General features: G+C 72.6%; 94 protein-coding genes, 3 pseudogenes and 1 riboswitch. Of the genes and pseudogenes, 54 read left to right on the top strand and 43 right to left on the bottom strand.

Annotated features, from left to right (window positions below; translation table 11 throughout):
* Positions 1–74 precede the first annotated feature (74 nt).
* The 5 genes from rpe to OTB20_RS27510 all read left to right on the top strand — a co-directional run bounded on the left by rpe (position 75) and on the right by OTB20_RS27510 (position 3,279).
* Entirely contained in the window at positions 75–761 is a 687-nt protein-coding gene (gene rpe, locus OTB20_RS27530; RefSeq protein WP_267821476.1) for a ribulose-phosphate 3-epimerase, read from the top strand.
* A gap of 138 nt (positions 762–899) precedes the next feature.
* A complete protein-coding gene (locus tag OTB20_RS27525) occupies positions 900–1,913 on the top strand; it encodes a sugar-binding transcriptional regulator (RefSeq protein ID WP_267756989.1) in 1,014 nt (337 codons plus the stop codon).
* A gap of 136 nt (positions 1,914–2,049) precedes the next feature.
* Positions 2,050–2,274, top strand: a complete 225-nt coding sequence (locus OTB20_RS27520) for a CarD family transcriptional regulator (RefSeq protein ID WP_267756982.1) — start codon at positions 2,050–2,052, stop codon at positions 2,272–2,274.
* A 49-nt stretch (positions 2,275–2,323) separates the two neighbouring features.
* Positions 2,324–2,809, top strand: a complete 486-nt coding sequence (locus OTB20_RS27515; RefSeq protein ID WP_267821474.1) for a ribonuclease domain-containing protein — start codon at positions 2,324–2,326, stop codon at positions 2,807–2,809.
* Complete coding sequence (locus OTB20_RS27510) at positions 2,806–3,279, top strand: barstar family protein (RefSeq protein WP_267821472.1); 474 nt, start codon at positions 2,806–2,808, stop codon at positions 3,277–3,279. Before OTB20_RS27515 ends, OTB20_RS27510 begins: the two co-directional genes overlap by 4 nt.
* Positions 3,280–3,336: 57 nt before the next feature.
* On the opposite strand, the gene OTB20_RS27505 is transcribed toward OTB20_RS27510, so the two are convergent.
* The 3 genes from OTB20_RS27505 to OTB20_RS27495 form a co-directional block, all read right to left on the bottom strand.
* Complete coding sequence (locus tag OTB20_RS27505; protein ID WP_267821470.1) at positions 3,337–3,816, bottom strand: group II truncated hemoglobin; 480 nt, start codon at positions 3,814–3,816, stop codon at positions 3,337–3,339.
* On the bottom strand, positions 3,813–4,001 hold the full coding sequence (locus OTB20_RS27500; RefSeq protein ID WP_267821469.1) for a hypothetical protein: 189 nt from the start codon (positions 3,999–4,001) through the stop codon (positions 3,813–3,815). The genes OTB20_RS27505 and OTB20_RS27500 overlap by 4 nt, the downstream gene beginning before the upstream one ends.
* 90 nt (positions 4,002–4,091) lie before the next feature.
* Entirely contained in the window at positions 4,092–4,589 is a 498-nt protein-coding gene (locus OTB20_RS27495; protein ID WP_267821467.1) for a hypothetical protein, read from the bottom strand.
* 246 nt (positions 4,590–4,835) lie between these two features.
* On the opposite strand from OTB20_RS27495, the gene OTB20_RS42895 reads away from it, so the two are divergent.
* The 6 genes and pseudogenes from OTB20_RS42895 (at position 4,836) to OTB20_RS27470 (ending at position 10,239) form a co-directional block, all read left to right on the top strand.
* A complete protein-coding gene (locus tag OTB20_RS42895; RefSeq protein ID WP_420716497.1) occupies positions 4,836–5,453 on the top strand; it encodes a TMEM175 family protein in 618 nt (205 codons plus the stop codon).
* Positions 5,374–6,672, top strand: a complete 1,299-nt coding sequence (locus OTB20_RS27485) for a transposase (RefSeq protein WP_267821463.1) — start codon at positions 5,374–5,376, stop codon at positions 6,670–6,672. The genes OTB20_RS42895 and OTB20_RS27485 overlap by 80 nt, the downstream gene beginning before the upstream one ends.
* A gap of 225 nt (positions 6,673–6,897) precedes the next feature.
* Entirely contained in the window at positions 6,898–8,340 is a 1,443-nt protein-coding gene (locus tag OTB20_RS27480; RefSeq protein ID WP_267756977.1) for a GuaB1 family IMP dehydrogenase-related protein, read from the top strand.
* 312 nt (positions 8,341–8,652) lie between these two features.
* Positions 8,653–8,826, top strand: a pseudogene (locus OTB20_RS42890) (hypothetical protein); the annotation flags it as partial.
* A gap of 11 nt (positions 8,827–8,837) precedes the next feature.
* A complete protein-coding gene (locus OTB20_RS27475) occupies positions 8,838–9,326 on the top strand; it encodes a hypothetical protein (RefSeq protein ID WP_267821461.1) in 489 nt (162 codons plus the stop codon).
* Between the two features lie 115 nt (positions 9,327–9,441).
* Positions 9,442–10,239, top strand: a complete 798-nt coding sequence (locus OTB20_RS27470; RefSeq protein WP_267821459.1) for a VOC family protein — start codon at positions 9,442–9,444, stop codon at positions 10,237–10,239.
* Between the two features lie 125 nt (positions 10,240–10,364).
* Here the strand turns inward: OTB20_RS27470 and OTB20_RS27465 are convergent, their stop codons facing one another.
* The 9 genes from OTB20_RS27465 to OTB20_RS27425 all read right to left on the bottom strand — a co-directional run bounded on the left by OTB20_RS27465 (position 10,365) and on the right by OTB20_RS27425 (position 19,998).
* On the bottom strand, positions 10,365–11,600 hold the full coding sequence (locus OTB20_RS27465; RefSeq protein WP_267821456.1) for a sensor histidine kinase: 1,236 nt from the start codon (positions 11,598–11,600) through the stop codon (positions 10,365–10,367).
* A 91-nt stretch (positions 11,601–11,691) separates the two neighbouring features.
* A complete protein-coding gene (locus OTB20_RS27460; RefSeq protein ID WP_267821489.1) occupies positions 11,692–13,467 on the bottom strand; it encodes a cation acetate symporter in 1,776 nt (591 codons plus the stop codon).
* A gap of 117 nt (positions 13,468–13,584) precedes the next feature.
* Positions 13,585–13,860: a hypothetical protein gene (locus tag OTB20_RS27455; RefSeq protein ID WP_267821454.1), complete on the bottom strand. Its 276-nt coding sequence runs from the start codon at positions 13,858–13,860 to the stop codon at positions 13,585–13,587.
* 438 nt (positions 13,861–14,298) lie between these two features.
* The gene (locus OTB20_RS27450; RefSeq protein WP_267821487.1) at positions 14,299–14,700 is read right to left on the bottom strand and encodes a glutaredoxin domain-containing protein; all 402 of its coding nucleotides are present in this window, start codon (positions 14,698–14,700) and stop codon (positions 14,299–14,301) included.
* Positions 14,701–14,784: 84 nt separating this feature from the next.
* Positions 14,785–15,642 (bottom strand): LytR/AlgR family response regulator transcription factor, encoded by an 858-nt coding sequence (locus OTB20_RS27445; RefSeq protein WP_267821453.1) that lies wholly within the window; start codon positions 15,640–15,642, stop codon positions 14,785–14,787.
* A 119-nt stretch (positions 15,643–15,761) separates the two neighbouring features.
* Positions 15,762–16,742, bottom strand: a complete 981-nt coding sequence (locus OTB20_RS27440) for an SCO0930 family lipoprotein (RefSeq protein ID WP_267821485.1) — start codon at positions 16,740–16,742, stop codon at positions 15,762–15,764.
* Between the two features lie 129 nt (positions 16,743–16,871).
* Positions 16,872–17,990 carry a GDSL-type esterase/lipase family protein gene (locus tag OTB20_RS27435; protein ID WP_267821451.1) on the bottom strand — a complete coding sequence of 373 codons (1,119 nt, stop codon included), beginning with the start codon at positions 17,988–17,990 and terminating at the stop codon, positions 16,872–16,874.
* Positions 17,987–18,877: an SDR family NAD(P)-dependent oxidoreductase gene (locus OTB20_RS27430; protein WP_267821449.1), complete on the bottom strand. Its 891-nt coding sequence runs from the start codon at positions 18,875–18,877 to the stop codon at positions 17,987–17,989. The genes OTB20_RS27435 and OTB20_RS27430 overlap by 4 nt, the downstream gene beginning before the upstream one ends.
* Entirely contained in the window at positions 18,874–19,998 is a 1,125-nt protein-coding gene (locus tag OTB20_RS27425) for an LLM class flavin-dependent oxidoreductase (protein WP_267821447.1), read from the bottom strand. Before OTB20_RS27425 ends, OTB20_RS27430 begins: the two co-directional genes overlap by 4 nt.
* Positions 19,999–20,305: 307 nt before the next feature.
* Between OTB20_RS27425 and OTB20_RS27420 the strand changes: the two genes are divergently transcribed.
* Both OTB20_RS27420 and OTB20_RS27415 read left to right on the top strand, forming a co-directional pair.
* A complete protein-coding gene (locus tag OTB20_RS27420) occupies positions 20,306–21,775 on the top strand; it encodes an amino acid permease (RefSeq protein ID WP_267821445.1) in 1,470 nt (489 codons plus the stop codon).
* A 10-nt stretch (positions 21,776–21,785) separates the two neighbouring features.
* On the top strand, positions 21,786–22,241 hold the full coding sequence (locus OTB20_RS27415) for an Lrp/AsnC family transcriptional regulator (protein WP_267756964.1): 456 nt from the start codon (positions 21,786–21,788) through the stop codon (positions 22,239–22,241).
* Here OTB20_RS27415 and OTB20_RS27410 read toward each other — a convergent pair.
* From OTB20_RS27410 to OTB20_RS27400, 3 genes and pseudogenes are all read right to left on the bottom strand, one after another.
* Entirely contained in the window at positions 22,219–22,635 is a 417-nt protein-coding gene (locus tag OTB20_RS27410; protein WP_267821443.1) for a WhiB family transcriptional regulator, read from the bottom strand. The two genes, OTB20_RS27415 and OTB20_RS27410, sit on opposite strands and share 23 nt — an antisense overlap.
* A gap of 174 nt (positions 22,636–22,809) precedes the next feature.
* Positions 22,810–22,941: pseudogene (locus tag OTB20_RS27405) on the bottom strand (LLM class flavin-dependent oxidoreductase); the annotation flags it as partial.
* Between the two features lie 185 nt (positions 22,942–23,126).
* Complete coding sequence (locus tag OTB20_RS27400) at positions 23,127–23,834, bottom strand: GNAT family N-acetyltransferase (RefSeq protein WP_267821441.1); 708 nt, start codon at positions 23,832–23,834, stop codon at positions 23,127–23,129.
* A 279-nt stretch (positions 23,835–24,113) separates the two neighbouring features.
* Here OTB20_RS27400 and OTB20_RS27395 point away from each other — a divergent pair, with 279 nt between their 5' ends.
* The 3 genes from OTB20_RS27395 to OTB20_RS27385 all read left to right on the top strand — a co-directional run bounded on the left by OTB20_RS27395 (position 24,114) and on the right by OTB20_RS27385 (position 27,336).
* A complete protein-coding gene (locus tag OTB20_RS27395; protein WP_267821440.1) occupies positions 24,114–24,569 on the top strand; it encodes a hypothetical protein in 456 nt (151 codons plus the stop codon).
* Between the two features lie 199 nt (positions 24,570–24,768).
* Positions 24,769–25,569, top strand: coding sequence for a carbon-nitrogen hydrolase family protein (locus OTB20_RS27390; protein ID WP_267821439.1), 801 nt, complete (start codon positions 24,769–24,771; stop codon positions 25,567–25,569).
* 69 nt (positions 25,570–25,638) lie between these two features.
* Positions 25,639–27,336, top strand: a complete 1,698-nt coding sequence (locus OTB20_RS27385; RefSeq protein ID WP_267821438.1) for a flavin monoamine oxidase family protein — start codon at positions 25,639–25,641, stop codon at positions 27,334–27,336.
* Between the two features lie 61 nt (positions 27,337–27,397).
* Here OTB20_RS27385 and OTB20_RS27380 read toward each other — a convergent pair whose 3' ends face one another.
* The 4 genes from OTB20_RS27380 to OTB20_RS27365 form a co-directional block, all read right to left on the bottom strand.
* The gene (locus OTB20_RS27380; protein WP_267821437.1) at positions 27,398–28,222 is read right to left on the bottom strand and encodes a class I SAM-dependent methyltransferase; all 825 of its coding nucleotides are present in this window, start codon (positions 28,220–28,222) and stop codon (positions 27,398–27,400) included.
* Between the two features lie 66 nt (positions 28,223–28,288).
* The gene (locus OTB20_RS27375; protein WP_267821436.1) at positions 28,289–28,939 is read right to left on the bottom strand and encodes a DUF5995 family protein; all 651 of its coding nucleotides are present in this window, start codon (positions 28,937–28,939) and stop codon (positions 28,289–28,291) included.
* 76 nt (positions 28,940–29,015) lie between these two features.
* Positions 29,016–30,428 (bottom strand): uracil-xanthine permease family protein, encoded by a 1,413-nt coding sequence (locus OTB20_RS27370; RefSeq protein WP_267821482.1) that lies wholly within the window; start codon positions 30,426–30,428, stop codon positions 29,016–29,018.
* Between the two features lie 88 nt (positions 30,429–30,516).
* On the bottom strand, positions 30,517–31,785 hold the full coding sequence (locus tag OTB20_RS27365) for an MFS transporter (RefSeq protein WP_267821435.1): 1,269 nt from the start codon (positions 31,783–31,785) through the stop codon (positions 30,517–30,519).
* 213 nt (positions 31,786–31,998) lie between these two features.
* Between OTB20_RS27365 and OTB20_RS27360 the strand changes: the two genes are divergently transcribed.
* A complete protein-coding gene (locus tag OTB20_RS27360) occupies positions 31,999–33,081 on the top strand; it encodes an ROK family transcriptional regulator (RefSeq protein WP_267821480.1) in 1,083 nt (360 codons plus the stop codon).
* Positions 33,082–33,204: 123 nt separating this feature from the next.
* On the top strand, positions 33,205–34,641 hold the full coding sequence (locus OTB20_RS27355; RefSeq protein ID WP_267821434.1) for a S41 family peptidase: 1,437 nt from the start codon (positions 33,205–33,207) through the stop codon (positions 34,639–34,641).
* On the opposite strand, the gene OTB20_RS27350 is transcribed toward OTB20_RS27355, so the two are convergent.
* Complete coding sequence (locus OTB20_RS27350; protein WP_267821433.1) at positions 34,607–35,383, bottom strand: SDR family oxidoreductase; 777 nt, start codon at positions 35,381–35,383, stop codon at positions 34,607–34,609. The genes OTB20_RS27355 and OTB20_RS27350 overlap by 35 nt on opposite strands.
* 227 nt (positions 35,384–35,610) lie before the next feature.
* Positions 35,611–37,992 (bottom strand): chitinase C-terminal domain-containing protein, encoded by a 2,382-nt coding sequence (locus tag OTB20_RS27345; protein WP_267821431.1) that lies wholly within the window; start codon positions 37,990–37,992, stop codon positions 35,611–35,613.
* A gap of 490 nt (positions 37,993–38,482) precedes the next feature.
* Positions 38,483–38,613, top strand: a riboswitch (FMN riboswitch).
* A gap of 217 nt (positions 38,614–38,830) precedes the next feature.
* Between OTB20_RS27345 and ribD the strand changes: the two genes are divergently transcribed.
* The 11 genes from ribD (at position 38,831) to OTB20_RS27290 (ending at position 48,920) form a co-directional block, all read left to right on the top strand.
* Complete coding sequence (gene ribD, locus OTB20_RS27340; RefSeq protein ID WP_267821478.1) at positions 38,831–39,922, top strand: bifunctional diaminohydroxyphosphoribosylaminopyrimidine deaminase/5-amino-6-(5-phosphoribosylamino)uracil reductase RibD; 1,092 nt, start codon at positions 38,831–38,833, stop codon at positions 39,920–39,922.
* A complete protein-coding gene (locus tag OTB20_RS27335; RefSeq protein ID WP_267821429.1) occupies positions 39,923–40,528 on the top strand; it encodes a riboflavin synthase in 606 nt (201 codons plus the stop codon).
* A complete protein-coding gene (locus tag OTB20_RS27330; protein ID WP_267756951.1) occupies positions 40,525–41,178 on the top strand; it encodes a nicotinamide mononucleotide transporter family protein in 654 nt (217 codons plus the stop codon). Before OTB20_RS27335 ends, OTB20_RS27330 begins: the two co-directional genes overlap by 4 nt.
* On the top strand, positions 41,175–42,479 hold the full coding sequence (locus OTB20_RS27325) for a bifunctional 3,4-dihydroxy-2-butanone-4-phosphate synthase/GTP cyclohydrolase II (RefSeq protein ID WP_267821427.1): 1,305 nt from the start codon (positions 41,175–41,177) through the stop codon (positions 42,477–42,479). Before OTB20_RS27330 ends, OTB20_RS27325 begins: the two co-directional genes overlap by 4 nt.
* Positions 42,480–42,555: 76 nt before the next feature.
* On the top strand, positions 42,556–43,044 hold the full coding sequence (ribH, locus tag OTB20_RS27320; RefSeq protein WP_267756949.1) for a 6,7-dimethyl-8-ribityllumazine synthase: 489 nt from the start codon (positions 42,556–42,558) through the stop codon (positions 43,042–43,044).
* 32 nt (positions 43,045–43,076) lie between these two features.
* A complete protein-coding gene (locus tag OTB20_RS27315) occupies positions 43,077–43,358 on the top strand; it encodes a phosphoribosyl-ATP diphosphatase (protein WP_267756948.1) in 282 nt (93 codons plus the stop codon).
* Between the two features lie 104 nt (positions 43,359–43,462).
* Complete coding sequence (hisG, locus tag OTB20_RS27310) at positions 43,463–44,311, top strand: ATP phosphoribosyltransferase (protein WP_267756947.1); 849 nt, start codon at positions 43,463–43,465, stop codon at positions 44,309–44,311.
* A 92-nt stretch (positions 44,312–44,403) separates the two neighbouring features.
* Complete coding sequence (locus OTB20_RS27305; protein WP_267756946.1) at positions 44,404–44,868, top strand: PH domain-containing protein; 465 nt, start codon at positions 44,404–44,406, stop codon at positions 44,866–44,868.
* A gap of 200 nt (positions 44,869–45,068) precedes the next feature.
* A complete protein-coding gene (locus OTB20_RS27300; protein ID WP_267821425.1) occupies positions 45,069–46,538 on the top strand; it encodes a hemolysin family protein in 1,470 nt (489 codons plus the stop codon).
* Positions 46,535–47,578, top strand: coding sequence for a hemolysin family protein (locus tag OTB20_RS27295; RefSeq protein WP_267821424.1), 1,044 nt, complete (start codon positions 46,535–46,537; stop codon positions 47,576–47,578). Before OTB20_RS27300 ends, OTB20_RS27295 begins: the two co-directional genes overlap by 4 nt.
* 145 nt (positions 47,579–47,723) lie before the next feature.
* The gene (locus tag OTB20_RS27290) at positions 47,724–48,920 is read left to right on the top strand and encodes an ALF repeat-containing protein (RefSeq protein ID WP_267821422.1); all 1,197 of its coding nucleotides are present in this window, start codon (positions 47,724–47,726) and stop codon (positions 48,918–48,920) included.
* A gap of 201 nt (positions 48,921–49,121) precedes the next feature.
* On the opposite strand, the gene OTB20_RS27285 is transcribed toward OTB20_RS27290, so the two are convergent.
* Both OTB20_RS27285 and OTB20_RS27280 read right to left on the bottom strand, forming a co-directional pair.
* Positions 49,122–51,074 (bottom strand): AAA family ATPase, encoded by a 1,953-nt coding sequence (locus tag OTB20_RS27285; protein WP_267821420.1) that lies wholly within the window; start codon positions 51,072–51,074, stop codon positions 49,122–49,124.
* A gap of 400 nt (positions 51,075–51,474) precedes the next feature.
* Entirely contained in the window at positions 51,475–52,119 is a 645-nt protein-coding gene (locus tag OTB20_RS27280; RefSeq protein WP_267821418.1) for a uridine kinase family protein, read from the bottom strand.
* 406 nt (positions 52,120–52,525) lie between these two features.
* On the opposite strand from OTB20_RS27280, the gene OTB20_RS27275 reads away from it, so the two are divergent.
* The 3 genes from OTB20_RS27275 to OTB20_RS27265 all read left to right on the top strand — a co-directional run bounded on the left by OTB20_RS27275 (position 52,526) and on the right by OTB20_RS27265 (position 54,711).
* Positions 52,526–53,926, top strand: a complete 1,401-nt coding sequence (locus OTB20_RS27275; protein WP_267821417.1) for a peptidase C39 family protein — start codon at positions 52,526–52,528, stop codon at positions 53,924–53,926.
* 84 nt (positions 53,927–54,010) lie between these two features.
* Positions 54,011–54,436, top strand: coding sequence for an SPW repeat protein (locus tag OTB20_RS27270; protein WP_267756939.1), 426 nt, complete (start codon positions 54,011–54,013; stop codon positions 54,434–54,436).
* A 116-nt stretch (positions 54,437–54,552) separates the two neighbouring features.
* The gene (locus OTB20_RS27265; protein ID WP_267821416.1) at positions 54,553–54,711 is read left to right on the top strand and encodes an SCO1431 family membrane protein; all 159 of its coding nucleotides are present in this window, start codon (positions 54,553–54,555) and stop codon (positions 54,709–54,711) included.
* Here OTB20_RS27265 and OTB20_RS27260 read toward each other — a convergent pair.
* Genes OTB20_RS27260 through OTB20_RS27250 form a run of 3 tightly spaced genes read right to left on the bottom strand, consistent with a single transcriptional unit; the run spans position 54,686 to position 57,191 of the window.
* On the bottom strand, positions 54,686–55,666 hold the full coding sequence (locus OTB20_RS27260; RefSeq protein WP_267821414.1) for a hypothetical protein: 981 nt from the start codon (positions 55,664–55,666) through the stop codon (positions 54,686–54,688). The two genes, OTB20_RS27265 and OTB20_RS27260, sit on opposite strands and share 26 nt — an antisense overlap.
* Positions 55,663–56,652: a DUF6114 domain-containing protein gene (locus OTB20_RS27255; protein WP_267821411.1), complete on the bottom strand. Its 990-nt coding sequence runs from the start codon at positions 56,650–56,652 to the stop codon at positions 55,663–55,665. The genes OTB20_RS27260 and OTB20_RS27255 overlap by 4 nt, the downstream gene beginning before the upstream one ends.
* Positions 56,643–57,191: a DUF6230 family protein gene (locus OTB20_RS27250; protein ID WP_420716496.1), complete on the bottom strand. Its 549-nt coding sequence runs from the start codon at positions 57,189–57,191 to the stop codon at positions 56,643–56,645. Before OTB20_RS27250 ends, OTB20_RS27255 begins: the two co-directional genes overlap by 10 nt.
* 188 nt (positions 57,192–57,379) lie before the next feature.
* On the opposite strand from OTB20_RS27250, the pseudogene OTB20_RS27245 reads away from it, so the two are divergent.
* From OTB20_RS27245 to OTB20_RS27230, 4 genes and pseudogenes are all read left to right on the top strand, one after another.
* Positions 57,380–57,925 (top strand): annotated as a pseudogene (locus OTB20_RS27245) (TetR/AcrR family transcriptional regulator); the annotation flags it as partial.
* Positions 57,926–58,329: 404 nt separating this feature from the next.
* On the top strand, positions 58,330–59,499 hold the full coding sequence (locus tag OTB20_RS27240) for an acyl-CoA dehydrogenase family protein (RefSeq protein WP_267821410.1): 1,170 nt from the start codon (positions 58,330–58,332) through the stop codon (positions 59,497–59,499).
* An 825-nt stretch (positions 59,500–60,324) separates the two neighbouring features.
* Complete coding sequence (locus OTB20_RS27235) at positions 60,325–61,461, top strand: hypothetical protein (protein ID WP_267821408.1); 1,137 nt, start codon at positions 60,325–60,327, stop codon at positions 61,459–61,461.
* Positions 61,462–61,521: 60 nt separating this feature from the next.
* The gene (locus tag OTB20_RS27230) at positions 61,522–62,625 is read left to right on the top strand and encodes a phosphotransferase family protein (RefSeq protein WP_267821407.1); all 1,104 of its coding nucleotides are present in this window, start codon (positions 61,522–61,524) and stop codon (positions 62,623–62,625) included.
* Between the two features lie 16 nt (positions 62,626–62,641).
* Here the strand turns inward: OTB20_RS27230 and OTB20_RS27225 are convergent, their stop codons facing one another.
* On the bottom strand, positions 62,642–63,094 hold the full coding sequence (locus OTB20_RS27225; RefSeq protein ID WP_267821406.1) for a hypothetical protein: 453 nt from the start codon (positions 63,092–63,094) through the stop codon (positions 62,642–62,644).
* A 218-nt stretch (positions 63,095–63,312) separates the two neighbouring features.
* On the opposite strand from OTB20_RS27225, the gene OTB20_RS27220 reads away from it, so the two are divergent.
* The 4 genes from OTB20_RS27220 to fxsA all read left to right on the top strand — a co-directional run bounded on the left by OTB20_RS27220 (position 63,313) and on the right by fxsA (position 67,343).
* Entirely contained in the window at positions 63,313–63,753 is a 441-nt protein-coding gene (locus tag OTB20_RS27220) for an Lrp/AsnC family transcriptional regulator (RefSeq protein ID WP_267756984.1), read from the top strand.
* A 123-nt stretch (positions 63,754–63,876) separates the two neighbouring features.
* On the top strand, positions 63,877–65,538 hold the full coding sequence (locus OTB20_RS27215; RefSeq protein ID WP_267821404.1) for an amidohydrolase: 1,662 nt from the start codon (positions 63,877–63,879) through the stop codon (positions 65,536–65,538).
* A gap of 307 nt (positions 65,539–65,845) precedes the next feature.
* A complete protein-coding gene (locus OTB20_RS27210; protein WP_267821402.1) occupies positions 65,846–66,667 on the top strand; it encodes a polyprenol monophosphomannose synthase in 822 nt (273 codons plus the stop codon).
* Between the two features lie 91 nt (positions 66,668–66,758).
* On the top strand, positions 66,759–67,343 hold the full coding sequence (gene fxsA, locus OTB20_RS27205; RefSeq protein WP_267821400.1) for an FxsA family membrane protein: 585 nt from the start codon (positions 66,759–66,761) through the stop codon (positions 67,341–67,343).
* Positions 67,344–67,463: 120 nt separating this feature from the next.
* On the opposite strand, the gene OTB20_RS27200 is transcribed toward fxsA, so the two are convergent.
* The 3 genes from OTB20_RS27200 to OTB20_RS27190 all read right to left on the bottom strand — a co-directional run bounded on the left by OTB20_RS27200 (position 67,464) and on the right by OTB20_RS27190 (position 70,364).
* Positions 67,464–67,838, bottom strand: a complete 375-nt coding sequence (locus tag OTB20_RS27200; RefSeq protein ID WP_031146696.1) for an RNA polymerase-binding protein RbpA — start codon at positions 67,836–67,838, stop codon at positions 67,464–67,466.
* A gap of 310 nt (positions 67,839–68,148) precedes the next feature.
* A complete protein-coding gene (locus OTB20_RS27195; RefSeq protein WP_267821398.1) occupies positions 68,149–69,525 on the bottom strand; it encodes an MFS transporter in 1,377 nt (458 codons plus the stop codon).
* Positions 69,526–69,593: 68 nt separating this feature from the next.
* Positions 69,594–70,364 (bottom strand): glycerophosphodiester phosphodiesterase family protein, encoded by a 771-nt coding sequence (locus OTB20_RS27190; RefSeq protein ID WP_267821396.1) that lies wholly within the window; start codon positions 70,362–70,364, stop codon positions 69,594–69,596.
* 218 nt (positions 70,365–70,582) lie between these two features.
* On the opposite strand from OTB20_RS27190, the gene OTB20_RS27185 reads away from it, so the two are divergent.
* On the top strand, positions 70,583–72,085 hold the full coding sequence (locus OTB20_RS27185; protein ID WP_267821394.1) for a PLP-dependent aminotransferase family protein: 1,503 nt from the start codon (positions 70,583–70,585) through the stop codon (positions 72,083–72,085).
* A 39-nt stretch (positions 72,086–72,124) separates the two neighbouring features.
* On the opposite strand, the gene OTB20_RS27180 is transcribed toward OTB20_RS27185, so the two are convergent.
* Both OTB20_RS27180 and OTB20_RS27175 read right to left on the bottom strand, forming a co-directional pair.
* On the bottom strand, positions 72,125–73,771 hold the full coding sequence (locus tag OTB20_RS27180) for a hypothetical protein (protein ID WP_267821392.1): 1,647 nt from the start codon (positions 73,769–73,771) through the stop codon (positions 72,125–72,127).
* Positions 73,772–73,821: 50 nt separating this feature from the next.
* Positions 73,822–74,016, bottom strand: coding sequence for a hypothetical protein (locus OTB20_RS27175; protein ID WP_007262923.1), 195 nt, complete (start codon positions 74,014–74,016; stop codon positions 73,822–73,824).
* Positions 74,017–74,308: 292 nt separating this feature from the next.
* On the opposite strand from OTB20_RS27175, the gene OTB20_RS27170 reads away from it, so the two are divergent.
* A complete protein-coding gene (locus OTB20_RS27170; protein WP_267821390.1) occupies positions 74,309–74,779 on the top strand; it encodes an ankyrin repeat domain-containing protein in 471 nt (156 codons plus the stop codon).
* Positions 74,780–75,123: 344 nt separating this feature from the next.
* Positions 75,124–76,530 (top strand): HEAT repeat domain-containing protein, encoded by a 1,407-nt coding sequence (locus tag OTB20_RS27165; protein WP_267821388.1) that lies wholly within the window; start codon positions 75,124–75,126, stop codon positions 76,528–76,530.
* Positions 76,531–76,808: 278 nt separating this feature from the next.
* On the opposite strand, the gene OTB20_RS27160 is transcribed toward OTB20_RS27165, so the two are convergent.
* The 3 genes from OTB20_RS27160 to OTB20_RS27150 are packed head-to-tail and all read right to left on the bottom strand — an operon-like array spanning position 76,809 to position 79,098.
* Positions 76,809–77,684: a biotin-dependent carboxyltransferase family protein gene (locus OTB20_RS27160; protein WP_267821386.1), complete on the bottom strand. Its 876-nt coding sequence runs from the start codon at positions 77,682–77,684 to the stop codon at positions 76,809–76,811.
* A complete protein-coding gene (locus OTB20_RS27155; RefSeq protein WP_267821384.1) occupies positions 77,681–78,301 on the bottom strand; it encodes a 5-oxoprolinase subunit B family protein in 621 nt (206 codons plus the stop codon). Before OTB20_RS27155 ends, OTB20_RS27160 begins: the two co-directional genes overlap by 4 nt.
* On the bottom strand, positions 78,298–79,098 hold the full coding sequence (locus OTB20_RS27150) for a LamB/YcsF family protein (RefSeq protein WP_267821382.1): 801 nt from the start codon (positions 79,096–79,098) through the stop codon (positions 78,298–78,300). Before OTB20_RS27150 ends, OTB20_RS27155 begins: the two co-directional genes overlap by 4 nt.
* 175 nt (positions 79,099–79,273) lie before the next feature.
* Between OTB20_RS27150 and OTB20_RS27145 the strand changes: the two genes are divergently transcribed.
* Genes OTB20_RS27145 through OTB20_RS27130 form a run of 4 tightly spaced genes read left to right on the top strand, consistent with a single transcriptional unit; the run spans position 79,274 to position 87,153 of the window.
* Positions 79,274–80,779, top strand: coding sequence for a hypothetical protein (locus OTB20_RS27145; RefSeq protein WP_267821380.1), 1,506 nt, complete (start codon positions 79,274–79,276; stop codon positions 80,777–80,779).
* Positions 80,776–81,471 carry a hypothetical protein gene (locus tag OTB20_RS27140; RefSeq protein ID WP_267821379.1) on the top strand — a complete coding sequence of 232 codons (696 nt, stop codon included), beginning with the start codon at positions 80,776–80,778 and terminating at the stop codon, positions 81,469–81,471. Before OTB20_RS27145 ends, OTB20_RS27140 begins: the two co-directional genes overlap by 4 nt.
* A complete protein-coding gene (locus OTB20_RS27135; protein ID WP_267821377.1) occupies positions 81,468–82,373 on the top strand; it encodes a hypothetical protein in 906 nt (301 codons plus the stop codon). The genes OTB20_RS27140 and OTB20_RS27135 overlap by 4 nt, the downstream gene beginning before the upstream one ends.
* A 52-nt stretch (positions 82,374–82,425) precedes the next feature.
* Complete coding sequence (locus OTB20_RS27130) at positions 82,426–87,153, top strand: collagen-like protein (protein WP_267821376.1); 4,728 nt, start codon at positions 82,426–82,428, stop codon at positions 87,151–87,153.
* Between the two features lie 161 nt (positions 87,154–87,314).
* Here the strand turns inward: OTB20_RS27130 and OTB20_RS27125 are convergent, their stop codons facing one another.
* Positions 87,315–87,785 (bottom strand): hypothetical protein, encoded by a 471-nt coding sequence (locus OTB20_RS27125; protein ID WP_267821373.1) that lies wholly within the window; start codon positions 87,783–87,785, stop codon positions 87,315–87,317.
* Positions 87,786–88,146: 361 nt separating this feature from the next.
* Here OTB20_RS27125 and OTB20_RS27120 point away from each other — a divergent pair, with 361 nt between their 5' ends.
* The 4 genes from OTB20_RS27120 to OTB20_RS27105 are packed head-to-tail and all read left to right on the top strand — an operon-like array spanning position 88,147 to position 92,771.
* A complete protein-coding gene (locus OTB20_RS27120; RefSeq protein ID WP_267821371.1) occupies positions 88,147–91,284 on the top strand; it encodes a nitrate- and nitrite sensing domain-containing protein in 3,138 nt (1,045 codons plus the stop codon).
* A complete protein-coding gene (locus OTB20_RS27115) occupies positions 91,281–91,718 on the top strand; it encodes a roadblock/LC7 domain-containing protein (protein ID WP_267759327.1) in 438 nt (145 codons plus the stop codon). Before OTB20_RS27120 ends, OTB20_RS27115 begins: the two co-directional genes overlap by 4 nt.
* Before the next feature lie 11 nt (positions 91,719–91,729).
* Positions 91,730–92,164, top strand: coding sequence for a DUF742 domain-containing protein (locus OTB20_RS27110; protein ID WP_267821369.1), 435 nt, complete (start codon positions 91,730–91,732; stop codon positions 92,162–92,164).
* Complete coding sequence (locus OTB20_RS27105) at positions 92,145–92,771, top strand: GTP-binding protein (protein ID WP_267821367.1); 627 nt, start codon at positions 92,145–92,147, stop codon at positions 92,769–92,771. The genes OTB20_RS27110 and OTB20_RS27105 overlap by 20 nt, the downstream gene beginning before the upstream one ends.
* 178 nt (positions 92,772–92,949) lie before the next feature.
* Here the strand turns inward: OTB20_RS27105 and OTB20_RS27100 are convergent, their stop codons facing one another.
* Genes OTB20_RS27100 through OTB20_RS27085 form a run of 4 tightly spaced genes read right to left on the bottom strand, consistent with a single transcriptional unit; the run spans position 92,950 to position 95,786 of the window.
* Positions 92,950–94,149 (bottom strand): lipid-transfer protein, encoded by a 1,200-nt coding sequence (locus OTB20_RS27100; protein WP_267821365.1) that lies wholly within the window; start codon positions 94,147–94,149, stop codon positions 92,950–92,952.
* Positions 94,146–94,601, bottom strand: coding sequence for a Zn-ribbon domain-containing OB-fold protein (locus OTB20_RS27095; RefSeq protein ID WP_267821363.1), 456 nt, complete (start codon positions 94,599–94,601; stop codon positions 94,146–94,148). The genes OTB20_RS27100 and OTB20_RS27095 overlap by 4 nt, the downstream gene beginning before the upstream one ends.
* 32 nt (positions 94,602–94,633) lie before the next feature.
* On the bottom strand, positions 94,634–95,026 hold the full coding sequence (locus OTB20_RS27090; RefSeq protein WP_267821362.1) for a DUF962 domain-containing protein: 393 nt from the start codon (positions 95,024–95,026) through the stop codon (positions 94,634–94,636).
* A gap of 13 nt (positions 95,027–95,039) precedes the next feature.
* Positions 95,040–95,786, bottom strand: a complete 747-nt coding sequence (locus OTB20_RS27085) for a M15 family metallopeptidase (RefSeq protein ID WP_267821360.1) — start codon at positions 95,784–95,786, stop codon at positions 95,040–95,042.
* Positions 95,787–95,815: 29 nt separating this feature from the next.
* On the opposite strand from OTB20_RS27085, the gene OTB20_RS27080 reads away from it, so the two are divergent.
* Positions 95,816–96,325 (top strand): NUDIX domain-containing protein, encoded by a 510-nt coding sequence (locus tag OTB20_RS27080; protein WP_267821358.1) that lies wholly within the window; start codon positions 95,816–95,818, stop codon positions 96,323–96,325.
* A 181-nt stretch (positions 96,326–96,506) separates the two neighbouring features.
* Here OTB20_RS27080 and OTB20_RS27075 read toward each other — a convergent pair whose 3' ends face one another.
* Positions 96,507–98,885: a glycoside hydrolase family 31 protein gene (locus OTB20_RS27075; protein ID WP_267821356.1), complete on the bottom strand. Its 2,379-nt coding sequence runs from the start codon at positions 98,883–98,885 to the stop codon at positions 96,507–96,509.
* A gap of 244 nt (positions 98,886–99,129) precedes the next feature.
* Here OTB20_RS27075 and OTB20_RS27070 point away from each other — a divergent pair, with 244 nt between their 5' ends.
* Positions 99,130–101,109 carry an acetoacetate--CoA ligase gene (locus OTB20_RS27070; protein ID WP_267821354.1) on the top strand — a complete coding sequence of 660 codons (1,980 nt, stop codon included), beginning with the start codon at positions 99,130–99,132 and terminating at the stop codon, positions 101,107–101,109.
* 70 nt (positions 101,110–101,179) lie between these two features.
* Entirely contained in the window at positions 101,180–102,097 is a 918-nt protein-coding gene (locus OTB20_RS27065) for a hypothetical protein (RefSeq protein ID WP_267821352.1), read from the top strand.
* Between the two features lie 87 nt (positions 102,098–102,184).
* Here OTB20_RS27065 and ptsP read toward each other — a convergent pair whose 3' ends face one another.
* Together ptsP and OTB20_RS27055 are read right to left on the bottom strand one after the other, a co-directional pair.
* Positions 102,185–103,855, bottom strand: coding sequence for a phosphoenolpyruvate--protein phosphotransferase (ptsP, locus tag OTB20_RS27060; RefSeq protein WP_267821350.1), 1,671 nt, complete (start codon positions 103,853–103,855; stop codon positions 102,185–102,187).
* A 74-nt stretch (positions 103,856–103,929) separates the two neighbouring features.
* A complete protein-coding gene (locus tag OTB20_RS27055) occupies positions 103,930–104,379 on the bottom strand; it encodes a PTS sugar transporter subunit IIA (protein WP_267821348.1) in 450 nt (149 codons plus the stop codon).
* Between the last annotated feature and the right edge of the window lie 566 nt (positions 104,380–104,945).

Genomic DNA, 104,945 nt, shown 5'->3' with positions numbered 1-104,945 from the left:
ACCCCAAACCCCCATCCACCCCCCACTTCCGGGGTAGTGGCCGGAAGGCGTCAGCGGCATGGCACGCTTGGGGCATGGCCGTTCAGATCAATCCCAGCATCTTGTCCGCCGACTTCGCCCGGCTCGCCGAGGAGGCGAAGGCTGTTCAGGGGGCCGACTGGCTGCATGTCGACGTCATGGACAATCACTTCGTCCCGAACCTCACCCTCGGCATGCCGATCGTGGAGTCGTTGAGCCGGGCGACGGACATCCCGCTTGATCTGCACCTCATGATCGAGGACCCCGACCGCTGGGCCCCCCAGTACATCGAGGCCGGCGCGGGCTCCGTGACCTTCCACGCCGAGGCCGCCGCCGCGCCGGTGCGGCTCGCTCGGGAGATCCGGGCGAAGGGGGCGCGGGCGTCCATGGCGCTGAAGCCCGCGACGCCCATCGAGCAGTACGAGGACATCCTCCCCGAGCTCGACATGCTGCTGATCATGACCGTCGAGCCCGGGTTCGGCGGTCAGCCCTTCCTCGACATCATGCTGCCCAAGATCCGTCGCACCCGGGAGCTGATCTCCAAGCACGGTCTGGAGCTGTGGCTCCAGGTCGACGGCGGCGTCTCCGCCACGACCATCGAGCGGTGTGCCGAGGCCGGCGCGGACGTGTTCGTGGCGGGCAGCGCGGTCTACGGGGCGGTCGATCCGGCAGCGGCCGTACGCACGCTGCGTGAGCAGGCGGGTGCGGCGATCGCCGCCGCGCCCTGGGCTTGCGACCACTGAGACAAGGCTTGGTGAACAGCTCGGTGAACGGGAGCTGTCCAGGCTGATCAACGGCCGTCGGATCTGACAGGATGAACGGCGAGTCGAGAGTGTGAACACGAGAGTGTGAACAGCAGTGAGGAGAACGCGGTGTCTGCAATGTCGGCGGGACGGTCAGCCCTGCGGATGGGACCCGCGGAGCTGGTACAGGCGGCGGCCATGGCGCGCCGTTTCTATTTGGAGGGGAAGTCCAAGATCCAGATCGCCGAGGAGTTCGGCGTGAGCCGCTTCAAGGTGGCCCGGGTCCTGGAGACGGCACTGGAGCGCGACCTCGTACGCATCGAGATCCGGGTGCCGTCGGAGTTGGACGCGGAGCGCTCCGACGCGCTGCGCGCCCGCTACGGGCTGCGGCACGCCGTGGTCGTGGAGTCTCCCGCCGATGCCACCGAGGACGCGCCGGACCCGGAGAACCTGGGCGCCGTAGCCGCCGATCTGCTGGGTGAGCTCGTCAACGAGGGTGACGTACTGGGTCTTGCGTGGGGACGGTCGACCATCCACATGGCCGCCTCCCTGCACCGGCTCCCGCCCTGCACCGTCGTCCAGCTGACGGGCGTGTACGACGCGGGGACGGCCGAGCGCGGGTCCGTGGAGGCCGTGCGCAGGGCCGCTCAGGTGTCGGGCGGCGACGCCCACCCGATCTACGCGCCGATGCTGCTGCCCGATCCGGCCACCGCGGCCGCCCTGCGGAACCAGACGGGGATCGCGCGGGCCTTCGAGTACTTCGACAAGGTGACGGTCGCCGCCGTCTCCATCGGTTCCTGGGAGCCGGGCATCTCGACCGTGCACGACATGCTGAGCGACGAGGAGCGGGCGCACTACGCCTCGCTGGGTGTCGCCGCCGAGATGTCCGCCCACCTCTTCGACGCCGAGGGGCGCCGGGTCGGGCGGGACCTCGGCGAGCGGTGCATCACCGTGGAGGCCGACCGGCTGCGCCGGATCCCCGAGGTCGTCGCCATCGCCGGCGGGCTGCGCAAGGCCTCCGCGATCGGGGCGGTGCTGCGCTCGGGGCTGGTGACCAGTCTGGTCACCGACACCGCCGTCGCGGACTACCTGCTGACCGAATCGCAGCCCGGTCTGCGGCCGGCGCTGGAGCGGGCCGACCCGGACGAGTGATTGTTCGGATTGGTCCGATTGTCCGGACGAATGCCGGTCAAACACGGGCACCTGATGTTCGCTGATGTGGATGGTGCCGCAATTGAGATCCGAACGGCGGACCGTTCAACGGCCTGCTGGGCGCATACTGGGTGCAATGACAAAGTCAGCAGTACCTCGCCGCCATTTGCCGTCCAGCCCGTTCAAACCCCCCGTAGAAGCGCCGCTCCGGCACTTCAGCGTCGGCGACCGGGTTACTCATGACGAGCACGGCCTCGGTCGTGTCGTCGCCATTGAGGAGGGGATCGCTGTGCTCGTTGAGTTCGGACCCGAGGTCCGGAAACGCATCCTGAGCCCGTACACCAAGATGGCCGCGCTCTGAAGCCACCCCGCGAGTCGCGGGCGAATCGGATATTTGGCACGATCGGTGCATGATCTTTCGGAACGTGCCCCGATCGTTGCTGCGTGTGCTGGGGGCCGTGTTCCTCTGCGCGACGCTGGTCGGTGCGGTGGGTTGCAGCGGGAAGAAACCCGTGCCCGCCATGGCCACGATGACGAGCGCGAGTGCCGGCTCCGGGGTTGACGCCGCCCCGAGCGGGGCGGCCAGTCCCAACGCGGCGACGCCCGGGTGGGCGAAGGGGATGGCGACGGTACGGGCCGCGGCATTGCCGCAACAGGCCCGGGACGTGCTCGTGCTGATCGACAAGGGCGGGCCGTACCAGTACCGGCAGGACGGGACCGTCTTCGGAAACTTCGAGAAGGCCCTGCCGCAGAAGAAACGTGGCTACTACCACGAGTTCACCGTGAAGACGCCCGGTGAGCGGGACCGTGGGGCCCGGCGGATCGTGACCGGTGGGGACGGGGAGTTCTTCTACACGGCCGACCACTACAAGACCTTCAAGGCGGTTCTCCGATGACCTTGGACCCGCAGCCCCTGGCCCCCGCGCTCGAAGCGGCCGAGGCCGCCGGCTGGACGACCGTACGGCTGGATCTGGACGGCGTACGGACCAAGGCGGAACTGATGCGGCGCTGCGAGGGCGCGCTGGAGCTTCCGGACTGGTTCGGGGGTAACTGGGACGCGCTCGCGGATGCGCTCAAGGACCTGTCGTGGCTGCCGGATGCGGCGGGGCGGCTGGTGGCCGTGACCTCGTGGCGGGGGTACGCCGCGGCGAGGCCGGGTGACTGGGAGACCCTGCGGGAGATTCTGGAAGAGGCTGCGGATTTCTGGCGGGGTGGGCTGAACGTGCTGCTGGCTGAGCCTGAGCCTGATGCGGTGCCCGAGCCCGAGCCCGAGCCGGTGCCCGAGCCTGGGGTTGAGCAGCCCAAGCCCGGGCCGGCTGCCGGGGGCCGGCCCCAGGCCCCGAGCCTCAAACGCCGACGGGGCTGAAGGATTCGGGGTTCCGCGCCTCACCTCTTGGCGGGGCCGGATTTTTCCCGGTGGGGGCTAGCCCTTCGGGATCCAGGGCGGGGTCTGTCCCCAGGACCAGACGGGGATCTCGGCCGCGTCCACCGGGGGCGGGTTGGGGCCCGAGTAGATCAGAGCCATGCGGGTGCCCCATTCGACGTAGTACGCGAATACGGCTCGGAACTCCGGGTCGGTGGGCAGGCCCACCTCGTCGGCCGCGTCCGTCAGGAGGTCCACCCAGCGGCGGCGCTGCCGTTCGGTGATGCCGCGGCCCAGGTGCTTGGTGGCCATGTGCTGGTGGCCGCCACGGGCGGCGGTGTACTGCTTCGGGCCGCCGAAGACCTCCGCCAGCCAGACCGCGACGTGCCGGGCGTGCTCCGGGTCCATGCCGGCGAAGACCGGGGAGAGGATCTCGTCCTTCAGGACGTGGGCGTAGAAGACGTCCGTGAGGCGGTTCAGTGCCTCCGCACCGCCCATCCACTCGTAGATGGTGGGCGTGGTGCCGGGTGGGGTGCTCATGACGGGGTGGAGGCCTTTCCTGCGCCGGCCACCCTGGTGACGAGGTGGTGCTGCATCTCCTCGATGGCCGTGACGTACGGGCGGATCGCGCCGAAGAACGCCGGGAAGTGCTCGCCCTTGCGGAATCCGGCCGGCTGGTCGTCCAATGCGATCCGGTAGCGGACGTATTCGACGGTGGTGGTCATGGTGCGGGCCTCTCCCCGGGTCGGGCGTTGATCGCCGCTTGTCCACGTCGGGCTCGCGCGATCATGCGGGCGCCGGGGAATCCTTCGCCGTTATGACTCGGACTTCTGGGAGTCGGTGAGGTCCGGACCCTCGGCCCGGACCTGCTGGACCCGGTCCAGGGACTCGCGCAGGTCCGTCAGCCAGGTGTCGGTGTTGCGCCCGACGAGGCGTACGCACCAGGCCAGGGCGTCGGCGCGGCTGCGGGCGACGCCGCCCGCGACCAGGGTGTCGAGGACCTGGCGCTCGGGCTGGCGCAGGCGGGTCATGACCGGGACCGCGAGGTGGGTGAAGAGGGTCAGCTCCTCGCCGTCCTGGACGGCCCAGGACACCTTGCGCCGGTAGAGCTCCTCCGCCTCCCGGGCGACCTCGATGCGCTGTTCCCGGGTGCGCTCGCGGAACGCCGCCACCGATTCGGTCGCCGGGACGGTGCCGACGACCGTGATCTCCTCCCGGTCCACGGTGACCGTGAGGAGCGACTCGTAGGCGTCCACCGGCAGCCGCTCGGCGAACCAGGAGTGAAGCTGTTCGTTCTGCTCAGCTGTAATCATGTAATCAACGGTGCGTCCGGTCCGCCCCCGAGCGCAAGTGGGAAGGCCCGGTGTTCACTCTCGGCCCATCTGGCGGTAGCGGCGGATCAGGGAGACGACCATGGGCCTCGCCCGCGCCAGGACCTGCTCGTCCGCGATGGCTGGATCTGGCGGCAGAATGCGGGATTCGAAGGCTGAGACCGGATATCTGGGTAGCGTGTGCGGGGAGGTTGGGGCGGAGTCCTCCCCGTGCGCGTGGAATACCGGATGGGACGAGTCCGAAAGGGAGGCCATGGGGCAGGGTGCCGACAGGACCGAGGCCTCGGCGACGGTCTATTCGCGATCGTGTTCACGATCCTGGTGCTGGAATTGAAGGTTCCGGAGGGCCGGGGCGGCGAACTCTCGTACGGACCCTTACGGCAGTGGCCACGGAATGCCGCTTACGTCGGCGGTTTCCTGCTCGTCGGCGTCATGTGGGCCAACCGCCACACCCTCCTCAGCCGCTCGAGTCCCGTCGATCAGTCGCTGCTGTTCCTGAATCCACTGGCGCCGGCGATGTTCGGACTCGGTGTGATCGCGCGCCCCTTGACCGTCGTCCGGGCCGTCCTCTCCTCGCGGCTCGCCCTCGTCGCACACTTCCTGATCGCGCCATCGATCGTGCGGCGACCAGATCTCCATCTCCTTCGCCGTAGAGGAAGAGCGGCTGGAAACCGAGAGCGACCTCAGGAAGTAGCCGCCGGGCCCTACGGCCGTTCTCCGCGGCCAAGTAGGCTAATGGATCTAGCTGGTCGCGGGGGAGGCCCGGATGGCTCGCGTAGTCCTGCCGGAGGAATCCAGCAAGGAAATCTCCGAATTGATCGACGCACTGATCTCGCTCCTATTTGAATCCTTACCCCGGCGGGACCAGCGGAACTGGGCCCGCACATACCTGAACGGCCTCGTGCGGACCAGCGGCAAGAAAACAATTCGCAACATTGCCGGAACAGGGGCCAGTTCCGTCGAACAGAGCCTCCAGCAGTTCATCAGCAAATCCCCCTGGGACTGGACCCCCGTCCGCCGCTCCCTCGCCCAGCACCTCGAACGCACCGTCCAGCGCCCGCTGGCCTGGGTGGTGCAGCCCATGGTCATAGAGAAGGCCGGTGACCAGTCGGTCGGCGTGGGCCGGCAGTTCGTCCCCCAGCTGGGCCGAACCGCCAACTGCCAGCAGGCAGGCGGGATCTGGCTCACCTCCAGCGACGCGGGTTTCCCCGTCGACTGGAGCCTCACCCTCCCCGGGCCCTGGACGGCGGAAATCCCGCGCCGCCGCCGCGCCGGCCTCCCCGACACGGCACGATCGCTCACCCCCGCCCAGGACGCGGTACACGCGGTCCAGCGGATGGCCGCCACCTGGCAACTCCAGCGCAGGCCCGTGGTGATGGAAGTCTCCAATGCCGAACTTCCGCAGTGCGTCGAGTCGTTCGCGACCCATGACATCCCCTTCGTGTTCAAAGTGGACGGCACCCTTTCCGTTTCGTTCGGCGGTGGGGGCCGCCACAAGTCCGGCCCGCACAGCGCGCCCGCCCGTGAGCTCATCGACTCCCTGCGCTCCCAGCGGCGCGTCGTCGAATGGACCCGGCACGGCCGCGCCGAGGGAGCGGTCACCCTGCTCACCTCGGCCGCCGTCTTCGCCACCCCCGGGGAGGACCGGCTCGTACCGGCCCCGCCCACCCCGCTGCTGCTCGTCGGGGCGTGGACCGAGGAGGCGCTGCTGCCCTCGGAGTTCTGGCTCACCAACATCGGCGACCGGCCGCTCGCGCAACTGTTCCTGCTCGGCAAACTCACCGACCGGGTCGCCCTCGACTTCGCCGAAGTGTGCGAACCCGCCGGAATCCGCGATTTCGAGGGCCGTTCCTTCCGTGGATGGCACCACCACGCCACCCTCGCCAGCGTCGCCCACGCCGCGATGCTGCTGGGCACGCGCGGCCGGGAACCCGGTCCGCACCTCGGGCCGGCCCGGACCGCCCCCACCCGCCCGGTCGTCGCCGCCGAGGCCGCCGCGGTCCCGGTCCCGCCACCGGCACCGGTCGTCCCCGGGCAGAGCCCGCGCCGCGAGTACATCCGCTGATGCCGGACCTCGCCGAGGGCAAGGAATGGTTTCCGCCGGGCCGAGGGGGCAGGACGTATGGCGTCGGCCGGCAGGCGGAGGGCTCGTAGGAAGGGACCATCCGGCCCCAAATGTCCTGGACGATCGGCCGGGGTGGTGTGAAGTCCAGGTCGTGTGAGAATGAAGTACGTGCGTTCCTCGGCTGCCCTGTCGGGGTCACCTCCGATCGACTGGGATGTTCAGCACGTGCGTTTTCTCAATGACCTGAAGCCGCCGTACGACCTTACGTACGACGACGTATTCATGGTGCCGAGCCGCTCCGCGGTCGGTTCCCGTCAGGGCGTCGACCTTTCCGCGCCTGACGGCACCGGCACCACTATTCCGCTGGTCGTGGCCAACATGACCGCCATCGCCGGCCGCCGGATGGCCGAGACGGTCGCCCGCCGCGGCGGCATCGTCGTCATCCCGCAGGACATTCCGATCGACGTCGTCACCGATGTCATCTCCTGGGTGAAGACCCGCCACCTCGTGCTCGACACCCCGATCACGCTGGCCCCCACCCAGACCGTCGCCGACGCGCTGTCCCTGCTGCCCAAGCGCGCGCACGGCGCCGGCGTGGTCGTCGACGCGGACGGCCGCCCGGTCGGCGTCGTCACCGACCACGACCTGACCGGTGTGGACCGCTTCACCCAGCTCTCCGAAGTCATGTCGACGGAGCTGCTGCTCATCGACGCCGACATCGACCCCCGCGAGGCCTTCACCAAGCTCGACGCCGGCCACCGCAAGCTGGCCCCCGCCGTCGACAAGGACGGCAGGCTCGTCGGCATCCTCACCCGCAAGGCCGCGCTCCGCGCGACCCTGTACACCCCCGCCACCGATGCCAACGGCAAGCTGCGCATCGCCGCGGCCGTCGGCATCAACGGCGACTTCGTGGCCAAGGCCAAGCAGCTGCTCGACGCGGGCGTGGACACGATCGTCATCGACACCGCGCACGGTCACCAGGAATCGATGATCAGCGCGATCAAGGCCGTCCGCGCCCTCGACCCGCAGGTCCCGATCGTGGCCGGCAACATCGTCGCCGCCGACGGCGTCAAGGACCTCATCGACGCCGGCGCCGACATCATCAAGGTCGGTGTGGGCCCCGGCGCCATGTGCACCACCCGCATGATGACCGGTGTGGGCCGCCCGCAGTTCTCCGCGGTACTGGAGTGCGCGGCCGAGGCGAAGAAGCACGGCAAGCACGTCTGGGCCGACGGCGGTGTCCGTCACCCGCGCGACGTGGCGATGGCGCTGGCCGCAGGTGCGTCCAACGTCATGATCGGCTCCTGGTTCGCCGGTACGTACGAGTCCCCGGGCGACCTGCAGCAGGCTGCCGACGGCCGCCTGTACAAGGAGTCCTTCGGCATGGCCTCCGCCCGCGCGGTCCAGAACCGCACCTCGGAGGAGTCCTCCTACGACCGCGCCCGCAAGGGTCTCTTCGAGGAGGGCATCTCCACCTCGCGGATGTTCCTCGACCCGGCCCGTCCGGGCGTCGAGGACCTGATCGACTCGATCATCGCGGGCGTCCGCTCCTCCTGCACCTACGCCGGTGCGGCCTCCCTCGCGGAGTTCGAGGAGAAGGCCGTCGTCGGCATCCAGTCCGCGGCGGGCTACGCCGAGGGCAAGCCGCTGCACGCCAGCTGGAGCTAGTCGACCCCGAGGTCGGCACCCAGTACTCAGCACCCAGTACTCCGCACTGCGCCGGGCCCCGTACGGGCCCCGGCGCAGTGCTGTCCGGACCTGCCCGCCCCGCGGCCGTCGGCATGCGGCCGGCGCCGCCCTCCCGAGTCGTCCTCCAGGGCGACGGCCCAGACTGTCGATCAATGACGATGGGTCGCGCTGCCCCAGGCCGTGGAAAGGTGAAGCCAGGTGGACACATTCAGCCGAGACTTCGGGCAAACTTCCGTCGTTCCCCCCGAGGCGGTGGTGCGGGAGGACGAGGCCGGGACGCTGGCGCAGGCCATGCGCGAGGCGGCCGAGGCGGGCCGGGACATGACCGTCCGGGGAGCCGGCCGCTCGTGCAACACCCAGACGCTCTCGCCCGGGGTCGGCATCGACAATTACCGCCCCGATGCCACTGCGCGGTTCGTCGGGGAAGAACACCTGGTGGAAGTCCCGAGCGGGATCACCTGGCTCGAACTGGAGAAATGGCTGAACCGCCACGGCCGCTCCAACCCGGTCCTCCCCAGCTCATCGACGGCACGGGCCGCTCGCTGCGGTGCTCCGACCGGGAGAACTCCGAGCTGTTCCGGTATGCCCTCGGCGGCCTGGGACAGGTGGGATTCATCAAGAAGGTGGTCCTGCGGACGGTTCCGTACCAGCCCGTCACCCGTGCGGCCCGGGTCGAGCACACCGGACTGGCCGACCTCACGGAATTCATGATGAACGGCGTGCAGGAGCCGTGGGTGTCGAGCGGGATCTCCGAGGCCAAGCGGGTGTTGCGGGAACTGCTGGAAGCCTGCGCGGAGGCCAAGGGCCGTCAGGGCCGTCCCTACCTCTACGGCACCCACGATTTCGACACCGACCTGCTGGAAAGCTTCTACGGAGCCCCGGCCCTCGAGCGACTCCGGGAACTGCGCGAGCAGCACGCGCTGACCCACTTCGCCCGGCGGGCATTCGGCGAGGTCGCGCCGTAGCATCGCGCCGCGGCACCCGCCCGCGCCCGCCGCCCGCACCGTCCTGCGGGCCGACGGGCGGGGGCAGGTGTCCGGTGCCACGCTGGTCGTACACGACCCGCGAAAGGCAGCCGTCATGATCACCACTGACTTCGTCCCGGGCTCCCCCTGCTGGCTCGATCTCGGCGCACCCGACGTTCCCGCCGCCGCGGCCTTCTACGGCGCCGTACTCGGCTGGGACTACGAGTCCATGGGCGCGGGGGAGGACATGGAAGGCGGCATGTTCCGGAAGGACGGCAAGATCGTCGCCGGGCTCGGCAAGCTCACCGAGGAGGGCGCGCACCCGGCCTGGATGATCTACTACAGCGTCGCCGACGCCGAGGCGGCGACCCGGGCCGTCCAGGACGCCGGCGGCACGGTGCGGGTGCCGCCGAGGAAGCTCGACGAGTGGGGCACGATGGCCCAGTACAGCGACCCGCTGGGGGGCCAGTTCGCCGTCTGGCAGCCCGGCGAGAACAAGGGCGTCGACCTCGTGGACCAGCCGGGCTCACTGTCCTGGACCGAGCTCTACACGACCGACGCCGGGGCCGCCAGGGAGTTCTACGGGGGCGTCTTCGGCTGGCAGTTCAGCGATATGCCGATGCCGGGCGGCGAAGACACGTACACGCTGATCACCCCCGCCGGGCAGCCTCAGGAGCGGATGCACGGCGGCCTGATGGAGCTCTCCGCGGAAGACCTCGCCCTGGCAGGAGGCAGGCCGTACTGGCACCCGGTCTTCCACGTCACCGACTGCGACGCGGCGGCCGCCGAAGTCACCGCGCGCGGCGGCAGCGTACAGATGGGGCCGACGGACGCCGAGGGCGTCGGCCGGCTGGCCGTCTGCCTCGACCCGTCGAACGCCGACTTCGTGGTGCTGACCCCGTCCGAGGGCTGAACCTCGGGTCCTGTTTCCAGGCCCCGGCCCGGCCCGGCCCGGCCCCGTCCGTCTTGGCGGTGGAGGGGCCGGGGTCTGGGCCTGGCCGCGCGCCGTGTGCGTGCCGCCCGCCGCCGCGTCCCGGGTCAGCGTCGGGGGATTCGGCCGGGTGGGGCCGAACTGTGGACCCCCGCACGATATTTGGGGATCCGTACGGTGATCTTCATGCCCGCGCCCACGCCCGTTTCGATGACGAGCCCGTGGCCGTCCCCGTAGACCTGGCGCAGCCGCTCGTCCACATTGGGCAGCCCGATGCCGGAGGAGGAGCCCGGGTGCTCCCCGGCCAGGATCCGGCGCAGCAGCGCCGGGTCCATCCCGACGCCGTTGTCCTCGATGGTGATCAGCGCCTCCGCGCCCGCGTCCCGGGCCGCGATGGTGATCCGGCACACCTCGGTGGAGTCCTCCAGCCCGTGCTTGACCGCGTTCTCCACCAGCGGCTGCAGGCACAGGAACGGCAGCGCCACCGGCAGCACCTCGGGTGCCACCTGCAAGGTCAGCTTGAGCCGCTCCCCGAACCGGGCCCCGGCCAGCGCCAGGTACTGCTCGATGGACCGCAACTCCTCGGCCAGCGTGGTGAACTCCCCGTGCCGCCGGAAGGAGTACCGGGTGAAGTCCGCGAACTCCAGCAGCAGGTCCCGCGCCCGCTCCGGATCGGTGCGCACGAACGAGGCGATTGCCGCGAGGGAGTTGAAGATGAAGTGCGGGGAGATCTGTGCGCGCAGCGCCTTGATCTCCGCCTCCATCAGCCGGGTCCGCGAACGGTCCAGCTCGGACAGCTCCAGCTGCACGGAGACCCAGCGCGCGACCTCGGTGGCGGCCCGCACCAGTACCGCCGACTCCCGTGACCCGTAGGCCACCAGTGCCCCGAGCATCCCGTCCTCGCCGGTCAGCGGGGCCACCACGGCCCACTTGAGGGGGCAGTCGGGCCGATCGCACTCGGTGCGCGCGCTCTGGCTGCGCCCCGAGTCCAGCATCACCGCGACCCGGGCCATCGCGCGGTGCTCGTGGTGGTCGGCGCCCGGGCCGTCCCAGGCGAGGACGCTTTCGCGGTCCGTCAGGCACAGCGCCTCGGTGCCGAGGAGGGAGCGCAGGCGTTTGGCGGCCTTGCGGGCGGCGTCCTCGGTGAGGCCGGCGCGCAGTGGGGGAGCCGCGAGCGAGGCGGTGTGCAGGGTGTGGAAGGTGGCCCGTTCGACGGGGGTGCCGAGGTGGAGGCCGAGGGCGCGCTCGCTGCGCCGGGCCTGTCGGCGGCCGCCCGCCCAGCCGAGCCCCAGCAGCAGCGCCCCGCCGGCCGCGGCAAGCACCGAGAGCAGTGCTCCGGTCATGGTGTGCCGTCCTTGGTCGAGAGCAGTGCTCCGGTCGTGGTCTGCCGCCCCCGGGCGAGAGCACCGCTCTCGACCCGGTGTGCTGCTCCGGTCACAGAGCACCGCCCTTCCCGGAGGTCGTGGCGGAGCCGCCCCCGCCTGCGCCACCTGCGGGGGCCGACTCCGCCAGGTCCTCCGGGAGGTGGAGCCGGGCCAGCGTCGCCGCCGTGCCCGGCGGGATCCGCCCGCGCGTACCCATCGACACCCCCACCATCGTCAGGAAGCCCAGCGGGACCGACCACACCGCCGGCCACGCCAGCAGCGTGTTCGCCCAGCCCGCCGGAGCCAGCCCGGCCCGCGTCGCGAGCACCGCACCCAGCGCCGCCCCGCCCCCCGTCACCAGCCCGGCCACCGCTCCCGGCGGCGTCAGCCCCCGCCACCAGATCCCCAGGACCAGCAGCGGACAGAACGAGGACGCCGACACGGCGAACGCCAGCCCCACCGCGTCCGCCACCGGCACCTCGGTCACCGCCACGCTCCCGGCCAGCGGCACCAGGATCGCCACCAGCACCGAGATCCGGAAACTGCGCACCCCGTGCGAAGGCAGCACGTCCTGGTGCAGCACGCCCGCCACCGCCATCGTCAGCCCCGACGCCGTCGACAGGAACGCCGCGAACGCGCCCCCCGCCAGCAGCGCCCCCAGCAGCTCCCCGGCGAGCCCGCCCACCATCCGGGCCGGCAGTACCAGCACCGCCGCGTCCGCCTCCCCGGTCAGGGCCAGCTCCGGGACGTAGATCCGGCCCAGCACCCCGTACACCGGCGGCAGCAGGTAGAAGGCGCCGACCAGCCCGAGCACCACCAGCGTGGTGCGCCGCGCCACCCGCCCGTTCGGGCTCGTGTAGAAGCGCACCGCCACGTGGGGCAGTCCCATCGTCCCGAGGAACGTGGCCAGGATCAGCCCGTACGTCGCGTACAGCCGCAGCTCCGGGCGGTCCCCCGACATCGGCTCCGACCAGCTCGACACGCCGGGTCCGGCCTCCACCCGGCTCTCCGGCACCGCGGAGTGCGGGGCGAACTCCAGTCGCGCGTGCGCCCGTACGGAATGCTGCCCGGCGCCGAGGGTCACGGACTGCCCCGTGTACGTCCGCCCGTCCACCTGCCCGGTCACCGTCACCGTCAGCGGCGCGTCCAGCGACAGCCGTACGTCCTCGGCCAGCGTGACGGCGGTGTACTCGCGGAACACCGCCGGGGCGTCGAAGGAGGCGCGCGGGGCGCCGTCCCCCGCCCAGGCCGCCAGCAGGAAGAACGCGGGCACCAGCAGGGCGGTGAACTTCAGCCAGTACTGGAAGGCCTGCACGAAGGTGATGGACCGCATCCCGCCGGCCGCGACCGCCGCCGTCACCACACAGGCGACGACCACCCCGCCCGCCCAGTGCGGGGCCCCGGTCAGGATCTCCAGGGTCAGCCCCGCGCCCTGGAGTTGCGGCAGCAGGTACAGCCAGCCGACGCCCAGTACGAACAGCACCGCGATCCGGCGCACCGCCCGCGATTCGAGCCGGGCCTCGGCGAAGTCGGGCAGGGTGTACGCGCCCGAGCGGCGCAGCGGGGCCGCGACCAGCACCAGCAGCACGAGGTACCCGGCGGTGTAGCCCACCGGGTACCAGAGCATCTGCGGCCCCTGGAGCAGCACCAGCCCTGCCACGCCGAGGAACGAGGCCGCCGAGAGGTACTCGCCGCCGATGGCCGCCGCGTTGAGGCGCGGCCCGACCGTGCGCGAGGCCACGTAGAAGTCCGAGGTGGTCCGGGAGATCCGCAGACCCAGCGCGCCGACCAGCACGGTGACCAGGACGACGACGGCGACCGCGGTCAGCGCGTACGTCTGGTTCACCGGCGGGTCCTTCGACTGGGTACGGGCGCGGCCCTGCGCGTGCGTCGGGGTCACGGGAGTCTACGCACGCCCCCGGACCGGGCAAAAGGCCCGCTCACAGGTCAGGCCGGATACGGCTCAGCGCGCGGGATCGCGGTGCTCCGCGCAGTCCCGCAGGGCGATCTCCAGTTCCACATACGATTCCTCGGCGCGCCGGAAGGCCAGCGTCAGCGCCGCCTCGGCCCGGGGCGGCAGGTGCCCGTACACGCCCTCGTGGGCCTCGTACAGTACGTCGGCCCAGCGCGCGGCCGCGCTCCGCAGGCGGGCCAGCAGCACCTCGGCCTCGGCGGGACCGGCCGGACGGTTGCGGGGCAGTCCGGTCAACGCGTCCAGCAGCGCCTGGATTTCGGACATCTGCTTCCTCCCGGGGCGGAAGATCCACGATACGCGCGCCCGCCCGCCCGGACACACCGCCCGGCCACCGCTGCGGCCGACGGCCCGGGCGGATCGCCGTACGCCCCTCCCCGCACGGTGAACGGCTCGCCCGCGCGCCGGACGGTCGCCGGTCAACCCCCGACGACACGGCCCTGGCCGGATCACCCCCGCATCGGCCTGGAGCACGCGGTCACCGAAGGCCGCGACCGCCAGGACGGCGGATCACCGCCGGGACCGGGATGCCGGTCCATCCCTGGAATCCGCGCAGCCCGTGGCCTCATGGTGGTGGTACGGGGGTCCCGTTCGTCCCCGTCTACGTCGACAGGCGGCGTGCTCTCCCGGTAGGCCGTGCTTTCCCGGGCGGAGTGGATCATCGTCCGATGTTGCGGAGCCCTGGGATCGGTGCGCTGCTCTCCATCACGTGGATCGGGGGAGCTGTCCGCGCAGCCATTTGGGGTCGGGGTTCACATGCGGCAGGCCCGCCACCACGACGGTCGGCACGGTCTCGTCGCCATCGTTGGCTGCCCTCACCGCCGCCGCCCCAGCCGGGTCGCGCCAGATGTCGACCCAATGAAGCCGATGGGCGCTGCGCCCCAGCCGGATGCGCAGGCGCAGGCAGTACTTACAACCCGACCGCCAGTAGACGATCGGTCTGCCGTCGACCGCACTTCGACGTTGTGCCTCCACCGAACCGATCGACCGTGGGAACGTGAGCGGCGAGTTCATCCCTGCGAGCAGGACAAACACCAGCAGGGATGCAACGGCGGCCCGGACGTGCGGCGCCGGCGGAACGGGGTACTGCTGGAGTACGCGACCCAGTCGGTGTGCTCGGCGCCGGCTTCGGCCGTGGATCGCGGCGCCCCGGCGGGCGGTGGAACCAGTCGGACCGGTCGGAGTGGCTGGTCAGCCCATTGCCCGGCGGGTCAGCAGGTCTCGTAGTTCGCGTGCGTGGCGGCGGCTCACCTGGAGTTCGGCCGGGCCGACGCGGACCGTGGTGGTTCCGGAGTCCAGGCGGAGTTCGTCGATGCGGGCCAGGGCCACCAGGTGGCGTCGGTGGATGCGGACGAACCCGCGTGCCGCCCACCGTTCCTCCAGTGTGGCCAGGGGTATCCGGACCAGATGGCTGGCGCCCTCGTCGGTGTGCAGCCGGGCGTAGTCGCCCTGGGCCTCCACGTACGTGATGTCCGCGATCGCCACGAAGCGGGTGACGCCGCCCAGTTCGACGGCGATCTGATCGGGCGTGCGGTCCGCGCCGCGGGCGGCGGCCGCCGCGACGGGGGCCCCGGGGGTCTCGGCGGCGGCCGGGCGGCCCGCCGTTGCGGCGGGCACGGACCCGGCGGGCACGGCTCCGGCGGGCTGCGCCCCGGCCCGGCCGGACTGGGTCCAGGCCCGCCGCACGGCCTCGGCCAGCCGCTCCGGCCGCACCGGCTTGAGTACGTAGTCCACGGCCTTGAGATCGAAGGCCTGGACGGCGAACCCCTCGTGCGCGGTGACGAACACGATCAGGGGCGGCCGCGCGAATCCGGCCAGCAGCCGGGCGATGTCCAGCCCGGTCAGCCCCGCCATGTGGATGTCGAGGAAGACCACGTCGATGCCGTCGGCCCCGTCCGGGCCGCCCTCCACCGCCCGGGTGATCCGGCGCAGCGCCTCGGTGGCGTCCGAGGCACCCTCGGCGCTGAGCACCCGGGGGTCGGAGCGCAGCAGGTAGAGGAGCTCTTCGAGTAGGGGCTTCTCGTCGTCGACGGCCAGTACGCGCAGCATGAGGCGGATTCTAGGTTCCCCTCGTCCGGGGCGAAAAGGTGCGCGGCCCCCGCCCCGGGGGGAGCGGAGGCGGGGGCCGCGCGGTCGGTTGGTCTACGGGGCCGGTCTTCCCGACCGGACTACTGGACGGTGATGAGCTTTCCGTCGGGGGCGACCGCGTACCAGGTGCCGCCGACGCCCTGGCCGTTGATGTCGCCGGCCTTCTTGTCGCCGGTGAAGGTGTAGACGGGCCAGCAGTTCACCGTCTGCTGCTTCTTGCCGTCGGGCCGGTCGAGCACCAGGTAGTTCTTCTCGATGATCCCCTTGGTGTCGGCCCGGTCCACCGGCGGTACGACCGGCCACTTGGCCACGCAGTCGCCCTCGCACTTGGAGACCATGGGCCATGCGGTGTCGGGCTTGAACCGGTAGACGGTCATCCCGTTGCCGTCGACGATGTGGTTGCCGAGCTTCGGGTCCTCGGCCACGGTCAGCGCGCTTGCCGCCCGGTCCGCGCCGCCGGGCGCGGCGGCCGCCTTCGCCGCCTTCTTGCCGTCGGGGGCCGCCGCGAACCAGGTGCCGCCGACCCCCTGCCCGTTGGTGTCGCCCGCCTCGGCGTCCTTGCTGTACCGGTACACGGGCCAGCCCGCCACCGTCAGCTGCTTGCTGCCGTCGGTGCGGACGACCTCGCCCAGCAGCGCCGGGTCCGTGCCCGCCGCGGCGGTGGCGTCGCCGGCCGCGACCACCGGCCAGGTCTTCGCGCAGTCCCCGTCGCAGGCGGACTTCGACGGCTTCGCGGTGTCCTTGTCGAAGCGGTAGAGGGTGAGGCCCGCACTGTCGGTGAGGACGGATCCCAGCTTGTCGTCCTGTGTGATGGCAAGTTGCCCGGCGGGCTCGGCGGCGGCGTCGGGGTCCGCGTCGGCGTCGGTGTCGGTGTCGGACGCAGCGGCGTCGGAGCCGTAGCCGGCGCCGTAGCCGTCGCCCGGGACGGGCGCCTGGGAGGCGGCGACCGCTCCAACCGGCTTGGTGGTGTCGCCCGCCGTGTCGTTCCCGCCGCACGCGGTCGCGGTGAGTGCGGCGACGACCGCCACGGCTGCCAGGGTGGTTCCGCGCTTGATGCCCATCTTGGTCTCTCCCACGTGTGTGTCCTTGCCCGCGTCGCCGCACCCTTCGAGTGGAGCGGCGGCAACTGTGCGCAGGACACGCCTCGTTGGAGCCGGTCTGTTCAATTCCTCCGATGTGGGCTGTTTCACTCACCTGTCGCTGAACCCGGCCCGCTTCATGGCCGTGGCCACAGCGAGGCCGAGCGTGCGGTGTCCGGTGTCGTTGGGGTGCAGGCCGTCCGCCAAGTGTTCGGGGCCCAGCAGCTCCCGCCCCGGCAGCAGGACCAGCCGTTCGTCCCCGGCGGCGATCCGCTCCCGGGTGGCGCGCTCCATCGCGTCGCGCAGGGCGCCCAGGGTGGCGCCCAGCTTGTTCGGGGTGCGCTCCGCGTCGGGGCGCAGCACGGGGGAGAGGAGGAGCAGCGGTGTCCGGGGGTGGCCCTGGCGGACCAGTTCGAGGAACGCGCGGGTGGTCTCGTACAGGAGCGGGGCCGAAAAGGGCACGCGGGACCAGCAGTTGGTGCCGAAGGCGAGGGTGAGGGCGTCGGCGGGCAGTCCGGCGATCTGTTCGGCGCAGGCCAGCTCCCCGCGCGCGGCGCCCGCGTAGCCGAGGTTGACGGTGTCCCAGCCGAGCGCGCGTCCGGCCACCGAGGGCCAGCCGTGTGCGGGCCGGGTGGACCACCAGCCCTCGGTGATGGAGTCGCCGTGCACCACCCAGCGGGTGGTGGGCGGCGCGGGGGAGACGGGGCCGCCGATCCCGCGCACGCCGAGGATCAGCGGGGACTGCGTCTCGGGCGGGTGGACGGTGAACGGGCCGGAATCGCCCGGCAGTTCGATGCGTACGACGGCCTCGGCGGCCGGCTCGGTGTACAGCTCGCTGACCACCCCGTGCCGGTCCCACAGGGCGAACCCGTGCGCGAGGTCGCGCAGCGCGTCGGTGGGGCCGGGCACGGTCGCCCGGTAGCGGATCTCCACCGCCCGGGCGCCGGGCGCGGTGAATTCCAGGCGCACCCCGATGGGCAGGGTGGCCCGCTCGCCGGTGTCCCAGGGCAGTCGCATGGTGTCGGCCGGGTCGGCACGCACCGGGCGGCCCCCGTCCAGCCAGGCCACACCGCGCAGGAAGGGCCCGGGGTCCAGCCACTGCCCGCCGTCCGCGAGCACGGCTGTGTCCGCGAGCGCGAGCGCGACCGTGTCCGTGTTCGCGTGTGCGTGCGCGTCCGCGTCCGAAACCGTGTCCGCGATCGCGTCCGGTCCGGCTCCCCGTGTGCTCATCGTGCGCCTCCGACCGTCGGGTACGGGAACTTCACGCCGACGCCGCCGTCCACCACCAGCGTCTGGCCCGTCATGTACGAGGACTGCGGCGAGGCCAGGAAGTACAGCGCGGCCGCGATGTCCCGGGTCTGCGCGACCCGGCCCAGCGGCGCGTTCTCCGCGTTGAGCCGCCGCCCCTCGGGGCCCAGCAGGGCGGCGACCCGTGGGGTCCACACCACTCCCGGTGCCACCGCGTTGACGCGTACCCCGCGGGGGCCCAGTTCTATCGCCGCCGAGCGCACCAAAGAGATCAGGCCGGCCTTCGCGGCCCCGTACGCGGCGTGCAGCGGGGCAGCGGTGAGCCCGGAGACGGAGGCGACGAAGACCAGGGGGCCGCCACCGGCCGCGGCGACGGCCTCACCGCCGTACTGCACGGCCAGCCAGGCGTGCCGCAGCACCAGGTCGAAGTGCCAGTCCCAGCCGGCGTCGTCCAGCTCGGGCAGTGCGGCGTACCGGGCCATGCCGACGATGTCGACGACCCCGCCGACCGGGCGGCCGCCGAGCAGCTCCGGGGCCGCGGCGAAGAGCTCCCGCACGGCTTCGCGCCGCGTGACGTCGGCGGAGTACGGGACGCCCCCGGTCTCGGCGGCGACAGCCCGGGCGCGCTCCTCGTCCACGTCGACGCACAGCACGCGGGCGCCGCCCGCGGCGAGGGCGTGCGCGGTCTGGCGGCCGATGCCGTTGCCCGCGCCGAGCAGGACGAGGGCGCGGCCGTCGAGGCGGTGCAGGGCGGCGTAGTCGGGGACGGGCGAGGTGTCGGGGCCGCTGTCGGGGCCGCCGTCCGGTCCGGTCTCCGCGCCGGAGGCGCCGGCGACGGGTCCGGGGCCGGGCCCGGGTCCGCCGCTCACGCGGAGTCCTTGCGGGGTTCGTACCGGGCCAGCTCCGGGATGACTTCCTTGCCCAGGATCTCCAGGGTCCGCAGGATCTTCCGGTGCTCCAGGTACCCCCACTGGACGTAGCAGATGAGCTGGTCGACGCCGAGGTCCGCGTACCGTTTGGCCTTCGCGACGATCGTCTCGGCGTCCCCGATGAGGATCATGTCCCCATCGCTGAACTCCCTCACGGGTACGTTCCCTTGGAGGATCGGTGCGAGCAGCGGAAAGGTCTGCTCCCGCTCCTCGGGGCTCAGGTGCGGCAGCTCCCAGTCCAGGGTGAACTGCGCCAGGTTGGAGTACCACCAGGCGACCGAGTCCCAGACCCGGGCGCCGGGGTCGGTGCGCGGCGGGGTGGCGTGGACCAGGGTGTAGGCGGCGACCCGGTCCGTGGTGACGTCGGTGAGCGGGCGCGGGGCGGCGGCCGCGGCCCGGTAGGCGGCCACCTGCCGGGCCATCGCCTCCAGCGGCTGCATGATCGAGAAGGACAGCAGTCCGAGGCCGTGCGCGCCCGCGACCTCCGCGGAGCCGGGGGAGGTGGCCGCCATCCAGGCGGGCGGGTGCGGATCCTGCACCGGCTTGGGGGTGACCATGCGGCGCGGGAAGCTGAAGCGCTCCGATTTGTACGCGAAGTACTCCTCACGCCACATTCCGGTCACGATTTCGATGGCCTCGCGCCAGTCGTCGCGGGACTTCTCCCGGTCCACCCCGAAGGCCGCCTGCTCCATGGGCGTGGACCGGCCCGTGCCCCACTCCACCCGGCCGCCGGAGAGGACGTCGACGGTGGCGACCTTCTCCGCGATGCGCTGCGGCGGGGTGAAGGCGAAGGGGGTCAGGGTCACGCCGAAGCCCAGCCGGATCTGTTCGGTGAGCCCCGCGAGGTGTCCGAGGAGCACCTCGGGGGCCGGGCAGTGCGAGCGGCCCTCGCGGAAGTGGTGCTCGACCGCCCAGACGGTACGGAAGCCCATCCGGTCGGCGAGCCGGATCTGCTCCACCGCCTCCCGGTAAGCGCGCTGCTCAGCGGCCCGCTGGCCGTGCGGGTGGGCTCCCCGCCAGGGCCGCGGCACGTCGATCTCGTAGAGCACGTCCAGGTCCATGGCGGCACGCTGCGGCAGATCTGACGAAGTGTCAAGAACGCGGGTCGAGATCGGCCGCGCACGGATCGATCATCCCCGCGCAACAAAGGACCATCCAGGACAGATCCACGCAACGAAAGTGCGGCAATGTGCAAGGATGGTGCATTACGGGCGGTATCGCTCAGCTCGTAGGCTCACTCGCTGTACGTGGAGTGGCGTGGACCGCCTGCTCGGCGGTCCCCCATGCCCAGGCCCAAGGCCTGCTCCTGCTCCGGACCGCTGCGGTCGACGCCTGACAACCCACCCGCAGTGACAAAGGAGTCCCTTCGTGCTCGATCACGGCCAGGCGCCACCGCTCACCTCCGAGCCCTCCAAGGCTGCCCACCCCCTGTTGCGCCGCAAGCCGGTGGAGCAGATGGTCGCCGAGGGCGGCCAGGGTGAGGGCGGTGCGCTGAAGCGGTCGCTCACCATGTGGCAGCTGACCATGATCAGCATCGGCGCGACCCTGGGCACCGGCATCTTCGTCGTCCTCGGCGAGGCCACCCCGATCGCCGGTCCCGCCGTCTTCATCGCGTTCATCGTGGCGGGTCTGACCGCGCTGTTCTCCGCGCTCTCCTACGCCGAGCTGGCGGGCTCCATACCGGTCTCCGGCTCCTCGTACTCCTACGCGTACGCCACCATGGGCGAGCTCGTCGCCTGGGTGTGCGGCTGGTGCCTGGTCCTGGAGTACGGAGTCTCGGTCGCGGCCGTCGCCGTCGGCTGGGGCCAGTACCTCAACGAGCTGCTCGACGGCACCCTCGGACTCACCATCCCCGAAGGCTTCTCCGCCCCGCTCGGCGAGGGCGGCTACATCAACATGCCCGCGCTGGTCGTGGTGCTGCTCTGCATGGTCTTCCTGCTTCGCGGGGCCAAGGAGAGCGCCCGGATCAACTCGATCATGGTCGCCGTCAAGATCGTGACCCTGGTCATGTTCTGCGTCATCGGCTTCATGGGCATAAAGGCCGGCAACTACACCCCGCTGGCCCCGCTCGGCGTCACCGCCATCAGCACCGCTGCCTCCATGCTCTTCTTCTCCTACATCGGCTTCGACGCCGCCTCCACCGCCGGTGAGGAGGCCAAGAACCCGAAGAAGGACCTGCCCCGCGCGATCATGCTCTCGCTGGCCATCGTCACCGCCCTGTACTGCCTCGTCGCCCTGGTCGCCGTCGGCGCCATGCCGTGGCAGGAGTTCGAGGGCAGCGAGGCCGCCCTGGCCAAGATCATGGAGAACGTCACAGGGCACGCCTTCTGGAGTGTCATCCTCGCGGCCGGCGCGATCGTCGCCATCGCCAGCGTCGTCTTCGCCGTCCTCTACGGCCAGACCCGCATCCTCTTCGCCATGTCCCGGGACGGCCTGATGCCCAAGGCCTTCGCCAAGGTCGACCCGAAGACCGGCACGCCCCGCGTCAACACGATCATCGTCTGCCTCTTCTGCGGGCTCCTGGCCGCCTTCATCCCGCTGGGCGAGCTCGCGAACGCCACCAGCATCGGCACGCTCTTCGCCTTCGGCCTGGTCAACATCGCCGTCGTCATCCTGCGCTACACCCGCCCGGATATGAACCGCACCTTCCGGGTCATGCTCTTCCCGGTCACCCCGATCCTGGGCTTCCTGCTCTGCGGCTACCTGATGACGACGCTGCCGGGGGTCACCTGGTTGGTCTTCGGTGGCTGGATGGCCGCTGGCCTCGTGTTCTACTTCCTCTACGGCATCCGCCGCTCCCGACTGGCCACAGCAGAACCGGCCGCAGCAGAGAAGTGATCCACGCGCAGTGCGACTGAACGATCTCGACGAACGCATCGTGCACGCCCTCGCCGCGGACGCCCGCCGCTCCTACGCGGACATCGGCTCCGAGGTCGGACTCTCGGCCCCCGCCGTGAAACGCCGAGTCGACCGGCTGCGCGCCGAAGGCGCCATCACCGGCTTCACCGTCCGGGTGGACCCCGCCGCGATGGGCTGGGAGACCGAGGGCTTCATCGAGATCTACTGCCGGCACAACACCTCGCCGGACGACATCAGGCGAGGACTGGAGCGCTACCCCGAGGTGGTGTCCGCGTCGACCGTCACCGGTGACGCGGACGCCCTCGTCCAGGTCTTCGCCTCGGACATGCGGCACTTCGAACGGGTCCTGGAGCGGATCGCGGGCGAACGCTTCGTGGAGCGCACCAAGTCCGTCCTGGTCCTCTCCCCGCTGCTGCGCCGCTTCACCTCGGGCGCCCCGGCGTAGCCGACCTGTCCGGCCCGCCGGATCCGCCCTGCCCCTTCGGCGCGGTCGTGGCGGGCCTGCGGGCCCGGGAGGGACGCCGCATCGCCTGGCGCTCCTCCTCGGTCTTGCCGCCCCACACCCCGAACGGCTCCCGCGTACGCAGGGCGTGCTCCAGGCACGCCTCCACCACCGGGCAGCCGGCGCAGACCCGCTTCGCAGCCGCGTCGCGCTCCTCCCGGTCCTCGCCCCTCTCGCCCGCGGGATGGAAGAACCGGGTCGAGCCCAGTTCGCGGCAGGCGGCCCGCAGCTGCCAGTCCCAGTGGTGGACGGCGGGGCCGGGCAGCCGGGACACGTCGGTCGTGGGGACGCGGGAAGACGCGGACGACGTGGCGGTACTGGAGGCGCTGCGGGACATGGCTGTTCCTTTCGCGAGGCGGTCGCAGGAAGTGTTCCTCCGCGTGTGACCGCACTGCGCCAGGCCAAACCCCCGCGGGCCGAACTCCCGTAGAGGAATCCCCCACGTCCGACGAAGTGGGGGAACCTCCGGTGAACCTCCTTACCCCGCAAGCCGGTTGCAGGCCGCGACCTCCTACCCCCGCCGGGCCCACTCCGCGGCCAGCAGCCGGTACGAGCGCACCCGGTCGGCGTGCGCGTGCGTGATCGTGGTGATCAGCAGCTCGTCCGCGCCGGTCGCGTCCCGCAGTCGTTCCAGGTGGTCGGCGGGAGTGCAGACGGACGGTCCGGCGAGGTGAGATGGCGCAGGCGCCGGTCCGGACACCGCTGGGGGCGCCGCTTCGGGCGCCGGTTCCTGCGATCACTCCGGTCCACCCCCCCAAGCTCTCCGGCCGTTCTTCCGACGCTAGGTCAGAGGCGGCCGGGCCACAACGGAGGGAATGTCAATCCGTGTTAAGCCTTCGTGTCGGGCGTGCGAACCCCGATGAAGACCGGCTCGCGGCGCAGGGTGAACCCCATCGACAGATAGAGCCCCACGGCCGAGGTGTTCTGCGCCGCCGCGTGCAGGAACGGGCTGTCGCCGCGCTCCTCCACGGCCGCCACGACCGCGTGGACCAGCCGCCCCGCGAGACCCGCGCCGCGGTGCTCTGGGTGCGTGCAGACCGCGCTGATCTCCGACCAGCCCGGCGGCCGCATGCGCTCGCCCGCCATCGCGACGAGCCGCCCGCCGCGGCGGATGCCGAGGTACGTGCCCAGCTCGACGGTGCGCTGCCCGAACGGTCCGGGCCGGGCCAGCTCCACCAGCTCCAGCATCTCCGGCACGTCGGCGGGCCCGAGCCTGACCGTCTCCGGATCCTCCTTGCCCCGTACGGGCCGACCGTCCAGCTGCACGCCAGGCAGCGACACCAGCGTCCGCCATTCCGCGGGCGGGGTCGGCAGTCCGGTCAGCCAGACCTCCTGACCGGGGCCGACGAGCTCGGCCAGATCGGCCCAGGCCTGCGGATCCTCCGGGTCGCGGAGCGCGGCGAAGGGCGCCACGGCGACGGGGTAGCGGGCGGCGAGTCCGGCGGGCCCGGTCTCGGCGAAGCCGAGGTGCGGGCCTTCGAGTGCGGCCCAGACGGGATTGTCGAGGACCGCGCCGGGCCGGGACTCACGGGACATGGGCGGGGGCTTCCTTCGGTAGGGGCGCGGGCACTCTTGCATGCGGTCTTGACGGCCCCTGGCGGTGCCATGAGACTGCGAACGCCAGCCTAATGGGGGCCGCGGACAGGAAGGGGGCCCGGTGGACCAGCTCACCACGCCGTCCGCCACCACCCCGCTGCGCCGCTCCTGGCTCACCCGCCGGCTGCACATAGACCTCCTCCGCGTCTGCAGTGCCACGGCCCAGGCCTCCTGAGGCCCCGCCGAGCACGCGCGTACGCACACAGACCGAGGAGAGCCATGCCCCAGCCCCCTGTCCAGACCCCTGCCCAGCCCCGCGCCCAGGCCGCGGGGCTGCCCCGCGCCCAGGCTGCGGCCCAGCCGCCCGCCCGGCCCCGGCCGCCCAAGGCCCTCCGGGGCCGGATCGGGACCGGATTCTCGCCCGAGCCGCACCGCTACCAGCTCTACGTCGCCGCCGACGACTGTCCGAGCTGCCTCGGCCTCACCGCCGCCTTCGCCGACCTGGGCCTGCGGGACACCGTGGCCCTGACCGTCCTGCCGCCCGGCTCCGACCCCGCCGGGCACGAGGGACTGCGCCGCGCCTACGAGGCCGCCGGACACGACCACGACGGGGCGCTGACCGTCCCCGCCCTCTGCGACGGCTGGAGCGGGCGGGTGGTCTCCAACCACGCTCCCGACATCCTGGAAGACCTGCGCCGACTCAGCGCGCACCCGGCTTTCCACACGGCCCCGTAGCGCACCCGTCGGACACCCGAAAAACACCGGCAGAGAGCATTTCGAGCCTCCCGTAGGGGTCCCACGCAACGAATCGCCGCCTCCGCCCGGCAATGCGCAACGAATCGATGCGCGGAGCGCAACGGTCACGGCTTGTCCGGGTCGAACGCGCGAACGTACCGTCTAAGGACCCCACCCCTCCTGCCACAGAGGTACGCCCATGCCCCCGCTGCGCACCGCCCTCCTCCAGAGTTCCGGACGGCTCGGCGACACCGCCGACAACCTGAAGGCCCTCGAGGAAGCCGCGACGCGCGCCGCACAGGCGGGGGCCGGGCTCCTCGTGACCTCGGAGATGTTCCTGACGGGCTACGCGCTGGAGATCGAGGACATCGGCCGGCTCGCCGAACCGGCCGACGGCATGTCCGCCCGCGCCATCGGTGAGATCGCCCGCCGCCACGGGGTGGCCGTGCTCTACGGCTATCCCGAGCGGGACGGCGAAGCCGTCTACAACGCGGCGCAGCTCATCGGCCCCGACGGGGAGCGGCTCGCGAGCTACCGCAAGACCCACCTCTTCGGCTGCTTCGAGCAGGCGGCCTTCACCCCCGGCGACACCCTCGTGGTCCAGGCCGACCTGTACGGCCTCCGCATCGGGATCATGATCTGTTACGACGTGGAGTTCCCCGAGAACGTCCGGGCGCACGCGCTCGCCGGCACCGACCTCCTCCTGGTGCCGACGGCGCAGATGCACCCCTTCCAGTTCGTCGCCGAACAGCTCGTCCCCGTACGGGCCTTCGAGAACCAGATGTACATCGCGTACGTCAACCGGACCGGCCCGGAAGGCGAGTTCGAGTTCGTCGGCCTGAGCTGCCTGGCCAGCCCCGACGGAGTGAACCGGACCCGGGCCGGCCGCGGCGAGGAGCTCGTCTTCGGCGAGGCCGACCCCGAACTGCTGCGCGCCTCGCGGGAGACCAACCCGTACCTGCGCGACCGCCGCCCCGGTCTGTACGCCTCGCTCGTCTGACCGCGGCCCGCGAACCGCCGCTCCCCGCCCGACCTCCCCCCTGCCCCACCCCGCTAGGAGTCGTACCCCATGACGTCCACGGTGCCCACCACCGCCGTCCCGCACAGCGACGCCTCGCTGCCGATCACGATGTTCGGGCCGGACTTCCCCTACGCGTACGACGACTTCCTCGCCCACCCGGCGGGCCTCGGCCAGATACCGGCGACCGAGCACGGCACGGAGGTCGCCGTCATCGGCGGCGGGCTGTCCGGCATCATCTCCGCGTACGAGCTGATGAAGATGGGCCTCAAGCCCGTCGTCTACGAGGCCGACCAGATCGGCGGCCGGCTGCGCACGGTGGGCTTCGAGGGCGCGGGCACCGAGGAACTGACGGCGGAGATGGGTGCCATGCGCTTCCCTCCCTCCTCCACCGCCCTCCAGCACTACATCGACCTCGTCGGCCTGGTCACCGAGCCCTTCCCGAACCCGCTCGCCGAGGCCACCCCCTCGACGGTCGTCGACCTCAAGGGCGAGACCCACTACGCCGAGACCATCGCCGACCTCCCGCAGGTCTACCGCGACGTGTCCGCCGCGTGGAACGCGTGCCTCGACGAGGGCGCCGACTTCTCCGACATGAACACCGCGATGCGCGAGCGGGACGTCCCGCGCATCCGCGAGATCTGGGCGAAGCTCGTCGAGAAGCTCGACGACGAGACCTTCTACGGATTCCTCTGCAAGTCCGAGGCGTTCAAGTCCTTCCGCAAGCGCGAGATCTTCGGCCAGGTCGGCTTCGGCACGGGCGGCTGGGACACCGACTTCCCGAACTCGATCCTCGAGATCCTGCGCGTCGTCTACACCGAGGCCGACGACCACCACCGCGGCATCGTGGGCGGCTCGCAGCAGCTCCCGCTGCGCATGTGGGACCGCGAGCCCGAGAAGATCGTCCACTGGGCGCAGGGCACCTCCCTCTCCTCGCTCCACGGGGGCGCGCCCCGTCCGGCGGTGACCCGGCTGCACCGCACGGCGGGCAACCGCATCACGGTGACGGACGCCGCGGGCGACATCCGCACGTACCGCGCGGCGATCTTCACGGCCCAGTCCTGGATGCTGCTCTCGAAGATCGCGTGCGACGACACGCTCTTCCCGATCGACCACTGGACGGCGATCGAGCGCACGCACTACATGGAGTCCTCGAAGCTCTTCATCCCGGTCGACCGGCCCTTCTGGCTCGACAAGGACGAAGAGACCGGCCGCGACGTCATGTCGATGACGCTGACCGACCGCATGACCCGCGGCACCTACCTCCTGGACAACGGCCCCGACAAGCCGGCCGTCATCTGCCTGTCCTACACCTGGTGCGACGACAGCCTGAAGTGGCTGCCGCTGTCCGCGAACGAGCGGATGGAGGTCATGCTGAAGTCCCTCGGCGAGATCTACCCGAAGGTCGACATCCGCCGCCACATCATCGGCAACCCGGTGACCGTGTCGTGGGAGAACGAGCCGTACTTCATGGGCGCGTTCAAGGCCAACCTGCCCGGGCACTACCGCTACCAGCGGCGCCTGTTCACCCACTTCATGCAGGACCGCCTCCCTGCGGACAAGCGCGGCATCTTCCTCGCGGGAGACGACATCTCCTGGACGGCGGGCTGGGCGGAGGGCGCGGTCCAGACGGCGCTGAACGCCGTCTGGGGCGTCATGCACCACCTCGGCGGCGCCACGGACTCCACCAACCCCGGCCCGGGCGACCTCTACGACGAGATAGCCCCGGTCGAACTCCCGGAGGACTGACCCTCCCGGCCCCCCGTGACCACGGGCCGCCCCCGCGCACGAACGCGGCGGCGGCCCGTTCTCATGCCCGGGGCGGCCGCTCCCACTCCGCGTCGCCGCGCCAGACGGCCCGCCAGCGCGACGCGCACGCGCTCCGGCGGGGGACCTCGACCACGAAGAAGAGGAAGCAGGTCTTGGTAGAGAGGGCCTGGAAGCCGTCGGGGAACAGGGCGCGGGCGGCAGGGTCGGGCTGCGGCTCGCTGATGGAGGTCAGGAGGAAGCCCGCGGTGGCGAAGGCGTCGGTCATCGCGTGCAGGGGTTTGCGCCAGAACCTCATCGGGACGGACCGCCCGTCGAGCGGCCAGTCGAAGGTGTAGCTGGTCGTCGCGAAGTAGTCCGGCCGGGGATCCCGGAACGCGTAGGCGACGAAGGGGTGCTCCACCGACGCGATCAGCCGGCCGCCGGGCCTGAGTACTCGCCGCAACTCGGCCAGCGTCGGCCCCCAGTCCTCCAGGTAGTGCAGTACCAGCGACGCGATCACGTCGTCGAAGGCGTCGTCGGCGAACGGCAGCGGGTCGCTCAGGTCGGCCACGTGCAGGGCCGCGGCGTCACCGAGCCGCCGCCTGGCCAGCGCCACCATCCCCGCGCTGGCGTCGAGGCCGGTGACGACCGCGCCGAGATCGCGCAGTGCGGCGGTCAGGGGGCCCGAGCCGCAGCCGGCGTCCAGGACCTGACGGCCGGCCACGTCTCCGGCGAGGGCCAGCATCGCGGGCCGCTCGTAGTACGCGTTCACGAGGTTGTTCTCGTTCTCCGCCGAGTACGCCTCGGCGAAACTGTCGTAGTCGTTCTCCTCGGCCGGATCCGCGGGCTGGGCGGGCATCTCGGGCACGTCGGTGGCTCGGTCCATCGGCGCAGCCTAGTAAGGGCCCGATCCGCCGGACACGCCGGGCGGACAGCGGCTCCGTACCGGGTCTCAGCCCGTGGGGGTCAGCAGGCAGCGGCCCACCAGGCCGACTCCCGCGTCGAGGGACTCGGTGAACTCCTCCGCCAGATCGGGGGAGCGGCGCAGGGACCACAGCAGGCGGGCCGAGGCCCAGGCACCCGATCGGGCGCGGTCCAGGCTCCACGCGCCCAGCAGGTGCGTCAGCGGGTCCGCGATCTCCAGGAGGTCCGGGCCCGGCATCAGGTCCTCCCGGATGTGTTCCTCCAGGGAGACCAGGGTGTCACCGACCCGGTCGAAGTCCGCTTCGAGCGCGGCCGGTTCGCAGTCGAGCGAACGGCAGGTGGAGACCACCGCCAGCGCCAGGTCGTGGCCGATGTGTGCGTTGATCCCGGCCAGCGCGTGCTGGAGCGGCCGGACGCCGGGGTGGCGGCGGTACTGGAGGAGCGGCCGCCAGCACGCCGGGGCCCGGTCCGCCTCGACCGCCGCCAGATAGTGCTCGGCGAAGCGGACGGCGAGTGTTTCCGCCCGGCGGGGCGACGGGAACGCGCCGTGCGCGATCCGCTCGTGCAGCGTCTGCGTCACCGTGAGGTACACCCGGTTGAAGACGGCGATGCCGTCCCGCTCGGGGAGCCGCTCGTCAAGGGCGCGCATCCGCGCCAGCACCGCTTCCATGGGGGCCATGGGAGGCAGCGTCCCAGCCGCGGGCCGGGATCAGGGGAACTTGGCCGTACGCTTCGCCGGTTCGGGCGAAACTCCGTCAACCCCGCTTGTCCCCGGCCTCCCCGGCAGGGCCCTGCGCCGTCTCGTCGTACGCGGAGGTGCCCGAGTCCAGCAGGGGTTCCTGCTGCTTCAAGTGCGGGGGCGCGAAGTACCGCAGGGCGTGGTAGCCGGTGATCACGACGATCGTGCCGAGCGCGATCCCGCCCAGCTCGAAGCTGTCGCTGATGTTCAGCCGGACCCCGCCGACGCCGATGATGATGCCCGCCGCGGCCGGCACCAGGTTCAGCGGATTGCGCAGGTCCACCCGGCCGTTGATCCAGATCTGCGCGCCGAGCAGGCCGATCATTCCGTACAGGATCACGGTGATCCCGCCCAGTACTCCGCCGGGGATCGCGGCGACGACCGCGCCGAACTTCGGGCACAGGCCGAAGAGGAGGGCGAAGCCGGCCGCGGCCCAGTAGGCCGCGGTGGAGTAGACGCGGGTGGCGGCCATGACGCCGATGTTCTCGGAGTACGTGGTGTTCGGCGGGCCGCCCACCGCCGTGGACAGCATCGAGGCGGCGCCGTCGGCCGCGATGGCCGTGCCGAGCTTGTCGTCGAGCGGGTCGCCCGTCATCTCGCTGACGGCCTTGATGTGCCCGGCGTTCTCCGCGATCAGCGCGATGACCACCGGCAGCGCGATCAGGATCGCCGACCACTGGAACTGCGGTGCGTGGAAGGCCGGCAGCCCGATCCAGTCGGCCTTGGCGACGCCCGACAGATCGAGCCGCCAGTGGTCCACGGCCTCGGGACCGCCCACCGTCGAGTGGATCTTGCCGAAGACGAGGTCGAAGACCCAGGAGATGCCGTACCCGAAGATCAGGCCGAGGAAGATCGCGATCCGGGACCAGAAGCCCCGAAGGCAGACCACGGCCAGCCCGGTGAACAGCATCGTCAGCAGCGCCGTCCACTGGTCCTGGGGCCAGTACGTGGAAGCCGTCACGGGCGCCAGGTTGAACCCGATCAGCATCACGACCGCGCCCGTCACCACCGGCGGCATCGCCGCGTGGATGATCCGCGCCCCGAACCGCTGGACCGCCAGCCCCGCCAGGAACAGGGCCGCGCCGACCACGAAGACCGCGCCCGTGACGACCGCGCTGTTCCCGCCGCTCGCCCGGATCGCCGCCGCCACCCCGACGAAGGAGAGCGAGCAGCCCAGGTAGGAGGGGATTCGGCCGCGGGTCGCCAGCAGGAAGATGACGGTGGCGACACCGGACATCATGATGGCGAGGTTCGGGTCCAGTCCCATCAGGACCGGCGCTACGAAGCTCGCCCCGAACATCGCCACGACGTGCTGGGCACCCAGCCCGGCGGTCCGCGGCCAGGTCAGCCGCTCGTCCGGCCGCACCACCGCGCCGGGGGCGGGGGTCCGCCCGTCTCCGTGCAGGGTCCAGCGCACGCCGAGGCCCATGTTCCACCGCATTTCGTTCGTTCTTCGCCGGGCCGGGTCGAACCCGCGTTTGGTCAAGCTACGAGGCCGCAGGCGGCCAGGCGCCATATTACGGCCGGATAGGTGCGGGTTCGTCCTGGTCGGCGGCCGCGACCCCGCCCGCGACCCCGCCCGTGCCCCCCGTCGGAGCCTGCGCCGGTACGGCTGACCCCGCCGCAGGCCGCTGGCGCAGTACGGTCGCCCCCGCGATCAGCGCGAACGACAGCAGCGTGACCAGCCCGAACGACACCACCAGCGAGGTCACGTCGGCCACCGCGCCGATCGCCGAAGGGGCGATCAGCCCCGAGGTGTACGTGATCGTCGCGACACCGGCGATGGCCTGCGCCGGCGCCGGACCGCTGCGCGCGGCCGCCGCGAAGGCCAGCGGGACCACCACCGCGATGCCGAGCCCGATCAGCCCGAACCCGGCCAGGGCCGCGGCCGGATGGTGGACCGTGACCACGAGCAGCCCGCCCGCGGTGGCCAGTGCGCCGCCGACGCGGACCGTGCGTACGGCCCCGAACCGGTCCACCACCCTGTCCCCGGCCAGCCGGGCGATCGCCATCGTGAGCGCGAACGCGGTGGTCGAGGCGGCGGCGAGGCCGGCGTTCGTGTGCAGTACGTCGCGCAGGTACACCGCGGACCAGTCCAGGCTCGCGCCTTCGGCGAAGACCGCGCAGAAGCCGATCGCGCCGATGAACAGCGCGGACTTCGGGGGCAGTGCGAAATGCGGCGGCGCTTCCCCGCCGTCGGCGTCGGTGCGCAGGTCCAGGACGCCCCGTACGGCGACCAGCCCGGCCACCGTCAGGGCGAGCGCGGCGATCAGGTGGTGCAGGCGGGCGTCGGCGCCGGAGTGCGCGGCGAGGGTGCCGACGGCCGACCCGATCAGGGCGCCCACGCTCCACATGCCGTGCAGCGAGGACATGATCGAGCGCTTCAGGCGGTTCTCGGTCTCCACGCCCAGCGCGTTCATGGCCACGTCGGCCATACCGGCGGCGCTGCCGTAGACGAAGAGGGCGAAGCAGAGTGTCACCAGGTTCGGGGCGAGGCTCGGCAGGATGAGGGAGAGCGTCCACAGGGACAGCAGCATCCGCAGGGCGGCGCGCGCGCCGAACCGGTGGTTGATGCGCCCGGCCAGCGGCATGGTGAGCGCGGCGCCGAGCGCGGGAAAGGCGAGGGCCAGGCCCAGGGTGCCCGCGCTGAGCTGCGCGTGGTCCTGGATCCAGGGGATTCGGGTGGCGAAGGAGCCGGTGACTGCGCCGTGTGCGCAGAAGACGCCGGCTATGGCGAAGCGGGCATGGCGCAGTCGCGCCGGGCTGAGGCTGGTTTCCCCGGTCATGACACGTAAACTATCAGGGACCCTGCCTGATAGTTAATCCCCCCGGGCTCCTAGGATGGCGCTGTGACTCCCGCCAACGCCCTGACGAGCGCAGCCGACACCGCACCGCCGCCGGGCTCGCCCCAGCGGCCCTCGCCCTCCGCGGCGCCGCCGTCCGCACCCGCCCGGTCCGCGCCCGCACCGTCCCCGGCCTCGCCGAGCACCGCCCGGGCCATCAACGACCGGCTGGCCCTGCGGCTGCTCCAGGACGAGGGCCCGCTGACGGCCACCCAGCTCAAGAAGCTCACGGGCCTGTCCCGGCCCTCCGTCGCCGACCTGGTGGAACGGCTGGCCCAGGCCGGACTGATCGAGGTCGTCGGAGAATCCGGCGAACAGCGCCGCGGCCCCAACGCCAGGCTGTACGGGATCGTCGCGCGGCGGGCCTACCTCGCGGCGCTCGACGTGCGCACCGACAGTGCGACCGCGGTCGTCGCCGACCTCCTCGGGCGGCCGCTGGCGCAGGCCGCGCTGCCGGTCGACGCGGTCGACGAGGCGGTGGACCGGCTGGAGGAGCTCGCGCGCGAGGCGGGTGCGGACCGGCTGCACACGGTGGTGATCGGTGCACCGGGGCTGGTGGCGCCCGGAAGCGGCGAACTGGGCAACACCGTCGGACTGCCCGCCTGGCACCGGGACCTGGTGGCCGCGCTGCAACGGCGGCTCCCCGCGCAGGTCGTCGTCGAGAACGAGACCAATCTGGCGGCCCTGGCCGAACAGCGCGTCGGCGCGGCGCGCGACGTGGACTCCTTCGTCCTGCTGTGGCTCAGCGAAGGGGTCGGCGCGGCCGTGGTCCTGGACGGCCGGCTGCGCCGCGGCGCCTCCGGCGGCGCGGGGGAGATCGGCTTCCTGCCGGTCCCGGGCCCCGCCGGGGTGCCGTCGGCCACCGACTGCGCGGGCGGCTTCCACTCGCTGGCAGGGCGGGGCGCGGTGGCCGCCCTCGCGGCCTCGTACGGATTCCACGGACCGGTGGAGGAGGCGGCCGCGGGCGCCGCGGGCGAGCCCTTCCTGGACGCGCTGGCCGAGCGGCTCGCACTGGGCGCGGCGGCCATGGCCGCGATCCTGGACCCCGGCTGCGTGGTGCTCGGCGGCGAGCTCGGCCGCGCCGGCGGCCGGGCGCTGGCGGACCGGGTCGCGGTCCGCCTCGGCGCGATGTCCCCGGTCCCGACCGAGGTCCGCGCCACCGCCCTCGGCGATCCCGCTGTCCTCACCGGCGCCCGCCTGGCGGCGCGCGAGGCGGTCCAGGCGGTGCTCTTCGGCTGAGTGCGGCCCCCGGATCCGGGGGTATCCCCACCCCGGGCAGGGGGGACCGCCGGATGTCCCCGACCCCCGGCCGCCCCGGATCCTGTGCAGTGTCAAGGGACTTCGGCGAACGGGGACAGCACGATGACCGGCACACGCACACCCACGCGCACACCCACGCGCACAGGTATACGCACCCACCGGCGGGCGGCCGCCGCAGCCCTGCTCCTCGCCCTCGCGGCCACCACCGCCGGCCCCGCCGCGGCCTCCACCGCGGGCCGCCCGCCCGCCGGGCCCATCGGGACCTGGCAGCTCGACGGCTACGGGACCGCACTGAGTGTGGAGTCCGGCCGGCTCCGGGAGTACCAGGTCACCGGGATCAGCTGCCTGCCCGGAGCGAGCGCGGCGCGGGTCCCGGACAGCGGGAGCGCCGCCGCCTTCCGCTACTCCACCGAGGACGGCGAGGTCCTCACCGTGCGCCCCGGATCGGTGCACGTCGAGGGCTCGGTCGGCGACCGCGCCACCCGCCGCCTCGCCGCCCTGCCCGAGCGGTGCCGCGAGGTCCAGGAGCCAGGCCCGGGCGCGGACCCGGTCGCCACCTTCGACGTGTTCTGGCAGACCTTCGCGGAGAACTACCCCTTCTTCGCCGCCAAGGGAGTCGACTGGAACGCCGTGCGCGAGAGCCACCGCCCCCGTGTGCACGCCGGCACCACCGAGGACGAACTCTTCGCCGTCTTCCGGGAGATGCTCGCCCCCCTGCACGACGCGCACGTCCACCTCTTGGGAGGCGACCGGTTCTTCGGCGAGGGCCGCCCGGGCACCGTGGTCCCGACCCTCGAACTCGAAACCCGCGTCAAGGCCTACATCCAGGACGTGGACCTCGGCGGCCGCGCTCCGCAGGAGTTCGCCCAGGGCCGCATCTCCTACGCCGACCTGCCCGACGGCCGCGGCTACCTGCGCCTGTCGGGCTTCGGCGGCTACACCGAGAGCGGGGACTTCGCCTCGGAGAGCGCCGAGCTCGACCGCGTCCTGGAGAGCGTCTTCACCGCCGATCGCACCGCCCGCCTGCGCGGCCTGGTCATCGACCTGCGGATCAACGGCGGCGGCTCCGACGAGCTCGGCCTGCGCCTGGCCGCCCGGCTCACGGACCGGCCGTACTTCGCCTACGCCAAGCGCGTGCGTAACGACCCCGCCGACGCGACCCGGTTCACCCGCCCGCAGGCCCTGTACGTCCGGCCCGCGCAGGGCCCCCGCTACACGGGCCCGATCGCCGTGCTCACCGGCGGCTCCACCATCAGCGCGGGCGAGACCTTCACCCAGGCTCTCATGGAGCGCCCCGGCCGCACGGTGCGCATCGGCGGTCCGACCCAGGGGGTCTTCTCCGACGTCCTCGGCCGCACCCTGCCCAACGGCTGGGAGCTCGGCCTGCCCAACGAGCAGTTCCTGACCCGTACCGGCAAGACCTTCGACGGGCCGGGCATCCCGGTCGACGTCACCACCCCGGTCTTCACGGAGGAGGAGTTCGGGGCGCGCCGCGACTCCGCCTTCACCTCCGCGCTGCGCCGTCTTCCCCGGGGCTGACCGCCGCCCGCCGTGCGAGGAACTCGGCGAAGGTCACCTTGCCCACCGCGTGCGCGGGCGCCAGGTTCCCGCCGCGCTTGAAGCCCGCGTAGGCCCTGCCCGCGAGGGGCAGCGCGACCACCCGGCGCCGGCGGCCGGTCGCCGCCAGGTATGCGCGGCCCAGGTCCGTCAGGGTGTGGGTCTCCGGGCCGCCCATGTCCGGGACCCGGCCCGCCGGGACCGGTACGGCCAGCTCCGCGAGCCGGGCCGCGACCTCCTCGGCGGCGATCGGCTGCACCCGGACCCCCTTGGGCAGCAGGACCACCGGCAGCTTCGCCGCCGAGCCGGACACCCGGGCCACCAGATCGTGGAACTGGGTGGTCCGCAGGATGGTCACGCCGAGCCCGGAGGCCTCCAGCAGGCGTTCCACCGCGAGTTTGCTCCGGTAGTAGCCGAGCGGAACCTCATCCACCCCCACGATCGAGATGTAGACGATGTTCCGGACCGTCCCGGCCCGCCGGGCCGCCTCGATCAGGTGTCCGGCGGCCACCTCGTCACCACCGCGCGTCGCCGTCGCGCAGTGCACGACCACCTCCGTGCCCGCCATCGCCGCGTCGAGTCCGGCGCCGTTCAGAAGGTCCACCGGGTAGTCGGGCGCGTGCCGGCTCAGCACCCGGACCTCCTCGCGGCCCGCCTCCCGCAGCCGGGCGACGACCAGCGCCCCCAGGTTCCCCGTGCCTCCCGTGACCAGGATGCCGCCCATGGTGTCCGTATCCCTTCCTAGGCCGACGCGCTCACGCACGAGCTCATCACCACGGACCGTACAGCTCTCCCTGACAAGGGAGTTGGCGGGGCGCCACAAGACCGCCGGCCCGTCCCGCGAACCGGTGCGGAGAGCGGCTCCAGGTCCCCCTACGAACGCGAGGACCCGATGGCCGCCGGGCCACCGGGTCCTCACTCGTCTTCGGTTACGCGGTCACCCGCGGTGTGTCAGCAGGCACCCTGGTCCTTCCAGACGCCCCACTCGCCGGTGGTGCCCGGCTCCTCGTTCTGCGTCCACCAGCTGGCCTTCCAGTTGTGGCCCTTGTGGGAGACGATCGACCCGCCGTTGGTCACGGCCCCCGCGACGTACGCCGGGTTGGTGCAGGTGCCGCTCGGAGGCGTGGTCGGAGGCGTGGTCGGAGGCGTGGCCGGGGGAGTCGTCGGCGGGGTCGTCGGCGGAGTGGTGGGAGGCGTGGTCGGCGGGGTGGTGGTGCCCGGCTGGACCACGGTGGTGCCGCGCGTCAGGTCGCCGGCGAGCGAGTACGTCGTCCCGGCGATGTTCACCGTCCAGTTGGAGGGCGTGGACACCGGCAGGTAGTAGTTGAAGGCCAGGTCGACGGAGGCGCCCGGGGCCAGGGTCTGCCACGCCGGGAGCTTCAGCGAGACCCGGTGGAAGTCGCCCTTCAGGCCGCCGACGTTGCTGCCCGTGTGGTCGCTCTTGATCACCTTGGTCCCGAAGCCCGACTGGTCGGAGGCGTTGGCGGGAGACGCGGTCGAGTAGTCGAACTGGAACTCCGTGCCACCCGGCAGAGTCGTCTGGGTGTTGTTGGTGATCTTGAGCTTCGGGGTGATCGGGTAGTTGGAGTCGCCCAGCTTGAACTCGGTGAACTCCGTCTTGATGTCCACGGCCTGCGCGGGCAGCGCGGTGTTGGACTTCTTGGCGCCGTACGGGGCAGCGGCCTTGAACTTGTCGTACATCACGGAGGTCAGCGTGTCGCCGATCTCGTACTGGCCCTTGGCGGCGTTCCAGGCGTAGTCGCCGGCCATCTCCCAGACCATGGTGCCGCCGATGCCGCGGTCGACCACGTAGTCGGCCTTGGCCGCCACCGACTGCTCGTCCTCCGTGGAGAGGAAGACCTTCTTCTGTGCGTTCCACAGCCACGGGGCGACCAGGTTCGCGTCGTACTTGCGGACGTAGGTGCCGGTCAGCGTGGTGTTCGCCGGGAAGCCGTACTTGGTGACGTAGTCGCCGACGATCCCCTTCTCGAGGTTCTTGGCGTGCCACATCGGGTTGGAACCGGCGGGGGACTCGACCCCGTTGGTGTCCTTGTCGTGCCACAGGTTGTCGATGCCGACCGCGCCGTCACCGCACTTGGTCAGACCCGCGCCGGCCGGGCAGTTGGTCGCGGCAGCCTTGCCCCACAGGCCGTCGGTGCCGCCCTGGACGTTCTTGAAGCCGCGGGTGTAGTAGGGCAGGCCGATGTTGATGCGGCCCGCCGGCATGGAGCCGCGGAAGTAGTGGTAGGCCCAGTCGGTGTTGAGGTAGCCGATGCTCCCGTACTGCGAGCTGCCGTAGACGTTGGCGGCCGCCAGTTCGGCGTCCTTGCCGTCGTCGAAGAGCGAGGCGTTGGGGCCGACGTACTCGTTCCAGGCGCCGTGCAGGTCGTAGGACATGATGTTGACGTAGTCCAGATACTTCTGCATCTGGAAGGTCTCCATGCCGCGCAGCAGGTAGCCGGAGGAGGGGGCGGCGACGGTCAGCAGGTAGTGCTTGCCGTCGGCGGCGCCGGCCCGGTCGAGCTTCTCGCGCAGGGACTTCATCAGGATGTCGTAGCCCTTGACGAGGCCGGCCCGGCGGGCGTTGGACAGCTGCCAGTCCAGCGGGTTGCCCGCGTCCTTCATGGTGGTCGGGTATTCGTAGTCGATGTCGACGCCGTTGAACCCGTACTTGCGGATGAACTCGACCGAGGAGTCCGCGAAGGTGTTGATGCCGGCCTGGTTGACCGAACCGTCGGCGTTGGTGGCCATCGAGTAGAAGCCGCCCGACGCGACGCGGTTGCCGTCGTCGCCGAAGTAGCCGCCGGTCTCGGCCCAGCCGCCGACCGAGATCAGGGTCTTGACGTTGGGGTTCTGCTTCTTGAATTTGTTCAGCAGGTTGAAATTGCCCTTGTAAGGGAGGGCGGGGTCCATCTCGGCGCCCGCGACGCCCGGCCAGGTCATCCCGGTGGCCGAGTTGTTCGCGTTGTCCGCGCCGACCGAGATCTTGTTGCTGCCGTCGACGTGGGCGAAGGCGTAGTTCAGGTGGGTCACCTTGGACCACGGGATGTTGCTGGGCAGGTAGGCGGGGGTGCCGTCCTTGCCCGTGCGCCAGCCGGTGAAGTAGCCGATGACGCGGCGCTGGTGGTCGGCGCCCATCTTCTCGCGGCCCTCGGTGTCGTAGACCGAGCAGTACGGGACGTCGACACCCGCGGTCTTGTACAGACCGTCGGGGCGACAGGACTCGTTGTCGGCGGCGTGCGAGACGCCCGTAGAGAGACCCGCGACCAACAGACCGGCGATTGCGGCGCCGGACGTCAGGAGCATGGCCCTCGTCCGTGTGGGGGACAGCATTGTGCCTCCTGGGGAGGGGAGGATGGCAGGACACAACAGGCTGGAACGTGGTGCGTGTTGGCCCGTGACGTGCGCACATCTGACGGGCTGACTCCCGGGGAAGATGAAGGGAACGTTAAGAGGACTAGACCAACCCGTCAATAGGTCTGGACCAAAGTGCGCGATCTCGCAAGTTCCGTCGAGGTTCGCTCAAGACGTCTGCGGGGTTGCCTCAAGACTTGGTCGAGCTTCCGTCAAGGCCTCTACGGGATCCGGTGGAGGTGGGTGCCATCCGGTGGCGTCCTGGCGCTGCCCGGGTCGCGAGCCCGGTGCGAGCCCGGCCGTGATCCGACCAGGGCCGACGGGCCGGAAGTGGGCGCACATGTGGAACGAATCGGCCGGACGGCGTAGCAAACGCGTTCAGGAATGACCAAATGTGTGACCCAGGCCACATTGACTCACCCGCATGGCCGTCGATCACTCGTGGCACACTGGGCTGCAGTACCAGTAGCAGCGCACTCCGGGGTCGGTGTAATTCCGAACCGGCGGTTATAGTCCGCGACCCGTCCGCATCCAGCGGCCGGTTGACCAGGTGAAATTCCTGGACCGACGGTTAAAGTCCGGATGGGAGGCAGTGCGCGGCGGGCCAGTCACCGGTACGCCGCCGTCGGCGGTCCATCGGCACATCCCTCGGGACGTGTCGTCCAACGGACCGTTTTTCCGGCCTCGGCGTCCCTGCGTGTGCTACCCGCTTCATCTGTCGTATCCCGACAGGCCCCGGAGTCCGTGCCCGATGAGGCAGGAGGACCCGGTGGCGACACACGCCGCGCACACAGCACCCGACGCGGGCAGCCTTGCCATGCGCCGAGCCATTGAGCTCGCCGCCCGCGGACTCGGCTCGACCAGCCCCAACCCGGTCGTCGGCTGCGTCATCACAGACGCCTCGGGCACCATCGTGGGCGAAGGCTGGCACGAGCGGGCCGGCGGCCCGCACGCCGAGGTCCACGCCCTGGGCGCGGCAGGCGGGGCGGCCCGCGGCGGCACCGCCTACGTCACCCTCGAACCCTGCAACCACACCGGCCGTACGGGACCCTGCGCGCAGGCCCTCATCGCCGCCGGGATCACCCGCGTGGTCTACGCGGTCTGCGACCCGAACCCGCAGGCCAGCGGTGGCGGCGCCACCCTGCGCGCCGCCGGGATCGACACCGGGGCCGGACTGCTCGCGCAGGAGGCCGCGGAGGGCAACGCCGCATGGCTGACCTCCGTACGCCTGGGCCGCCCGTACATCCTCTGGAAGTACGCCGCGACCCTCGACGGCCGCATCGCCGCCGCCGACGGCACCAGCCGCTGGATCAGCTCCCCCGAGTCCCGCGCCGACGTCCACCGGCTGCGCGCCGAGTCCGACGCCGTCGTCGTGGGCTCCGGCACCCTGCGCGCCGACGACCCGCACCTCGCGGTGCGGGGGATCGACGGGTTCACGGCCGCCGACCAGCCCCTGCGCGTGGTCCTGGACACCCACGCCACCATCCGGCCCACCGCCCGGGTCCTGGACGAGGCCGCCCCCACCCTGATCGCCGTCGCCGAGGACGCGGACATCCGCCACCTCGCCGGAGTGGAGCTGGCCCGGCTCCCGTACGACAAGTACGGGATCTCCGTGGACGCCCTGCTGCGCGAGCTGTACGGCCGCGGCATCCGCTCCGTCCTCCTCGAAGGCGGCCCCACCCTGGCCGGCGCCTTCGTCGCCGCCGGGGCGGTCGACAAGGTCGTCGGCTACCTCGCCCCCGTCCTCCTCGGCGCGGGCCCCACCGCTCTCGCCGACGCCGGCATCGGCACCATCGCCGACGCGCTGCGCCTGCGCATCACCGAAACCGTCCGCATCGGCACGGACATCCGCGTCACCGCCGTCCCCGAAGCGTCCCCTTCCGCCCCCACAGCCCTCAAGGAGCACTGAGTGTTCACCGGAATCGTCGAAGAACTGGGCGAGGTCGTCGCCGTCGAGCAGCTCGCCGAAGCCTCCCGCTTCCGCCTGCGCGGCCCGGTCGTCACCGAGGACGCCAAGCACGGCGACTCCATCGCCGTGAACGGCGTCTGCCTGACGGTCGTCGAGACCGGTGACGGCGAGTTCACCGCCGACGTCATGCAGGAGACGCTGAACCGCTCCAGCCTCGGCGCCCTCACCCAGGGTTCCCGGGTCAACCTGGAGCGCCCGATGGCGCTCGGCGGACGGCTCGGCGGCCACCTGGTCCAGGGGCACGTGGACGGAACCGGCGAGATCCTCTCGCGCACCCCCTCCGAGCACTGGGAGCTCGTCAAGGTCGCCCTCCCGGCGAACCTCTCCCGCTACGTCGTGGAGAAGGGCTCCATCACGGTCGACGGCGTCAGCCTCACCGTGGTCGAGGCCGCCGCCGACTGGTTCACCCTCAGCCTCATCCCCACCACCCTCGACCTGACCACCCTGGGCCTCAAGCAGCCCGGCGACCCGGTCAACCTCGAGGTCGACGTACTGGCCAAGTACGTGGAGCGGCTGCTCGGCGCGGACCGGGAGGCGACACGATGAGCGCCCTGAACTGGCTGAACTCGGAGGCGTTCACCGCCTTCGACCAGCACATCAAGTGGTCCGACATGATCGGCAACACGATCGGTCTCGTCGCCCTCGCCCTCGGCTGGCGGCGTTCCATATGGACCTGGCCCGCCCAGTTCCTCTCCGGCGTGATCCTCTTCGTGGCCTTCTCCGCAGGCCACCTGTCCGGCAGCGCCGGCAAGCAGGTCGTCGTCATGCTCGTCGCCGCCTGGGGCTGGTCCCAGTGGCACCGGGGCCGGCAGCAGGCCCAGGACGGCGGGCTCGCCGTCCGCTTCGCCACCTGGCGCGAGCGCGGCGCCCTGGTGGCCGCCGCCGCCGTCGGCACGGTCGCCGTCGCGCTCCTCTTCACCGCCTTCCCGGCACTGTCCTGGGACCCGTGGCCCGACGCCTACATCTTCGTCGGCACGATCGTCGCCATGTACGCCCAGTCGCGCGGCATGGTCGAGTTCTGGTTCGCCTGGCTCCTGGTCGACCTGGTCGGCGTCCCCCTGAACTTCGCCAACGGCTACGCGTTCTCCGGTTTCGTCTACGTCATCTACGGCGCGCTCGTCCTGTGGGGCATGCGCGACTGGTGGCTCCGTTCGCGCACCACACCCGCCCCGGCTCTGGAAGGAGCAACGGCATGATCTCCCCGAACCCCGTCCTGAAGCCCGTGCCCGACGTCGAGCTCGAAGAGACGTTCCGGCTCGACCCCGTCGAGCAGGCCATCCGCGATATCGCGGCAGGCCGCCCGGTCGTCGTCGTGGACGACGAGGACCGCGAGAACGAGGGCGACCTCGTCATCGCGGCCGAGAAGGCCACCCCCGAGATCATCGCGTTCATGATGAGCGAGTGCCGCGGCCTGATCTGCGCCCCGATGGAGGGCGACGAGCTGGAGCGGCTCGAACTCCCCCAGATGGTCCAGCACAACACCGAGTCGATGCAGACGGCCTTCACCGTCTCCGTGGACGCGAGCGGCGCCCACGGCGTCACCACCGGCATCTCGGCCGCCGACCGCGCCACCACCCTGCGGCTGCTGGCCGACGGGGTCTCGGGCCCCGCCGACTTCGTGCGCCCCGGCCACGTCTTCCCGCTGCGCGCCAAGCCCGGCGGCGTCCTGGTCCGCAACGGCCACACCGAGGCCGCCGTCGACCTCGCCCGCCTCGCGGGCCTGCGCCCGGCCGGAGCCATCGTGGAGATCGCCGGTGAGGACGGCGTCATGCTGCGGCTGCCCGAGCTGATCCCCTTCGCCCGCAAGCACGGCCTGACGATCATCTCCATCGAGGACCTGATCGCCTACCGCCGCTCCGCCGAGCCGACCGTGCGCCGCGAGGCCCAGGTCAACCTGCCGACCTCCTTCGGCCACTTCACGGCCTACGGATTCCGCTCCACCGTGGACGGCGTCGAGCACGTCGCCCTCGTCCATGGAGAGATCGGCGACGGCGAGGACGTCCTGGTCCGGATGCACTCCGAATGCCTGACCGGAGACATCTTCCAGTCGCAGCGCTGCGACTGCGGCCCCCAGCTGCACACCGCCATGGAGCGCGTCCAGGCGGCCGGCCGCGGTGTGATCGTCTACCTGCGCGGCCACGAGGGCCGCGGCATCGGCCTGCTGTCCAAGCTCCGCGCCTACGAACTCCAGGAGCGCGGCCGCGACACCCTCGACGCCAACCTGGAGCTGGGCCTGCCCGCCGACGCCCGCGACTACGGGGCAGGCGCGCAGATGCTCGCCGACCTCGGCGTCCACAGCGTCCGGCTGCTGACCAACAACCCCGAGAAGTCGGCGGCCCTCATCAGCCACGGCATCAAGGTTTCCGATCGGGAGCCGATGCCCATGGAGGCGGGCGAGCACAACCTGCGCTACCTGCGCACCAAGCGGGACCGCATGGGCCACGACCTGCCCTGGCTGGACGGGCCCCCGGCCACGTCCGCCTGCGGCAACCAGTAACACCACTCCGAGCAAGACACTCCGAGCAACACCACTCCCGAGCAACACCATACGAATCGCAACGAGGAGCAGAGCTGTGAGCGGCAAGGGCGCACCCGAACTGAGCGTGAAGAACTGCGGAGACCTGCGCGTCGCCGTGATCGCGGCCCAGTGGCACGAGAAGGTCATGGACGGCCTGGTGGACGGCGCCCTGCGGGCCCTGCACGAGCTGGGAATCGACGAGCCGACCGTGCTGCGCGTCCCGGGCAGCTTCGAGCTCCCGGTCGTGGCGAAGGTACTGGCCGGTCGCGGTTACGATGCCATCGTCGCCCTCGGCGTCGTCATCCGCGGCGGCACCCCGCACTTCGACTACGTCTGCGCGGGCGTCACCCAGGGCCTGGTGCAGGTATCGATCGACACCGGAGTCCCCATCGGCTTCGGCGTACTGACCTGCGACAACGACGAGCAGGCGCTGGACCGCGCCGGGCTCGAGGGGTCGAACGAGGACAAGGGGCACGAAGCGGTCACCGCCGCCGTCTCCACCGCCATGACCCTGCGGACCGTCAGCGAACCCTGGCGCCAGTAGGCGGCCGCGGACCCCTTATTCTGAGGACCATCATGGCGAACAAACCCCCCAAGAGCTTCGAAGAGCTCTTCACCGAGCTCCAGCTCAAAGCCGCCAACGGCGACCCCAGCACCTCCCGCACCGCCGAGCTGGTCGGCAAGGGTGTCCATGCCATCGGCAAGAAGGTCGTCGAGGAGGCCGCCGAAGTCTGGATGGCCGCCGAGTACGAGAGCAAGGAAGCCGCCGCCGAGGAGATCTCCCAGCTGCTCTACCACGTCCAGGTGATGATGGTGGCGCGCGGGATCTCCCTCGACGACGTCTACGCGCACCTCTAGGCCGGAGCGATTTCGCGCGAGCCCCGGCGCACCGTGCCGGGGCCTCCGCGCGCCCGTACCCGTACCAGCACCCCCTTTCGCACCTACGCACCAAAGGAAGCCCCATGCTGCGCATCGCCGTCCCCAACAAGGGTTCACTCTCCGGACCGGCGTCGGCGATGCTCCATGAGGCCGGCTACCGGATGCGCAAGGAGTCCAAGGAGCTCGTGGTCGTCGACCCCGAGAACGAGGTGGAGTTCTTCTACCTCCGCCCCAAGGACATCGCCATCTACGTGTCCTCCGGCAAGCTCGACATCGGCATCACCGGCCGCGACCTGCTGATCGACTCCGGCGCCAGCGCCGAGGAGATCCTGCCGCTGAACTTCGGCCGCTCCACCTTCCGCTACGCCACCATCCCCGGCACCGCGAAGGGCCCCGAGGACTTCCACGGGATGACCATCGCGACCTCGTACGAGGGGATCGTCGCGAACCACCTGGCCGAGAAGGGCATCGAGGCCTCCGTCGTCCACCTCGACGGCGCGGTCGAGACCGCCATCCAGCTCGGCGTCGCCCAGATCATCGCCGACGTCGTCGAGACCGGCACCAGCCTGCGCAACGCCGGACTGGAGGTCATCGGCGAGCCGATCATGACCTCCGAGGCAGTCGTCATCCGCGGCAACGGCACCGACCCCGAAGACCCCCGGGCCCAGCAGTTCCTGCGCCGCCTCCAGGGCGTCCTGGTCGCCCGCAGCTACGTGATGATGGACTACGACTGCCGCGCCGAGCACCTGGAGCGCGCGGTCGCCCTCACCCCGGGCCTGGAGTCGCCGACCATCTCCCCGCTGCACAACGAGGGCTGGGTCGCCGTCCGCGCCATGGTCCCCGCCAAGGAAGCCCAGCGGATCATGGACGACCTGTACGAGCTCGGCGCGCGGGCCATCCTCACCACCTCGATCCACGCCTGCCGCCTCTGACGGGCACGCCGGCGCACCGGTCCGATCCGGCCCGCCGGCACCCAGATCCACCCGCGCCGACATCCGGCACCACCCGAAGGCACCTGAGGAACATGGCCGACGCCGCCGCCCAGCCCGCCCCGCCCACCCTGCCGGTCACCTTCCGGCCGACCCGCACCCGGGTCGTCCTGCTGGGCGTGGGCCTCGCCATGTTCCTCACCATCACGACGATCGCCCTGATGCTGGAGCGCCTGCAGCCCGGCGAGCGGATCAGCTTCGTCTTCGTCGCCGTCCTGCTGAGCTCCGTCCTCGTCCTGCTCAGCCGCCCCAAGGTGGTCGCGGACGAGACGGGGGTCACGGTCGTCAACCTCACCACCACCCGCCGCCTGGAGTGGGCGCAGATCGTGCGCGTCAACCTCCGCCCCGGCGACGCCTGGGTCTTCCTCGACCTGAACGACGGCACCAGCCTGCCCGCCCTCGGCATCCAGCCCGGAGTCGCCAAGGCCCAGGCGATCGGTGACGCCCGCGCCCTGCGTGCGCTGGCCGAGGCCCACGGGACCGGTTCAAAGAACGACTGACCGCGTCCGACCTAGTCGCTGCGTCCCATTGCGGCGGCGATCTCAGTGACTACCCTGGTGTGGGGGCGCGACGATGCGCCCTCCCACCGGCCCCGGGACCCCGAGGCCCGCGGGCACCTGCAACTCGAGGAGTGACTCCCTCCAGCAATGGACGGATCGTCCGGTAGTACACGCGCCGCCCTCCCCACGGAGGCGGCGGCATGACCATCCCGCTACTCCTACTCGTGGCGGCATTCGCCCTGATCCTCGCCAACGGTTTCTTCGTGGCAGCCGAATTCGGCCTCGTCACGGTGGAGAGACCCGAGGCCGAGCGCGCCGCAGCCGAAGGCGACCGCCGTGCCCGCACGGTCGTCGCAGCCCTGCGGGAGCTGTCCTTCCAGCTCTCCGGCACCCAGCTCGGCATCACCATCACCTCCCTCGTGGTCGGCATGCTCGCCGAGCCCGCCCTCGCCGCCCTGCTGGCCGGGCCGCTCGCAGCGACCGGCCTCCCCAAGGGCGCCGTACCCGGCGTGGCCGTGGTCATCGGCATGCTGCTCGCCTCCGCCGTCCAGATGGTCGTCGGCGAGCTCGTCCCGAAGAACTGGGCGGTCTCCCGGCCGCTCCAGGTGGCCCGTTTCGTCGCCGGCCCGCAGCACGCCTTCTCCAGTGCCTTCCGGCCGGTCATCGCGGCCCTCAACGCCGTCGCCAACCGGCTCGTGCGGGCGCTCGGCGTGGAGCCCACCGACGAGATGGCCTCCGCCCGCACCCCCGGCGAACTGGTCTCCCTGGTCCGGCATTCGGCTCAGGCCGGCGCCCTGGAACAGGACACCGCCGACCTCTTCGTACGGACCCTCTCGCTGGGCGAGCTCACGGCCCAGCTGATCATGACCCCCCGGGTCAAGGTCAGCGCGCTGCAGCACACGGCCACCGCCGCCGACGTGCTCAACCTGACCCGCGCCACGGGCCTGTCCCGCTTCCCCGTCTACCGCGAGCGCATCGACGAGATCACCGGGGTCGTCCACCTCAAGGACGCCCTCGCCGTGCCCGAGTCCGAGCGTGCCCGCACCAGCGTCAGCGGGATCTGCGTGGCTCCGCTGCTGGTCCCCGGCTCCCTGCCGGTGCAGCCGCTGCTGGAACGACTGCGCAGCGAACAGCCCATGGCCGTGGTCGTCGACGAGTACGGCGGCACCGCCGGCGTCGTCACCCTGGAGGACATCGTGGAGGAGCTCGTCGGCGAAGTCCGCGACGAGCACGACCTCGCGGAGGACGGCAGCCCCGAACTGGCCGCCGTAGCCGCCGAGGACGGCCGTCCCTCCTGGGAGGCTGACGGGAGCTGCCGCGTGCAGACCCTGCGGCGCATAGGCCTGGAGGTACCCGAAGGCCCGTACGAGACCGTCGCCGGGCTCGTCGCCGACCTCCTCGGCCGCATCCCCGCCCCCGGGGACCGCGCCGAACTGCCCGGCTGGAAGCTCTCCGTGCGCCAGGTCCGCCGTTACCGCGCCGAACGGGTCCGCCTCGTACGCACGGCCCCCGTGGGCCCCGGTACGCAGGGCCTGGCCGGATACGGCTTCGGAGCGCAGGGCTCGTACGGGCTGGGCTCGGACGGGTCGGGCTTCGACGTGGTGGGCCTCGGCGGGGTGGGCTCCCTGCCCGCCGCCCCCGCCGAGCTGGAACCGGTGGGTGGCCGGTGAACGCGCTCCAACTGCTCTTCGCCCTGCTCCTCGTCCTGGCCAACGGCTTCTTCGTCGGCGCCGAGTTCGCCCTCGTCTCCGTCCGCCGCAGCCAGATCGAACCTCTGGCGGCCCACTCCAAGAGGGCCCGCCAGGTGCTCCACGGCCTGGAGAACCTGCCGCGCATGATGGCCGCCGCACAGTTCGGCATCACCATGTGCTCGCTGACCCTCGGCGCCGTCGCCGAACCCACCGTGGCCCGGCTCCTGGAGCCCGTCTTTCACGCGGCGCATGTGCCCGAAGGCCTGATCCACCCCCTCGGCTACGCGCTCGCGCTGACCGCCGTGGTCTTCCTGCACCTGGTCATCGGCGAGATGGTCCCCAAGAACCTCGCCATGGCGGCCCCCGAGAAGACGGCCCTGTGGTTCAGCCCCGGCCTGGTCGCCTTCGCCCGCGTCTGCGGACCGGTCACCACGGCCCTCGGCGCCTGCGCCACGCTGATCCTGAGGCTCTTCAAGGTGGAGCCCAAGGACGAGGTCGAGGCCGTCTACACCTCGGCCCAGCTGGGCCGGCTGCTCAAGGACTCCCGGCAGGCCGGATTCCTGGAGCCGGTCGAACAGGAGCGCCTGGAGGACGCCCTGGAACTGGGCAGCCGCCCAGTCACCGACGTCCTCCTCGCCCCGGACCGGCTGGTCACGGTCGGCCCCGCCGTCACCCCGCGCCAGATCGAGCAGCTCACGGTCCGCACCGGCTACTCCCGCTTCCCCGTCCGCTCCGACAGCGGCGCCTTCATGGGCTACCTGCACGTGAAGGACGTACTGGACCTGGAAGACCGGGAACGCGCGGTGCCCCAGCGGGTCTGGCGCCGGATGACCACGGTGTGCTCCACGCTCCCGCTGGACGACGCGCTCAGCGTCATGCGCCGGGACGCCACACACCTTGCCCAGGTCGCCGATCCGGGGGGCCGGGTCCTCGGCCTGGTCGCCCTGGAGGACGTACTGGAGACCCTGGTCGGCGAAGTCCGGGACCCGTCCCACCGGATCCCGGCGGTCCGCGCCTGAGGCATGTCCCTTCGGATCGGGCCGGCCGCGCACTGAGCGCGGCCGGCCCGACCTGCTTCTGATCCCGTTCTTGATGTGCCGTACAACCATTGGTGCGTCCGGTGCGTCTGATGCAGTAAAGAACGCGTTCAAGAGGGGTTTCGCTGTGAAGTTTTCCCGTATCGCCGCTGCGGTCACCACCGCTGCCCTGGCTCCGGCCGTCCTCCTCGCGTCGCCGGCCTTCGCCGCCGGTCAGGAGGAAGGCAAGGCCGCCCAGCCGACGGCTCCGACCGCACGCGACCAGGCGGCGACCGGCCAGGCCGACGAGGGGCAGGCGGAGCAGGACCGCAAGACGATCCTCGCGATCATTGCCGACCCGATGGCCAGCGAGACCATGAAGGAAGCCGGCCGCAAGGCCATCGCCGACGGCCCTGCGGCGATGCGCAGGTTCATCGAGACCGACCAGCACGAGATCCGCATCGACGACTACCGGGTGCTGATCCTCCGGCTCGCGAACGACGCCGGCCCCGGCCTGAAGGAAGGCATCAACGAGCTCTTCCGGAACGACAGCAGGAACCTGGAGAAGCTGCGCCACTTCTACGAGGTCACCCAGCACGAGCTGCGCGACCAGGACAACCGGGTGGCGATCGCGCAGGTCATCGCCGGCGGGGGCCCCGAATTGGTGGAAGCGGGCAAGAAGGCGCTCAACGGCACTCCCGCCGAACGCGTCGTCTTCCTGGAGACGGGCCGGTACCTTGCCCAGGCCGCCGACGACCGGGCCGAACTCGCCCGCATCGACGAAGACTGGGACGGCCCCATCCTGAGCGAGGCGATCAGCAAGCTCCTGGGCGGTTCCCCGACCCCGGCCGAGCTGCGTCGCTTCCTCGAGGTGACGCAGTACGAGCTGCGCGATCAGGACAACCGGGTCGCGATCGCGAAGATCATCGACGGCGGGGGCCCGGAACTGGTCAAGGCCGGCCGCGCCGCCCTGGCCGGCACGGCCGCCGACCGCGCGGAGTTCCTGAAGACGGGACAGCACGAGGCTCGCGCCAAGGACAAGAAGGCCCAGCAGGAGCAGGGCAAGGGCGAGCAGGGCAAGGGCGAGCAGGGCAAGGGCGAGCAGGGCAAGGACGAGCAGGACCAGAAGGACCCGGCCTCGGGTTCGGGCTCCGGTTCGGGCACGGACTCCGGCCCCGGCACCGGTAACACCACCGTCACCCCCCAGGGCGGCAGCGGTTCACCCCTCGCCGCCACCGGCGCGGGCAACGCCGCCCTGATCGCGGGCGGTGCGGGCACCGCACTCCTCGCCGGCGCGGGCCTCCTGCTCGCCGCCCGCATGCGCCGCGCCGGCTCCACGCGCTGACCCGTCGCCACAGCCGGCGAGGCTCTATGGACAGCCTCGCCCCGGGGGTCCCTCCCAGAGGTAGCTGGGGGAGTTCGAGGCGCGGGGTCCGGGGCGGAGCCCCAGGGTCTGTTCAGCCCGTCCGGCGTTTGAGGACCGGGTCAGGGCCGGGCCCTGGGAACGGTGGAAGGGCGGGGAGGGGACTTCGCCCCGCGCAGCGGACTACAGGGGCGGCGGCTCCGGCCGTTCCTGGGGCCCCCGCCCCGACAGCACCTCCCCGTAGGCCTGCATCAGATCGGCCAGCCGCAGGGTGGAGAGATCGTCCCGGGACGGATCCCCGGCGAAGCCGGCCAGCCGAAGATCCCGGTACGCGCAGCTCTTCTCGTACAGCGTGCGCAGGAACCGCCCGTTGCCCAGCTCGTCGATCCACCCCTGCTCCACCACGTGCCCGCTGATGCTCCGCAGCTCCTCCAGCGCCTCCTCGTCCCACCGGTCCCCGTTCGCGTCCGCCAGGACCCCGCCGATGGAGGTGAGTTCCAGCGGCCGGTAGCTGGGGAAGTCCACCCGTGTGGTGAACCGCGAGGACAGGCCCGGATTCGTGGCGAGCAGCCGGTCCATCCCCGCCGGATAGCCCGCCAGGATCACCACCAGGTGGTCGCGGTTGTCCTCTGCCCGCTTCAGCAGCACCTGCAGGGCCTCGTCGCCGTACGCGTCGCCCTTGCTGTAGCCGGAGTTGGACAGGCTGTACGCCTCGTCCACGAACAGCACCCCGCCGATCGCCGAGTCGATCAGCTCGTTCGCCTTGACGGCGGTCTGCCCGAGGAACTCGCCGACCAGGTCCGCGCGCCCGGCCTCCACGAGGTGGTCACCGCCGAGCAAACCCAGCGCGTAGAAGACCCGCCCCAGGATCCGTGCGACGGTGGTCTTGCCCGTGCCCGACGGCCCGGAGAAGACGAAGTGGCGTTTCGGCGGCTGCACCGGCAGGCCTTGGCCGGTCCGTAGCCTGGCCATGTGCAGTTGCGCGGAGAGGGCCTTGACCTGCCGTTTGACCGGCTCCAGGCCCACCATCCGCTCCAGCTCCGCGAGCGCCTCGGCCAGCGCCGCCGGATCCGCCGGCGCGGCCGGCAGTCCCACCGGTCCCGGCTGCGAAGGCAGCGAGGCCTTGTGCCGCACGCCGGCCGGCAGCCCCGAGCCGGGCCCCGAAGCCCCCGGTCCGTGCCGCGGCTCGGGCGGGTCGGCCGCCGCCAGCGGATCCGGATCGGGCTGCCCGTCCGCGGCGATCTCCTGGACCGGACCGCCGCCGCCCAGCGCCACGGCCGCGAAGTCCCCGCCCGAGGGGGCCGGTCCGTGGCCGCCGAAGGCCTCGTAGCCGGCGCCGCTCGCGTACCCGGCCAGGCCGTCGGCGTCCTCGCTGTCCTCGATCGCCGTCAGCCGGGCCGCCGTGTCCATGAACGCCGGGTCCACCCGGTGCACCGCCCGGTAGAGCGGCAGCGCCGCCGCACTGCGGCCGGTCCCCTCGTGTGCCCGCGCCAGCCAGTACCGCAGCTCCTTGCGCTGCGGCTGCTCGCTGCGACAGCGCATCAGCGAGGCCGCCAGCAGCGGCTCGGCCTGCCCGTACATCTCCAGCCGGACCCGGGCCATGCCGCCGAACAGGCCCGCCTCGATGCCCAGGAGCGGATCGTCGACCAGAGTTTCGGTGGAGTGGACCAACTGCTCCCAGTCCTTGACCAGGTACGCCCGGCAGGCGTGCAGGAACCGGACCTGGGGGTCGGTGTCCACCGGTGGCAGGGCCGCGAGGGCCTGGTCCAGCTCGGGGACGTGGCGGCCGTCCAGCCAGTGCGAGGCGTGCGCCAGCAGCAGGTCCCGCCGGGTTTCCAGTACCGGCTGCACCCACCAGCCCAGCCAGTACCAGGAGTTGAGCGTCCGCCGGTGGCGGGCCCGTTGTTCCCCGAAGCGGTCCCGGTGGGCGTACATGCGCAATAACGCGTTGGTGGTGTCGACTCGGAGCGCGTGCAGCCCCAGCCAGGCATCGGCCATCGCGGGATCGAGTCGTACGGCCGCCCGGAACTCCTCCTCGGCCTGCGGGTAGGCGCCCATGGTGCAGGCGTCCACACCCCGCAGCCAGGCGAGTTCGGCCGGGGCGTGCGCGCTGCTGCCGTGCGCGGCGAAATCCATCACATCCCCCACAAGCCTGCCCCCGTGGTACACAGCAACCCTCGCGACGCGCACGCGAGTTGACCCTGTGCCGATGAAATCAGGGGTGCATCGTACCTTCGGTTACGCACCTTACGTAGGGTGCGGTGAAGACGGGCCGGGTGCGCACCAGGGTGCTCTGTGGTGACGCAGGGTGAGAAATGGGCCGGGATGTGCCCCGTGCGGCGCCACAACGGGGGAGTGCCGGGCGGGTGTTCCGTCGTGATCGCGGGCAGCACGAAGCCCCCGATCACGGGGGAACAATCGGGGGCTTCGTCACCGTGGCGGCCGGTGAGAGCCGCCTCTTCAGAACGTAAGGCCGCCCCCGCCCCCGGGTCAAGAAGCCGGACGGCGCCTGCGCGGAGGGTGTTTCCGGGGCCCGTCAGGCCTTGGGGGGCCCGTCACCTTCGGTGACCGAAGTGGCGGATCCGGCCGTCGCAGCAGCCCCGGAAGTCCACTCGTATCCCGTACTGCTCTGCCGTACCAGGGTGTCCGCGAAGGGGCGCGAAGGATCATCCGCGAAGTGCGCGAGCTCCGCGCGCTCCCATCCGTCCCAGAAGTCGGACAGTTCACGCCCGTCCCTGCTCCGCCCGCGCCCCCAGGACTTCGCACGCGGTGTCTCCATCCACAGCAGCCGCGCCAGGTGCGGTCGCAGCGCGCGCCGTCCGGCGCCCACCCCCTCGACGAGCAGCACCGGACCCGGCTCGAGCACCCGCTCCGGACCGAACCGCCGCTCGACCCAGTCGTACGGAGCCCAGTGCGCGGGCCGCCCCGCGGCGAGCGGCTCCAGCACCTGCGCGCGCAACCGCCCCACCCAGTCGAACAGCTCCGCGTGGCTGGCCACATCATCCAGCCGCAACACGGGAGCCCCGCCCAGAGCCTCGGAAAGTGCCCCCGCGAAGGTGGTCTTCCCGGACCCGGCATGCCCATCGATACCGATCACCCGAACCGGCCCGAGGGAAGGCGGCAGGGCGCCGATCTCGCGCGCGAGTCCGCTGAGGGCCTGAAATGCCGGCTGAGTCTCCACCGCCCCAGCGTATGGCCTCCGCCCCGGACGCCTGGGCGGCCTTTCAGCCCCGCCGGCGTTTGGGGCGCGGGGTCCGGGGCGGAGCCCCGGGAGCGGCGCACGCGGGAAACGGGTCCGGGGCGAAGCTCCGGGGAACGGGCGAAGGGCGGGTAGGGGGCGGCCCCGCAGGGATCGCTCCCACCCGAGAGCCCCCGGCCGCCGGCTGCGCCCCAGCCGGCGGCTCGCCCAGCCCGCCCGGCGAACAACCCGTCCCGCCCCCCGAGCGGCGGCGCGCGGGGAGAGGGAGCCGCCCCGAGAGGAGAGGGAGCGTCACCCCGACACGGCCCCCCGGCTTCACCTCCCCGCATGCGGGAACTGGAAGGCTGAAGCCGCCGACCCACCGCACCGACCCCTGGGGGCCACGCCGATGACCGCAGCACCGACACCACGCCGCGCCCTGCTGGCCGTAGTCCTCGCCGCGGCCACCGCGGCCGCCGTCCCGGCCGGCCGCGCCTCGGCCGCCGCGGCGAAGCCGCCCACCAGTGGCCCGGGGACCACCCCCGCGGCCGAGGCGGCCGAAACCGCCGCCACCCGCAAGACGGTGGACAACCGCTTCTGGTACTCCTACGCCCACTGGAGCGCCGGCCTCCATCAGGGCACCACCGCCGTCGGCGGTGCCCGCCCCGGCCTGGAGATCAAGACCGCGGCGGGCCGCAGCGAGTACGCCGACCCGCACACCGGGAAGAAGAGCACCTGGGAGTACGCCACTTGGACCTCCCCGGTCCACACCTCCACCGTGCCCGCCACCGAGGCCATCGCGTCCTGGAACGCCCGCACCCCGGCCGGCACCTGGATCCAGGCCGAACTGCGCGGCACCTACACCGACGGCGCCGCTACTCCCTGGTACGTGATGGGCCGCTGGGCCGCCGGCGACGGCGACATCCGGCGCACCTCCGTGGACGGGCAGACCGACGGCAAGTCCACCGTCTGGACGGACACCCTGGCCGTGGACACCCCCGCGAGCGGGCTGCGGATCAAGGACTGGCGGCTGCGGCTGACCCTGTACCGCAAGCCCGGGGCGGTCCGCGGCCCCACGGTGTGGCTGGCGGGCGCCATGGCCTCGGACATTCCGGACCGGTTCACGGTCCCCGCCTCCACCGGGTCCGGCGCGGCCCACGAGCTGAAGGTGCCGAGGTACTCGCAGGAGACGCACGCCGGCCAGTACCCCGAGTACGACAACGGCGGCGAGGCCTGGTGCAGCCCCACCTCCTCGCAGATGATCATCGAGTTCTGGGGCCGCAGGGCCAGCGCCACCTCCCTGGCCTGGGTCAAGAAGGGCTACGCGGACCCACAGGTCTGCCACGCCGCCCGCTCCACCTACGACGCGGCGTACAAGGGCTGCGGCAACTGGCCCTTCAACGCCGCCTACGCGGCCACCTACCGGCAGCTGGCCGGCGTCGTCACCCGGCTCGGCTCCCTCGCGGAGGTGGAGACCCTGGTCCGGGCCGGAATCCCGGTCATCACCTCGCAGTCCTTCACGGCCGAGGAGCTCACGGGCGCGGGCTACGGCACGGCCGGCCACCTGATGACCGTCATCGGCTTCACCGCCTCCGGCGACGTGATCGCCAACGACCCGAACTCGGCCGACAACACCGCCGTACGACGCGTCTACCGGCGTCGGCAGTTCGAGAACAACTGGCTGCGCACCAAGCGCCACAACGCGGCAGGCAAGGTCGTCTCCGGCACCGGCGGCATCTGCTACCTCTACGGTCCGATCCGGCCGAGCCAGGCTCAGGTGCTCGCGCTGCGGGCGGTCGGTGTGCTGTGAGATTCCGGTTGACCGGAAATGGCATGTAAGTGGAAGATAAAGGGCAAAAGGGCAACAAGAGCTTCTCATAGGAGGCAGCCCGCCATGACCACCCAACCAAGAATCGAACACCACCCCGACCTCGCTGAGATGCGCTCGCGGTTCGAGCGGGTCACCAGCACCCCGAGTGCCCAGGTCGTGGAGGCGCTGGCCCTGATCACGGGCCTCTACATCGCCGCCTCGCCGTGGATCGCCGGATTCAGTGGGCTCAGCTCGCTGGCGATCAACAACCTGATCGCGGGCCTGGCGTACTGCCTCTGCATGAGCGGACTCGGCTCCGCTTACGAACGCACGCACGCCATGGCCTGGACGGCGGTCGGTCTCGCCGCCTGGACGATCGTCGCGCCCTTCGTCATCTCCGGCGACGTCAGCACCACCCGCACGGTGATGAGCAACGTCATCGCCGGCGGTATCGCTCTCTGCCTCGCCCTGGCGATGGCGGGCATGGCGGGCCGCGACCGCACCACCTGATCCGCCGCGAGCCCCTCGCGCCCCCGGTCCGCGCCACGCGGCCGGGGGCGTGAGACATGCCACCAGTGACCATCGTCTCTACCGCGAAAGCCGCCACCGCTGTCACATTGGACGGCATGACCGCACACAGCGCAGCCCTGACCGCCCGTGCCCGCGACCTGGTAAGCACCGGCGGACCCGACGACGATTCCTCGTCCTGGCTGGAGCACGTTCTCGGGTGGACCCTGGTGGTGGTCGTGGCCATGTTCGTCACCCAGGTCGGCTGGTTCTTCTGACCCCCGCTCCGCCCCCGGATCCGGGCTCCGGCCCAGGCCCGGGCCCGGGCGCCGGATCGGGCTCCGCCTCCGGTTCCACCCGCCAGTGCCGGTCCGGAACGCCCACCAGCCCGTACAGCGTCCGGACGGGCGAGCGCGCCGGCAGCAGCACCACCCCGGCCAGCAGGGCGAACAGTCCGGCCCCCGCCCACCATCCCAGCAGCCGCACGAGGACGCTCGCGCCCAGTGCCCCGGCGAACGGCAGCGCGTAGACCCCCATCCCGGCGATCGCCACCGCGATCACCCTGGGCACCTTGAGGTCCGCCGCCGCGCCCGGCAGCCGCCAGCCCTCCACCAGCCAGCCGATCTCGGCGAGCAGCATCGTGCCGATGACGGCCGTCCCGAAGGTCAGCAGGGCCAGGAAGGTGCCCGAGGTCGCGAAGGCCAGGCAGCGGTTGATCACCGGGTCGCCGGCCGCGTCGGCCGCGCCGTCCGCGGACCAGCCGGCGAAGGCCCGCGGATCGGCGCTCAGCAGCCGCTCGTACCCCGTGCCGTCCCACCCGTGGATCAGGGTGAAGAACAGCAGGAAGTACCCGGCCACCGCCTGGAGGTACCCCCAGTACCCGGCCCCGACCAGGACGAACAGCCGCGCCGCCAGGAAGCCGAGCAGTGCGCCCACGACCACCGAGGCCACGTAGAAGAGGGCGAAGCCGGCCCATACCCCGTCGTGGTCGCGGGCCACGTGCATCGTCGACCAGGCCGGGTTCTGCCACAGCAGGTACACCCCGGTCGGGGCGGGCAGCAGGGCCGCGTAGAGCAGGGTGAGCGCCAGGTACGGATGGGCCGCGCGGCTCCTCGTACGGACCCCCTCGCCCCGGACCGACCGCTCCCACCACTGGAGCTGGCGCCCGGCGGCCACCGCGAAGGTGGCGCCGATGCCGTACGCCCACAGCGGCGCGGCCTGTACGGGGATCACGAGGCCTCCAGCCGCAGGCCGTCGGTCCTGATCACGTCGGAGGTGACGAGCGCCTGCTCGGCGCTCACCCGGGTCATGAAGACGAACGGCGGGATGACAGGGGGAGCGGGCAGTCCGTCCGGGCTGAAGGTCACGCACAGCAGTCCCTCGATGCAGCCGCTGAACTTCGTCAGGTACAAGGTCACGTCGCCGCTCAGGTCGAGGGTGCTCGCGGTGAGCCCGTACTCGTCGTCGCCGTCGCGGGTGCGCAGCCGGTAGTCGGTGAGCGTGGCCGCCCGCATCCGCAGGACCAGTACCTTCAGCGGCCCGTCCGCCGTGGGCACCTGGGTGACCCCCGCGAAGGCGAAGCCCTTCGGGGCGAAGAGCGAGGTGGTCACGGTCGGGGGAGTGCGCGCGGCCATCGGCGGCCCCTGCCCGGCCGCCCCAGCCTGCGGAGCGCCCGCCACTAGCGAGGCGAGCAGTACGACCGGCAGCGCGGCGGCCAGGGTGCGCGGTCCGCTGCCGTCCAGGCTCGGAATTCCCCCAGGCTTCGTCCGGGGGCGCCCCCGGGGACCCTCCTCGCCCGCCTCCGGATCGGGCAGCGGGGTCCAGCCGAAGGCCAGCGCGCTGCCCGCGATGCCGAGCAGCATGCCGAGGAGGAATCCGCCGAGGTTGGTCGCCACGAAGGACAGCACCGAGAGCAGCAGCGCGTGAACGGAGACGTAGGTCCGGGCCTGGGGCAGCAGCCACAGAAACAGGCCGGCGGCGATCAGCGCGAGGCCGATCCCGATCGCGGCGATCCCGCCGAGGCCCAGGCTGACCAGCACGGTGAGCGGGGAGAGCGGGACCAGCAGCAGCTCGGTACCGCCCAGGACCACCAGCAGTCCGCCCCAGAAGGGGCGGGTGCGGCGCCAGGCGCGCAGCCGCCCGCGGGGGCCGGGCAGCGGGAGCCGCCGCTCCAGCCACCCGCTGCCCGGCCAGGCGGCTCCGCGCAGGGCTAGAAGCACTTCTTGCCGTCCAGGCTGACGTTCAGCTTCAGCCCCTTGAGGTGGAAGTTGCCGCCGGTCGCCGACCAGGCGTGCGACTTCACGTCCAGCACCTCGATGTCCCCGGCCTGCAGGCCGAACTTGCCGGCCTCGCCCTTGATCCCGTCGACCTGGTCGAGGGTGGAGGCGTCGCGGCCGATCTGGGCCGTCCCGAAGACGGCGTCGCCGGCCAGGTCCTCGCCGTCGATGACGAGACTGCTGGCGGTGACGTTGCCGGCCGGTCCGCCGGCGGTCAGTTTGAAGACCACCTTGCCCACCGGGGTGTCCACCTCGGCGGCCTGGCAGATGTCCGTGAGGGTGGCCTCGCCGATGCCGAGCAGTGCGACGGGATGCCCCTTGCCGTCGACGGAGCGGTCCGTCTGTACGTAGGAGGCCAGGCCCTTGCTGCTCAGCTTGGATGAGGAGACCTGGAAACTGGTCCCCGAGACGGCGAAGGAGGCGGCGAGCGCGCCCTGCGCCATGACCATCGCCATCGCCCCGACCGCGACGATCGCGGGCATCGCGACGGCGGCCGTCTTCTTCCAGTGGACCCGGCCCTCGGCCGTATTTCTCGTCGTGCTCGTCCTGGCGTTGCCCATGATGTGTTCCTCCCGTACGTCGTCTGGTGCGCGGGGGAAGTGCAAAGGGGAGTGCACACGGGTCTGCCATACTTCGGGCATCCTGTGGCAGTTCGAGGCTAGGGCCGAATTTGAATAATAGTCAACAGCGGGGAACGACCGGGCGTTCGCAGGTTCGGCGGGCCGAACTGATAGCGATCGGCCGCAAGTTGTTCGCCGACACCTCGTACGACGCGCTCTCCATGGACGACATCGCCAAGCACGCGGGCGTCGCCAAGGGGCTCATCTACTACTACTTCAAGAGCAAACGCGGCTACTACCTCGCCATCGTCGAGGACTCGGTGGCCGAGCTCGTGGCCCGCGCCGCGGGTGAGAGCGAACTGCCCAACGCCCAGCGGGTGCGCACCACCATCGACGGCTACCTGTACTACGCCGAGCACCACCAGGCCGCCTACCGCACCATCGTCACCGGCGGCGTCGGATCCGACTCCGAGGTCCTCGCCATCCGCGACGCCGTCCGCGAGGAACTCCTCGCGGCCATCGCCGAAGGCGCGTACGGCCGCCGCGACATCCCGCCGATCGCCCGGCTGGCACTGGTCGGCTGGCTGTCGGGCGTGGAGGGCAGCACCCTCGACTGGATCGGCCCGGCGGAGCCCCCTGCGCAGACCCGTGCGGAGCCCCCCGTCGAGACCCTCGCGGACTCCTCCGCCGAGACCCCGGCGGAGCTGCTCGCGGAGAGCACCGCGGGGGCTGTCCCGCAGATCCCCGCGGCCCGCCGACCCGGGGTCGGCGGCCACCCCGACCGGGCCGAGGTCGGCGCCCTGCTGGTGCGCACGCTGCGCGCGACCCTGACGGTGATCGAGGAGTTCGTCCCCGAGTGCCCGGCCCCGCCCGTCCCCGAGGACGATCTCGCAGCAGTGACGGGAAGCCCCTGATCGGGCATACTCAACAACCGCCGCAGCCCCTTGAACAGGCCCTTCCGCGATCCGGGAGGGCACCATCGGCTGTGAGCCCCGAGACCCGGCGACGCGTAACACCCTCACGCGCCGCCCCGTGCTTGACGAATGAGGAGAGCGCCGCCATGACCGACCGCGCGCCGCAGGTGGACCGCCAGCTGCCCACCGAGGAGTCCCGCGACCTGCTCGCGCTCGTACGCGAGATCGCGCAGCGGGAGATCCGCCCCCGGGCCGCCGAGGACGAGGACGCGGGCCGCTTCCCCCGGGAGATCTTCCGGCTCCTTTCCGAGTCCGGGCTGCTCGGTCTCCCGTACGCCGGCGAATCCGGCGGCGGTGACCAGCCCTACGAGGTCTACCTCCAGGTACTGGAGGAGCTGGCCGCCGCCCGCCTGACCGTCGGGCTCGGGGTCAGCGTGCACTCGCTGGCCTGCCACGGCCTGGCCGGTTACGGAACCAAGGAGCAGCAGGCCGCCCACCTGCCCGCGATGCTCGGCGGCGGGCTGCTCGGCGCGTACTGCCTCTCCGAGCCGGGCGCCGGCTCGGACGCGGCCTCGCTGACCACCAGGGCGGTCAGGGACGGCGACGACTGGATCATCGACGGCACCAAGGCCTGGATCACCCACGGCGGGGTCGCCGACTTCTACACGGTGCTGGCCCGCACGGGCGTGGACGGCCCGAAGGGCATCACGGCCTTCCTGGTGCCGGGCGACGCGGAAGGCCTCACGGCCGCCATCCCCGAGAAGAAGATGGGCATGAAGGGCTCGCCCACCGCCCAGCTGCACTTCGACGGCGTACGGGTCCCCGACACCCGCCGCATCGGCAAGGAGGGGCAGGGCTTCACCATCGCCCTGGCCGCCCTGGACGCGGGCCGCCTCGGCATCGCCGCCTGCGCGATCGGGGTGGCGCAGGCCGCCCTCGACGAAGCCGTGCTCTACGCGCTGGACCGCAAGCAGTTCGGGCACCCCATCGCGGACTTCCAGGGCCTGCGGTTCATGCTGGCCGACATGGCGACGAAGATCGAGGCGGGCCGCGCGCTGTACCTGGCGGCGGCGCGGCTGCGGGACGCGGGCAAGCCGTTCTCCCGGCAGGCGGCGATGGCCAAGCTCTTCTGCACCGACGCGGCGATGGCCGTCACGACGGACGCGGTCCAGGTACTGGGCGGCTACGGCTACACGGCGGACTTCCCGGTCGAGCGGCTGATGCGCGAAGCGAAGGTGCTCCAGATCGTGGAGGGCACGAACCAGATCCAGCGCATGGTGATCGCCCGCCACCTGGCGGGCCCGGAATCCCGCTGACCGGCCTGCTCGCGCGGTGGCAGGCCTGCTCACACGGTGACCTGCTCGCGCCGTGACCGGCCTGCTCGCGTCGTGAGCGGTCAACCGCCGAAGAGGGGGCCGCTCGGCCAGATGGGGGAGGAGGCGATCCGGAACCACTCCGGATCGCGCTGCCCCGGCACCGTCCGGCCGTCCTCCTCCCACCGGGTGAGCAGCTCGCTGTAGATGGGCGGGTCCGGGGCCGGCGCCGGAGCCTGCCGAACCGATTCTTCGTACCCTGCGGCCGGCGCCCTTCGGCGGCGCCCCACCCTCGGCGTGGAAGTCTCCATCGTGGTCATACCGGGCCAACGCGCCACCGGACCCACGGGTAACCCCGCCCATCCGTTCGACGCCTCCCCACCCGGCCCCGCGACCCCGGAGCCACTCCACCCCGCAGGGCTCCGCTCCGTCCGGGCCCCCGGGCCGCACTCCGCCCCGCTGGGGTGCCCGTCCGCCTCGGACCCGCTCCGCCCGGTTCCCGCCACCCTGGCCCCGCCCTGCTGCCCCGCCCCACTCCGCCCCGGCGGTCCCGCCGCCGCCGCCACGACGGCGCCCCCGGCCGAGCCGAAGGCGTCCCCGACCGGGCGGCGGACACGCCCCGGCCTCGGGGGGAGGGAGCAGTGCCCGGACCGGCCTGCGGTCCGCCCCGGCCCCCGGCCCTTGGCCCCGCCGTCCCGCCCCCGCGAAGCCCCGCACGACGTGTCTCCCTGACAGTCCGTGCCACAACCCTGGCCCCCACGCCGTCATCTGACGTACCGTCAATTCCGCTCGAGGTGTCATCCCCACACCCCTACCCGGAGGTTCGCCATGCCCGCCGACCGGCCCGTACCGCTCGACGAATACCCCATCCACCAGGCCCCGTTGTCGATGAAGTACCTCGTCACCGGCGACCGCAACGCCTACGACCGCTGCATCTTCCACGTCTTCGACCATGCGGGCCGTGCCGTTCTGATCCTCGGCCTCGGGGTCTACCCCAACGCCGGAGTCATCGACGCCTACGCCACCCTCCGCATCGGCGACGAGCTCCTCGCGGTCCGGGCTTCCGACGCCCTCACCGACGACCGCATGAACCTTTCCGTCGGACCGCTCCGCATCACCGTCGACGAACCCCTGCAGCGGCTCACCCTCTCCTGCGCCGCCGACCCCGCCGATCCCGACGGGCTCTCGTACGACATCACCTGGACCGCCGAGTTCCCCGCCGTGTGGGAGCCGCACCACACCCAGCGCCGCGGCGACCGCCTCATCCTCGAAGGCCGCCGCTTCGTCCAGGCGGGCGGAGTCACCGGCACCATCCGGGCCAAGGGCGAGGTGTTCACCCTCGACGCCGCCGACTGGACCGGCACCCGCGACCGCAGCTGGGGCGTTCGCCCCATCCCCGGGGAGGACGGCGGCCGCGCCGCCGAGGAGCACCGGCCCGAGGGCTTCCACTGGCTCTGGATCCCCGTCCGCTTCGAGGACCGCTTCCTGATGGTCATCACCCAGGAGGACGCCGACGGCCACCGGGCCCTCAGCGAAGCCGTCCAGGTGTTCCCAGAGGGCAGCGGCCGGCGTGACATCCAGCTCGGCTGGCCGCACACCGACATCCGCTACCGGCCGGGCGGCCGCCACCCCGAGAGCGCCGTAGTCCATCTCACCGATCCGGTCGGCCGCAAACCCCTCGAACTCGGCGTGGAGATCCTGAACTCCTCCCCGCTCGCCGTCGGGGCCGGCTACCCGCCCGCCTCCGACTGGCAGCACGGCACCTGGCAGGGCCGCGGCTGGACCGACCGCCGCAGCTACGACCTCTCCGATCCCGCGGCCCACCCCATGGCCGCCTTCGGGGTCACCGACCACTCGGCCCGCTTCACCCTCGAAGGCCGCACCGGCTACGGCATCTTCGAGCACGGCAGCTTCGGCCGCCACGACCCCAGCGGCTTCGCCGACTACAGCTCGGTGGCCCCGTAACAATCCGCCGGCACCGCACCCGCCACAGCAGCAGCAGTCACGTCAGCGAAGGGGTATCCCATGGCAGGACCGGCACCGCGCCCCCGCACCTCCACCCGCGAACCCGAGGAGCTGGGCCGGCGCCTCGCCGCCTGGCTCGACACCGAGCTCCCCGGTGCGAAGGTCACCAACATCTCGGTCCCCGGTTCCAACGGCATGTCCAGCGAGACCCTGCTCTTCGACATAGAGCACCCCGACGCCCCGATCCGCGCCTGCGCACTGCGCCTCGCCGCCGACCCGGCCGCCTACACCGTGTTCCCCACCTACGACATGCCCCGCCAGCACAGGGTCATGAGCCTGGTCGCCACCCACACCGACCTGCCGGTCCCGCGCGTGCAGTGGCTGGAAGAGGATCCCGGCCCGCTCGGGGCCCCGTTCTTCGTGATGGCCCGCGCCGAAGGGCGCGTACCGCCCGACGTGATGCCCTACACCTACGAGGGCAACTGGCTGCACGCCGCGACCGACGCTCAGCGCGCCGCGCTCCAGGAGTCGAGTGTCGCGCTGCTCGCCCGGCTGCACGATCAGTTCCCGCCCGGGGAGGCGCAGTTCCTCCTCCCGGAGGGGGACGGCAGCCCGCTGCTCCGGCACGTGGAAGCCCAACGCGCCTACTACGACTGGGTGGTGGCGGGGAAGTCCCGATCACCACTGCTGGAAAGGGCGTTCGCCCGCCTCGAAGAGCTCTGGCCCGCCGAAGAGGGCGGCCCGGCCGTCCTGAACTGGGGCGACGCGCGCATCGGCAACGTCGTCTACGAGGCCGACGGCTTCGAGCCCGTGGCCGTCCTCGACTGGGAGATGGCGGCCTGCGCCCCGCGCGAGGTCGACCTCGGCTGGATCGTGTACCTGCACCGATTCTTCCAGGACCTGACCGTCGGCTTCGGCCAGCCGGGCCTGCCGGAGTTCCTGCGCCGCGAGGACATCGAGCGCCGGTACGCCGAACTCACCGGGCACACGCCGCAGGACATGGAGTTCCACACGCTCTACGCCGCCCTGCGGCACGGGATCGTGATGCTGCGCATCGCCTACCGCCAGGCGCACTTCGGCGAGGTCGAGATCCCGGCGGATCCCGACAGCCTGATCCTGCACCATGCCAGTCTCACCGCCATGGTGCAGGGAACGTACTGGTAGCCGCTCGGTACGTGGCTCAGGCGGCCTGCGCGTGCTGGCGCATCTGCGGCAGCGCCGCGGGCGCCGGCGTGCTCACGGGACGTGAGGCGGGGCCGCCGACGTGCGAGAACGGCTGCGTCCGCCAGTCCAGCCCCTGTGGCAGCGCCAGGTGCACGACGGGCTCCAGCTCCGGGGTCCCGCTCTCGTCGGCGCCGAAGCCGAGGGTGGGCAGCGCGTCGGAGGCCGGCCGGCCGGTGCCCGCGCAGACCGTGAGTCCGAAGGGGTTCCACGGGGTCAGGCAGAGGGCGTGCTGCGGCAGGTACTCCTCGTCGGCGACGAGGGCGATCGCCTGGCCGCAGTCGGGGCAGATCGCGTGGTGGATCTCGAATCCCTCGCCGTACGCGAGGTAGTCGTCATCGTCGGCGTAGTCGCCCTCGACGATTTCCAGGGGCTCCGGTTCGGTGCGACCGGCGCGCTTGGTGTTCAGCATGGATGTACTCCCCCTTGGGTGGGCCGGGCGGGCAGGTTCCTCGGCCACGGCCACCCCAAGCACTTCCCGTCACGCGGCACGAGTAACCACATCCGGCCGCCGTACGCCCGCATACCCGTGTGGCCTTGGTCACATGCCCGCCGCAGGTGCCACTTCAATACGTGGACACGACTGGGCCTGAACGGTTCGGGGCCGTAGGTTGTGCGGCTATGAGCGCAATGGAGGAGCTGGACCGCCAGATCGTGGATCTGCTCGTGCGGGACGGGCGGATGAGCTACACGGACCTGGGCAAGGCCACCGGACTGTCCACGTCGGCGGTCCATCAGCGAGTACGCCGCCTGGAGCAGCGTGGGGTCATCCGCGGGTACGCGGCCGTCGTCGACCCCGAGGCCGTCGGTCTTCCCCTCACGGCCTTCATCTCGGTCAAGCCCTTCGATCCGAGCTCGCCGGACGACATCGCGGACCGGCTCGCCGGGGTTCCCGAGATCGAGGCCTGCCACAGCGTCGCGGGCGACGAGAACTACATCCTCAAGGTCCGGGTCGCGACCCCGCTGGAACTGGAAGACCTCCTCGGCCGCCTGCGGGCCCTGGCCCACGTCTCCACCCGGACGACGGTGGTCCTCTCCACCCCCTACGAGGCCCGCCCGCCCCGGGTGTAGCCCCACCCGCGGCCCGCTCGGAGAAATGGCGGACCGGGCAGGCACGGGAGCAGCGCCGCAGGCCCCCGCACACGCAGGGGGGTGTGGTCCGGGGCGCGGAGCGGACCCGCGAGACTGGTCGGCATGACAGACCGCACCGCCGACTCCGCCACCGCTGCCGGAGGCCCCCGCACCGCCGCCTCCGACCCGACCGCCGGAGGCCTCCGCACCGTCCTCCTGCGCGGCGGGGAGGTCCACAGTCCCGCCGACCCCTTCGCCACCGCGATGGTCGTCGAGCGCGGCCACATCGCCTGGGTCGGCTCCGAGGGCGCGGCCGATGCCTTCGCGCAGGGCGTGGACGAGGTCGTCGACCTCGGCGGGGCGCTCGTCACCCCCGCCTTCACCGACGCCCACGTGCACACCACCTCCGCCGGTCTCGCCCTCACCGGCCTGGACCTGTCCACGGCCGCCTCCCTCGCCGAGGCCCTCCAGCGCGTACGCGCCTACGCGGACGGCCGCCCCGCCGACCGGGTGCTCCTCGGCCACGGCTGGGACGCCGCCCGCTGGCCCGAACGCCGCGCCCCCCGCAGGCAGGAGCTCGACGAGGCCACCGGCGGCCGCCCGCTCTACCTCAGCCGCATCGACGCGCACTCCGCCGTGGTGACCACCGCACTGCTCCAGCTGGTCCCTGAGGCCCGCGGAGCCGCCGACGAGCCGCTGACCCGCGACGCCCACCACGCCGTACGCCGGGCCGCGCTCGGCGCGCTCACCCCGGTCCAGCGCTCCGAGGCCCAGAAGGCCGCCCTCGACCGGGCCGCTTCCCTGGGGATCGGCTCCGTCCACGAGTGCGGCGGCCCCGAGATCTCCTCCCCGGAGGACTTCACGGCCCTCCTGGAGCTGGCGCAGACCCACCCCGGCCCCCGGGTCTTCGGCTACTGGGCCGACCGCGACCTCGCCCGGGTCGAGGAACTCGGCGCCGTCGGCGCCGCCGGCGACCTCTTCGTAGACGGAGCCCTCGGCTCGCACACCGCCTGCCTGCACGCCCCCTACGCCGACGCGGAGCACACCGGCACCGACTACCTCGACGCGCGGGCCGTCGCCGAACACGTCGCCGCCTGCACCGAGGCGGGCCTCCAGGCGGGCTTCCACGCCATCGGCGACGCCGCGATCACCGCCGTCGTCACCGGGATCCGGGCCGCCGCCGACAAGGTCGGCCTGGACCGGGTCCGAGCCGCCCGGCACCGCGTCGAGCACGCCGAGATGATGACCCCGGCCACCATCGCCGCCTTCGCGGAGCTTGGCCTCACGGCCTCCGTGCAGCCCGCCTTCGACGCGCTGTGGGGCGGAGAGGAGGGCATGTACGCCGACCGGCTCGGCGCCGGGCGCGCCCGCACCCTCAACCCGTACGCGGCCATGCTCAAGGCCGGCGTCCCGCTCGCCTTCGGCTCCGACGCCCCGGTCACCCCGCTCGACCCCTGGGGAACCGTCCGGGCGGCCGCCTTCCACCACACACCCGCCCACCGAATCTCCGTACGGGCCGCCTTCGCCGCCCACACCCGGGGCGGCTGGCGGGCCCTGGGTCGCGACGACGCGGGCATCCTGGTCCCCGGCGCACCGGCCGACTACGCGGTCTGGGAGACCTCCGAACTGGTGGTCCAGGCCCCCGACGACCGGGTCGCCCGCTGGTCCACGGACCCCCGCTCCGGTACCCCCGGCCTGCCGGACCTGACCCCCGGCGGCGAGCTGCCGGTCTGCCTGGCCACCGTGGTCGGCGGCCGGGAGGTATTCGTACGGCCACAGGGGTGATCCGGGGGGCCGTGGCTCGGTGAGGGCGGCCGGACCCGGATAGGTTCGGCCGGGTCCACCACCGGACGTCCGAACCGGCCGGAGCCGTTGGCTCAGCCGCGCCCGCGCCTCGGGGGCGAGGGAAGGTTTCGCCGGAAGGGTGTCCCCCTGCTCCGTAGGAGCTCGGGGCGGGTGGCCTCAGATCGGGGACCTGCGGTCCAGTAGACAACGGTCAGGCGGCCCGCGGCCAGCGGGAGCCGGTCCGGCCCGAAGGACCGCGGGCCCCGATCGCTGTTCTAAAATCATCCTCTGCGACACGACGTACTGGATGTGCGAGAACGCAAAAGGGGAATCAGTGAGCGACGGCGGACAGCGAAGCTACGGACCGCTCGGCACGGCCTTGGTGATCATTCCGACCTATAACGAGGCGGAGAACATCGGGCTGATCGTCGGCCGCGTCCGCGCGGCTGTGCCCGGGGCCCACGTCCTGGTCGCGGACGACAACAGCCCGGACGGCACCGGAAAGCTCGCCGACGAGCTGGCGGCCACGGACGACCAGGTCCACGTCCTGCACCGCAAGGGCAAGGAAGGGCTCGGGGCCGCCTACCTGGCCGGCTTCGGCTGGGGCCTGGAGAACGGCTACGGCGTCATCATCGAGATGGACGCCGACGGCTCCCACCAGCCCGAGGAGCTGCCCAGGCTGCTCACCGCCCTGGAGGGCGCCGACCTGGTACTGGGCTCCCGCTGGGTGCCGGGCGGCCGGGTCGTCAACTGGCCCAAGAGCCGCGAGTTCCTCTCCCGGGGCGGGTCCACGTACTCCCGGCTGATGCTGGACGTCCCGATCCGCGACGTGACCGGCGGTTACCGCGCCTTCCGCCGCGAGACCCTCGAAGGGCTGGGCCTGGCCGACGTGGCCTCCGCCGGCTACTGCTTCCAGGTCGACCTGGCCCGCAGGGCCGTGCGCAAGGGCTTCCGGGTGGTCGAGGTGCCCATCACCTTCGTCGAGCGCGAGTTCGGCGACAGCAAGATGAGCAAGGACATCGTGGTGGAGGCCCTCTGGCGGGTCACCCAGTGGGGTCTGAAGGAGCACGCCGGCAAGCTCTCGGACAAGGTGTCCAGCAAGCTGACGGGCAAGGTCCGGTCCCGCTAGCCTGCGCCGGGGGGCGGTCCCGCCACCCCTAGGGGATGTCCGGTACCTCCGGCTGAGGACGCTTTTATATCGGCCCAGGCACACTGGTGATATGACGACCGGAGTCCCGACCTCTACGGCCCCCCGGCGGCGTTCGCCCGCCCGTACGTACTTTCCCCTGGCCATCGCGGCCTGGCTGATCCTGGAGATCTGGCTGCTCGGCCTGGTCGCCGGAGCGCTCGGCGGCGGGGGCGTCGCCCTGCTGCTCGCGGGCGGCCTGGTGCTGGGTGCGGTGGTCACCAAGCGGGCCGGGCGGCGTGCCTTCAAGAACCTGACGGACACCTTCCAGCAGGCCCAGGCGGGCCGGCAGCCGGCCGCACAGCAGCCCGGCACGGGCAACGGCCTGACCATGCTGGCCGGTCTGCTCCTGATGATGCCGGGCCTGCTGTCCGACGCGGCGGGTCTGCTGCTCCTGCTCCCGCCCGTCCGCGCCTGGATCGGCCGCCGGGCCGCCCGCTCGCTGGAGCGGAAGATGGCCTCCGCGCCGGCCGGCACCTTCGGGGAGGCCTTCCAGCAGGCCCGTATCCGCTACCCGGACGGCAAGGTCGTCGCGGGCGAGGTCATCCACGGCGAGGTCATCCGCGAGGACGGGCCGCAGCGGCCCGACAGCGGCTACCGGCCGCCGCTGACCCCCTGACGGACCGGGCGGAACAGGGCAACAGAAAGCCGAGGGGCCCCGCCACACACTGTGTGTCGGGGCCCCTCGGCTTCGTACTGTCTTACTGGTACTGCGGTGCCGCTGTGTGGCGTCCGGCTGTCAGGCGGACTTGCGGCTGTCCCGCGGATGCACGGCAATGTTCATGGCGCCGGAACGAAGGACCGCCAGCCTCTCGGCCAGCACTTCCTCCAGCTCCTCGCGGGTGCGTCGCTCCATGAGCATGTCCCAGTGCGTTCGCGCAGGCTTGCCCTTCTTCTCTTCGGGCCCATCCCCGTCAACAAGGAGTGCCATGGCGCCACACGCCTTGCACTCCCACTCCGGCGGAATGTCTGCCTCAACCGAGAACGGCATCTCAAATCGATGTCCGTTCTGGCATGCGTACTCCACCGCCTGGCGCGGGGCCAGATCGATGCCGCGGTCCGTCTCGTAGCTGGTAACCACGAGCCGCGTACCGCGGAGAGCTCGCTCACTCATGAATCGTGCCTCCCGGGCTTGTCGCCCACAGGACAGGTGTCGCTGTCGTCGTCATCCGGTCAACGTCCGGTCGGCGGTATAGATTCCCGCTCCGGGTCATGCGTCGCCCGTCGTACCGCCCTTTGTTGTACCCACCAGTGCCCGGTTTGTCACATCTGGCAGCAGATGTCACCCAACGTCTTCACTTCATAAGCGCGCAGTAACGGTCCGCCTGGCAGGCCAAAGGCGTACACTACCGGCCCTTAGCTTGAACGTCGAAATTTGTTCCGAATTCGCGTGCCCGTGGCCCGTCTGCCTGTCGGACCCCTGGTCAGATCCGCTCGGGTACAGGATTCCCCGCCGCCTCCACCGCGCGCCGCACCGGCACTCTGGCGAGCAGCACGAAACCCAGTGCGAAGAAGACCACCAACGAGATGATCGCGTCCCGGTAGCTGCCCGTGACCTGGTACGTGAGCCCGAATACCAGCGGTCCCACCCAGCTCAGCCCCCGGTCGCTCATCTCGTACGCGGAGAAGTACTCGGCCTCCTTGCCCGCCGGCACCAGGTGCGAGAACAGCGAGCGGGACAGCGCCTGGCTGCCGCCCAGGACCAGCCCGATCATCGCGGCGAGTACGAAGAACCACGCCGGGGTCCGGGCCGGCAGGAAGTATCCGGCGGCCAGCGTGACGGCCCAGGCGGCCAGCGATCCGAGAATCGTCCGCTGGGCGCCGAACCGGACGGCCAGCCGGCCCATCCCCAGCGCACCCGCCACCGCCAGCACCTGCACCAGCAGCACGGCCACGATGAGGGTCGACTGCTCGAGCTCCAGCTCCTCCGAGCCGTAGACGGAGGCCTGGGAGATCACGGTCTGCACGCCGTCGTTGTAGATCAGGTACGCCAGCAGGAACGACAGGGTCAACGGATAGCGCCGCATGTCCTTCAGCGTGGCCACGAGCTGCTTCCAGCCGCTGACGGCCGGCCCCTTCCCGGGCTCCCGGACCACGGCCCGGTCCCGCAGCCGGCGCAGCGGGATGATCGCGAAGGCCCCCCACCACAGCCCCGCCGAGGCCAGGCAGATCCGTACGGCCTCGCTCTCGGAGAGCCCGAAGGAGTCGTGGCCCTGGTAGACCACCAGGTTCAGTACGAGCACCAGGGCGCCCGAGGTGTACCCGAAGGCCCAGCCCCGCGAGGAGACGGTGTCCCGTTCCTCCGCGGTGGAGATCTGCGGCAGATAGGCGTTGTAGAGCACCATCGAGACCGCCAGGGAGGCGTTGGCGACGATCAGGAGCAGCCCGCCGAGCAGATAGCGGTCACCGCCCAGGAGGAACATGCCGGCGGTCGCCGTCGCGCCCGTGTAGGCGGCCGCCGCCAGCAGCGGCTTCTTGCGGCCGCTGCGGTCGGCCAGGGCGCCCACCAGAGGCATGATCAGGACCGCCACGATCACCGAGGCCGACACGGTGTACGCGAAGTAGGAGCCCGCGCGCACCGGGATGCCCAGCGGATGGACGTACCCGTCGGAGTCGGCGGCGGCCTTGGCCACCGCCGTCAGGTACGGCCCGAGGAACACGGTGAGCACGCTCGTCGAGTAGACGGAGCAGGCGAAGTCGTAGAAGTACCAGCCGTGCTGCTCGCGCTTGCGCGCCGCCGCGGCGGCCGATCTGCCGTCCTCGGCCCCCGGTTCCGCGTCTTCGGTCGTCTGCGCACTCATTGGTTCCCCCTCGCTGGTCCCCGTACCGCCGCGACCGCCGCCACCTGGCGCGCAGCCGAACGGGCCGGTCAGGCCCAGGCTCCGCGCCGGTCCAGCACCGTGCGCAGGATGTCGATCCGGTCGGTCATGATGCCATCGACTCCCAGATCCAGGAGGGCCTCCATGCGTTCCGGTTCGTTCACGGTCCACACGTGCACCTGGAGCCCCCGCTCGTGGGCCGCGCGCACGAACCGCCGGTCCACCACGCGGACGCCCGCCTGGGTCTCCGGTACCTGCGCCGCCACCGCGCCCGCGCGCAGCGCGGCGGGGATCGCGTACGACCGCAGCCGCAGCCCGACCACCCCCAGCACCCCGTACGAGGTTGCCAGGCGCGGACCGGCGATCTTCTGGGCCCGGGCGACCCGGTTCTCGGAGAAGGAGCCGACGCACACCCGGTCCCAGAGCCCGGCCCGCGCGATCAGGTTGAGCAGCGGGTGCAGGGCGGACTCGTCCTTGACGTCCACGTTCCACCGGGCGTCCGGGAACTCCTCCACGAGGTCCTCGAACAGTGCGAGGGGCTCGGTCCCGCCGGCCCGGACCTCGCGGATCCGGCTCCACGGCAGCTCCCGGATGCGCCCCTGCCCGTCGGTGACCCGGTCCAGGGTGGAGTCGTGGAAGGCGACCAGCTTCCCGTCGGCGCTCGCGTGCACATCGGTCTCGAAGTACCGGTAGCCCGCGGCGGCCGCCCGCCGGAAGGCGGCGGCGGTGTTCTCCAGCCCGTCCGCGGCCCCGCCGCGGTGCGCGAAGGGGATCGGACCCGGGTGGTCGAGGTAGGCGTGGGACAGGCGTACGTGCGTCACCGCGGCAGTATGCCCGCTGTTCCCGCCGGACCGGGAGCGCCCCCGTGTCCGGCCGGTGAACGGCCTGCCCCGCCCACCCCGGGGTCTCCCTCGGCACTTATAGGGCCCCCTTGGCCCGGCATCGGGCCGCCCCGTGGCACTCTGGACCGGAAGAATCGATCCAATGCCGACCCCGAAGGGCCGGCAGGGGCCAATTTCGCGGAAGTGGACCGGAACACATGGCGCAGTGGACCTCGGCCGTCGGTGCCGCACAGCTCGGCCGGCTCATCACCTCCCAGCAGGGCCGGGCCGCCGTGGCCGGCGGCCGCAAGCTGCCGGCGTACCGCACGCTCGCCGACGGCATCCGCCTGCTCGTCCTCGAAGGTCGCATCCCCGTCGCCGCCCGGCTCCCCGCCGAGCGCGAGCTGGCCGTCGCGCTCGCCGTCAGCCGCACCACCGTCGCCGCCGCCTACGAGGCGCTGCGCGGCGAGGGGTTCCTCGAATCCCGCCGGGGCGCGGGCAGCTGGACCTCGGTGCCCGCCGGCAACCCCATGCCGGCCCGCGGCCTGGAGCCCCTGCCCCCCGAGTCCCTCGGCTCGATGATCGACCTCGGCTGCGCCGCCCTCCCGGCCCCCGAGCCCTGGCTCACCAAGGCCGTCCAGGGCGCCCTGGAGGAACTCCCGCCGTACGCCCACACCCACGGGGACTACCCGGCCGGACTGCCCGCGCTGCGCCGCACGCTCGCCGACCGCTACACCGAGCGCGGCATCCCGACCATGCCCGAACAGATCATGGTCACCACGGGCGCGATGGGCGCCATCGACGCCATCTGCAGCCTCTTCGCGGGACGCGGAGAACGGATCGCCGTCGAATCCCCGTCCTACGCCAACATCCTCCAGCTCATGCGCGCCGCCGGTGTCCGACTCGTGCCCGTCGCCATGGGAGAGGGCCTGACCGGCTGGGACATGGACGTCTGGCGCCAGGTGCTGCGCGACTCCGCCCCCCGCCTCGCCTACGTGGTCGCCGACTTCCACAATCCGACCGGGGCGCTGGCCTCCGACGAGCAGCGCCGCGCGATGGTGGAGGCGGCCCGCTCCGCCGGCACCGTCCTGGTCGCCGACGAGACCATGGTCGAGCTCCAGCTCGACCCGGTGCTGGAGATGCCGCGCCCCGTCTGTTCCTTCGACCCGGCCGGCTCCACCGTCATCACCGTCGGCTCCGCCAGCAAGGCCTTCTGGGCCGGAATGCGCATCGGATGGGTCCGGGCGGCCCCCGACGTCATCCGCAGCCTCGTGGCCGCCCGCGCGTACGCCGACCTGGGCACGCCCGTACTGGAGCAGCTCGCGGTCGACTGGCTGATGCGCACCGGAGGCTGGGCGCAGGCCGTGGAGATCCGCCGCGACCAGGCCCGTGAGAACCGGGACTCCCTCGTGGCGGCCGTCCGCCGGGAGCTGCCCGACTGGGAGTTCCGGGTACCGCTCGGCGGTCTGACCCTGTGGGCCCGCGCGGGCGGGCTCTCGGGCTCCCGGCTCGCCGAGGTGGGGGAGCGGGTGGGCGTACGGGTCCCCTCGGGGCCCCGGTTCGGTGTGGACGGGGCCTTCGAGGGGTACGTCCGGCTCCCGTTCACCGTCGGCGGCCCGGTGGCCGAGGAAGCGGCGGTCCGGCTGGCCGCCGCCGCCAGGCTGGTCGCCACCGGAGCGGGCGGCGGCGGAGCGGAGCCGCCGCGCACTTTCGTCGCGTAGGACAGGGCGGGTCGCGTACCGCGGAGGTCCCGGGAAGGCCTACGGGGCGTCCGCCGGCACCTCGGGGATCTCCGAGGCGTCGATCGCCGGTCCCTGGGCCTGGGCGGGCGGCTGGACGGGCTGCAGGATGCGCAGCGGCTTCGTCGGCGTGACGTGTTCCTGGACGGGCTTGGGCTGCGCCTGCCGCTCGGGCAGCAGGTCCAGTACCGCCTGCCGGTGCCCCGGGTGGGTGGCGTCGTCGTACGGGTCCGGCGTGGCGGGCACCTGGAGCCGGTGCACGGGGCCCGCGCCGAGCCGGGCGTACCCGCGCCCCGGGGGCAGTACGGCCGTCGGCGTGGTGTGCGGGGGCAGCCCCAGTACATCGGCGATCTGCTGGATCGTGGCGGCTCCGAGCACCGCGCGGGCCCTCGTGTGCTGCCAGACGGAGTCGTTCAGCAGCTCCAGATGGTCGAACTGCTCGGCCACCACCACGGTGACGTGCGCGGCACGCCCGTGCCGCAGCGGCACCTGGAGCTGGGCGATCGGGTCGGGGGCGCCCTCGGCGGCGGCCAGGTGGGCCAGCACGCTGGGCCGGTCGAGCAGGATCCACAGCGGACGGCGGGTGTCCTCGGGCGCGGGCCGGCCGGCTTCGCGGGCCCGGTGGGTGGCGATAAGACGCCGCTCGGTCTCGCGGGCGGCCCATTCCAGGGTGGCCAGCGCCCCGGTCGGCCCGCACTCCACGGCGAGGACGCCGGCGCGGCCGGACAGGCAGGAGTACTCGCCGGTGCCGCCGCCCTCCACGATCAGTACGTCGCCCCCGTGCCGCAGGGCCTGCAGGGCGATGGAGCGCAGCAGCGTGGACGTACCGCTGCCGGGCTGGCCCACGGCCAGCAGATGGGGCTCGGCGGAACGGGAGCCGGTGCGCCAGATGACCGGCGGCATGTCGCGGGGCTCGTCGCCGTCCAGGACGGGCAGGGTGCGCTGCACGCTGCCGGGGTCGGTGAAGCCGAGCACGGTCTCACCGGGTGAGGTGACGAAGGGCTGGGCGGCGATGCCTGTCGGCAGCGCCGCCAGCACACTCAGGTCGAGCTGGTTGCCCTCCTCGTCCCAGTCGAAGAGATACTCCCGTCCGCGCCCGGACTTGGCGTGCAGCAATGCCTCGATCCGGGCCCGCGAAGCGGCCTCGCCGTCGGTGAAGTAGGCCGGGTAGCGGATGTGGAGCCGGGTGACGCGGCCCGCCTCGTCGAACTCGTAGCCGCTGAAGGCCTTGTCCCACTCCCCGCCGTGGGCGAAGAGGGGGCTGGGGTCCTCCGGAATGGAGAAGTACGGCACGAGGGCTTCGTAGAGGGAGCCGAGCCGTTCGGCCTCGGCATCGCTGGGCCCGGTCTTCACCGGGGTGCGGTCGCGTCCCTGCCAGGCCGCCGCCGCCATGAGGGTGATCAGGGCGGTGAGGGGGCCGTAGGGGACGAGCGCGACCACGAGGACGCAGGCGGCACCCAGGAACAGCGCGGGACCACGCTTGTCCTTTGGGGTGTCGCACCACTTGCGGCGCCCGGCCGAGGCCAGGACGCGCAGGCCGCGTCCGATGGTGAGGAGCGGATGGAGGACGTCCGTGGCGCTGTCGGCGGCCGTGCGAGCGAAGTCGCGGCCCCGGTTCAGCGACACGGTGCCGCTGCTGAGGATTCGGGGAAGTGGGCGCCGGGCCACGGGCGTCTCCTGGAGTTGTGGAAGCTTCGGGTGGGTGCGGTCGCCGGGCGCTAGAGCTTGATCCCGCCGAGAAGGCTCGCGAGGCTCGCCGTACTCGCCGTGATGCTGGGGGCGATGGCGGAGCCGGCGAGAAAGAAGCCGAAGAGCGCGCACACGAACGCGTGCGTCAGCTTCATGCCGTCCTTCTTGAAGAACAGGAAGCAGATGATGCCGAGCAGGACGACACCTGAGATGGACAGGACCATGAGTCAGTTCTCCTGGTGGGTGGGGACAGTCACCATCAGTTCTTCCAGGCTCACAGGAAGTATCAATGCGATAAAAGGTGCATACGGGTGAATCCAGCAATTTTTCACTTGACCGGCCCATCCCGGCTGGCGCGCCTGGCGGGATGGGGGGACGGAGGTCGCAGGGTGATGCGCAAGGTGATCATTGCCTCGGCCCGCGCCTCTCATGTGCAGGTCCGGGCGCTACTCTGACGCTTCACCCGTACGGACGCAGTGCCGTGCGCAGCCCTGCCCGTGAAAGGCGGTACGACCGATGAGTGAGCACGTCGAGGACGGCTCCCGGCGCTCCCAGGAGCCCCAGAACGCCCAGGGCGCCCAGGGCTCCGCGGGCTCCCCGGACGTTCCCGACGAGGACGTCGTCGAGCTGGCCACCAAGATCTTCGACCTCGCGCGTCGGGGTGAGACCGAGACCCTGGCCGCCTACGTCGACGCGGGCGTCCCGGCGAACCTCACCAACGACCGCGGCGACACCCTCGTCATGCTCGCCGCCTACCACGGCCACGCCGACGCCGTCACGGCCCTGCTGGCCCGCGGAGCCGAGGCCGACCGTGCCAACGACCGCGGCCAGACCCCGCTCGCCGGGGCGGTCTTCAAGGGGGAGGAGGCCGTCATCCGCGCGCTGCTCGCCGGTGGCGCCGACCCGAGCGCCGGAACGCCCTCCGCCGTGGACACGGCTCGCATGTTCGCCAAGGCCGACCTGCTGGAACTTTTCGGAGCCAAGTAGTCCGCTTTTGGCGGTTCCTGAGCCGCTCCGTGGCCGGTCCAGACCTCACGGGTTGGTCACGGCAGCCTTAAATGTGGTCGCGGTGCACAAACCGCCTGGGTCATCATGGCGTCGGATTCGATTCGCGGACATGGCGGACGGGCAGGAGCGGGCAGGACACAACGGGTGTCCGACCCCCACACCTGCCGGGGGACCGCCGCCCTGGCCGAGAAGCACCGACGAGAGTGAGAAGGCAATGGTCTACATCGAGCGGAACCTGACGGCGGACGTCCTCGCATGCTGTTACGCGGCCCTGTGAATTCCGATTCCCGGTTGCGTCCCCAGCTTGATTTGAGGCCATTCCCATGTTCGAACCAGTCATAGCGCCGAGCGGCACCCTGCTCGGGCTCCTCCAGCGCGGCCGCGGCGACGGCACGCTGCACGCACTCGCGGCGCCCAGGGCAGAGGCCCTCACGGCGCTCAACCAGTGCGTGGCCGGCGATCCGCGCCAGGACTGGCAGGTCGAGAACCGCTCCCTGTACTACGCACGCCTGTACCTGGACCTCGACGGCCCCCTGGGTGAGATCGAAGCCCACCTCTTCGGCGTCGACGTCCTCGTCGACGAGGACGACCACCGCACGGGCCTCGCCCTGTCCGTCCTGGGCCACCTGGCCTCGTACGGCCGCGACGACGCGCTCATGCTGCTGCGCCGCTACGCCGCCACGGGCGCCAACTGGGCCTGGGCCCTCGACGAGCTCGCCCTGCGCGACGACGACGAGGGGCTGCGCTCCCTGGCCGCCCCCGTCCTCGCCCGCTTCCCCGCCACCGCCGAAGGCGATGCACTGCTGGCCGCCGCGGTCCGCGATGCCTACGAGCCCAGGCCCTGGTGCCTGTGGGAAGAGGCACCCGAAGCCCCCGAGACCGCGGCGCGGCTGAAGGCCGCCCGCCAACAGGGCTCCTTCGACCGCTGGCAGCGCCAGCTCACCTCGCGCGGCCCCCAGCCCGGCTGGGGCGTCCAGGCCGTCTTCGACTGGGCCGCCGACGGACTGCGCCGGGGCACCCCCCTGCACGTCCCGGCCGCCCGCTGCCTCGCCGCCGTAGCCACCCCCGAGGACCGCTCCGCGGTCCTGGCAGCCGCCGCCGGATCCTCCGGCGAGGCCGCCCGCGCCACCGCGCTGCACCACCTGGTCCTCGCCGAGCCGGAGAACCCGGCCGTACTGGACCTCATCGAAGCCGCCGGCGACGAGCCGGCCGTAGCCGCCTACGAGCGCATGTGCGGCCCCGCCGCCGTCGAGCGGGCCCGGCGCTGGGTCCACCGCCCCGACGCCCTCGGAACGGCCGCCGCGACCCTCCTGGCCGCCCGGGGCGGAGCCGAGGACGCCACCTTGGTCCTCGGAGCCCTGCGCAACACCGTCCGCGGCTCCGGCCCGGACTCCACGCCCCTGTTCGCCCTGGTCGACGGAGCCGGCCGGCTCCGGATCGGCTGCGCGGCGCCGGTACTGCGCCACGTCTACCGCGAGACGGCCTCCTCCCACCTGCGGGGCCGCGTCGCGCGGGCCCTGGCGGCGACCGACCCCTCGTTCGCGGCGGGCTTCGCCGTGGAGTGCCTCTGGGACTGCGAGGAGACCACCCGCGAGGTGGCCGCCCACCACGCGGAAACGGCCGACGCCCGCGTCGCCCCGCGGCTGCGCCGCCTGGCGGCCGATCCCGCGGAGGAAGAGGACGTGCAGTCGGCGGTCCGGAGCCGGATCGCCCCGGAGTCGGCGGTGTAGACGGTGTAGACGGCCCGGAGCCCACGGGCCGGGGGCGCCTGCCACCGGCCCCGCGGGGCCCGGGGCGGCCCTCCAGGGGGCCGGGCGCAGCCCGGAACCCCTCGGCCCGTCCGGCGTTGGAGGACCTGGGCCGGGCGATGCCCGGCCGGGCATCGCCCGGCCGGAGCCTGGAGACGCTGGAAGTGCGGGCAGGGGACAGCCCGAGGGCTACCGCTACCGCGAGGAGCCGCGACTCCCCCGTCCGCCGCCCGGACCGGGCTCAGCGCCCCGGCCTGGGCTCAGCGCCCGGCAATCACGAACCGCACGGGCAACCCCGGGCCCGCCTGCGCGGCCGCGTCCAGCGCGGGGCCCGCGGGGACCACGCCGATCACCGGGTAGCCGCCGGTCACCGGGTGGTCGGCCAGGAAGACCACCGGGTAGCCGTCCGGGGGGACCTGGACCGCGCCCAGCACCATGCCCTCGCTCGGCAGTTCGCCGCCCCGCGCCCGGACCAGCGGCGGACCCGCCTCCGTGCGGAGCCCGATCCTGTTCGAGGACGCCGAGACCCGGTACCGCGCACGCAGCAGCCGGCCCGTCACGGATTGGGCCGTGAACCAGTCCGCCCGGGGCCCCAGGCGCAGCGGGAGCACGAGTTCCGCGGGCGGGCCCGGCACCGCGAGGGCGTCGGCCCCGGCCACCGGGTCGGGTCCGGCCGGCCCCACAGGCAGCAGCACCCCGGCCGACAGCGCCGGCGGGCCGAGGCCCGACAGCAGATCGGTCGAGCGACTGCCGAGCACCGGCTCGACCGCGAACCCTCCCCGCACGGCCACGTAGGCGCGTACCCCCGACTCCGCCCGGCCGACCTCCAGCTCCGCCCCCGCGGGGAGCAGCAGCGGTGCTCCCCACGGCGCCGGACGCCCGCAGACCCGTACCGCACAGGGCGCACCGGTGACCACCACCGTCACCGGGCCGCCCACCGCCCGCAGTCCCACGCCGTCCAGGGTCGTCTCCAGGGCGGCGGCCCGCGGCGGGTTGCCCAGCAGCCGGTTCGCCAGCGCGTGCGCCCCCGAGTCGAGGGCTCCCGAGCGGGGGACGCCGAGGTGGGCGTAGCCGGGCCGGCCCAGGTCCTGGACGGTGGTCAGCGCGCCCGGGCGTACGACCTCCAGGGCCTTCACCGCGCCACCTGCGCGAACCGCACCCGTACCCCCGGCGCGAACAGCGCGGCCGGCTCGCGCGCCGGATCCCACAGCGCCGCGTCGGTGGACCCGATCAGCTGCCAGCCGCCGGGGGAGGAGCGCGGATAGACACCCGCGTACTCGCCCGCGAGGGCCAGCGAGCCCGCCGGTACCGCCGTACGCGGCGTCGCGCGTCGGGGCAGGTGCAGGCGGGCGGGCAGCCCCGTCAGGTAGCCGAAGCCCGGGGCGAACCCGCAGAAGGCCACCCGGAAGGTGATCGCGCCGACGATGCCCGCCACCTCCTCGGGGCGGACCCCCCACAGCGCGGCCACCTCCGCCAGGTCCGGGCCTTCGTAGCGCACCGGGACCGTCACCGGGGGCGGCCCGTCGGCCGGTGAGAGCGGGGCGACCCGCCAGCGGGCGATCCGGGCCCCGAGGGCGCGAGGGTCCCGTACCCCGTCCAGCAGGACGGTCCGGGCGGCGGGCACGATGTCCCGTACGCCGCCCAGCTCACCCGCGTCCCGCCGCCGCAGCAGTTCCGCGTGCAGCGCGGCCACCTCCTCGGCGGAGTCCACCTCCAGCAGCAGTGCCTCGGCGCCGGCTTCCAGCACCCTCACGCGAAGGCCTCCACCCGCACCCCGGCCGCGCCCAGTGCCCCGCGGACGCGCCGGGCCAGGTCCGCGGCGCCGGGGGTGTCCCCGTGCACGCACAGGGATCGGGCGGCGACCTGGATCCGGGAGCCGTCGGCGGCCGTCACCGCGTGCCCGGCGGCCAGGTCCACCGCGCGGGACACCACCGCGTCCGGGTCGTGGACCACGGCGTCCGGCTCACCGCGCGGGACGAGGGTGCCCGCGGGGGTGTAGGCGCGGTCGGCGAAGGCCTCCGGGACGGCCGGCAGCCCGGCCCGCCCGGCGGCGGCCAGCAGCAGGGAACCGGGCAGCCCGAGCACCGGGAGTCCGGCGGGACCGGCCGCGAGCCGGACGCCGGCCACGACGGCGGCGGCCTGCCCGGAGTCGTGCACGGTGCGGTTGTAGAGCGCGCCGTGCGGTTTCACGTACGACACCCGGGACCCGGCGGCCCTCGCGAAGACCTCCAGGGCCCCGATCTGGTAGGCCACCTCGTCGGCCAGCTCACCGGCCGGCACGTCCATGGCGCGGCGGCCGAAGCCCGCCAGGTCCCGGTACGAGACCTGCGCGCCGATCCGCACCCCGCGCGCGGCCGCCAGCTCGCAGACGCGGCGCATGATGGACGGGTCGCCGGCGTGGAAACCGCAGGCGACGTTGGCGCTCGTGACGACGGACAGCAGGGCCTCGTCGTCCGTCAGCGTCCACCGCCCGAAGCCTTCGCCGAGGTCGGCGTTGAGATCGATCACGGGGGTGCCCGCCGGGGTGTCCGGCGTGATCAAGGAAGCCATGCGGTGAGCGTAGAACAGCGCGCGGGCCCCGCTCCCGCCGACGGCCGCGTCCGCCTCGGCGGCGGGCCGTGGGCGATGGCCCGGCCGCCGTCCCCATCGGCCTCGGGGCGGCCGGGAGGATCGGGCGAACCATCCCGTTTGGGATGTTGTCAGGGTCAGCGCCTAGTCTTTGCCCGTGACTCTCCCTGCCCCGGCGAAGCCCCTTCCCTCTCCGGCGTCGGGCCCGGCCGCCGACGAGGGCCTGGCCCGGCGGCTGCGCGCGCTCGCCTGCACCGCCCCGCTGCACGACCTCGACGTACGCAAGGCCAATCTGGCCGGCGAGTACGGGGTCTACGCGATGGCGGAGGTGGCGCTCGCCGCGATCGACCTCGTCACGCTCAACATGGACTTCGACACGGGCGCCGACCACGAGCAGATAGTGGCTCGACTGCTGCCGAGGGTCGCCGCCCAGGCGCCGGCCCGCCCGGCGGCCGAGCACGAGCGGGTGGCCCGCTGGGTGCTGGAGAACCTGATCAACGTCGGCAGTGTCGACCGCGGTTTCCGGGCGATCTACGGCACGTTCGGCCCGGACGGGGTGTACGTCCGCCGCGACTACGACTTCAAGCTCATCGAGGAAGTGCCCGGCTACGGCGGCGCGGTGTACCTGCGCACGACGGACGAGGCCGTCAACGTCCTGGTCGGCGCCCTCGACACGGACGTCACCAGCGCGCAGATCGCCGCCGAGGTCAAACTGGAGGTACTGATCAGCCGGGGCCGGCTCGCCGACGCGCAGCTCGCCGCCGAGCAGGCCCGCTACCGGACCGTCCAGTACGCCGAGACCCTGCGCCGCACGCTGGACGCCACCCGGCGCAACGTACGGGCGGTGGACTGGCTGGTGACGGTCCCCGACATGATCGCCGAGGCCCTCGACCACGTCGCCGACCGCTACCGCCACGAGAACGCGATCCTGACCAACATCCGCAAGGCCCGCGACGAGGCCGAGGATCCGGACAACAAGCGGCGCGCCGCCGAGCTGGTCGACATCGTCAAGGACTGCATCCGCCGCCACACCCAGCTGCAGTCCCGGCTGCTGGACGCCGGCCCGCTCTTCCGCGCCGAACAGGACCGGCAGTCCTTCGCGGCCCCCGCGCCGCGCTCCGGGATCGACCTGTACGGGCAGCTGGTGGCCCCCACACTGCCGCTCCCGGTCGAGCAGGCCGGCCGGGTCACGGACGCCTTCTTCGCCGCGGGCGCGGGCCTGCGGAGCCCCGTCTCCGTACGCGTCGCGGACCTGGTCGAGATCCTGCTGACCCCGCCCGTGGAGCGGGAGCACCTCGGTGCGGAGATGCCGGAGCCGGACCTGATCGCCACCCCCGACGACAGCCGCTTCAGCGAGGAGCAGCTCGCCGCCGCGATGGCCCTCCTGGAACTCCCGTACGACGCCCCGCGCCGGCTGTCCGGCCTGCTGGCCGAGGCGCGCCGGGCCGACGCCGAACTGCCCTACCTGGTCGCCCTGCTGGCCGTGCACGCGGCGAGCCCGGCGGTGGGGACCGCGTACCGCCAGGGCGAGGAACGCCTCCTCTTCGCGGTCGACGACGGCACGGAACTCGACGACCCGGAATTCGGCGGCGCGGACCTCATCGTCGGCACCGCCCTGCTGGACGCGGCCGCCATGACGGCGGACCGCACGGAGGCGGCATGACCCTCCCCTCCCCGGGCCGCGGAGCGCCTCCCCCCACGCCCGGCCGGCCCTCCGCCGCCCACCCGGCCGAGGCCCTGCCCGTCCCACCGCCCCACCCCGCCACCGCCCGAGCCCCGCACCGGGGGACCCGCACACCCGCCCCCGCAGCACTGCCCGTACCGCCGACGCCCCGCGCCGCCCTGGCGCGGCCGCACGCCGGTCTGTTCACGCCGGCCCGTACCGCCCGCGCCTATCCGTCCGGTCCCGCGCCGGCCGGGTCCTGCGCCGCCCTGGCGCCGCCGCAGGCCGGGGCGCTCGGGGCAGTCCGTAGCGGCGGCTGGGCCGGTGCGCCGGCCAGGGCCTGTACCGCCTCGGCTTCGCCGCGCGCCGGGCTGTTCGCGCCGGCCTGGACCGGCCGCGCCGGCCCGCCCGGCCGCGCCCTAGCCAGTGCCTGCGCCGCCCCGGCGCCGTCGGGGGCCCGCCCGGCCGCGCCGGTGCGTACCGGCTGCCCGGCCTTGCAGGACGTCGGGTCGCGGGACCCGGCCCGCCGGTACCGCCCGGGGGTGTGGGGGCTTGCCCCTGCTTTCGGGAAGGGGCGGGGTGGGGTAAACCCTCCCTCCGCCGGAGCCACCCGCACCGCCGCGCCACGCACCACCCGTACCCGCTCCACCCGTACCCGCCACACCCGCACCGCCGAGGAGACGTACCCGTGAGCGACCACCACGCCGAGCACCCCGCGTGGAGCGAGCCCGACGCGCCGTCGGCCCAGGCCCCGGCCGCCCAGGCCACGGCCCCCGTCACCCCGGCGGACGCCGCCGACGCGGCCCGGCTCGTCGCGTTCGGGCTCCAGCCCAAGCTGGTGCCCGCCCGCGACGCCGAGTACGCCGAACTCCTGCGCCGCTACCGCGAGGACCCCGCCTTCGGCCGGCTCGCCGACGCCGTCGCCACCGGCCTCGGCCTCGTCGTCCTGGAGGTGTCCCCCCGCGCCGGAATGGCCGTGGCAGCCGGCGAGGACTCGGTGTTCGCCGTCCGCATGGGCGACTACGCCCGCCGCACCACCGCCGACTCCGCGGACCGCTTCCTGCACGGCCTCGCCCACCTCGCCGTGGCCGCCCTCGCCTTCCCCCGCCCCGAGGACCTCGCCGACGACGGCTACATCGGCAGGATCACCGTCAACGGGGTCGACGCCTTCGTCCGCCAGACCTGCCGCCGCCTGGAGGAGCGCGCCGAGGAACTCGGCGAGAACACCGACCCGGCCTCCGACGCCCCCGGCCTGGAGGCCGCCTGGCGGGTCTACGCCCGCCGCAGCGCGACCGGCGCCACCAAGGACGCCCGCCGCCTGGCCGGCTCCACCACCGGCATCGTCGGCAAGGCCGCCGCCTTCCTCACCGACTCAGGCTTCCTCCAGCGCACCGCGGACGAGGCCGGAGGCACGTACCGCACCACCCCCCGCTACCAGCTCCAGGTCCGCGACATGGCGGGCAGCGCGGCCATGGCCGAGCTCCTCGAACTGGGCGTGGTCGCCGTCAGCGACGGCTCCGCCAGCCTGCTGCCGCCGCCCGAGGGCGACGACCTGGAGCTCGCCGCCGACGCGGGCCTGCCCTTCCACGCCTGAGACCGCCACCCGTCCCCGTACGACCTACGAAAGACCACGAGAGTCCGCCGCCATGTACGAGCTGTCCCGGATCCGCCTCTACTCCATCGGGCCCGCCGGCGCGCGCTACGCCGACACCGTGCTCGACCTGCGCGGAGTCGGCGAGCCGGTGCCCCATCCGGCGCCCGCGCAGGCGGAGTTCTTCGAGGACGAGCCCACCGGCCCGCCGCGCCGCCCCGCGCCCGCCGGCGTGCTCTTCCTGGAGAACGGCGGAGGCAAGTCCGTCCTGCTCAAGCTGATCTTCTCGGTCATGCTGCCCGGCCACCGCAACACCCTCGGCGGGGCCAGCTCCGGCGTCCTGCGCAAGTTCCTGCTGGCCGACGACTGCGGCCACGTGGCACTGGAATGGCAGCACACCCAGACCGGCGAATGCGTGGTCGTCGGCAAGGTCAGCGAGTGGCGCGGACGCCAAGTCTCCAACGACCCGCGCAAGTTCGCCGAAGCCTGGTACTCCTTCCGCCCCGGCCCGGGCCTCAGCCTGGACAACCTCCCGGTGGCCGAGGCCACCTTGGTGCGCCCGCCCGTGGACGGTGCCTCCGGCGCCCAGGGGCGGCGCCGCACGATGAAGGGCTTCCGCGACGGCCTGACCGAGGCCGGCAAGGCGTACCCGCACCTCGAGGTGTACTTCGAGGAAATCCACGACCGCTGGAACGAGCACCTCACCGAACTCGGCCTCGACCCCGAACTCTTCCGCTACCAGCGCGAGATGAACGCGGACGAGGGCGAGGCCGCCGGCCTCTTCGCGGTCAAGAAGGACTCCGACTTCACCGACCTGCTGCTGCGCGCCGTCACCGACACCCGGGACACGGACGGCCTCGCCGACCTCGTCCACGGCTTCGGCAACAAGCTCGGCCGCCGCGCCGAGCTGATGGCCGAACGGGACTTCACCGCAGGGTCCGTGGACCTCCTCACCAAGATCGTCGAGGCCACCGGGGCCCGCTCCCGGCTGCGCGACGTCCACGCCGGCGCCGAACGCCGCACCCGCACCCTCGCCCGGCGGCTGTCCGCACGCGGCGCCGAGGAGCGCGGCCGCGCCGCCGACCTCGCGCAGCGGGTCACCGGCGCGGCCCACCAGGTCACCGCAGCCGAGTCCGCACGCACCCGCAGCGCCGCAGTCTCGGCCGAACTGGCCTACCGGCACGCCTCGCTGGCCCTGACCGTCGCCGACAAGGCCGCCGCCGCGCAGCGCCGCGAACTCATCGAAGCCCGCACCCTGCACTCCGCCTGGCAGGCCGCCGAGCACGTCCTGCGCCACCGCTCCGCCGCCGACCGCTCCGCCCGGGTCGCCGTCGCGATCCTGGAGGCCGAGCGGGACGCCGCCCCGGCGCTCGCGGCCCGGGCCACCGCCGCCACCGAGCTCGTACGGGCCCTGCACGCCGCCGCCGAGCAGGGCGAGCGCGCCGCCAACGAGGAGGAGGAGCGCTCCGCCGTCCTCCAGGAGACCGGCGAGGCCTCCCACCGCGCCGCCACCTCCGCCGCCACGGCCGCCCAGCGGGCCCGCAGCGAGGCCGAGCACCTGCGCGCCCGCCTCGCCGAGGTCCAGCAGGAGACCGCCGAGGCAGTCCGGGCCGGCTGGCTCGACGACACCGCACCCGACGCCGACCCGGCGCGCGCCGCCCTGGCCGCCGCCGACGCGGAGAAGACGGCCGTGGCCGCCTGGGACGAATCCCGCGAGGGCGCCCGCGCGGCGGCCGAGGCAGCCCGTGAGGCCGCCTCGGTGGAATCCCGCGCGGAACTCACCGCCGCCCGCGCGGCGGACGCCGCCGACGCGGCCGAGGCCGCCCACGACGCCGAGCACCGGGCCGCCGAATCCCTCGCCGGGGCCCCGCGCCTGGCCGCCCTCCTGGGAGCCCCGGAGGCCACCGGAGCGCCGGGCACGCCCGGTACGGCCGGGCCCGGTACGGATCCCGGTGCGCCCGGCTCGGCCACCGGTCCAGCCGGGGCCGAAACGGCCCACCGCGCCCCCGGCGGCCCGGGGCGGGTCACTGCCCGGGACACCTCCACGGCCGGCGGCTGCCTCACGGTCGCCGACCTCGACCGGGGCGCCGACGGACTGCGCGAACTGCTCACCCGCACGGTCGCCTCCGCCGAACGCCAGCTCTTCGAACTCCGCACCGCCGCCGCCGACGACTCCCGCATCCTCGGCGCCCTCGGCGACGGCGGACTGCTGCCGCCCGGCCCCGACGTCCTCGCCACCGTCGAGTACCTCGGTGAACACGGCATCCCGGCCCTCCCCGGCTGGCGCTACCTCGCCCAGTCCGTGGACCCGGCCGACCACGCCGCCGTCCTCGCCGCCCGCCCCGAACTCGTCGACGGCGTCGTCATCACCGACCCCGGCACCCACTCCAGGGCCCGCGAGGTCCTCTCCGGCGCCGCCCTGCTGCCCCGCTCCACCGTCGCCGTCGGCACCGCCGCGGCCCTGCTGGCGCCCGTTCCTCCCGCCGGGGACTCCACCGGGTCGGGGATCTTCATCGTCCCGCCGAACCCCGCCATGCACGACGAGCACGCCGCCGACGAGGAGCGCCAGGCGCTGCGCGCCCGCGCCACCGCCCGCGACACCGAGATCCGCGAGCTCGCCGCCCGACTGTCCGGCGACCGCGAGCTCGCCGCCCGCCTCGTCTCCTGGCGCACCGGCTGCCCGCCCGGCCGCCTCGCCGAGCTCGCGGAGCAGGCCGCCGCCGCCCGCGGCTTCGCCGAGGAGACGGACGCCGAGCTCGCGGAGGCCCGTACCGTACGCGCCGAGGCAGACGAGGCCGCCGCGGACGCCACCCGCGTCCGCGACGAGCGCCAGGACACCGCACAGCGCGCCCGCCGTGTCGCGGACGCCCTCGCGGGCCTCGCCTACCGGCTGCGCGAGCGCGCCGGCTGGCAGGCCAAGCTGCGCGAACTCGCCGACGAAGCAGCCGAGTCCGAGGCCCGCGCCGAGGTCTGCCTCGACCGGGCCCGGGCCGCCGACGAGGACCGCCGCGCCGCCCAGCGCGCCGCCGACGACGCCCGCCGCACCACCCGGGCCCTGCGCGCCGAGCGCGCCGAGATCGCCGGCGCCCCCGATCCGCTGCCCGAGGGCGACGGCACGGCCAAGGCGCCGCTCCCCGCCCTCCGCGAGGCCTACCGCGCAGCCTCCCAGCTGTACGAGAAGGTCGGCGTCGGCGCCGACCTGCGCTCCGAACAGGCCCGCGCCGAGAGCGACGAGAGCGTGGCACTCGCCGAACTCGACCGCCTCACCAACAAGGTCCGCACCCGCGCCGCCCAGCTGCTCGAAGGCACCGACGGCGCCGACGGCCCCTCCCGGCAGGCCGCGGCGGCCCGCGCCGAAGCCCTCGTGCAGATGCTGGAGACCCGCGCCTCCGCCGCCAGCGAGCAGCTCGGCCGGCTCCGCGGTGAGGCCGAACGGCACGCCCCCGCCGAGGGCGAGGCGCACACCGAGCTGCCCGAGGAGCTGATCCCCGACGACGTCGAGGACGCCCAGGCCATGCTCCGTACCTCCGCCGCCCAACTCGCCGCCCACACCGCCGCCGTGGAGTCCGCCCGCGCCGCCCACGCCGACCTGCTGCGCGCCCACCGCACCGCAGAGGAGGGCGCCGGCGGCTTCGACGAGACCGCCGCCCTGCTCCGCGACCTCCTGCGGGACCACACCCACCAGGAGGACGAGCAGGAGCCGGCGGCGCACCCCGGCAGCCTCGAGGAGGCCCGCCACTCCGCCACCGAGGCCCGCCGCTCGCTACGGGGCTGCGCCGCCGACCTGTCGGCCGCCGAGGCCGCCGTCCGCGAGGCGAGCGACATCCTGGTCCGGCACGCCAACGCCAACCGCTACGAGGCGGTACGCACCCCCGCGCGCCAGCAGATCCGCGAACTGCCCGCCTCGGCCCTGCCCGAGCACGCCGCGGCCTGGGCCGTGGCCTTCGCCCCGCGACTGCGCGTCCTCACCGACGAGCTGGCGCAGCTGGAGCGCAACCGGGACAGCATCGTGGACCGGCTGCGCGGCCTCGTGGAATCGGCCCTGGCCACCCTGCGCTCCGCCCAGCGGCTCTCCCAGCTCCCCGAGGGCCTGGGGGAGTGGTCGGGCCAGGAGTTCGTGCGCATCCGCTTCGAGGAGCCCGACCAGGCCACCCTCACCGAGCGGCTCGGCGAGGTCATCGACGAGGCGACCCGCGCCGCCGTGAAGAAGAACAGCACCGCCTCCTTCGGCGAGGGCCGCCGCGACGGCATGTCCCTGCTGCTGCACGGGGTCCAGGCGGCCCTGGAGCCCAAGGGCATCGCGGTGGAGATCCTCAAGCCTGATGCGGTGCTGCGCGCCGAGCGGGTCCCGGTCGGCCAGATGGGCGACGTCTTCTCCGGCGGCCAGCTGCTCACCGCCGCGATCGCGCTGTACTGCACGATGGCGGCGCTGCGCAGCAACGACCGGGGCCGCGACAAGCAGCGGCACGCGGGCACGCTCTTCCTCGACAACCCGATCGGGCGTGCCAACGCCACGTACCTGCTGGAACTCCAGCGGGCCGTCTCGGACGCGCTCGGCGTCCAGCTCCTCTACACCACGGGTCTCTTCGACACCACGGCTCTCGCCGAGTTCCCGCTGGTCATCCGGCTGCGCAACGACGCGGACCTGCGCGCGGGGCTCAAGTACATCAGCGTCGAGGAGCACCTGCGCCCGGGACTGCCGCAGCAGTCCACGGACGGGGAGACGATCCACGGCGAGATCACGGCAACCCGTATGTTCCGCCGCGGCGCCCCTGCTTCTTGACGAGCCCCTCGCCCGGGCCGCCGTGTGAGGGCCCCGGCAGGGCCGTGCGGCGGGGGCCCCGGCCCCACCCGGACCGGACGGCGGCCGTGGGCCCCACGGAGCCCCGTCAGGCCCCCGTACGCGCCCAACGCCCGGTACGGGTCGGTCCCGTCCGCTACGGGTCAGCCCCGCCCGGTGCCGGACGGCGGCGGCCAGATGCCCGCGGCCTCACCGCGCCCGGGTATGCGCTCCGGCTGCCGCACCGGCGCGCCGGGAGCCGCCCGGGCCTCCCGGCGTACCCTGCGCCGCTCGCGCCGCCGGTCCCGCGCCGTACTGCTGGGCTCCGAGACCACTCCGTAGCGCTGGTTCCACGTCTGCCGGGTGATCAGCACGTCGAGCACCCCCCACGTGGCCACGACCGTCCCCGCTATCGCGACCAGCGACAGGGGAAGGGCCAGCCAGGAGCCGGTGACCGTCAGGAAGAAGGTGATCGTGGCGACCGTCAGCGTCACGGCCACGATCAGCACCGCGCGCACGGCGGATCTCCGCACCGTGTCCGGCATCCGCCGCCGCTCCGCCGGCTGTTCCACCCACAGGGGCTGCTCCCCAGGCGCCCCGGCCCCCGCGTCGTCGTCCTCGTACGTCTTCGCCATGCTCAGCTCCCTGCCCTCCACGTGGCAGCTCATGCCCCGCCCCGAACAGCTAGACGCACGAAGCGGCCGAGAGATTCCCGGATCCCGGATGCGCGAGCCGTCCCGAAGTGTCGCGGAACGAAGAATTCCAGCCATCCATTCTGCTGCGGGTACCGAGGCCCCACCGAGTGTCATCTGCCACATATCGGGCCGCACTTCACCGGAACTATCGGACAACTCGTGATCTTCGCCCGGGGGTCAGGCCGAAAACGTCCGGACAGGTCTTCGAAGGTTCGCCGCGGCAGTAGTAGGCTCACGCCGTTTAATTGACGGAACGCCAACCTCCGACAACGGGGTTGAGCTGGGGGAGGCTGGGGAGGCCATGCGCTTTCGCGGGAAGTCCATCCGCCGGAAGATCGTGGCGTTGCTCCTTGTGCCGCTCGTCTCCCTGACCGCCCTCTGGGGCTTCGCAACGGTGATCACCGGCCGACAGGCCGTCCAACTGCTCGGCGTCGCCTACGTCATAGACAAGGTCGGCTACCCGGTGGAGGACGTCGTCCGCGTCATCCAGAAGGAGCGCCGCCAGACCCTCGTGGTCATCGGCGACCCGCGCGCCTCCAACGCCACCACCGGGCTGGACAAGAGCCGCGCGGCGACGGACGAGATGGTGGAGAGGATCTCCGCCGACGCCAGGGACCCCGACCTCGTCGACGAACTCACCCCGGGCGCCGCCGAGCGCCTGAGCTCCATCCTCGAAGCCTTCCGCAGCATCGGAGCACTGCGCAGCGCGGTGGACGGGGGCTCCCTCGACACCAATCAGGCCCTGGAGCTCTACAACCGGCTCGTGGACCCCTGCTACGAGTTCCTCATGAACCTCCACGCGCTCCAGAACGTGGAGATGGACAAGCAGGGCCGCGCCCTCGTCGGCGTCACCCGCGCCCGCGAGACGCTCTCGCGCGAGGACGCCCTCGTCGCCGGGGCCCTCGCCGCCCGCAACGTCAGCCAGGCGGACATCCGGCACGTCTCCGACCTCGTGGCCAACCGCAAGCTGCTCTACGAGTTCAACCTCGCGATCCTCCCGGCCTCCGACCGGGAGCAGTTCGAGCAGTACTGGAACAACCCGGAGAGCCGCTCCCTGCGCGAGGCAGAGGAACGGTTCCTCGTCCAGGGCCCGACCCACAGCCCGCGCAACGTGACCGCGGCCCAGTGGGACGAGGCCGCGGGCAAGGTGCTCGAAGAGCTCGCCGTCATGGGCACCGCCGCGGGCGACCGCTACCAGGAGCGCGTAGAGCCCGTGGCCATGGACGTCCTGGTCCAGGCCGCCCTCGCCGGCGTCCTCGGGTTCATCGCCCTGATCGTCTCCCTCGTCCTGTCCGTACGCATCGGCCGAGACCTGATCCGCGACCTGTCCCGGCTCCGCAAGGAGGCCCACGAGGTCTCCGGCATCCGCCTCCCCGGCGTGATGCGCCGCCTCGCGGCCGGCGAACACGTGGACGTGGAGACCGAGGCCCCCCGCCTGGAGTACGAGAAGGACGAGGTCGGCCAGGTCGGCCAGGCCCTCAACTCCCTCCAGCGGGCAGCCATCGAGGCCGCCGTCAAACAGTCCGAACTGCGACGCGGGGTCTCCGAGGTCTTCGTCAACCTGGCCCGCCGCAACCAGGTGCTGCTGCACCGCCAGCTCACCCTGCTCGACACCATGGAGCGGCGCACCGAGGACACCGAGGAGCTCGCCGACCTCTTCCGCCTCGACCACATGACCACCCGCATGCGCCGCCACGCCGAGGGCCTGGTGATCCTCTCCGGCGCCGCGCCCTCCCGCCAGTGGCGCAAGCCCATCCAGCTGATGGACGTCGTACGGGCGGCCGTCGCCGAGGTGGAGGACTACGAGCGCATCGAGGTACGCCGGCTGCCGCGGCTGGGCATCGCCGGCCCGGCCGTGGCCGACGTCACCCACCTCATCGCCGAACTCCTGGAGAACGCCACCGTCTTCTCCCCTCCGCACACAGCGGTCCAGGTTCTCGGCGAGCCCGTGGCCAACGGCTTCACCCTGGAGATCCACGACCGCGGCCTCGGCATGACCTCCGAGGCGCTGTTCGACGCGAACCTCCGGCTCGCCGAGACCTCCGAGTTCGAACTCTCCGACACCGACCGGCTCGGCCTGTTCGTGGTCAGCCGCCTCGCGCACCGGCACGACGTCAAGGTGCGCCTCCAGATCAGCCCCTACGGAGGCACCACCGCGGTGGTCTTCCTCCCGGTGGCCCTGCTGACGGAGGCTCCCGAGACCAACGGCGCCGGCATTCGCCTGGCCGGTGGCAGGGCGATCGGCGGCCCGGCCGGCTCAGCCCGCCCGAAGGTCGTCGTCGAGAGCGCCGGCGCCGACCGCGGGCTCCCGTCCGGCGCCGGACTGCGCGGCCCCGTCGAACTGGAGGCCCCGATCGGCATGCTGGGGCTGGACGAGCCCGGCCCGGCCCTGGAGGACGCCCCCACCGGCAGGGCGGGCGCCACCGGGCTCGCCGCGGTCTCCGGAGCCAGGGGCAGGCCCGCCATGGCCACCCTCGACGACGAGACCCCGCCGAACGGCTTCTCGCGCAGTTCCCTGCTCGGCCTGCGCCCGGCGGGCCGCCCGCACACGGAGCGGCACACCGACCACGGCGGTCCCCGGAAGATCGAGCGCGTGGCGGACCGGATGGGCGAGAGGGCCGCGGACGGCTCGGGCGACCGCGCGGGCCTCTGGAAGGGCGACCGGTCCGCCGAGACCCCCGCCGAGCGGGGCGGTGCCCGTCTCGCCGAACGCGACGCGGGCCGGGAAAGCCTCCGCGACCGCAACCACGACCGGGACCGCGACCGGAGCCGTGAGCGCCGCGACCGTGACCACCGGGACCGTGAGCCCCTGCCGCCCACCGGCCCGGTCCGCCTGGAGTCCGCGCGCGCGGACTCCACCCGCCCCGACGGTCCCCGCTCGCCGGGCGCCGTGCCGCTCCCGCGTCGCCGGCCCGCCCCGACCCTGGTCGCCGACCACGGCCGCCGCGTCGAGCCCCGTCCCGTCTCGGCGGTCCCGGACCCCGCGCAGGAGGGGCTGGTCCCGAACGCGCCGGCGCACGCCGCGACCGCGCACTCCGCCCCGGCTCCGTCCGGGCCGCTCCGGCCCGGTCCGGCGACGCAGGGTCCGGGCAAGGCCACGACCCTGCCCCGCCGGATCCGACAGGCCAACCTCGCGCCCCAGCTCAAGGAGGGCCCGGCCCCCGCACCCGCCGAAGCCGCCGCCGACCGGGGGGCCGACCGCGACGCGGAGGACGTACGCCGGCGCATGTCCTCGCTCCAGCGCGGCTGGACCGCGGGCCGCGACCATCACGCGCGGCAGCAGGCAGAGCAGGCAGAGCAAGCAGATCAGTCGGCGCAGGCAGAGCAGGCCGGCCGGACACGGCAAGCGCAGCAGAACGCACCACACCAGTCCGCGACCGAGGCCGGCACCCCTGCCGCCACCGGTTCCGGATGCGAGAACGAAGGGGACGGTCGATGACCGCACCGCAGTCCGGCAATGACACCAGGGGCCGTGGCTCCGGCCCGCTCAACTGGCTCCTCGACGAGCTCGTCGACCGGGTCGCCAGTATCCGCAAGGCAGTGGTCCTCTCCGGCGACGGTCTGCCCACCGGCAGCTCCAAGGACCTCACCCGGGAGGACAGTGAGCACCTTGCCGCGGTGGCCTCCGGCTTCCACAGCCTGGCCAAGGGCGTCGGCCGCCACTTCGACTCCGGCAAGGTCCGCCAGACCGTGGTCGAGCTGGACGAGGCGTTCCTCTTCGTCATGGCGGCCGGCGACGGCAGCTGCCTCGCGGTGTTCGCCGACGCGGACTCCGACGTCGGCCAGGTCGCGTACGAGATGACCCTCATGGTCAAGCGCGTCGGAGACCACCTGGCGACCGCCCCGCGCACCGGGCTGCCAGCCGGAGGGTGAGATCGGACGGCATGAGCGATTCCGACAAGGACCAGCCCGCCCACACCCCCGCCGCCGCGTCCGACGCCGCCTGCGACCAGTGGTTCGACGATGACGCGGGTCCGGTGGTGCGTCCGTACGCGATGACCCGCGGCCGGACCAGCCACGCCGGACAGCACCGGCTCGACCTGATCGCGCTGGTGGTCGCGGAATCCGCGGCCGAGGACCCGGTCTGGGACGCGACCTTGTCCCCGGAACACGCCCACATCCTCGGGATGTGCCGGCTGCGCCCACAGTCCGTCGCGGAACTCGCGGCCGAGCTCGATCTCGCGGTCGGGGTCGTCCGCGTCCTGATCGGCGATCTCGTCGACGACGAACTGGTACACGTGACCCGGCCGGTCCCCCCGGCCGAACTGCCCGACGAATCCGTACTGCGTGAGGTGATCGATGGCCTTCGGGCGCTCTAGCCGCACCGGCGCCATGCATGCCGTGACGCCGGTAGAGCCGCTGACCTTGAAGATCCTGGTCGCGGGCGGTTTCGGGGTGGGCAAGACCACCCTGGTCAGTGCAGTGAGCGAGATTCGACCGCTCCGGACGGAGGAACGCCTCTCCGAGCCGGGCCGCGGTATCGACGACATCGAGGGAGTGGAAGGCAAGAGCACGACCACCGTGGCCATGGACTTCGGGCGCATCACCCTGCGCGAGGACCTGGTGCTGTACCTGTTCGGCACCCCCGGACAGGACCGTTTCTGGTTCCTGTGGGACGAGTTGGCCCAGGGCTCGCTCGGCGCGGTCGTCCTCGCGGACACCCGTCGGCTGGCCGACTGCTTCGCCGCCATCGACTACTTCGAACGGCGCGAGATCCCCTTCGTGGTGGCAGTGAACTGCTTCGCCGGAGCCGACCAGCACCCCGTGGTGGCCGTTCGGGAAGCCCTGGACCTCACTCCCGAGGTGCCGGTGCTGCTGTGCGACGCGCGGGACCGGGAGTCGGTGAAGGACGTCCTGGTGGGGGTCGTGGAACACGCGATGACCCTGGCCAGGGCCCGCCGCCGGAGCCTCACGGCGGAGGCCTAGACATGGAGGCGGCCCGTACCCCCGCCGACTGGGGTACGGGCCGCAGCTCTCATGGGGGGATCGGATGTCCCGGTGGCGGCCCGGGACCGTGGAGAGAGTGTGAACCCGTCACCGGGGGCCGTCAAGCGTTCGGACAGCAGCCCCTGTTCACCGGTCCACCGGTCCCCGCTCCACAGCACTAGCGCACGGCGACGACCGCAGATCCGTGCCCGAACAGCCCCTGGTTGGCGGTGATTCCGGCCCGCGCTCCCGCCACCTGCCGGTCCCCGGCAGTGCCCCGGAGCTGCCAGGTCAGCTCGCACACCTGGGCGATGGCCTGCGCCGGCACCGCCTCCCCGAACGACGCCAGTCCGCCGCTGGTGTTGACGGGGATCCGCCCGCCGAGCGCGGTCGCGCCGTCCCGCACGAGCTTGGCCCCCTCGCCCTCACCGCACAGGCCGATGTCCTCGTACCACTCCAGCTCGAGCGCGGTGGACAGGTCGTAGACCTCGGCGAGCGAGAGGTCGTCCGGCCCGAGACCCGCCTCCTCGTACGCGGCCCGCGCGATCGAGGCGCGGAAGGAGCCGGGCACGGGGACCGCGGCGGTCGTCGAGTCGGTGGCGATGTCCGGCAGGTCCAGGACGGTACGGGGATACGTGGGCGTCACCGTGGACACCGCCCGGATCCGCACCGGGTCCGCGATCCCCCGGGAGCGCGCGAAGTCCATGCTGCTCAGCACCAGCGCCGCGCCCCCGTCGGAGGTGGCGCAGATGTCCAGTAGCCGCAGCGGATCGGCGACGATCGCCGAGGCTGCCACCTCCTCGGCCGTCACGGCCTTGCGGTAGCGGGCGTTCGGGTTGAGCAGCCCGGCCGCCGCGTTCTTCACCTTGACCTGCGCGAAGTCCTCACCGGTGTCCCCGTAGAGGGCCATGCGGCGCCGGGCGTACAGCGCGAAGTACGCCGGGTTGGTGGCCCCCAGGACCCGGAAGCGCAGCCAGTCCGGGTCGTCCGGCCGGTCGCCGCCCGCCGGTGCGAAGAACCCCTTCGGGGCGGCGTCCGCACCGACCACCAGGACCACGTCGGCCAGGCCGGCCATGATCTGCGCCCGGGCCGCGCCGATGGCCTGGGCGCCGGACGCGCAGGCCGCGTAGACGCTGGTCACGCGGGCGCCCTGCCAGCCCAACGCCTGCGCGAAGGTGGCTCCGGCCACGTATCCCGGGTAGCCGGACCGTACGGTGTCGGCCCCGACGATGGACTGCACGTCGGTCCAGTCGAGCCCGGCGTCGGCGAGCGCGGCCCGGGCGGCGGCCCGCCCGTACTCGACGAAGCTGCGGCCCCACTTGCCCCACGGGTGCATACCTGCCCCGAGGACGGCGATGTCGCCCGCGGAGGAGCTCATCCGCTCACCCCCACGGGCCGGAAGTGCCAGGTGGTCCAGGTGGTGCCGGCCTCCTCGTTGAGCACGCCGCCGACCACCTCGACCTCCATGCCGACCGCCAGATCGCCGATGCCCACCCCGGGCGCCGCCTGCCCGAGGACGACCATCCCCTCGGCCTCCAGCTCCACGGCGACCAAGGTGTACGGGGTCCAGGGCGCGTCCGGGTCGGACACGTATGGCGCGGGCGGCCGGTACCGCCCGTCGGTGTAGGACCAGACCCGGCCGCGCGGGGACAGCGGGGTCTCGGCGAGCTCGCCGTCGCCCGGGCAGCGCGGATTGCGGCAGTAGGCGTCCTCGCGCGGGAAGAACACCGCGGCGCAGGCGGAGCACCGGGTGCCGAGCAGACGGAACCCGCCGTCCGCGTCGTCCCCGGTGAACCACCCGCCGACGACGGGTGTACGTGTGCGTTCCAAGACCCCTCCCGAAACCGGTATCTGACGAACCGTCAGGAGTCTGCCAGGGAACGCGCGGGATCGCACCCCCGGGAGCGCACCGGCGTGCACGGGTTCTCCGCGAGCCACTTCCGCGCGATCTCGCCGAGCTCCGCGTCCCGCCCGGCCAGCATCATCCGGATCATCTGCGCGTCCCCGCGCAGCGACCATCCCGGATTGCCGAAGCTGGCCGGATTGTTCCGCTCGATCAGGAAGTGCGCCGGCCACGCCGTCCCGTACCCGATCAGGGGGAGCGCGGCGAGAAAGCGCTTCCGGCCGCGCGCCAGCCCGTAGGTGGTGAGGGCCAGACCGGTGAGAGTGCCCGTGAGGTGGATCCAGCGGGTGGCGGCGCGGGAGTGCATGGCGACGTAGTAGGGCCAGAACTCCTCGTACGAATTGAAAGTCATGCGGGCACGCTACTCAGCGGTGAACGGAGGCGACAGAGACGGGAAAGTCGAAGTACGCGTCCGGGAACGCCTCCGGCTTGTAGGTGAAGTGCCACCACTCCTCGGGCAGGTTCACGAACCCCTGCCCGCCGAGCACCCGCCCCAGCAGCTCCCGGTGTTCGCGGGCCACGCCCGTCACCCGCGGGCTGTCGGTGTGCGCGAGCGGATCGAAGTAGTCGAACGGGGTCCCCATGTCGAGCGGCTCCCGGCGGCCGGCACCGAGGCCCACCAGGGTCACGTCGAGGGTGCTGCCCCGGCTGTGCCCGGACTTCTCGGCGATGTACCCCTCCGGGATCAGCCGGTCCTTCGCCACCTCCGGATAGAACTCCGCCTTGGTCCGCTGATCCGCCCCGTCCCGGGCCCACCGCACGAACCGGTCGACCGCCCGCTGCGGCCGGTAGCAGTCGTACACCAGCAGCGAGTACCCGCTGCGCAACACCTCGCGCTGCGCCCGCCGCAGCGCCTCGGCGGCGGACCGCGCGAGCAGGCAGACCGGCTCGTCGTACCCGTCCACGACCGCGCCGGTGAAATTGCGCGGGGTGGCGTACCGCATCTCCTGCCCGATGCTCGGATCCACCTCCGCGACGACGGCGAAGCCGGCGGCGGGCCCCGGCCCGTCCGCGGCCGCGGGTCCGGACGCGACCGGCACCCCCGCCCCTCCCGCCGCCCCTGCCGCCCCCAGCACTCCGAGCGCTCCCACCCATCCCGCAACGACCGCCATCCGCATGCCCCTTGGCATACCATCGCCGCATGCCGGCGCACCTGAAGGACTCGCACTGCTCCGCCTGTGGAGCCCTGTTCGATGCGGCCGACTGGCCCCGTACCTGCCCTTCGTGCGGGGCGGTCGCCTACCGCAACCCCCTCCCGGTCGCCGTCGCCCTGCTCCCCGTCGAGGACGAGCTCGGCACCGGCCTGGTGGTGATCACCCGCACCATCGAGCCCGCCCTCGGCGGCGTCGCCCTGCCCGGCGGCTTCATGGACTTCGGCGAGGACTGGCGCGAGTCGGTCGTCCGCGAACTCCGCGAGGAGACCGGCATCCACGCCCCGGCCTCCGAGGTCGCCCTCGCCGACACCCACAGCTCCCCGGCCGGCCACCTGCTCGTCTTCGGCCTCCTGCCCGTCCGCCCGGCCGCCTCCCTCCCGGCGTCCGCCCCGACGGACGAAACCACCGGCTGGCACGTCCTGCGCGGCTCGGAGCAACTGGCGTTCCCCCTCCACACGAAGGCGGCCCGCGCCTGGTTCGAGGGCCGGTACGCGTGACCGCGCGTCCGGCCCGGGACTACTCGGCGCGAAGGGCCCCCGGTCCGCGCCGGCCGGCGGGCCCGCGCCTTCAGGGCCCCGGGAGACCCGGGCCCCGACAGGCCCGACCGCCCGGGCCCCGGGTCTCCCCAGGCTGAACGGGCCCGACCCGCACTACCGGCCAGGCTGTGAGCCGCCCCCCTCAGAGCCCCCGCAACACCACTCCCTCCACCCGTTCCCCGGCCCCGTCCTCCACCACCACCGCGTCCCCGGCCCACCGCACCGCGTACCGTTCCACTTCGCCCGGCTCGAAGCCCGGCCCCGGGTCCCGGATCACCACCCCGCCGCCCGTGCGGCCCCGCGCCGGGGCCCACACCTCCAGGGCCACCGACCCGTCGGCCGCCCGCACCGGCAGCAGCGACCCGGCCCGTGCCAGCACCGGGATCCGGTCCGGCGGCGCGTCCAGCAGGATCTGGCCCGGCCCCTCGTGAGCCCGGCCCGTCGCCGTGTCGTACCAGCGCCCGCGCGGCAACCGCACCGCCCGCCGGTCCGACCCGCACTCCAGCACCGGAGCCACCAGCAGCGCGTCGCCCAGCAGGAACGCGTCCTCGCAGTCCCGTAGCGCCCGGTCCTCCGGGGATCCCCACCACAACGGCCGTACGTACGGGGCTCCGGTCCGCCGCGCCAGATGGGCGAGCGTCACGAAGTACGGGCGCAGCCGCTCCCGCTCCGCCAGCACGGCCCGCGCGGCCTCCGTCGTCCGCGCACCGAACTCCCACGGTTCCCGCCGCCCGGCCAGGATGGCCGAGTGGGTCCGGAACAGCGGCAGGTAGGAGCCCAGTTGCAGCCACCGCAGGTACAACTCCGGCGAGGGCGAACCCCAGAACCCGCCGATGTCCGGCCCCGAGTAGGGCACCCCGCACAGTCCGAGGCCCAGTACCAGTGCCAGCGAGGACCGCAGGCCGTCCCAGCTGCTCTCCACGTCACCGGACCACGTGCCCCCGTACCGCTGCATCCCCGCCCACCCCGACCGGGAGAAGAGGAAGGGCCGCTCGGCCGGGCGCAGCCGTACGAGTCCCTCCCAGCCGGCGCGCGCCATGCCGAGGGCGTACACGTTGTGCGCCTCCCGGTGGTCCCCGCCGGCCCCGTCCAGCGCGTGCCGCGCCGACCGGGGGAGCGTCCGGTCCCCGAACGGGGCGAAGGAGACGGGCTCGTTCATGTCGTGCCAGACCCCGGCGAAGCCCTGCGCGAGCCGCTCCTCGTACTGGCCGCCCCACCAGTGCCGAACCGCCGGATCGGTGAAGTCCGGGTACGCGCACTCGCCCGGCCAGACCTCCCCCCGGACCTCCCGCCCCGCCGCGTCCCGTACGAAGGCCCCGTGCGCGCCGACCGCGAGCCCCGAGGTGTGCAGCGGGTCGCCGGCCTTCACCGCCGGGTCGACGATGGAGACCAGCCGGACCCCGCCCTCGGCCAACTCCTTCGCCAGTCCGGGAAGATCGGGGAACCGCTCGCGGTCCACGGTGAAGACCCGGTGGCCGTCGTAGTGGTCGATGTCCAGATGGACGGCCGACAGCGGCAGCCGGTGCTCGGCGTACCCCGCCACGATCCGGCGCACCTCCGCCGCGCTCCCGAACCCCCACCGCGCGTGCTGGTAGCCGAGCGCCCACTCCGGCGGCACGGCCGCCGCGCCCGTCAGCCCGGACCAGCCCTGCAGCACCCGCCCGGGCGGCCCCACCAGCACCCAGCACCGCAAGGGGCCGCCCTCCACGCGCAGTTCGCAGGACCCCGGCCGGTCCGCCCCCGAGCCCGCACCCTCCTCGCCCTCCCGCAGCACCACCCGCCCGTCCCAGGAGTTGTCGTGGAAGACCAGGTGCGTGCCCGCGTCCGCGACCACCAGCTGCACCGGCATCGTGATGTACAAGGGGTCCTCGCCGGGCCCGGACCCGAACCCGCCCTTGGGATCGGTGTTCCACAGCCGGTAGCTCCCGTCCCGCAGCCGCGGCCCCACCGATCGCCCGCCGAGCCCGAACACCCGCGCGTCCGCCGCCACCTCACTGCGCAGCAGCCACCGGGCGCCGCCCGCTCCGCCCGCCGACCCCTCCGGGTCCCCGGCCGCCCGCACGGGCTCCCACCAGCGTGGCGGCAGATCCCGCCGCAGCACCGTCCCGCCGGGCGCGCGCACCTCCACCGCCCCGTGCCGGGACACCGCCACCGTCACCCGCTCGGACACCACCCGCCAGCCGCCGCCGGTGTCCGGCTCCAGTACGGCACGCGGATCGGGCTCCGGCCCGCTGCCGACCACCGCGTACGAGGGAGTGGGCTCGCTGCCGTCCCAGCCCCAGAACACCGCCCCACCCACGGTGACCCGCACCAGCAGCGTCGAACGGGTGAACCGGAGCACCCCACCGCCCGGCCGGGGCTCCGTACCGGTCAGCAGACCCGGCACCCGCGCCCGCTCCACGCCCCGGGGTATGAGCCCCGCCGCGTCCACGCGCCGGTTGCGCCAGGCCGAGCGCCAGGCGCGCCGCCCCTGTTCGCCGCCGAGGTCCTTCACCGCACGCACCAGCCCACGACCGTCCATGGTGCCCACCCTGCCACCGCCACCTGGTCCAGAAGGTGCCGTTCAACTGCCGTTCACCCGCAAAAGGATCACAGCCGACCGCCGATGACGACTCTGGTGCGGATGTCGATCACATGGCATCGTCCCTGTGAGCCGTCGCACGCACACCCCGCGCGCGGTGGCACCGTACGGACACCAGACGCCACACCACACACGACGACACGCACACGAAGCGCGAACCGCTGACGTGACCGGGAGCCGACGCATGACCGCAGCAGCCACCCCCTCCGAGCCCCTCTGGTCCCCGGGCCCCGACCGGATCGCCGCGGCCCGGATCACCGCCTTCCAGGCCTGGGCCGCCGAACACCACGGCGCCCCCGCGGACGGCGGCTACCCGGCCCTGCACAGCTGGTCCGTAGACGCCCTGGACACCTTCTGGCAGGCCGTCGCCGAGTGGTTCGACGTACGCTTCACCACCCCGTACGAGGGCGTCCTCGCCGACCGGTCCATGCCGGGCGCGGTCTGGTTCCGGGGCGCCACCCTCAACTACGCCGAGCACGCCCTGCGCGCCGCCGAGGACCCGGCGCGCGCCGCCGACGCGGCGCTGCTCCACGTGGACGAGACCCACGAGCCCACCCCCGTCACCTGGGCCGAGCTCCGCCGCCAGGTCGGCGCGCTCGCCGCCGAACTGCGCTCCCTGGGCGTACGCCCCGGCGACCGGGTCAGCGGCTACCTCCCCAACATCCCCGAGGCCGTCACGGCGCTCCTCGCCACCGCCGCCGTCGGCGCCGTCTGGACCTCCTGCGCCCCCGATTTCGGTGCCCGCAGCGTCCTGGACCGCTTCCAGCAGGTGGAGCCGGTGGTCCTCTTCACCGTCGACGGCTACCGCTACGGCGGCAAGGAACACGACCGCCGCGATACCGTCGCCGAACTGCGCGCCGAGCTCCCGTCGCTGCGCGCCGTCGTACACATCCCGCTCCTCGGTACGCCGGCCCCCGCGGGCGCCCTCGAATGGTCCGCCCTGACCTCGGGCGACACCGAGCCGGTCTTCGAGCCGGTCCCCTTCGACCACCCGCTCTGGGTCCTCTACTCCTCCGGCACCACCGGCCTGCCCAAGGCGATCGTCCAGTCGCAGGGCGGCATCCTCCTCGAACACCTCAAGCAGCTCGGCCTGCACTGCGACCTGGGCCCCGAGGACCGCTTCTTCTGGTACACCTCCACCGGCTGGATGATGTGGAACTTCCTCGTCTCCGGCCTGCTCACCGGAACCACCGTCGTGCTCTACGACGGCAGCCCGGGTTTCCCCGACACCGGAGCCCAGTGGCGCATCGCGGAGCGGACCGGAGCCACCCTCTACGGGACGTCCGCCGCCTACGTGATGGCCTGCCGCAAGGCCGATGTCCATCCCTCCCGCGACTTCGACCTCTCCGCCGTGAAGTGCGTGGCCACCACGGGATCCCCGCTGCCGCCCGACGGCTTCCGCTGGCTCCACGACGAAGTGGCCGAGGACCTGTGGATCGCCTCCGTCAGCGGGGGCACCGACGTCTGCAGCTGCTTCGCCGGCGCCGTCCCCACCCTCCCGGTCCACATCGGTGAACTCCAGGCAGCCTGCCTGGGCACGGACCTCCAGGCCTGGGACGCCTCCGGCAAGCCCGTCACCGGCGAGGTCGGCGAGCTGGTCGTCACCAGCCCCATGCCGTCCATGCCGATCCGCTTCTGGAACGACCCCGACGGCAGCCGCTACCGCGACAGCTACTTCGAGATGTTCCCCGGCGTCTGGCGCCACGGAGACTGGATCACGATCACCGATCACGGCTCCGTCGTCATCCACGGCCGCTCCGACTCCACCCTGAACCGGCAGGGCGTCCGGATGGGCTCCGCGGACATCTACGAGGCCGTCGAGCGACTCCCCGAGATCAAGGAATCACTGGTCATCGGCCTGGAGGAGCCGAACGGCGGCTACTGGATGCCGCTCTTCGTCCACCTCGTGCCCGGCGCCGTCCTCGATGACGGGCTGCGCTCCCGCATCAAGGCGACGATCCGCGAGGAGCTCTCCCCGCGCCACGTCCCCGACGAGGTGATCGAAGTCCCGGGCATCCCGCACACCCTCACCGGCAAGCGCATCGAGGTCCCGGTCAAACGCCTCCTGCAGGGCGCCCCCATGGCCAAGGCGGTCAACCCGGGCTCGGTCGACAACCTCGAACTCCTGCACTTCTACGAGGAGCTCGCCCGCACCCGGGGCTGACGCCCACGGCCACTGTCAGTGGCGGTGATTACTCTGAGTGAGCAAGTGATCGCGTTACTCAGGGGGAACCATGCCACGCTCGAACGACACCAGGACCGCAGCGACCACGGGACGTCCGGCCCGCAACGGCAGGCGCCGCACCCTGCGCCGCGAAGCCCCCAGTACCGTCGGCCTCCTGGCCGACGCCGGGGACTTCGCGGCCATGCGCGGGTACCGCAGCTTCACCTTCGACGACCACCGCGACTACCTGGACCACGTCGACCGGCTGCTCCGCTCCCTCGCGGCCCAGGGCATCCACACCACCGTCACCCTCTTCGACCCGGAGGAGTACGCCGACTTCTGCGCGGACTACGGACTGGACCCGGACACCTCCGGGGCCCGCACCCGCTTCACCGCCGAACTGGCCGGCGGCGCCGGCGGCCTTCCGTACGCCGGCCAGCCCATCGACGAACTGGTCCCGCTCCTCGTGGACGCGGCCGTCCGGCAGGCCACCTGGGAGTACGCGCGCTCGCTGCTGACCGAAGTGGGCCGCTGCGCCGACTGCGGCGAGGACATCGGGACCGCCTCGATCGAGCGCGCCACCCGAGCGCTCCGGCACCTGGTGGACCGGGCCGGCCCCGGCCACCACCACCTGGTGTGCAGCGTCCCGGCGCGGGAGGAACAGCTCGTGGCGGTGCTCCACGCGGACAGCGGCCCGGGCATCCGGCCCCGGGTCGACGGCCGCGACGGCCTCGACTTCGTGACGGTACTCGCCGCGGGCCTTGCCCTCGGCGGACCCGGGGGACTGGTCCTGCGCAGCACCACCGACAGCGGCCGGGACCGCGTCCACGGCTGGCGCCTGGACCGTGGCCGCCTGGTACCCCTCTCGGCGGCGGCCGTCTTCAACGCCTACTGCACCGACGCCGACACCGGAGATCCCGTGGCCCCCGAGCCCGGCGTCGACTACTGCCCCGGCTACGAGGTGGACGAACCGGGCCCGCACCACTGAGCCGGGCGGACGCCGCCCACCGGGCAACGGCCGAGGGGCCCCCGCCACCGGCGAAGGCCCCTCGAACGTCGACGACACACCATCCGGCTACTCGCCGGACAGCACCGCCTGGGCGGCCACACGGGCCTCCTCGGCGCTGTCCGTGGCACGCGCGGCAGCAGCCGCACGCTCGCACTGCGCGAGGGTGTACTTGGCGAGCGTCGCCCGCACGTAGGGAATCGAAGCGGCACCCATCGAGAGCGAGGTGACACCCAGCCCCGTCAGCACACAGGCCAGCAGCGGGTCGGCGGCAGCCTCGCCACAGACGCCACAGCTCTTGCCCTCGGCCTTGGCGGCCTCGGCCGACATGGCGATCAGGTCGAGCAGCGCGGGCTGCCACGGGTCCTGCAGCCGCGATACGGCGCCGACCTGACGGTCGGCGGCGAAGGCGTACTGGGCCAGGTCGTTGGTGCCCAGCGAGAGGAACTCGACCTCCTGGAGGATCGAGCGCGCCCGCAGCGCGGCGGAGGGAATCTCCACCATGGCACCGAACTTCGCCCGCAGCCCGGCCTCACGGCAGGCGTCCGCGAACGCCTTGGCGTCGATCCGGTCGGCCACCATCGGGGCCATGACCTCGAGGTAGACCGGCAGCCCCTCGGCGGCCTTGGCCAGCGCCGTGAGCTGCGTACGCAGCACGTCCGGGTGGTCGAGCAGCGAACGCAGACCACGGACGCCCAGAGCCGGGTTCGGCTCGTCGGCCGGGGTCAGGAAGTCCAGCGGCTTGTCGGCGCCGGCATCCAGGACACGTACGACGACACGACCCTCGGGGAAGGCTTCGAGGACCTTGCGGTACGACTCGACCTGCTTCTCTTCGGTCGGCGCGTGCTTGCTGTCGTCCAGGAAGAGGAACTCCGTGCGGAACAGGCCCACACCCTCGGCCCCGGCATCGACGGCCGCAGGCACGTCCGCCGGACCACCGATGTTGGCCAGCAGCGGCACCTTGTGACCGTCGGACGTGGCACCAGGACCGGAGGACGCGGACAGCGCGGCCTTGCGCTCGGCGGCCGAAGCCTCGAGCTCGGCCCGCTTCGCCGCGCTCGGCTCCACGAACAGGTCACCGGTACTGCCGTCGACGGCGATGAGCGTGCCCTCGGCGATCTCACCGGCACCCGGCAGCGCCACGATGGCGGGCACGCCCAGCGCCCGCGCGAGGATCGCGCTGTGGCTGGTCGGGCCGCCTTCCTCGGTCACGAAACCGAGGACCAGCGCCGGGTCGAGCAGAGCGGTGTCGGCGGGAGCCAGGTCCCGCGCGATCAGTACGTACGGCTCGTCGCTGTCGGGCACACCCGGCATCGGCACGCCGAGCAGGCGCGCGACGATGCGGTTGCGCACGTCGTCCAGGTCGGCCACACGGCCGGCCATGTACTCACCGGCCCCGGCGAGCAGGACGCGGTAGGCGGCGAACGCGTCGTACACACCGCGCTCGGCGGTGCTGCCGACGGCGATGCGCCGGTCGACGTCCGCCATGAGCTCGGGGTCCGTGGCGATCATCGCCTGGGCCTCGAGCACGTGCTGGGCCTCGCCACCGGCCAGCTGGCCCCGGGCGATCAGGTCGGCCGACACAGCTTCCACGGCCTGACGGGCGCGCCCCTGTTCGCGCTCCGCCTCGTCCGCGGTGATCTGTTTCGCCGGCGGTTCGAGAACCGCCGTGCCCATGTGCCGAACCTCGCCGATCGCCACACCGTGGCTCACGCCGACGCCTCGCAGCGTTGTCTCCATTTCACCTGTCTCCGATTGAGCGGCGGATCCACCCGCCGCGTTGGATGTCCGGTCCGCCCGAGCAGGCGGATACGTCAATGCCAGCCGAAGAGAACGTCTCCGGCCTTCATGTCTCCGGCCTCGACGACGTCAGTGAGGGAGTCGGCAGTCGCTTCCAGCGCCACGATGGGGCAGATGGGGGACTTGCCGGCGGCCTCGACCGCAGCGGGGTTCCAGCGGATGACGGCCTGGCCGCGGGTCACGGTGTCGCCCTTGTTGACGAGCAGCTCGAAGCCCTCGCCGTTGAGCTGAACGGTGTCGATCCCCAGGTGCGTGAGCACACCGTGGCCTTCACCGTCGACGACGACGTACGCGTGCGGGTGCAGGGAGACGACTACACCGTCTACGGGGGACACCGCCTCCGAAGGCTCGCGCACAGGGTCAATAGCGGTGCCCGGTCCCACCATCGCGCCGGAGAACACCGGGTCGGGCACTGCCGCGAGTCCGATGGCGGTCCCGGCAAGTGGGGACGTCACGCTGGTCATGGGGGCCTCCCAGGGGTGGGGCTTCTTCGTGTCGCCGTCACTACCTGTCGCGAACGGCGTACTCTTCAGAAGGATAAGTCACAAGATGTTCGGGTTCGCCGGATGTTGGTCCCGAACTGGACTGGTCCTTCGGCACGGAGACTAGTGGACTAGACCGGTGGACTAGACCATACGCCTGAATCGATTTGCTTGGGATCCGGCAGACCTGTACTGTCGTGACTCCCGCCAGGAAGCCCCGCGTGAACATTTCGCGAACGGCTGATGGACGGGGCTCCTCCTCCTTCTTATTCTGATCTTGATCTCGGCTCCTTTCTGCATGCCTATTCGGCAAAACAGAGAGTGGTCAGAGGGAGAGAAAAGGACTGATAGAGTCGGACTCGCCGGAAAGGGAAAACGCGAAAGCGGATGACCTGGAAGGCGGAAAACAAGTGGGACTGGCTCTGATAGAGTCGGAAACACAAGAACGAAGGAAGCGCCCGGAGGAAAGCCCGAGAGGGTGAGTACAAAGGAAGCGTCCGTTCCTTGAGAACTCAACAGCGTGCCAAAAATCAACGCCAAAAGTTGAT

The sequence above is a fragment of the Streptomyces sp. H27-H1 genome (genome assembly GCF_026627445.1).
In the GTDB taxonomy this organism is placed as follows: Bacteria; Actinomycetota; Actinomycetes; order Streptomycetales; family Streptomycetaceae; genus Streptomyces.
Note: the sequence above shows the minus strand (reverse complement) of the source record. Positions and strands in the feature narration are given on the sequence as shown.

Bases quoted from the DNA above. Each gene is read 5' to 3' on its own strand.
- rpe (WP_267821476.1), top strand. From the start codon at position 75: ATGGCCGTTCAGATCAATCCCAGCATCTTGTCCGCCGACTTCGCCCGG.
- OTB20_RS27525 (WP_267756989.1), top strand. From the start codon at position 900: ATGTCGGCGGGACGGTCAGCCCTGCGGATGGGACCCGCGGAGCTGGTA.
- OTB20_RS27520 (WP_267756982.1), top strand. From the start codon at position 2,050: ATGACAAAGTCAGCAGTACCTCGCCGCCATTTGCCGTCCAGCCCGTTC.
- OTB20_RS27515 (WP_267821474.1), top strand. From the start codon at position 2,324: ATGATCTTTCGGAACGTGCCCCGATCGTTGCTGCGTGTGCTGGGGGCC.
- OTB20_RS27510 (WP_267821472.1), top strand. From the start codon at position 2,806: ATGACCTTGGACCCGCAGCCCCTGGCCCCCGCGCTCGAAGCGGCCGAG.
- OTB20_RS27505 (WP_267821470.1), bottom strand. From the start codon at position 3,816: ATGAGCACCCCACCCGGCACCACGCCCACCATCTACGAGTGGATGGGC.
- OTB20_RS27500 (WP_267821469.1), bottom strand. From the start codon at position 4,001: ATGACCACCACCGTCGAATACGTCCGCTACCGGATCGCATTGGACGAC.
- OTB20_RS27495 (WP_267821467.1), bottom strand. From the start codon at position 4,589: ATGATTACAGCTGAGCAGAACGAACAGCTTCACTCCTGGTTCGCCGAG.
- OTB20_RS42895 (WP_420716497.1), top strand. From the start codon at position 4,836: ATGGGACGAGTCCGAAAGGGAGGCCATGGGGCAGGGTGCCGACAGGAC.
- OTB20_RS27485 (WP_267821463.1), top strand. From the start codon at position 5,374: ATGGCTCGCGTAGTCCTGCCGGAGGAATCCAGCAAGGAAATCTCCGAA.
- OTB20_RS27475 (WP_267821461.1), top strand. From the start codon at position 8,838: ATGGCTGAACCGCCACGGCCGCTCCAACCCGGTCCTCCCCAGCTCATC.
- OTB20_RS27470 (WP_267821459.1), top strand. From the start codon at position 9,442: ATGATCACCACTGACTTCGTCCCGGGCTCCCCCTGCTGGCTCGATCTC.
- OTB20_RS27465 (WP_267821456.1), bottom strand. From the start codon at position 11,600: ATGACCGGAGCACTGCTCTCGGTGCTTGCCGCGGCCGGCGGGGCGCTG.
- OTB20_RS27455 (WP_267821454.1), bottom strand. From the start codon at position 13,860: ATGTCCGAAATCCAGGCGCTGCTGGACGCGTTGACCGGACTGCCCCGC.
- OTB20_RS27445 (WP_267821453.1), bottom strand. From the start codon at position 15,642: ATGCTGCGCGTACTGGCCGTCGACGACGAGAAGCCCCTACTCGAAGAG.
- OTB20_RS27440 (WP_267821485.1), bottom strand. From the start codon at position 16,742: ATGGGCATCAAGCGCGGAACCACCCTGGCAGCCGTGGCGGTCGTCGCC.
- OTB20_RS27435 (WP_267821451.1), bottom strand. From the start codon at position 17,990: ATGAGCACACGGGGAGCCGGACCGGACGCGATCGCGGACACGGTTTCG.
- OTB20_RS27425 (WP_267821447.1), bottom strand. From the start codon at position 19,998: ATGGACCTGGACGTGCTCTACGAGATCGACGTGCCGCGGCCCTGGCGG.
- OTB20_RS27410 (WP_267821443.1), bottom strand. From the start codon at position 22,635: ATGTCCCGCAGCGCCTCCAGTACCGCCACGTCGTCCGCGTCTTCCCGC.
- OTB20_RS27400 (WP_267821441.1), bottom strand. From the start codon at position 23,834: ATGTCCCGTGAGTCCCGGCCCGGCGCGGTCCTCGACAATCCCGTCTGG.
- OTB20_RS27395 (WP_267821440.1), top strand. From the start codon at position 24,114: ATGCCCCAGCCCCCTGTCCAGACCCCTGCCCAGCCCCGCGCCCAGGCC.
- OTB20_RS27390 (WP_267821439.1), top strand. From the start codon at position 24,769: ATGCCCCCGCTGCGCACCGCCCTCCTCCAGAGTTCCGGACGGCTCGGC.
- OTB20_RS27385 (WP_267821438.1), top strand. From the start codon at position 25,639: ATGACGTCCACGGTGCCCACCACCGCCGTCCCGCACAGCGACGCCTCG.
- OTB20_RS27380 (WP_267821437.1), bottom strand. From the start codon at position 28,222: ATGGACCGAGCCACCGACGTGCCCGAGATGCCCGCCCAGCCCGCGGAT.
- OTB20_RS27375 (WP_267821436.1), bottom strand. From the start codon at position 28,939: ATGGCCCCCATGGAAGCGGTGCTGGCGCGGATGCGCGCCCTTGACGAG.
- OTB20_RS27370 (WP_267821482.1), bottom strand. From the start codon at position 30,428: ATGGGCCTCGGCGTGCGCTGGACCCTGCACGGAGACGGGCGGACCCCC.
- OTB20_RS27365 (WP_267821435.1), bottom strand. From the start codon at position 31,785: ATGACCGGGGAAACCAGCCTCAGCCCGGCGCGACTGCGCCATGCCCGC.
- OTB20_RS27355 (WP_267821434.1), top strand. From the start codon at position 33,205: ATGACCGGCACACGCACACCCACGCGCACACCCACGCGCACAGGTATA.
- OTB20_RS27350 (WP_267821433.1), bottom strand. From the start codon at position 35,383: ATGGGCGGCATCCTGGTCACGGGAGGCACGGGGAACCTGGGGGCGCTG.
- OTB20_RS27345 (WP_267821431.1), bottom strand. From the start codon at position 37,992: ATGCTGTCCCCCACACGGACGAGGGCCATGCTCCTGACGTCCGGCGCC.
- ribD (WP_267821478.1), top strand. From the start codon at position 38,831: ATGCGCCGAGCCATTGAGCTCGCCGCCCGCGGACTCGGCTCGACCAGC.
- OTB20_RS27330 (WP_267756951.1), top strand. From the start codon at position 40,525: ATGAGCGCCCTGAACTGGCTGAACTCGGAGGCGTTCACCGCCTTCGAC.
- OTB20_RS27325 (WP_267821427.1), top strand. From the start codon at position 41,175: ATGATCTCCCCGAACCCCGTCCTGAAGCCCGTGCCCGACGTCGAGCTC.
- OTB20_RS27315 (WP_267756948.1), top strand. From the start codon at position 43,077: ATGGCGAACAAACCCCCCAAGAGCTTCGAAGAGCTCTTCACCGAGCTC.
- hisG (WP_267756947.1), top strand. From the start codon at position 43,463: ATGCTGCGCATCGCCGTCCCCAACAAGGGTTCACTCTCCGGACCGGCG.
- OTB20_RS27305 (WP_267756946.1), top strand. From the start codon at position 44,404: ATGGCCGACGCCGCCGCCCAGCCCGCCCCGCCCACCCTGCCGGTCACC.
- OTB20_RS27300 (WP_267821425.1), top strand. From the start codon at position 45,069: ATGACCATCCCGCTACTCCTACTCGTGGCGGCATTCGCCCTGATCCTC.
- OTB20_RS27285 (WP_267821420.1), bottom strand. From the start codon at position 51,074: ATGGATTTCGCCGCGCACGGCAGCAGCGCGCACGCCCCGGCCGAACTC.
- OTB20_RS27275 (WP_267821417.1), top strand. From the start codon at position 52,526: ATGACCGCAGCACCGACACCACGCCGCGCCCTGCTGGCCGTAGTCCTC.
- OTB20_RS27270 (WP_267756939.1), top strand. From the start codon at position 54,011: ATGACCACCCAACCAAGAATCGAACACCACCCCGACCTCGCTGAGATG.
- OTB20_RS27265 (WP_267821416.1), top strand. From the start codon at position 54,553: ATGACCGCACACAGCGCAGCCCTGACCGCCCGTGCCCGCGACCTGGTA.
- OTB20_RS27250 (WP_420716496.1), bottom strand. From the start codon at position 57,191: ATGCCCGCGATCGTCGCGGTCGGGGCGATGGCGATGGTCATGGCGCAG.
- OTB20_RS27240 (WP_267821410.1), top strand. From the start codon at position 58,330: ATGACCGACCGCGCGCCGCAGGTGGACCGCCAGCTGCCCACCGAGGAG.
- OTB20_RS27235 (WP_267821408.1), top strand. From the start codon at position 60,325: ATGCCCGCCGACCGGCCCGTACCGCTCGACGAATACCCCATCCACCAG.
- OTB20_RS27230 (WP_267821407.1), top strand. From the start codon at position 61,522: ATGGCAGGACCGGCACCGCGCCCCCGCACCTCCACCCGCGAACCCGAG.
- OTB20_RS27225 (WP_267821406.1), bottom strand. From the start codon at position 63,094: ATGCTGAACACCAAGCGCGCCGGTCGCACCGAACCGGAGCCCCTGGAA.
- OTB20_RS27220 (WP_267756984.1), top strand. From the start codon at position 63,313: ATGGAGGAGCTGGACCGCCAGATCGTGGATCTGCTCGTGCGGGACGGG.
- OTB20_RS27215 (WP_267821404.1), top strand. From the start codon at position 63,877: ATGACAGACCGCACCGCCGACTCCGCCACCGCTGCCGGAGGCCCCCGC.
- OTB20_RS27210 (WP_267821402.1), top strand. From the start codon at position 65,846: ATGTGCGAGAACGCAAAAGGGGAATCAGTGAGCGACGGCGGACAGCGA.
- fxsA (WP_267821400.1), top strand. From the start codon at position 66,759: ATGACGACCGGAGTCCCGACCTCTACGGCCCCCCGGCGGCGTTCGCCC.
- OTB20_RS27200 (WP_031146696.1), bottom strand. From the start codon at position 67,838: ATGAGTGAGCGAGCTCTCCGCGGTACGCGGCTCGTGGTTACCAGCTAC.
- OTB20_RS27195 (WP_267821398.1), bottom strand. From the start codon at position 69,525: ATGAGTGCGCAGACGACCGAAGACGCGGAACCGGGGGCCGAGGACGGC.
- OTB20_RS27185 (WP_267821394.1), top strand. From the start codon at position 70,583: ATGGCGCAGTGGACCTCGGCCGTCGGTGCCGCACAGCTCGGCCGGCTC.
- OTB20_RS27175 (WP_007262923.1), bottom strand. From the start codon at position 74,016: ATGGTCCTGTCCATCTCAGGTGTCGTCCTGCTCGGCATCATCTGCTTC.
- OTB20_RS27170 (WP_267821390.1), top strand. From the start codon at position 74,309: ATGAGTGAGCACGTCGAGGACGGCTCCCGGCGCTCCCAGGAGCCCCAG.
- OTB20_RS27165 (WP_267821388.1), top strand. From the start codon at position 75,124: ATGTTCGAACCAGTCATAGCGCCGAGCGGCACCCTGCTCGGGCTCCTC.
- OTB20_RS27150 (WP_267821382.1), bottom strand. From the start codon at position 79,098: ATGGCTTCCTTGATCACGCCGGACACCCCGGCGGGCACCCCCGTGATC.
- OTB20_RS27140 (WP_267821379.1), top strand. From the start codon at position 80,776: ATGACCCTCCCCTCCCCGGGCCGCGGAGCGCCTCCCCCCACGCCCGGC.
- OTB20_RS27130 (WP_267821376.1), top strand. From the start codon at position 82,426: ATGTACGAGCTGTCCCGGATCCGCCTCTACTCCATCGGGCCCGCCGGC.
- OTB20_RS27125 (WP_267821373.1), bottom strand. From the start codon at position 87,785: ATGGCGAAGACGTACGAGGACGACGACGCGGGGGCCGGGGCGCCTGGG.
- OTB20_RS27120 (WP_267821371.1), top strand. From the start codon at position 88,147: ATGCGCTTTCGCGGGAAGTCCATCCGCCGGAAGATCGTGGCGTTGCTC.
- OTB20_RS27115 (WP_267759327.1), top strand. From the start codon at position 91,281: ATGACCGCACCGCAGTCCGGCAATGACACCAGGGGCCGTGGCTCCGGC.
- OTB20_RS27110 (WP_267821369.1), top strand. From the start codon at position 91,730: ATGAGCGATTCCGACAAGGACCAGCCCGCCCACACCCCCGCCGCCGCG.
- OTB20_RS27105 (WP_267821367.1), top strand. From the start codon at position 92,145: ATGGCCTTCGGGCGCTCTAGCCGCACCGGCGCCATGCATGCCGTGACG.
- OTB20_RS27100 (WP_267821365.1), bottom strand. From the start codon at position 94,149: ATGAGCTCCTCCGCGGGCGACATCGCCGTCCTCGGGGCAGGTATGCAC.
- OTB20_RS27090 (WP_267821362.1), bottom strand. From the start codon at position 95,026: ATGACTTTCAATTCGTACGAGGAGTTCTGGCCCTACTACGTCGCCATG.
- OTB20_RS27085 (WP_267821360.1), bottom strand. From the start codon at position 95,786: ATGGCGGTCGTTGCGGGATGGGTGGGAGCGCTCGGAGTGCTGGGGGCG.
- OTB20_RS27080 (WP_267821358.1), top strand. From the start codon at position 95,816: ATGCCGGCGCACCTGAAGGACTCGCACTGCTCCGCCTGTGGAGCCCTG.
- OTB20_RS27075 (WP_267821356.1), bottom strand. From the start codon at position 98,885: ATGGACGGTCGTGGGCTGGTGCGTGCGGTGAAGGACCTCGGCGGCGAA.
- OTB20_RS27070 (WP_267821354.1), top strand. From the start codon at position 99,130: ATGACCGCAGCAGCCACCCCCTCCGAGCCCCTCTGGTCCCCGGGCCCC.
- OTB20_RS27065 (WP_267821352.1), top strand. From the start codon at position 101,180: ATGCCACGCTCGAACGACACCAGGACCGCAGCGACCACGGGACGTCCG.
- ptsP (WP_267821350.1), bottom strand. From the start codon at position 103,855: ATGGAGACAACGCTGCGAGGCGTCGGCGTGAGCCACGGTGTGGCGATC.
- OTB20_RS27055 (WP_267821348.1), bottom strand. From the start codon at position 104,379: ATGACCAGCGTGACGTCCCCACTTGCCGGGACCGCCATCGGACTCGCG.